Origin of the sequence: Xenorhabdus thuongxuanensis, assembly GCF_001908095.1 — a bacterium.
Taxonomy (GTDB): domain Bacteria; phylum Pseudomonadota; class Gammaproteobacteria; order Enterobacterales; family Enterobacteriaceae; genus Xenorhabdus; species Xenorhabdus thuongxuanensis.
Genome location: NZ_MKGR01000003.1, coordinates 1 through 94,578, shown reverse-complemented (window position 1 = coordinate 94,578; position 94,578 = coordinate 1). Strand labels below are relative to the sequence as shown.

Below are 94,578 nucleotides of genomic sequence, written 5' to 3'. Positions count from 1 at the left end.
CAATTCCGATAATTTGTTCCATGGGACACCTCTTCATATTTTGCTGATGTATTCAGCATGGCTCACTGGAGCCGATTTGGGGAGGTGTCCATTTCATTACCTTAAGGACATAGAGTTGATATCAATATTTAAACCAACGATATGAATTTCCAGATTTTGCCATAATGTCGAAATTTCAACGCCAGATATCAACGTTAATGGCAAATTATTTTGCTGAATATGGTTTAAGGCTGACGGAATACCGTCCGTCGTATCATGATCGGTGATTGCCAGTACATCAATACCCATGGCAATGGCTCTGTCCACGAGCTGCTCAGGTGACAACACACCATCTGAAGCGGTCGTATGACTATGCAAATCATAGCGTTTTGTCATTTCACTGGCGGCTTCAGTCATTGTTTTTTTACCTGTTTTTCGGGTGGGGAAACAAAGGCACTATCTATCAAATGATATGAAGCGCAAAGCGGCAATGATAACACAAGAGTGAAGTTTAAGGAGCGAGTTTGTTGAAACAATGATAATGAATATAGTTTACCGACATAAAAAAATCATTGACAAGTAAATCACGAATCAGTTTACTAGTACAAAGGTTAATTAAAACATTCTTTATCAAAAACCATTGAACAGATAAGGCATTCGAAATGATCGTATTTATGCAAATTAAGCAGTCAAAGAGTTGGTGGCACAACTTCCCAGTCAGGGCGGTTGGCTCGCGCACATAAGTTAAGTATAGATACGCAAGTGCCAAAACCCGCCCTAAAAGGCGGGTTTTTTTATAACTATTTTCTTATAACGCAAGTTTTTATGAAAAAAGATTAGAAACGGGGGTGTGAAGATGACTGGCAAAGAATTTAATATATTTATAAATCAGGAAGATACTCTCTATCAAACAGATCCAACACTGCTTTTTCATCAACTTTGTGGTAACCGCCCAGCAACGTTATTGCTGGATTCTGCTGAAATTCACAGTAAAAAGAATCTCAAGAGCATCTTGATCATTGATAGTGCTATGCGCATTACAGCCAACGAGCGTCAAGTTACTTTTGAAGCGCTCACTGAAAATGGCCAAAACCTGTTCCCAATACTCGCTAATTTACTTGCAGACAAAGCCCAATTAGATGTAGCGTCGACAGTTATGCGGGCACGGTTTCCTGCTATTGAGCACAATCTGGACGAAGATAGCCGACTAAAATCCGATTCAGTTTTCGACGCATTGCGTGCCCTTGCAGCATTAGCATCCTTCTCAGAATCTCCCGATGCCATTTTTGTTGGTGGATTGTTTGCTTACGATTTAGTAGCTGGATTTGAACCATTACCTACAGTAAAAAATCATCAACGCTGCCCCGATTTCTGTTTTTATCTCGCAGAGACGTTATTAGTGATCGATCATCAAGATAAACATTCACGTCTGCAAACTTCATTGTTTGGCGAATCGGATTCAGAAAAAAAACGTCTTAAAGCGCGTTTAGCCACCTTGGTTTCAACTATTTCAACCCCACTTCAACCACTCTTGCCTGTCACACTGCCTGATATAACTGTTGGCTGTAATCAAAGTGATGAGCAATACGCGAATATCGTGCACAAATTACAACAATTTATCCGTCAGGGGGATGTTTTTCAGGTAGTTCCATCACGTCGTTTCACCTTGCCATGCCCTTCTCCGCTGAGTGCTTATCATGTATTGAAAAAACAAAATCCAAGCCCTTATATGTTTTTTATGCAAGATCAAGATTTTTGCCTGTTTGGTGCTTCACCAGAAAGTGCTCTTAAATATGATGCCAGCAACCGCCAGATCGAAATTTATCCGATTGCCGGTACTCGACCACGCGGACGCGATAATAACGGGGAACTAGATGCCGATCTTGATAGCCGAATTGAGCTGGAAATGCGCACAGATGCTAAAGAAATGTCTGAGCATGTAATGTTAGTTGATTTGGCTCGCAACGATTTAGCCCGTATCTGCGAACCAGGCAGTCGATATGTTGCCGATTTAACCAAAGTCGATCGCTATTCGTTTGTTATGCATCTGGTTTCCCGTGTTGTCGGTACGCTCCGGCATGATTTAGATGCCTTCCATGCCTATCAAGCCTGCATGAATATGGGCACATTGACGGGAGCCCCTAAAGTTCGGGCTATGCAACTCATCGCAGAACATGAAGGAGAACGACGTGGCAGTTATGGCGGAGCCGTCGGTTACTTCACTGGCAAGGGGGATTTTGATACCTGCATAGTGATCCGTTCTGCTTATGTGGAAAACGACCAAGCTACCATTCAAGTTGGAGTAGGTGTAGTACTGGACTCCATTCCCCAGTCAGAAGTAGATGAAACTCACAGTAAAGCCAGAGCTGTTATTCGTGCAATTGCACAAGCGCATCATGTGGAGGTGACATTCTGATGGCTAATATTCTTTTACTCGATAATGTGGACTCCTTCACATACAACCTCGTGGATCAACTGCGTACTCATGGTCACCATGTCGTTGTTTACCGCAATACAGTGTCAGCAAACATTATTATTACCAAACTTAATGAGATGGAATCTCCTCTTTTAATGTTATCTCCTGGTCCAGGTAAACCATCAGAGGCAGGCTGTATGCCTGAATTGCTTAAGCAAGTAATAAGCCAGATCCCAATAATCGGAATTTGTCTTGGGCATCAGGCAATTATTGAAGCTTATGGAGGAAATGTCTCTGCTGCTCAGGAAATTCTGCATGGCAGGGCAACACCAGCTATCCATGATGGGAAAGATATGTTTTCCGGCCTACCAAATCCTTTGTCTGTTGCTCGTTACCATTCTCTTGCCGCTGTGCATGCTCCGACAGCACTGACTGTCTCTGCTTTATGTGGCGATATCGTGATGGCTGTACGTCATGATGAGCACAAAGTTTGTGGTTTTCAGTTCCATCCCGAATCTATTTTGACTACACGAGGTGCCAGGCTGCTTGAACAAACTCTGGCTTGGGCATTGAGCTGACGATTTAAAGGTTGTGAATTTAAGGGTATCGAATTAAAGGCACTAAACTTGAAGGGATGGGAAAATGCAGTTGATTTTTGACAAATTATTCAGTGCCCAGGCACTGACACAACAAGAAAGCCAACAGTTATTCACTGCCATTATTCATGGTGAGCTAAGCGATATACAACTGTCTGCGATATTAATTAGCCTGAAGTTACGGGGAGAACAACCACAAGAAATTGCGGGCGCAGCCCAGGCGTTCCTGACGAACGCAGCTCCCTTTCCTCGTCCTGATTACACGTTTTGTGATATCGTCGGCACAGGTGGCGACGGTTCCAATAGCATTAACATTTCAACAACCAGCGCCTTTATTGCTGCTGCTTGTGGCCTTAAGGTGGCAAAACATGGAAATCGCAGTATTTCCAGTCGGTCTGGATCATCTGATTTATTAGCTGCATTCGGCATTGCATTGGATGCCCAAGCTGAAGAATCACGCAGTGCCTTGGATGAGATTGGTGTCTGTTTCCTGTTCGCCCCTCAATATCACAGCGGATTCCGTCATGCGGTTCAAGTTCGCCAACAACTAAAAACCCGGACATTATTTAATGTGCTTGGTCCGTTGATCAATCCGGCGCGTCCTCCTGTGTCTCTCATCGGAGTCTATAGTCCCGAATTAGTTGAACCCATCGCCCATACCTTACACACTTTAGGTTATCAACGCGCCGCCGTTGTACACAGCGGAGGAATGGACGAAGTTGCCTTACATGCACCAACCTATGTTGCAGAACTTCATCACGGTGAAATTAACCAATATCAGTTAACAGCAACAGATTTTGGTTTGCCAAACCATCCAATATCTTCACTGAAAGGTGGATCACCAGAAGAAAACCGCAACATGTTGGCAATGTTATTGCGAGGTCGCGGAAGCAAAGCCCATGCTCATGCCGTAGCAGCCAATGTGGCTCTGTTAATGAAGATCCATGGGCAAGAAGATCTACGGGAAAATACTCAATTGGCACTCGATACTATTTACAGCGGCCAGGCTTATGAAAAAGTAACGGCATTGGCAGCAAGGACTAAATCATGAAAACCAGCGTATTACAGAAAATTGTTGAAGATAAAGTGGCATATCTGATTACTCGTAAGGCAGAACAACCGCTGGAGAATTTTATTGATGCTATCGTTCCAAGTCACCGTCGGTTTTATCAGGCGTTGACCCATAAGCAAACCGTTTTTATTTTAGAATGCAAAAAGGCATCCCCTTCAAAGGGATTGATTCGTGAAGATTTCGATCCCGTTCATATTGCTAAAACTTATCAACCTTATGCTGCTGCAATCTCTGTCTTGACCGATGAAAAATACTTTCAGGGCAGTTATGATTTTCTGGCAATGGTCAGTTCTACAGTACATCAACCTGTTTTGTGCAAAGATTTTATTATTGATGACTATCAGGTTTACCTCGCCCGTTATTATCAAGCTGATGCTATTTTACTTATGCTTTCTGTCCTTGATGATGATGCGTATCGTAAATTGTCTGCATTGGCACACAGTCTTGATATGGGTGTACTGACCGAAGTCAGTAATGAGGATGAGCGGCAACGTGCAATTAAATTGGGAGCAAAAGTTATTGGTATCAATAATCGGGATCTCCGTGATTTGTCCATTGATATAGAGCGTACCCGTAAACTGTCTATTGGTTTACCTGAAGACACTATCGTCATCAGCGAATCCGGTATCCACCAGCATCGCCAGGTGCGGGAATTAAGCCAATTTGCCGATGGTTTTCTTATAGGTAGTTCTTTAATGGCACAACAAAATTTAGATCTCGCTTTACGCCGCCTGATTTTGGGTGATAACAAAGTTTGTGGCCTGACTCGCCCACAAGATGCCAAAGCCGCATTGCAAATGGGTGCCGTTTACGGTGGTTTAATTTTTGCCGAAAAATCACCGCGCAAAATCAGCCTGGAAAAAGCTCAACAAATTATCAATGAAGCCTCTCTTCTATATGTTGGCGTGTTTCAAAATCAACCCATTGATTTTGTCAATAATATCGCCCGTAGGCTTTCGCTCACCGCAGTTCAACTGCACGGAGGTGAAGATGAAAACTACATTAACTCCCTACGCGCGGTACTACCTGAACATTGTGAAATTTGGAAAGCCATTAATATGTCTAATGCTGCGGAATTTTCCGCAATATCTCATGTTGATCACTTATTGTTGGATAACGGAGCAGGAGGAACAGGAAAACCATTTGACTGGCAGTTAATCAACCCACTAATTCAGCATAACAGTTTTCTGGCTGGTGGCCTGAACGCTGAAAACTGCCAACTGGCAGCAACATTTGGCTGTTATGGACTGGATTTTAACTCAGGAGTTGAAGTGTCTCCGGGTATCAAAAGCAGCCAGAAAATCAAGCAGGTGTTTCAACAATTGCGCTGTTATCACTAATTTTTCAGATAAAAATGGATGAGTAGAACAATGAGTAAATTGAATCCTTATTTTGGCGACTTTGGTGGACAATTTGTGCCACAAATTTTGATCCCTGCACTTAACCAATTAGAAGAAGCCTTTATTGACGCACAGAAAGATCTTGAATTTCAGCATACATTTCAGGATCTCTTGAAAAACTATGCAGGCAGACCCACTGCCTTAACGCTGTGTCAAAACCTGACTAAAGGGACAAAAACACGTTTGTACTTGAAACGTGAAGATTTGCTCCACGGCGGTGCTCACAAAACCAATCAGGTTTTAGGACAAGCATTGTTGGCAAAACGCATGGGAAAGCATGAAATCATTGCTGAAACAGGCGCTGGTCAACATGGCGTCGCAACCGCCTTGGCTTGTGCGTTATTAGGGCTGAAGTGCCGTATTTATATGGGAGCAAAAGATATTGAACGCCAATCGCCCAATGTTTTTCGCATGCGTTTGATGGGGGCAGAAGTGATCCCTGTTCACAGCGGCTCGGCAACCTTGAAAGATGCTTGTAACGAAGCAATGCGTGACTGGTCGGGTTGCTATGAAAAAGCGCATTATCTATTGGGCACGGCGGCTGGCCCTCACCCATATCCGACAATGGTACGAGAATTTCAACGTATGATTGGTGAAGAAGCCAAAGCTCAAATCCTGGAAAAAGAAGGCCGTTTACCTGATGCCGTCATTGCCTGCATTGGTGGTGGTTCAAATGCCATCGGTTTGTTTGCTGAATTCATTCCAGAAAATGATGTCCGCTTGATCGGTGTTGAGCCTGCGGGACATGGTATTGAAACTGGAGAGCATGGTGCCCCACTGAAACACGGAAGATTGGGAATTTACTTTGGCATGAAAGCGCCAATTATGCAGACAGAAGACGGGCAAATTGAAGAATCTTATTCCATTTCGGCGGGTTTAGATTTTCCTTCCGTTGGTCCGCAACATGCCTATTTAAACAGCATCGGTAGAGCCGATTATGTTTCAATTACGGATGATGAAGCGCTGGAAGCCTTCCAGAAACTCTCACGCAATGAAGGTATCATTCCTGCACTGGAATCCTCTCATGCTTTGGCTTATGCCTTGAAAATGATTCATGAGGCTCCAGACAAAGAACAATTATTAATTGTCAATTTATCTGGCCGTGGTGACAAAGACATCTTTACCGTTCACGATATTTTAAAATCCAGGGGGGAAATCTGATGGGACGTTACGAACAACTTTTTAAGAAGCTGCAAAACCAAAACCAAGGTGCTTTTGTTCCTTTTGTCACTCTCGGCGATCCTAATCCCGAATTGTCGTTGGAAATTATTGATACCTTAATTTCAGGTGGTGCTGATGCGCTTGAATTGGGTATTCCGTTCTCAGATCCCCTTGCTGACGGCCCAACTATCCAAAATGCCAATCTGCGTGCGTTATCATCCAAGGTCACTCCCACATTATGTTTTGACCTGCTGGCTAAAATTCGGGCTAAACACACTGATATACCCATTGGCCTATTAGTTTACGCCAATCTCGTCTTCCACAATGGCATTGATGAGTTTTATCATCGCTGCAAAAGCGCTGGTGTTGACTCCGTACTTGTCGCTGATGTGCCATTATCTGAGTCATCGCCTTTCCGTTCAGCTGCCATAAAGCATAATATTGCCCCGATCTTTATTTGCCCCCCTAATGCAGATGATAATTTGCTGCGTGAAGTGGCTTCATTTGGACGTGGATATACCTATCTGCTATCAAGAGCGGGAGTAACTGGTAGTGAAAATCGCGCTCAACAGCCACTTAATCATATTGTCAATAAGCTCAAAGAATATCACGCTGCCCCTGCTATACAAGGTTTTGGCATTTCAGAGCCAGAGCAAGTTATGACTGCTCTCAATAGCGGTGCTGCGGGTGCAATTTCAGGTTCAGCTGTTGTCAAAATTATTGAAGATAACTTGCATCAACCCAAAATGATGCTGGAAAAATTAATAAATTTCGTTCGAACAATGAAAAACGCCACACAATTATAAGCATGCTATCAAAAAATGGGGCAATGACGCCCCATTGGTTCTCTCTTATGTCAAAGTCAAACACACGTAGCTTTAATTAGAAACTATAACCAACACCGAACATAAAGACCCACGGGTCAAGGCGGGTTTTATATTTTTTATCTACATCACCGACTTTGAATTTCACATCAGTTTCAATATTCATCCACCAAAGCGAAGTATTCAGCATCCAGTTTTTGTTCAGTTGATAATCCAGGCCAACCTGCCCAGCGATACCCCAAGAATCTTTTAGATCCAGGCTATTTAAATTAGCGCCCTTTACAGTTTCATTATTAGTAAATTTTTCGCTAAAGAAAGTAGTATAGTTAACACCAATCCCAACATAAGGACGAAATTCATTTTCTGTAGCACCAAAATAATATTGTGCCATTAGAGTTGGTGGTAAATGTTTAACTTCAGCGATTTCACCCGCTCCTGGTAAACTGACTTTATGCTGAAATGGTGTTGCTGCCAATAACTCGACACCAATATTATCAGTAATCATGTAACCAAAAGTTAAACCCAACTGAGTATTATTATTGACACCAAAAGATCCCAATCCTAATACATTATCAGAACCCGCATGCGGCCTTACCGTTGCTGTACCTGTACGAAACAGGAAATCACCTGCTTCATGGGCAAAAGTTAATGACGGGGCTAACGTAGCAGCAGCTAATACAAGCGCAGAAATCTTCTTCATTATCCATCCCATTTATGTGGTTTTAAAGTAGTCCGAAATATATCCGTTTGTTTACTATTGTGATCTAAGACAGATCACATCTTTTAAATATTTTTAGCGAAGTAATGTATTTACTGTTTTATTATTTCATTTATTGAATATTTTAAATTGATCCAAATCAAAATTCTCTGCGTATTAATTTTAATGCCATCCATGATTTATATATTGAAGTCAATTTTTGAATGAATAACAATAAATAATAATATACTAAGAACCCTTATTTAATATTCCAGTCTCTCATGAATTTATTAACACAAAGTTAATGAAATGATCATTTTTATAAAATCCACAATGAAGGGGCTTGGCAAGGAAGAATTCTTACCCTCACCAGCCTCAAGATGCAGGATCAAGCACTGGAGTAAATCTTAGGTATCCAATAATTCTCCCAACAAGGCTCAGTGGGAGCGAAGCTACAATTTGACAACATCTGTTAATGCGCTTCCGTATAAGAACCCCCGAAAGTGCAGTATTGAATAGCCACAACCGCCACTCGTCTATCATTTTTAACGATTATTTCTTTCCTGGGCCTTCAAATAGGTAGGTCGACTCATAGCCCTGTCCATGTAATCCTTTATTTCTGAATTTATAGCTATACCACATAGTTTTGCCCACAACAGAGTGTGTGTCACGAAGATATCAGCTAACGTAAAGTTAGAGCCTGTTATCCATTCGTAACCTTTATTTAGCCTGATTTGGTTAACTGCTCTATTTGCTTCGCTTTTGGCGTAATCTATGAGCCCTGAGTTTCGCTGATTTTCTGGAATGAAAACTTGCTGTTTCAATAAGTTCCACACTGGAGACTCGAGGTCAGTAAGAGCATAGCTCAACCATGAGTTAATAGTGGACCTCAGTTTCGGTTCGGCAGGATAGAATGTTGTAGAAGAATATTTTTCACAAATATAGATACATATTGCCAGTGTCTCTTCAATGGACACATCTCCATCACTCAGAAAAGGGACTTTTCCTCGTGAATGGGGGGATTTTATGCAAGAAGTCGGATTAAACAGATCAACCTTGACCGATTCATAAGGCGCCCCGATCTCTTCCAGAGTCCAGAGAACTCTCAACGATCTACTTTTAGGGTAAGTATATATTTTCATAATGTTGATTCCTGATTTGCGGATTTAATCCTGAGAATTTTTTGGCGTGTGGTGTTAAATTCACGCGCCACGGCATTGATACTGCTTCCTTCTTTCTGGCATTCGAGTACGGCCTGTTGTTCCTCGTTCAACACTCAGCCAGTGCCGAGAAAATACTGAAGATCAGTTTGCCGGTGGCTGCTTTAGTGTCGATGGCGGTACATATCTAGTCAGTACTTTCAGACCAACACCACTCTTAGTTAAGTTGTGTACCGTGTTAATGTGGTTCAAAAAAGCCAAATGTCTATTTTACAGCTTCGCTTCCACTAGGCCAAAAGGTACAATTGTGTCCTATTGTTGTTTTATTTGATAGGAGCCACTTTCATGCCCATCACGGCAAATACCCTGTATCGTGACAGCATCAACTTTTTAAAGAATCAATGGTTGAATATTGTCATCCTCTCTGTCTTAGCCGCGCTGGTGACAACACTGCTGGGGCATTTACTCATGCCTAATGATGAACAGCTCAATTTATTAGCTGAATTGCAAAATATAGTCAAAGAGTCAGGCAATACAGGTATCCAACGTTTCGTGATGCAATTAACGCCAGATGAGCAGTTCATGTTAATGCGCACAATGTTCGGAGTTTTATTTACCCACATATTTGGTAGTACCCTACTAACGGCCAGTATGCTGGTACTCATCAGTGCTATCTCTAGCGGTCAGCAAACTAATGCCATTAGTGCCAGTACATTATCAATAACACAACTACCTAAGATGTTCTTGCTAATGCTTATTTGTACCCTGTTGGTCCAAATCGGCTACGCTTTAATGGTTCTGCCAGGGATACTGTTTTCTATTGCATTCTCACTGGCTCCTATTTTTTTGTTTGAAAAAGGCAAAAATGTTTTTGCAGCCATGCAAAATAGTTGGAAGTTGGCATTTGGTCATATGCGGTTGTTGATCCCAGCGATACTGCTATGGCTTATCGCCAAGCTAATTCTGGCTCTTGTACTGACAAAAATGCCCGATATGTTGCTAACAGCGCTGGATAATCTGTTATCATCCCTGTTGCTGATTTACCTATTCCGCTTGTATATGTTGGTCAAGCCACAAAATAAGACCACAAATGGTATGTAATAATCACTTAACATAATTACCTTTCACCTCACTACATTGCAGTGAGGTGAGGTGAACTGGAAAAAGATAAACTTCATTTACTTTTCCTGTTTTTCCTCAATTTGTTGCTTACTTTGGATTAAACGAATAGCAAAATAGAGATCCGGCACAACTATCAAATCTTCATCGCTGCGACTCAGTTTGTTCTGTTTAATCCAGCGATTCAGCTCTGTTCTGCGCCCTGCCAAAACCAATGTTACACCTTTCTCTTTTAATTCTGTGATTAACTCATCTAACACGGCAAAAACACTGACATCATCGTAGGTAAAACTAACCGTCGCATCGACCACTAACCACACAGGACTATTTGCAGCACTGTTCACATACTGTAAGACGCGTTTTTTGAAAAATCCGACGTTAAAATAAGTGAGAGGAGAATTAAAGCGGTACATCATAATACCATCTACAGGTTTGATATCATTATTCTGACGGATAGAACGAACCATACCTTGGTCATTTACTCCCAATAATTGATCCGAAGGCCGAAAAACTATCCGCAAAAATTGCAATAACCCCAACAAAACGGCAAAACCGATACCATCGATCACTCCCACCAGCAAAACGGCGATTAACGTAAAAATTGACAAAGTAAAAGCCTGACGATTACGTTTCCGATAAGACCAAAGATTCTTTAAACTCAATAAAGACCAAGTGGAAAAGATTAAAACAATACCCAGTGAAGACAGCGGGATATACACCAGAGCTTCTGTCATAAACAGCAATACCAGCAAGATGGCACAAGCTGCTATCACCGACACAATCTGCGTTTTACCACCAATCGCATCATTGACCGCAGTACGACTACCAGCAGCACTAACAGCAAAACCTTGTGATAATGACGAAGCAATATTAGCGATACCCAAAGCCCTAAGTTCTAGATCTGCATCGACTTGATAGCCATTTTTACTGGCAAAACTACGAGCAGTCATCATAAAACTGACGAAACTGATCAGCGCTAAGTTAATGGAAGGAACAACTAAATCACGTATGATACCGGGTTCAAATTCGGGTATAGGAACAATAGGCAAACCGCTCCCCATACTACCCACAATCTGAATACCATATTGGCTGAGTTCAAATTGCCAACTAATATAAGTCGATACAATCATTGCCACCAGTAGCGCAGGCCAACTCGGACGGAGGAAATGTACACTAAGCAGTACCAGCAGCGTCATTACTGACATCCCTACCGTCGGCCAGTGAGATTCTAACAATTTATGGGGAAGTGAAATCAATCTTTCAATTAATTCCATAGGTAACCCAAACAGCCCAAAAACTTTAGCAAGCTGATCAGCCATAATGGTAATCGCAACACCATTAATAAAGCCTTTCAAAATGGGACGAGATATAAAATCAGCGAAAGCGCCTAATCGAAAATGGCTAGCCAAAATACACCAAAATCCCGTCATTAACGTCATAACTATAGCAAGCTGCCAACGAACATGCTCATTCCCCAATGCCAATGGTGTAACAGCAGCGGCAATAACAGCACAAGTTGCAGCATCAGGTCCAACAATCAACTGTCGCGAAGTACCGAACAGTGCATATGCAAACATCGGTAAAATGCAGGCATATAAACCAATAATGGCGCTGATCCCCATTAATTCAGCATAAGCTATCGCAACGGGCAGCGCTACTGCTGCAACAGAGAGGCCAGCTCGCATATCATGGCTAAAATATTCTCTACGATAATGACAAATATTTCCCAAGCCTGGCATCCAGCGATGTAATCTTTCCCACAACATGGCCTTTATGTCCTTTGGTGAAAATGGAACCTAGTTATAATGCGTTAATGCGTTGCTAAATGGAAACTCACAGACTTCCCCTCTCCCACACTTAGCTTGTCGCTCATTGTGATAAAATTACCCAAACAGATGAAAAATGTTTTTTACCTGATAAATAAACCATTTCATTGAGATCTGGTACACTTTGGCACAAATTCAAAAACATGCCATCATTGACTTCACAATGGGTTCAATTTATGAAACAACTTTTAGACTTTTTGCCGCTAGTCGTTTTCTTCGTCGTCTACAAAATGTACGACATTTTCTATGCATCTGGCGCCTTGATTGCAGCAACAGGGTTAGCTGTTGTCATTACTTACTTCATTTATCGTAGAGTTGAGAAATCCTCCTTAATTACATTTGTTATGGTCGCTGTTTTCGGCACTCTGACACTGGCCTTCCACAGTGATCTATTTATTAAATGGAAAGTGACTGTAATTTATGCCATCTTTGCTCTGGTACTACTTATCAGCCAATGGGTGATGAAAAAGCCGTTAATTCAACGGATGTTAGGCAAAGAGTTAGAATTGCCTGATTTTGTCTGGAACAAACTGAATATGGCTTGGGCAATCTTCTTTATTGCCTGTGCATTAGCAAATATTTATGTCGCTTTCTGGCTACCCCAGGATGTTTGGGTAAACTTTAAAGTGTTCGGGTTAACGGCATTGACACTAGTCTTGACTGTATTGAGTGTGGTATATATCTACCGTCATCTGCCTCGCGAACAAAAATAATATAATGACCTTCATATGGATACCTGCCGATGCAGCGGCAGGTATTGTTGTATTCACCAAATAAAGCAAGTTTTCTAATGACACAACAACAATGCTTACCAAACGGAGAATTGGTTCTCCGTACACTCGCTATGCCTGCTGATACTAATGCCAATGGAGATATTTTCGGTGGCTGGCTGATGTCTCAAATGGATATTGGCGGTGCAATTTTGGCAAAAGAGATTGCTCTGGGGCGCGTAGTAACAGTTAGCGTAAATGGCATCAGTTTTCTGAAACCGGTTGCGGTAGGTGACGTCGTATGCTGCTACGCCCGTTGTCTCAAAACGGGAAATTCATCTATCACCATTCATATTGAGGTATGGGTGAAAAAAGTGGCTTCTGAGCCAGTCGGTCAACGTTACCGTGCAACAGAAGCCGTTTTCACGTATGTTGCTGTTGATGAAAATAACACTTCCCGTCCTTTGCCTGAAGACAAAAGGCACTTTAAATTGGAAAGCAGTGATTCAGAGTCATAATTCATTTTGCTGATGAAGTTAGGGGATGCTTTACATCCCCTATTCGGGAAAGAAACGTTTTGGTAAGTTAAGATTGTGAAATACCAGTAGTTTTAAACTCGATAGTCGTTATATGTCCGATAGCAGGAATTTTTTCATAACGCCATTTTCTCATCGCTTTTTTCACTTCACGTTCAAAGACATTTTTCGGATTGGCAGAAATAATTTCAATATTCTTAACTCGACCATTTTCATCAATATCAAATTTTACCTTTACCGTTCCCTCAGTCCCCAACTGTTGTGCTCTGGATGGGTAAACGGGATCTGGCCTATTCAATGCCTTTGGTCCGCTTTGTACGCCAGCTTTTTCACTAATGGTATGGTGATCCGATTTTTGATCATCCAAATTCTTTGCCGTCTGAGTTTCTTGATCAGAAATAGGTTTCAGCGGTTGTTCTGAAGCTTTTTCTGTCTTTTTCTCTCTAGGCTTGATTTCTTTTTTGACAATTTTTTTCTTTTCAGGTTTAGGTAGAGCAATTTCCGCAATAGGTTCAGGCTCCGGCTCAGGTTCTGGCTCAGGAAGTGATTCAGACACGGCAGGTTTAGAAACAGGTGCCTCTTCAGCCGCCAATTGAATCATGGCAACAGACATAGGTATAACTTTTGCCTGTTCTCCTGGTTTAATGGCATGGAAAAGTGCCGCAGCAATAGAAATGTGTAAACAAATGGAAAGTAGTATCGGCCAATGTATCCAACGCATAAGAGAATTCTTGCTTAGCAGCATGATAGTCAGTTTTAGATAGATATTAGTTTAAATGCAAATGACTATCATATTCAATAAAGATTCAAAAACATCTGTCCTTAACTTGTATTTTTCTAAGGTTACTGGTATTAAATCCACTCTACATTCTGAGTGAATAGAATCGATCTACGACGCTTATAAGCATCTGCCTTACGCAGTGCATATATTCGTAAATTACGACGTGACTGCCCTTCCAACCAGCGACGGCGACGACAAATACCTTGGCGGAGCCTTCTCCAACGCCCGATTTCTCTTCTGCTATGTTTCATAAGTATTCCGGATAATCTCTCATTGGATAAATAACATTATTCTTAATTGTCACTATTAGCGATGTCAACCCATTGCCAATCTACTTCCTGACTCTGGGAATAATAGTACATTGTTCGAAATCATCAGATTAATAACTATCATCAACCATTCATGATTTATTTATATCAATTTGCATATATTTCATACAGTTTGTGAAGTCAAATCGTAGTTATAAATAGCTAAATATTAATGATATTTATCATAATTAGCGCTTTTTTGCTAAAATTGCATTCTTTTCAATTAATGATATTAAGTTGATAGTTTGCCCGAATTTCTAGAAACTTGCGGCAATGACTACATTAAATATTTAAATAAATAGGATTGATTGCCACATATGACAACTTTCTACTCTGTACTGAGCTGGCTGGCGATTTTTTTCTACTGGCTGATTATTGCCGGTATCACTATTCGAGTTTTAATGAAACGTCGTCCAGTGACATCAGCAATGACGTGGTTACTTATTATCTACATTTTTCCTTTAGTTGGGATCATTGCTTATTTGTCATTCGGAGAATTACATCTTGGCAAACGCAGAGTTGAGCAAGCCAGACAAATGCGTTCATCTGTAGTCAAGTGGTTGGCCGAGTTAAGAAACTCCCCTCAAATTTTTGCCGATGGAAACAGTGAAGTTGCTACTCCGCTGTTTCAACTGTGTGAGCGTCGACAAAAGCTCAAAGGTGTCAGAGGCAACAAAATGCAATTAATGACATCTTATGATAACTCGCTAAAAGCGATTGTTCATGATATTGAAAATGCCAAATACAATATTGAAATGGTGTTCTATATATGGCAATCCGGAGGGCTGGTTGATCAGGTCACTGATGCTCTGATGCACGCTGCCAAACGCGGTGTCAAATGTCGAATCATGGTAGATTCAGCAGGAAGCTGGCAATTTTTCCGTAGCCCTTATCCTGATATTATGCGCAAAGCAGGTATTGAATTTGTCGAAGCGCTAAAAGTGAATATCTTCCGTTTATTCTTACGTCGTATGGATTTACGCCAGCATAGGAAAATTATTCTGATTGATAATCATATTTCATACACCGGTAGCATGAATATGGTTGACCCTCGTTTTTTTAAACAGGATGCAGGGGTCGGTCAATGGGTCGATATCATGGTGAGAATGGAAGGCCCTGTTACGACAACACTGGGGATCATTTACGCTTTTGACTGGGAAATGGAAACGGGACAGCGTCATCTTCCTCCTCCTCCGTCTGACGGTGTCACCATGCCCTTTGAACAAGCCAGTGTCCATATAGCTCAAGTTATTGCTTCCGGACCAGGGTTCCCTGATGAGTTGATCCAGCAATCCCTAATGACCGCTATTTTTGCTGCCCGCAAACAACTTATTCTTACTACCCCGTATTTTGTTCCCAGTGATGATTTAATGCATGCAATTTGCACTGCGGCCATGCGCGGTGTAGATGTCAGTATCATCGTACCAAGCCAAAATAACTCATTTCTTGTTCGCTGGGCCAGTCGGGCATTTTTTTCGGAATTACTGGAAGCCGGCGTGAAAATTTATCAATTTGAAGATGGTTTGTTACACACTAAGAGCGTCTTAGTCGATGGGCAACTCAGTATGGTCGGTTCTGTCAATTTAGATATGCGCAGCTTATGGCTAAATTTTGAAATTACAGTGGTAATTGATGATGAACACTTTGGCAATGATTTAACGCTGGTTCAACAAGGCTATATTATGCGTTCAACATTGCTTGCAAACAATAAATGGGAAAAACGTCCTGTGTGGCATCGTATCCTTGAACGTATCTGTTACTTTTTCAGCCCACTTTTATAATCCATGACAGAAAACAAATTGACCATTCATTTTTTCAACACGAATAAAAGTATTCATTCGATACAGAACATGTTTTAATTTTATCTTGTGATTAATCTCGGATCTTGCATCATGGAAAATCAACCGACACATTCTATGCAATTGGACTTAAATAACCGAATAACTGAAGATGAAGCGCTTGAAAAAGCTTATGATATCTTTTTGGAACAAGCGCTTTCTCATCTCGATCCGGCTGACAGCCTATTGTTTAATTTGCAATTTGAAGAACGGGGCGGTGTTGAATTAATGGAACCTTCAGGAGTCTGGCTTGAACATGTTGATTTTGATTTGGATCCAGACTTTTTTTCAGAAGTCATTATTGGCCTGGCTGAATCAGACGATGCCGAAATTGATGACATCTTTGCCCGTGTTTTAATCTGCCGGGAAAAATCCCACCCCATCTGCCATATCCTATGGAAAAAATAATCAGACAGTGTTCCTCAATATCCCCCGATTAGTAAAAATGCCCTCATTGTGAGGGCATTGAATTTAAATTCGTGACAGTGTCATGTTAACCGAATCTAACTGATTAAAGTGGATCAACCTTAAGGCAAGACACCGCATGTTTAAAACTTCCTTCAAGCAACGGCCGAGTCTTGGCACATTCAGCATCAGCCATTGGACAGCGAGTGCGGAATACACATCCAGACGGGGGATCAATCGGTGAAGGCAGTTCTCCTTCCAACAATTCAATATGCTTGTTACGCTCTTTGTCTGGATCAGGGATCGGCACCGCCGACATAAGCGCTCGGGTATATGGATGCAACGGATTATGATAAACTTCATCGTAAGTGCCTAATTCTACAGCATTCCCCAAATACATCACCAAAACGCGGTCTGATATGTGCTTTACTATCGATAGGTCATGAGCAATAAATATCAAAGAAAGTCCCATTTCCCGCTGTAATTCTTGCAATAAGTTAACGACTTGTGCCTGAATAGAAACATCCAGTGCTGAGACAGGTTCATCACAGATAACTAATTTAGGCTCCAGAATCAAGGCGCGAGCGATGCCAATACGCTGACACTGTCCTCCAGAGAATTCATGGGGGTAACGATTTATTAGATTAGGTAACAATCCTACCCGCATCATCATCTTTTGAACTTTTTCTTTTATTTCCCCATCTTTCATTTTGGGATAATACGTTTTTAATGGCTCCGCAATAATATCACCAATGGTCATACGCGGATTCAACGATGCCAGAGGATCTTGAAAAATCATCTGAATATCATTACGAATATCCCGCCATTGTTTGTCATTCATATCCAACAAGTTCTGGCCAAGCCAGGTGACTCCGCCGCCAGATGCTTTTACTAATCCAATGACTGCTCTGGCAAGTGTTGATTTCCCACAGCCAGATTCTCCCACAACTCCCAGAGTTTCACCTTCATATAGCCTTAAAGTAACGCCATCTACCGCTTTTAAGGTTTTTGTCGGCTGCCAGAACCACTGTTTTCCATCTTTAATATCAAAATAGACTTTGAGGTCATTAACCTCCAATAAGACACGTTTTTCAGCGATTGTGCTCATACTAATTCCTCCTGGCGTTTAAAGCAGGCACGCAAGCGTCCAAGGTCAAATTTCTCCAACTGAGGTTCCTCATGGACACAACGCTCAGTAGCAAATTGACAACGCGGCTGGAATGGACATCCCTTTGGCAAACGCAATAAATTGGGGGGATTACCTTGAATCGTTTCTAATGATTCCTCATCACCATCCAGACGAGGAACAGCATTCAATAACCCGATAGAGTATGGATGTGTGGGCTGATAAAATACATCACGCGCCGTGCCATATTCCATCGTTCTTCCGGCATACATAACTAATACTTTGTCACAAATACCTGCAACCACCCCCAGGTCATGGGTAATCATGATGATGGCAGTGTTAAACTCTTTTTTCAGCTCATTAAGCAACGTCATAATCTGTGCCTGAACGGTCACGTCCAATGCCGTTGTCGGTTCATCAGCAATCAACAACTTAGGCTGACATAATAACGCCATAGCAATCATGACTCGTTGGCGCATACCACCAGAGAATTCATGTGGATACATTTTCATGCGCTTACGTGCCTCTGGCATCTTAACGGCATCCAGCATACGGACAGATTCTTCAAAAGCCGCGCTTTTACTCATACGTTTGTGCAGCATCAATACTTCAATTAATTGATCACCCACCCGCATATAAGGGTTAAGAGAAGTCATGGGATCTTGAAATATCATCGAGATCTCTTCTGCCCGCATTCGGTTCAGCTCTTTTTCTTTCAGGTTGAGAATTTCTCGTCCATTGAAATTAGCGGAACCACTGACAGAGCCATTGCTGGCCAATAAACCCATTAATGCAAATGCCGTCTGCGATTTGCCAGAGCCAGATTCTCCCACGATCCCCAATGTTTCTCCGGCCTGTAAGTCAAAATTCAATTTATTTACGGCAGTCACATTACCGTCAGGAGTGCTGAAGACAACATTTAGGTCTCTTACCGATAAGAGTGATTCAACTTTTTTCGAAGTTTCTACGCTATTCATAGGCTCTCCTTAACGGTCTTTCGGGTCGAGGGCATCTCTCAGGCCGTCACCAATAAAGTTAAAACAAAACAGGGTCATTACCAGAAAGCCTGCCGGAAATAACAGTAACCACGGAGCTACCTCCATTGAGTTGGCGCCATCACTTAACAAAGCTCCCCAACTGCTGAGAGGTTCCTGAGTTCCCAAACCAAGGAAGCTTAAGAAGGATTCAAACAGGATCATGCTAGGTACAAGTAATGAGGCATAAACCACCACAACACCCAATACGTTTGGTACGATATGGCGCAAAACGATATTACGGGTAGAAACCCCACAAACCAACGCTGCTTCGATGAATTCCTTGCGTTTTAAACTCAATGTCTGACCACGGACGATACGTGCCATGTCCAACCACGACACCATGCCAATTGCAACGAAAATCAACAGGATGTTTTGACCAAAGAAAGTAACCAGAAGGATAACGAAGAACATGAATGGGAAAGAGTTGAGAATTTCCAACAAACGCATCATAACCATGTCAGTTTTGCCACCAAGATAGCCTGACATCGCACCATACAAAGTACCAAATAACACGGCAATTAAAGCTGCGGCAATCCCAACCATCAATGAAATACGTCCTCCAATGGCAACACGTACCAGCAGGTCACGCCCTGATGAATCGGTGCCAAGATAGTGTTTGGATTCAAAATCAGGCGGCATTGTCATCATATTCCAATCTGTATCATCGTAAGCAAATTGGGACAACATCGGGGCTAAGATCACAAATAATGTGATCAGAATTAGAATACATAAACTCGTAATCGCCGCCTTGTTATGCATAAAACGGCGACGTGCATCTTGCCACAAACTGCGGCCTTCAATTTCCAGTTGCTCAGAAAAGTTTTCCAGAGCTTCGCTATTTTTTTTATTCAGTAACATTGCGTGCTCCAGTTCTAATAACGAATTTTCGGATCAATGACGGCATACAGCACATCAACGATGGCATTAAACATAATGGTCAAGCTCCCCACCAGAATCGTCAAACTAAGCACCAGTGAGTAATCACGGTTTAATGCGCCATTGACAAACAATTGACCCAAGCCAGGTAAACCGAAAATAGTTTCGATAACCATCGAACCCGTAATGATGCCTACGAACGCAGGCCCCATGTAAGAGATAACGGGTAATAAGGCAGGTTTTAACGCATGACGGAAAATAATCTTTCGCAATGGCAAACCCTTGGCTCGTGCCGTACGAATAAAATTGGAATGCAAAACTTCTATCATGGAACCGCGGGTAATACGGGATATACTGGCAATGTAAGAGAGGGAAAGTGCAACCATTGGCAAAAGCATATATTTAGGTGCCCCGCCATTCCAACCTCCTCCCGGCAACCATTTTAATGTAATGGCGAATATCAACACTAATAAAGGGGCGACCACGAAACTGGGGATCACAACCCCTGTCATGGCAAACCCCATCACCGTATAATCCCATTTGGTATTCTGGTTCAATGCTGCAATAACGCCTGCACTGACCCCAAATATGATTGCCATAATAAAAGCAGCAAAGCCCAATTTAGCAGAAACAGGCAAAGCCTCTGCAACCAGATCATTGACACTATAGTCTTTATATTTGAATGAAGGGCCAAAATCCCCTTTAGAAAGCTGGATCAAGTAATTGAAATATTGTTTATAGATAGGATCATTTAGATGATATTTCGCTTCAATATTTGCCATAACCTCTGGCGGTAGCTTCCTCTCCCCTGTAAATGGGCTACCCGGAGCAAGCCGCATCATAAAAAACGAAATAGTAATAAGTATAAAAAGAGTCGGGATCGCCTCTAAGCAGCGACGTAAAATAAATTTTAACATTGCCCGTTCCTACTGTTTAGCCAAACCGTGGCTTTTAATTATTTAACAAGCAGGTGACCCTACTAGATCACCTGCTAATTCCTAATGTTTTATTATGTACAGATCTTTAGTATGCAGGTTTTCCAATGGATCTTTACCGGTATAACCACCTACATAAGGTTTCACTAAACGGGTACTCGCATAGTAAAAAAGAGGAACTATCGCAGAGTCTTTGTCCAATACAGCATTTGCCTTGGCATAGACCTCCGCACGTTCTTCATCTGTTTTGACTTGCAGCGATTGTTTCATCAAGGCATCAAATTCTTTGCTCTTATAGTGAGCGGTGTTATTGCTGCTGTTAGATAACATAGAGTTCAGGAAAGAGGACGCTTCGTTGTAATCCGCACACCACCCTGCACGGGCAATGTCGTAATTACCCTGATGGCGGGAATCAAGAAAAGTTTTCCATTCTTGGTTTTCGAGGGAAACCTCAACACCAATATTCTTTTTCCAAATGGATGCCGCGGCAATGGCTAATTTTTTATGTAGATCAGAAGTGTTATACAAAAGATTAATTTTCAGAGGATGATCTTTGGTAAAACCAGCTTCTGCCAAGAGTTTTTTCGCTTTTTCATTACGCTGCTGCTGATTCAACTTAGCATACCAGTCTGGTTTCTCATCTTTGAAGTCAGCAATAAAGGGGGGAGTATAACCATAGGCAGGTGAGTCTCCCTGATTCTTGACCTTATAAGTTATGATATCGCGATCCATACCTAATTTCAGTGCAGTGCGCACACGGGGATCATCAAATGGTGGTTTCTGGTTATTTATTTCATAATAATAAGTACATAAATATGGGTTTACACGCAACTGTTCGGGAATTTCTTTTTTTAGTTTTTGAAATAGTTCGACTGGTAAGTTGGTATAAGTCATTTCAATTTCGCCAGCGCGATAGCGATTAACATCCGTAACTTCAGACGAAATAGGCAAGAAAGTCACTTGATTAATGACTGTGTTTTTATCGTCCCAATACGTTGGACTGCGTTCGAAAACAAGGCGTTCATTGATCACCCAGCTTTTCAGTTTATAAGCGCCATTACCAACAAAATTCTGTGGTTGTGTCCATCTTTCACCATATTTTTCAATTGTTGCTCGATGGACGGGAGATGTTGTCGGGTGAACAAATAATCTGACTAGATAAGGAACTGCTTCACTAAGTGTTAATTGCAATGTATGGTCATCTAATGCCTTAACGCCCAGTGCTTCCGGTTTCTGTTTACCTTTGATGACATCGTCGACATTAAGAATATGGGCATATTGAAGAAAACTTGCATAGGGGGACGCGGTATTTGGATCTGATATACGGCGCCAGCTATAGACAAAATCCTGCGCAGTGACAGGGTCACCATTTGACCATTTTGCATCTTTACGCAGATGGAATGTCCAAACTTTGAAATCCTTATTTTCCCAACTTTCTGCAACTCCCGGTATAATTTTACCATCAGGATCATTGATCACCAGAGTTTCAAACAAATCACGGGCGATGTTAGATTCCGGTACGCCTTCGATTTTATGTGGATCCAATGATTGGGGTTCCGAGCCATTGTTGCGAACCAGCACCTGTTTTGCAGCATCTGCAAGTTGCACGCCAGCAGGCACTTGTGCTGCAAAGACCTGCCCTCCGATCATCATACCTAGTGCCACTGTAATACCAGTAGCAAGTTTTTTCTTTGTTGTGTTTATCATCTTATTCTTACTCCTATTGATATCATTTGACCCATTAAAGTTATGTCCACGCATTGGGATGGTTAAGATACGTATCCAAAATGAACTATTCAAAAGGAACTATTTTGTTTACGGTAAGACAATATTTTGTGACGATAATTAGTCATTCATCTTTTTAAGATACAAATTCTTTAGATCAACATAATCCATGGGATCTTTCCCTGTCATTCCCCCAACCGTCGGGCGAATGAGGCGCACACTGACGCGGTAATAAACCGGTATCAGCCCTGAATCTTTATCAAGCTGGGCTTCGGCTTGCTGATAAAATTCCTTACGTGTAGCGTCATCTTTGGCAGTCAGGGCATGGTTAAGATAGTTATCAAAAGTCTCACTTTGATAAAAAACGGTATTGTTACTGCTACTTGACAGCAACATATTCAGGAAAGAAGAAGGTTCGTTATAATCGCCACACCATGTTGCCCTCGCAACATCATAATTCCCTTGATGGCGGTTCTGGAGCGAGGTTTTCCACTCCTGATTTTGCAACGTGACTTTTGCACCAATATTTTTCTGCCACATAGAAGCCGCAGCGATGGCTTGTTGTTTGTTTTGCTCGGATGTGTTGTACAACAAGGTAAACTTAAGAGGATTACTGGCATCAAAACCCGCTTCTTTCAACAATTCCCTTGCCCGTTGATTACGCTGTTCCTGAGTCCAACTTGCCCATGCTGGATTAATGGACAAGCCGCCGCCAATATAAGTCGGAGTAAATCCATAAGCTGGAATTTGTCCCTGTGCCATAATTCTTTCAGTAATGATATCTCGATCAAGGCTCAGTTTTATGGCTTCACGCACCCGTTTATCTCTAAACAGAGGGTTCTGGTTATTAATTTCGTAGTAAAACGTGCACAGATAAGGTGAAACATGCAATTGTTCAGGCATATCCTGTTTCATTTTTTGGTATAAATCAGGAGGGATTGCATTGTCAGTGATATCAACTTCCCCGCTACGATAGCGATTAACATCACTAACTCCAGAGACAATGGGCAGGAAGATGCCTTTTTCAATAATAGTTTCCTTATCATTCCAATACTGAGGATTACGCATTAAAACGATTCGCTCATTGACCACCCAATCTTTCAACGTATAAGCGCCATTACCAATGTAGTTTTCTGGCAGGGTCCATTTATTCCCCCATTTTTCAATTACATCTTGTCTGACGGGTTTCATCGCTGTGTGACTCAACATATCGACCAGATAAGGAACTGGCTGGTTGAGTGTTACCTGGAAACGGTGATCATCTAACGCTTTAACACCTAATTGTTCTGGTGATTTTATTCCCTTCAGAATATCGTCAACGTTCTGAATATAGGCATATTGCAAGTAACTGGTATAAGGCGATCCTGTGCTTGGATCAGCAAGCCGACGCCAACTATAAACAAAATCCTGTGCAATCACAGGCTTACCATCACTCCATTTGGCGTCGTGACGTAAATAGAACGTCCATACCTTATAACCTTCATTCTCCCATCTTTCTGCCACGCCAGACACAATTTCACCATTTGGCCCAGTCGTTACCAATCCTTCCAGCAGATTGCGGATAATGGCAGTTTCTGGAGCACCTTCAACTTTATGAGGATCCAATGAAGTGACTTCGACACCATTGTTAATGGTTATTTCTTGTTTTTCGGCTAGTGTAACTTCTGCCGGAACAATTGCAGCAATGCTCTGTGCTGCGGGAAAAGATAATAAAACGATACTTGAAATCAACTGACCTAACTTTGATGTTTTTTTTCTCATATTTCACTCCAAGTTATAAACAGTAAATGAATCGTTTTTAATCTACTAACCTCCAATAATTTACTTATCTTATTAACAAATGGTAATTAACCTACTAAAAAACTATGTCCACACAATAATTGTTATTTGATTTTTATAAAAAATTTATTAAAACATTAATACTATTGGTTACTCTTGTATACAATACACCCATAAAACTAATGTAACATAGTGATAATATTATATTTTGTTCTATTATCTCCAAGCAATATCCATAGAATATTATCAGAAGAGAAAATAAACATTATTTTAACAAAATGCAATCATCACAGAGTAAAAGTCCATCTTCATCACAAAACAACGATACAAGGCACCGGTTAGATAAGATGATGAGACGTAAAATAGTGTATAAAATTACAGTATTATTTCAAGAAAATCACAGATTAAAAAGGAATAAAATATGAACAATGTTTCAAGAAAATTATGCAGAAATTATGTTATTGGCCGATTACACTTTAATTGATTATTTATTAGTTAATTTTTGATGAATTTACTCCCTATTTGAATATGAAATTTCACATTATTTTATTAATAGTTTAAATAAATATATAAGTTATTCTTGTTATATCACAGTAACTCAGGAAGCAAGACCAAACCCTGATGTTAGGAATATTAATAATAACCCCATAATCCGAGTAATCACATTAATACCAGCCCACCACAAAGTTAATAAATTGTATTTGTATAGTTAAATAATAAACTAATACTCATTTCCCCAGAAACAATAGCTGAATTGAGTCAGCCTAATATTTTCATGATCTAAATCACAATACAAATGCCTGTAAATGGTAAGCTGTATTCAACACAGAATTTCAAGGAAAGTAACTATTCCTATATTAATCATTTTGTTAAGTAATTTTTTAAGGCAATCAGCGGTATTTACGATTAAATCCAAACGATTAATCTCATAATATTATTTAATAAATTAATAATCTCACAGCTAATTTCCCTAAAAAATTTAACATCTGTCAGGAGTAATTTTTATGGCTGTAACTCACGTCGCAGAACTCAATGAATTAGTTGCTCACGTAAAAAAAGCCCAGCATGAATTTGCCAATTTTTCTCAGGAACAAGTTGACCGAATTTTTCGGGCTGCGGCCCTTGCTGCCGCTAATGCCCGTATTCCACTAGCAAAATTAGCCGTATCTGAATCAAGCATGGGAATAGTGGAAGATAAAGTGATCAAAAATCACTTCGCTTCAGAATATATTTATAATGCCTATAAAGATGAGAAAACTTGCGGTATCTTATCTGAAGATAATACTTTCGGTACTATTACTATCGCTGAACCTATTGGCCTAATTTGCGGCATTATTCCAACAACAAACCCAACATCTACTGCCATTTTCAAAGCGCTTATCAGCCTGAAAACCCGTAATGGTATTATTTTTTCCCCTCATCCACGTGCCAAAAAAGCAACTAACAGAGCAGCAGAAATTGTCTTAAAGGCAGCCGTTGATGCAGGTGCACCAAAGAATATCATTGGCTGGATAGATGAACCCTCCGTTGAACTCTCAAATGCCTTAATGCACCATCCTGATATTAACCTGATTTTGGCAACAGGTGGTCCCAGCATGGTAAAAGCGGCCTACAGTTCAGGAAAACCCGCTATTGGTGTCGGTGCTGGTAATACCCCTGTCGTGATTGATGAGTTAGCCGATATTAAACGTGCTGTTGCATCTATTCTGATGTCTAAGACGTTTGATAACGGCGTGATTTGTGCTTCAGAACAGTCTGTTATCGTCGTTGATTCTGTTTACGAGCAAGTCCGTGAACGTTTCTCAACTCACGGTGGCTATCTTCTCCAGGGAAAAGAGTTAAAGGCCGTTCAAGATGTTATCTTGAAAAACGGTAACTTGAATGCGGCGATTGTTGGTCAGCCAGCAACAAAAATTGCTGAAATGGCAGGTATCAATGTGCCTGAAAGTACCAAAATTCTTATTGGTGAAGTTACTCTAGTAGATGAAACAGAACCTTTTGCCCATGAAAAACTATCGCCATTGCTTGCCATGTACCGTGGTAAAGATTTTGAAGATGCGGTCGAAAAAGCTGAGAAATTAGTTGAGATGGGGGGTATTGGACATACATCATGCCTCTATACCGAACAAGATAATCAGGCAGAGCGTATTAAATACTTTGGCGACAAAATGAAAACCGCACGTATTTTGATCAACACACCTGCATCTCAAGGTGGTATCGGAGACTTGTACAACTTTAAGCTCTCTCCTTCTCTGACGCTGGGTTGTGGTTCGTGGGGAGGTAATTCTATTTCTGAAAATGTTGGGCCAAAACACCTGATCAATACAAAAACCGTCGCCAAAAGAGCCGAAAATATGTTATGGCACAAACTTCCAAAATCAATCTATTTCCGCCGCGGTTCTCTGCCCATTGCATTGGAAGAAGTCGCTACCGATGGTACTAAACGTGCTTTTATTGTGACAGACCGTTTCTTATTCAATAACGGTTATGCCGATCAGGTTATAAATGTCTTGAAATCTTATGATATTGAAACTGAAGTGTTCTTTGAAGTCGAAGCAGATCCAACGTTAAGCATCGTCCGCAAAGGCGCTGAACAAATGCACCTGTTTAAACCTGATGCCATTATTGCCCTTGGTGGTGGTTCCCCGATGGATGCAGCTAAAATTATGTGGGTAATGTACGAGCATCCAGAAACACATTTTGAGGAACTGGCTCTGCGCTTTATGGATATCCGTAAACGTATCTATAAGTTCCCGAAAATGGGTGTAAAAGCTAAATTGGTTGCCATTACCACCACTTCAGGCACAGGTTCAGAAGTCACACCTTTCGCGGTTGTTACCGACGACGTAACTGGACAGAAATATCCTTTGGCAGACTATGCGCTTACCCCCGATATGGCGATTGTCGACGCAAACCTAGTCATGGATATGCCGAAATCACTATGTGCTTTTGGTGGCCTGGATGCAGTAACCCACGCATTGGAAGCCTACGTTTCTGTTTTAGCCAATGAATATTCTGATGGGCAAGCACTACAAGCACTAAAACTACTGAAAGATTATTTGCCCATTAGTTACCACGAAGGAGCAAAAAACCCCGTTGCCCGAGAACGTGTCCATAATGCAGCGACTATAGCTGGTATTGCCTTTGCTAATGCATTTTTGGGAGTATGCCATTCTATGGCCCACAAACTTGGTTCTGAGTTTCATATCCCACATGGCTTAGCTAATGCACTGTTAATTTGTAATGTAATCCGTTACAACGCCAACGATAATCCAACCAAACAGACTGCCTTTAGCCAATATGACCGCCCACAAGCGCGACGTCGCTATGCAGAAATTGCAGATCATTTGGGATTAACCACATCAGTTGATCGTACTGCTGCCAAAATTGAAAAATTATTGGCTTGGCTGGAAGAAATGAAATTTCAGCTAGACATTCCGGCATCAATTCGCGAAATAGGTATACAAGAAGCTGACTTTTTGGCAAAAATCGACAAACTTGCAGAAGACGCATTTGATGACCAATGTACCGGCGCAAATCCTCGCTACCCATTAATTTCTGAATTGAAACAATTGTTGCTAGATTCTTTTTATGGCCGTAAATTCACCGAAGAGGGCAAACCACAGGAGATAGTAAAATCAAATAGAAAAAATAATAAGAAATAATAATAAATGATAAGCTGATGGATGTAACTTAAAAGGCGTTAGGGCAATCCCGCGCCTTTTTATTATTTTATTTTCTGGCCTATCTTAATCTATATAGTTTTAGGTTTCTCGATTAAAACTGGCAACGTATTAAACCCTTTTGGCTTTGGCTTCACGAATAACGTCAGTATAATGCCTACGACACACAGAAACGTATTTTTCATTACCACCAATATCAACCTGAGCACCATCATAAACAACGTTGCCATCGCTGCCAAAACGAAGTACACGGCTGGCTTTTTTCCCGCAATGACAAATTGTTTTCAACTCTACCAATTTATCTGACCACGCGAGGAGATATTCACTTCCACCGAATAATTCACCTTGAAAATCTGTCCTTAAACCATAACAAAGAACAGGTATATCATCATAATCTACAATTTCACAAAGTTGTTCGACATGCTCTTTCGTTAAGAATTGGCATTCATCAATCAAAACACAATAGACTTTTTCTGCCTCATTTTCTTTTCTGATAAGCTCAGCAATATTTGCTTTTGGTGAAAATAACAACGCTTCAGCCGATAAGCCAATACGGGAACTAACCTTTTCTTTACCAAATCGAGTATCGATTTCTGCCGTAAAGATCAGCGTTCTCATTCCCCTTTCGTTATAGTTATAGGAAGACTGCAATAAGGAAGTTGATTTCCCTGCATTCATGGCAGAATAATAAAAATAAAGCTGAGCCATTGACCTGTTCATCCTCTTGTCAAATTTAATCAGGCGATATAACAGCACCAGTTTACCACAAACTCTGGTTGAGATTATCCTTGTCATTGTTAAATGCGGGGTAACAGAAACAAATTAGAATAAATAAGAGAAAATTATTTTCATGATAATCATCACATTTGCGCATATAAAATCAGCACCATAAGTACTTTCTGCATGCCAAATGAACAAAATTAACATAAAAAGAAAATAGTTATTTTTACCCTCATCCTTTGAATATTAATAATCATATTGGTTTACTTTTGTTCAATTAACCCACTATGATCATAACTAATGGATTACCCATAAAAAAACTTTCATCTCACACTTACTCTTAGCTTATTTCCAGTAAAACAGTTAATGTTTCTTACGAATTGACTATAAATTAGTTTTTACCCTATGTTTTATCCCTTACTAAACTTTACAGTAATCCCCTTCTTTCTTATTGAAAAATGGTAAACCCAATAGCAGGATTAAAATGCAATATATCGATTACTTCAAAAATTGCATTTTAAAATGACATGTTTTAGCCTGAGAAAGTAAATTCACTATTGCAGAAAATAAAATAGCATTCTATTATTATCTCTACATCAGCTATCATCATTATAATTTGAGACCAGGACAATGAGCGAAAATTTAAAATCCTTAAATAACATCCGTACCTTGCGCGCACAAGCAAGAGAATGTGAACTTACTACTTTAGAAGAAATGCTGGAAAAACTTACGACTGTTGTTGAAGAACGTCGTGATGAAGAAAACCAGGTTCGTGTACAATTAGAAGAGCGTACACGCAAACTTCAAGAATACCGTGAAATGCTGGAAAAAGACGGCATTGAATTAAGCGATTTAGTAGATGCGTTAAGTGGTAAATCTACGGGTAAATCTAAACGTGCTGCCCGTCCAGCAAAATATGCATACGTTGATGACGGTGAAACTAAAACCTGGACTGGCCAGGGTCGTACACCAGCTGTAATCAAAAAAGCAATTGAAGAGGAAGGCAAAACACTGGACGATTTCCTTATCTAATCAGTTGCTTTGTAAACCGATAACAAAAATACCCTCTCAAGGGTATTTTTGTTTTATGCTTAATATAAAACTAACTAGGTTAATTATCAGCTGATGTAGAAACACAGAGAATTATATTAATGGCTAAGTCGCTTTCATATTCTCTATGTGATAAAAAACAACCTAACACTAACTTGGTTTTTTATTAACATAAATTTATAAAAAAGGAGCTAATCACTCCTTTTTCTATTTCTACTGTCATAGTTTTTGATAAAAGTCTAAATACCAATCAGTAAATCGTTTCACTCCTTCCTTTACCGGAGTGTTAGGTGAAAAACCAATCTTATTGTAAAGCGCGCTGGAATCTGCACACGTTGACAATACATCGCCATCTTGAATTTCCATAAAATTTCTCTTCGCCTCAATCCCTAATGAGGTTTCTATGGCTTCAATAAAATCACCCAGTTTTATCGGTTGCCCATTACCAATATTGTAAACTCTATACGGTGCAGAGCTAGCAGATATTTTCCCATCTTCTACTGACCAGTCTTTATTGGAAATAGGAATGACACCCTGCAACCTGATTATAGATTCAACAATGTCATCAATATATGTGAAATCCCTCACCATATTGCCATGATTATAAACATCAATTGGCTTACCTTCTAACATGGCTTTAGTGAATTTAAATAAAGCCATATCAGGGCGCCCCCAAGGTCCATATACGGTAAAGAATCTTAATCCTGTAGTGGGGAGTTGATAAAGATGTGAATAGCTGTGAGACATTAACTCATCAGCTTTTTTCGTTACTGCATATAAAGAAACAGGATGATCAACCGAGTCATCGGTAGAAAAAGGTTGCTTTTTATTTAAGCCATATACTGAACTGGAAGATGCATATAATAGATGCTCTACAGAATGATGGCGGCAACCTTCAAGTATATTGATATGACCGACGATATTGGCATCTATATATGCCATAGGGTTTTGTATTGAATAACGCACACCCGGCTGAGCCCCTAAATGGATCACTCGCTGGAATTGATGTTTTGCAAACAATTCTGGTATTGCAACTCTGTCAGCCAGATCTAATTTTTGAAATTTGAAATTTGAATAAGGGAGTAATAAATTTAATCTCGCCTGTTTCAAATTAACATCATAATAATCGTTGAGGTTATCAATACCAACAACCTCATACCCCATATTCAATAACCGCTGACTAACATGAAAACCTATAAAACCAGCAGAACCTGTAACTAAAAATTTCATAAATTAACTCAAATGACGGGTTTGATTGAAGCACCGCGGCCAATACCATAATAAGTAAAACCACGCGATTGTAGGCGTTCAGGATCATAAAGATTACGTCCATCAAAAATCACAGAAGTTTTTAATGAATCTTTAATCACATCAAAATCAGGTGCTCTAAAGTTTTGCCATTCTGTACAGATAATCAAAGCATCAGCTCCTTTTAATGCCGCTTCTTTTGTTCCCATTAAAGAGAGATCATCACGCTGTCCATAAATACGCTGAGCTTCTTGCATAGCCTCAGGATCATATGCCTGAACTTTAGCACCACATTTCCATAACGTTTCCATCAAGACACGGCTTGATGCCTCACGCATGTCATCTGTATTAGGTTTAAATGACAATCCCCAAATAGCAAATGTCTTGCCCGATAAATCATCACCAAAATGCTGTCTTACAAAAGCAGGCAATTTACTTTTCTGTTTTTCGTTAACTTGCTCCACTGCCTGAAGAATTTTTGGCGTATATCCAATTTGTTCAGAAGTCCGGATCAGTGCCTGAACATCTTTAGGGAAACATGAACCGCCATATCCACATCCAGGGTAAATAAAGTGATATCCAATGCGTGAGTCGGAACCAATTCCTTGGCGCACATTTTCAATGTCAGCTCCCAGCATTTCAGCCAAATTAGCGATTTCATTCATGAAACTGATTTTTGTCGCTAACATGCAGTTAGCTGCATATTTAGTCAATTCGGCACTACGGATATCCATGACTATCATACGATCATGATTACGATTAAACGGTTCATACAGCTCACGCATGACATCAACCACATCATCATTATCACAGCCAATAATAATGCGTTCAGGCCGCATGCAATCAGCAACAGCGGCACCTTCTTTCAAAAATTCAGGATTTGAAACAACATCAAATGGAAGTTCCAGATTACGCTCTGCCAATGTTGCTTGCATCACTGCCCTGACTTTATCAGCTGTACCTACTGGTACAGTTGATTTGTCAACAACAACTTTGTAACCATCCATATTTTCCGCAATAGTTCTGGCTACAGCAGTAACATACTTTAGATCAGCAGAGCCATCTTCATCAGGAGGTGTGCCTACTGCAATAAACTGTAATTTGCCATGAGCAATACCGGCTTTAGCATCCGTTGTAAAATTCAGCCGTCCTTCAGCATGATTTTTCTTTACCAAGGGCGTCAAGCCCTGCTCAAAAATAGGAATTTGACCATTTTTTAGGTTCTCGACTTTTTTCGCATCAACATCGACACAAAGTACATCATGCCCCACTTCAGCAAATACGGTTGCTTGCACTAAGCCTACGTAGCCAATACCAAATACAGTAACTTTCATATCACACCTTAAGGTACTAATAGATTATTTTTCAAGCTGATTTTGCAAGGTCATAATCCAATCCGTGAATGACTTGCCCAATTCTTTATGTTTCATGCCATATTCAACAAATGCCTGCATATAACCCAACTTATTGCCACAATCATGACTACGGCCTTGCAAGTGATAAGCTTCAACGGACTCTTTTTCCATCAGCATGGCAATGGCATCGGTCAGTTGTATTTCATCTCCTGCTCCTGGCGCAGTTTTAGACAATAAAGGCCAAATTTTTTCGGATAATACATAACGACCAACAATAGAAAGATTCGATGGTGCTTCTTCTGGTTTTGGCTTTTCAACAACACGGGCAATAGGTTTGCTATCCCCAGGCTGTAAATTTTCACCCAGGCAATCAACAATGCCATAATCCGAAACACTTTCTACAGGAACAGGTTCAACTAGAATTTGGCTTGCTCCACTGCTGTTGAAGCGTGATAACATTTCGCTCAAATTATATTTTGATAGGTCGGTGCTATACTCATCCAAAATAACATCAGGCAGAACAACAGCAAACGGTTCATCACCAATAAGTGGTTTAGCACATAACACGGCATGTCCCAATCCTTTTGCAATACCCTGACGGGTTTGCATAATCGTCACATGATTTGGACAGATAGACTGTATCTCGTCCAATAATTGGCGCTTAACTCTTTTCTCAAGAATCGCTTCCAACTCAAAGCTAGTATCAAAATGATTTTCTATCGAGTTTTTGGATGAATGTGTAACCAAAATGATTTCATTAATGCCTGCTCTGATACATTCATTGACCACATACTGAATAAGAGGTTTATCCACCAAGGGTAGCATTTCTTTTGGGATAGCTTTAGTGGCTGGCAACATCCGGGTTCCCAAACCAGCAACAGGTATAACAGCTTTTTTGACTTTTTTATTTATTACTGACATTAAATCGTCTCCTACTGCTACGTTTTCACTGCAAACCCCCTTTACAGCTTAAACAATAACATTAACTTTCAGGAAAAATTGTATGTATATAGAAAACCACACTCGTAAAAATAACGCGCACGAGTATACACTAGTTAATTCAACCAAATATACAGTGTGCTAGCATTTGATCACATTTCAATGATTAGATGTTGGATTGTCAAACATTGCGACCTTTATCCATATTCGAGTATCATCAATCGGTAATATTAACAGCAACTACTTTCTTTAAAATAGCTGGAGTTATTTTGGCAAAAATGTGTCCCTGCGGCAGTGGTTCATCTTTCGACCTTTGCTGTAGCCCCTATCTTGAAAACCATACCCCTTCCCCAAATGCTGAATCCCTGATGCGTTCCAGATATAGCGCTTATGTTACCCAAAATGCAGACTATCTTATCGCTACCTGGCACCCAGATTGCCAGGCTGAAAATTGGCGAATAGAAATAGAACAAAGCTTTGCGGGTGTACAATGGCTGGGATTAAACGTCCTCGAAACTAATCAGGGGAAACATAATAACGAAGCTTATGTTGAATTTTCAGCTTGCTTTATTGAACAAGGAAAGCAAGATAGGCAATTGATTCATGAGCGCTCACGTTTTTTGCTCATCGATCAACGTTGGTTTTATATAGATGGTATTCGCCCTGAAATAGGACGAAATAGCCCTTGTCCTTGTGGTTCGGGCAAAAAATATAAAAAATGCTGTGGTTAAATCGGCATCTAAATATCAAACATAACAACTCACACACAGTGAAGAATAATTTGAGGTTCTTGTAATTCATGCAAAACGCAAACATACAAAAAAAAATCTTGCGTACGATTTGTCCTGATTCTAAAGGACTGATCGCAAAAATCACAAACATTTGTTACAAACATCAATTAAACATTGTTCAAAATAATGAATTTGTTGATCATCGTACTGGACGATTTTTTATGCGTACCGAGCTGGAAGGTATTTTTAATGATGAAACTCTTTTGGCCGATTTGGATGGTGCTCTACCTACGGGTTCAAACCGTGAATTAAATACGGCAGGCAGACGTCGTATCGTTATTATGGTGACAAAAGAAGCGCATTGCATTGGCGATATCTTAGTCAAAAGTGCCTATGGTGGATTGGATGTCGAAATTGCTGCTGTTATCGGCAATCATACTACTTTGCAAAAACTGGTTGAGCAGTTTGATATCCCATTCCATTACATCAGTCATGAGGGTCTAACCCGCGAACAACATGACGAAGCGTTGATGAACCAGATTGAACAATATAAGCCGGACTATGTTGTGCTTGCCAAGTATATGCGAGTCTTAACACCAGCATTTGTCCAGCATTACCCAAATCAAATAATCAACATTCACCATTCATTCTTACCCGCATTTATCGGTGCTCGCCCCTACCATCAGGCTTATGAGCGTGGTGTAAAAATTATTGGCGCGACGGCACATTATGTAAATGACAATTTGGATGAAGGACCGATTATTACCCAAGATGTAATAAATGTGGATCATACCTATACAGCTGAGGAGATGATGCGTGCAGGGCGGGATGTTGAAAAGAATGTATTGAGCCAAGCATTACACTGGGTATTTTCCCAGCGTGTTTTCGTATATGGTAACCGTACCGTTATTCTTTAGCAAACAATGTTATTTTTTTAATAAACAATAAAGTATTGTACCCATAACTGCTTGGATGAAAAGTATGCGTACGATGCTTTATTTTAATAATCTACTTTACAGCGGCGGTTTATCTGATATTATGCCGCTCGCTGCTAACAAACGACAGCATACAATTCAAAAATCTGGTGGGGTTCCCGAGCGGCCAAAGGGAGCAGACTGTAAATCTGCCGTCACAGACTTCGAAGGTTCGAATCCTTCCCCCACCACCATCAAAGACTCATATTTTATTACAAAAAAATAAAGAAACGAGCGTATTTGTTTTTAACAAACAACAGACTATCACTTACTGAATCGTAAAATTGGAATACCACACAATGACTGTGAGTAGGAGATAGGAGATCTCGTTCAGTGGAATAGTGGGATGTGTAGTTTTACATAATCCAAAGGTGAGGAACGAAATGTCACATCATCCTTCCTCACCACTATCAAAAATCTATTCCAAGCTCTTAATGCATTATAAGATCAACAAATGGTTACTCCATTACTTACACCAATCGTCGAAATTCATCACTAATCTATTTAAAAAATCTGTTTAAAAAAACTTAGTTGAAGTAAAACAAATCAACAGAAACAGAGCATTTCAGATTAACGGACAAACCACTGTCTTTAAAATTAATGCATTTAAGGCAAGCATCCATGGCGGAGCCGGGAAATCAAATAGTTTGCTCCACTCATGCAGCCAATTACTCCATATCACTGACAGAGTCGATGAAACGATTTAACACGCTTGAATGAGATTTTGATTTGTAGACATAACACTGATTAACTGCATCAGGCCGTGATATTGGAATGAAACCTAAGCTTTCTCCCTCTTCCAAAGCACCAGAATGGGAGTCTGTGATAAAAATATAATCGGTTGACTGAATAAAGTTGAGACAGCATTCTATGCTATCCATTTGTCGAATATTAACTTTTTCTCCATTTTTTATCATTTCTTCTTCTAAATTCTTTATCAAATTGCCTTTATAGAGCACTGGATCACATAACCACGTTCTCTTTCTCAACAATTGAGTAAAGTCCCCATCCACTTCATCCAATAACTCTTTACGGCAGCAGATCCCCAAATTTGGTCCATCAATTTTCCGTACCAGACTGAATCGATCACTAAGTACTTTTTCTGAACTTAAAATTATTGTATTACCCTCATAGTCAACTATTTCATCAATGTTATCATAACTGAAGCGTAATATATTAACTTGAGCATTATTTCTGTCCGCTGCTTTATAAAGCGAAATCAGATGCTTTTTCTTACCCCAATCATGGTATATATTTACAACATTACAAATACTCCCACTAATGTGTTTCTTCGTAATTTCTTTCTCTTTCAAATAGAGTTCTTTTAGGTCATTATATAACTCCACTCCGTCTTTGGTCAGAATCATCCCAAACTTCTCCCTTTTGAATAAGCGCTTTCCTAACGTCGCCTCAAAGTCTTTAATTGATTTAGCAACTGGGGGAGTCGTACGGTTCATCACTCTTGCCGCTTTGCTTAAAGAACCCATTTCCACCACCGCCATGAATGCTTCTAATTTACGAGAAAAAAACATAATTCACCGTTCCTATGTAACTTGTGGCTAAAATAATTTCCTTGAAATGGCCTTCTCATCAGGTAACCGCTAAATCAAACTTTATATTATGAATATATAATTTTTTACAATAAAAATAAATATTTTTCAAATGGCATTTATATAAAACGCCAGTCCCTGATGCAATAATGCGGTTTAGATGAACTATATTATTCATCTATATCATGATGAATATTCCACCGTGATTGTAATCCATTAATAAATATAACCATGGTCTACAAGTTCAAATTTCTATCAGAGATTGATTAACTCTTCTACTTTTTCGTTAATTAATTTTTGTAACGCATAACATAAAATAAATTCTAAGAATAAAAACCCTTACATAAAATTATAATATCAAATGTTTAATATAACATATAACAATTGATTAGATATTATATATTCATTAATTTACTATTTATTGACTTGATGTCTTTTTATTATTTAAAAATCGATTCGACACTTTAAATTTAGGACAATAAGAGTATTATATTCAATTTAATATAATTTATAGGAGTAAAATAGCGAATTATCAAGATCGCTAGGTAAAATTTATTATTTAATAAATAGTTACATTATTATCTGCATCTGCTAATATTAAAAATAAGTATATTACACAGGTGATTATAACAATATGAAATTCATATCATTCAATATTAATGGATTAAGAGCGCGTCATCATCAACTCGCTGCCATTGTTGAACAACACCAACCCGATGTTATCGGATTACAAGAAATAAAAGTCCATGATGAAATGTTTCCTCTGGAAGAAGTCAGTAAGCTAGGTTATCACATTTTTTATCATGGCCAAAAATCACACTACGGCGTCGCCCTGCTGACTCGCCAACAACCAGTGGATATCCGTAAAGGCTTTCCGAATGATAGTGATGATGCACAGCGCCGCATTATTATGGCCGATATCGAGACACCTCTTGGTTTATTAACTGTAATCAATGGCTATTTTCCTCAAGGAGAAAGCCGTGATCATCCGATTAAATTTCCTGCAAAAGAAAAATTTTATCAGGATCTACTGTCTTATCTGGAAACTAACCATTCGCCGAAATCACACATTCTGATTATGGGAGACATGAATATCAGTCCAACAGATCTCGATATTGGCATCGGAGAAAATAACCAGAAACGCTGGTTAAGAACAGGAAAATGTTCTTTCTTACCAGAAGAACGAGAATGGATGGCCCGCTTGAAAAATTGGGGATTCATCGATACATACCGAGCAAAACACCCCGAAGTCAACGACCAATTTTCTTGGTTCGACTATCGTTCAAAAGGCTTTGATGATAATCGTGGGCTGCGTATTGATTTGCTGCTTGCCAGCCATCCGTTGGCAGAAAGGTGTATCTCTTCTGGTATTGATTACGCTATTCGTAGCATGGAAAAACCATCCGATCATGCCCCTGTTTGGACAGAGTTTAAAATATAAACGGCACTCATGAAACACAGCACCGCCCATTACGGTGCTGTGTTATCACTGTGAATTATCCCTCTGATTGGCTTAATCTTTCTTTGCTCTGCTCTTACTGGATTTTGCCTGCTTTCCTTTCCCTTTTTTGCTATTAACAGGAACAGGAGGCAAATCCCTAAAAGCCTTCAAATTACGGTGCTGTTTTGCCTGCCAAATCAGTTGCTGCAATGTTTCCTGAAGGGGTAACATAAAATCCTGATAACGGAACTGCTTTTCGCTGATTTGCGTCAGACGAGATTCCCAATGTGCGGTCATATCTGGCAATACTGCCATGTCCGGCAATACATGAATTAAAGCCCTGCCAGCCGGAGTAGCGTGAATATAGCGCCCTTTTTTGTACAGAAAATTCCGTTTGAATAGCAGTTCAATGATCCCCGCTCGGGTCGCTTCCGTACCCAAACCATCGGTTGCACGAAGCACCTTTTTCAAAGCCTTATCCTGTACAAATCGAGCAATACCTGTCATTGCAGACAATAATGTTGCATCAGTGAAAGGGCGTGGAGGTTGTGTCTGCCTTTCTACCACTTCGCTCTTCTCACACAATAACTCATCTCCTTTAGCAACAACAGGTAATGGCGTACCTTCATTCTCTTCATCCCGTTCCTTGCTACCAAGCAGAGTTCTCCAACCCGCTTCTGCCAGAAAACGCGCCTTGGCGATAAATTTTCCACCTGCGATATCAAGTTCAATCGTACATTTTCGAAATACCGCATCAGGAAAAAACTGCATCAGATATTGTCGCGCAATTAAGCTATAAATATGGCTTTCATTTTCTGTTAAATTGATCTGACTACTACGTGCAGTAGGAATAATGGCATGGTGAGCATCAACCTTCTTGTCATCCCAACAGCGGCTTTTTTGCTCTATATTTAAAGCATCTTGCGGAAGCAAATGGGCAGCATGAACCGAAATAGCATTCAGGACCGCATGACGCCCAACAAAATGTTCTTCCGGCAGGTAACGGCAGTCAGAGCGTGGATAAGTGATCAATTTATGGGTTTCATAAAGCCGCTGACAAATGTCAAGTACATTTTGAGCGCTCAAGCCAAAACGCTTGGCTGCTTCAATCTGTAAAGATGAAAGGGAAAAAGGCAATGGTGCCGTTTCTGATTCCCGCTTATCCTGATAGGCAGTGACATAAGCGGGTTGTCCAGTAATACGCTCAACAACATGCTCAGCTAACGGCCGGTGAATAATTCTCCCTTCTTCATCCTGAAAATCAATGCAAGATTCACTCGGTTGCCATAAAGCCGTAAATCGCTCTGCATTGGGTGTACCAACGTGTGCTTTAACTTCAAAGAAGTCTTTCGGCACGAAATTTTCTATCTCTTCATCACGGCGTACAACTAAACCTAAAATAGGAGTTTGGACACGCCCAACCGATAATATTCCCTGATAACCCGCATTTTTGCCTAATAAGGTATAAGCACGGGTCATATTGATACCATAAAGCCAGTCCGCTCTAGCTCTGGCGAGTGCAGAAACACACAAGGGGATAAACTCCCGATTGTTCCTTAACCGTTCAATCGCTTTTGCAACTGCCTGATGATTTAAATCATTGATTAGGCACCGCTGGACATTGTGTTTTTTATCAGTATCCAGATCTAAAAAATCCAGCACTTCATCCACTAGCAACTGACCTTCACGATCAGGATCACCTGCATGGACTATTTCGTTCGCTCTTTCCAACAGGGATTTAATTGTGTTGAGCTGTTTGGCCACGGCTGCCCGTGGCTTTAACTGCCATTTTTCAGGAATGATCGGTAAATCAGCCAAGACCCAACGCGCGTAACGGCTATCGTAGGCATCGGGTTCAGCCTGTTCCAATAGATGACCAACACACCAAGTCACAAACTGGTTATTACCGCATTCAATAAACCCATCCCCTCGTCGATGGGGCTTCGGTAAAACATCCGCGATAGCTCTCGCGAGGCTGGGTTTTTCAGCAATAAAAAGACGCATGGAATTATTCAAAAACTTCAATTAGTGCTCTGTCTGAGCTTGGCTCAGTCAGTTCACCGATAGCAAAAAAATCAATGTGGTGGCTTCGTGCAACGGCTTTCGCCTCTTCCACGGCATCCGGCAAAATCGCCAGCAATAAACCACCCGAAGTTTGTGGGTCACACAGGAGATGGCGTTGATGAGGAGCCATCTTTCCAATTAAGTGCCCATAGCTGTCAAAGTTGCGTCCTGTGCCTCCAGGTACGCAACCTTTTTCGATATAAACATCAACATCTGGCAATCTCGGAATTTGTGAAAATTTGACCTTCGCCTGAACACCAGAACCTTCACAAATTTCACTCAAATGCCCTAACAAGCCGAAGCCTGTTACATCCGTCATCGCTGTAACACCATCAATTCCTGCAAAATCTGTCCCCGCTTTATTTAACTGGCACATAGTTTCTTTCGCAATACCTTGGTGCTCAGGTTGAAGCAAACCTTTCTTTTCAGCCGTAGTCAATACGCCAACGCCCAAAGCTTTAGTCAGGAACAGGAGACTCCCCGCCTTTGCCTGATTATTACGCTTTACACGTTCAATATTGATAATACCCGTCACTGCCAAACCGAATATGGGTTCAGGTGCATCAATAGAATGCCCTCCAGCCAAAGAAATGCCCGCTTCCTTACAAACAGCCCTGCCTCCCTCAATGACATTTTGAGCGATTTCCGGGACCAGCTTATTAATTGGCCACCCCAAAATAGCAATTGCCATAATAGGTTTCCCTCCCATCGCGTAAATATCACTGATGGCATTAGTGGCCGCAATACGGCCAAAATCAAACGGATCATCAACAATCGGCATAAAAAAATCCGTAGTACTAATGATGCCTGTACCATTACCAATATCATACACAGCAGCATCATCACGGGTTTCATTGCCTACCAAAAGATTAGGATCGAAAAACTTTGCCTGTTCACTATGCAAAATAGTTTTCAGCACTTTAGGCGAAATTTTGCAGCCACATCCGGCACCATGGCTGTATTGAGTCAGACGGATTTCAGTTGACATTAGTCGCTCCAGTTAAGAGGTCACTGACAAATTATAAGTAACTGACAAAATTCGTTAAATCTGGTGTTGCAACTTTTGCAGGTGCCCTGAGTTCAGGGGTTCCTAAGTAAAGGAATCCAACAATCTTGTCATTTTCTTCACATCCCAAACCAGCCCTGACAATTGGATCTTCTGTCCATGAACCTGAACGCCATATACCACTAAAACCTTGTGCGACTGCGGCCATTTGCATCGCTTGAACAGCACATCCCGCAGCAACGACTTGTTCCCATGCCGGAACTTTTGCATGTTCAACTACCTTGGCGATAACTGTAATAATCATTGGTGCTCGGTAAGGAGCATTTTTTGCTTTCTCCTCAATTTCCTTTCCCAGTCCACCCTCAATAGCTGCTTTTTCAAGGAGATTACTGAATTTATTCATGCCTTCTCCCTGTATCACAATAAAATGCCAAGGACGCAAAGCCCCATGGTCAGGTGCCCTCATCCCTGCGGCTAAAATATTTTGTAATTCATTTCCTTCTGGGGCGGGGGTTGTTAAACGTGAAACTGAACGACGATTTAACAAAAGTTCCAAAGCATTCATTACTTTCTCCTAAATAAGATAATCTGTCACAAACCAACATTCTCTGTTTATTCGTTAATGAATGAAAGTACATAAACTGTTTTTTCAATCAATAACATGATTTCCAGCTGACATTTCCCAGCGGGCTGATTAGGATAACCCCATTTGATACCATAACCGGAGACAATATGCGCAAATTATGGCACTTCACGGCAGCATTATTTAAATGGAGTTGGAAGCTCTTAAATTTTGTTCGCCAATTTATTTCCAATCTTATTTTTATTCTGTTGATTGTTATTGTCGTTGTTGGAGTTATCGTTTACCAACAACAATCCAAACTTGACGATAACTCTCACGGGGCATTGTATGTCAACCTATCCGGTATTGTTCTTGATCGCGTAACCGATCGCAGTCCATTTGAACAATTCGCAAAAAATCTTTTGGGGCCATCCAATAGCAATTACAAAGAAACCTCCGTGTTTGACGTTGTTGACAGCATTCGCCGCGCAAAAAACGATCCCAAAATTACAGGCATGGTATTAAAGCTAAATGATTTCATCGGCGCAGACCAAACTTCTATGAGGTATATTGGCAAGGCTATCAACGAATTTAAAGCAGCAGGCAAACCTGTTTTTGCGATTGATGACTCTTACAGCCAATCACAATATCTTTTAGCCAGCTATGCCGATAAAATATATTTATCTCCCCTCGGCGCTGTTGATATCCATGGTTTCTCCACTAACCATTTATACTACAAGTCATTGTTGGATACGTTGAAAGTATCTACCCATATTTTCCGTGTGGGAACCTATAAATCAGCAGTTGAACCTATGTTACGTAACGATATGTCAAAAGAGGCTCGTGAAGCTGACAGCCTCTGGCTCAACGAATTGTGGGACAATTACTTAAATACTATCGCAGTTAACCGACATATCCCTGCCGATCAAGTCTTCCCTGGCGCAGCAAACTTTATCGAGAAATTCCGTAAAGCTGGCGGAGACACTTCACTGTATGCGCACCAAAACAAACTGGTGGACTATATTGAGCCACGCAGTGCCGTTGAAAAGAAAATGCAGGAGAAATTCGGCTGGAATAAAGAACAAAAACATTTCAATTACATCAGTATCTATGATTACATCGACCAAAAACCAATACAAAATACAGATAATAAAGGCAACATTGCTGTCATTGTTGCTGAAGGAGCAATCTTAGAAGGCAAACAATCACCCGGTATCGTTGGAAGTGACACCATTGTTGAACAACTACGTGCAGCACACCATAACTCCAACATAAAAGCGATCGTCTTACGAGTAAACAGCCCAGGTGGCAGTATCAGTGCGTCTGAGATTATTCGCAATGAATTGGTAGCTATCCGAGATGATAAAACAGGAAATGCGAAACCCATTGTAGTTTCAATGGGTGGATTGACTGCCTCCGGAGGTTACTGGATATCCACCCCAGCTAACTACATTATTGCTGATCCTAGTACATTAACAGGCTCGATTGGTGTTTTTGGTGTCATTCAAACTTTTGAAAAGAGCCTCAATTACGTTGGCGTGAATACCGACGGTATTTCAACAACCCCATTAGCCGATATTTCTGCAACCAAAGGCATCAACCAGACATACTCAGATGTAATACAATTGGCTATTGAGAGTGGCTACAATAAGTTTATCGGGCTGGTTGCAGTTGCCCGTAATAAGTCTCTGGATGAAATCGATAATATCGCTCAGGGGCGTGTTTGGAGTGGTATTGATGCTAAAAAACATGGTTTAGTCGACCAACTGGGTGATTTTGATGATGCCGTTAAAAAAGCCGCTGAGCTGGCAAAGGTCAAAAATGTATCACTGGACTGGATGCAACCTGAACTTTCATTCTCAGAAAAATTCATGTTGGGATTGACTTCGTCAGCACAAGCACTATTACCAAATACTTTGCAGTCAATGTTGCCGGCTCCACTTGCCGAAGTCGCTCAAGATGTGAAAAAACAAGCTGCATTTTATAACAATATGAAAGATCCGCAGAATATCTATACATTCTGTTTGAATTGTGTCGATATCCGTTAAAATTACTGACTAATTTTCCAACAAACTTAAAGCCTGATTTCACCATCAGGCTTTTTTTATTCTTGATACTCCCTATAATCCCGCTAAATGTTTTTATTGAGGCGTTACCATGCAGAAGAAATCGATCTACGTTGTTTACACTGGCGGTACTATTGGGATGCAACATTCTCCCAATGGATACATTCCCGTTTCCGGTCATTTACAACAACAACTCGCCAAAATGCCAGAGTTTCACCGTCCAGAAATGCCGACATTCACAATCCGTGAACACCAACCCCTGATTGATTCTTCTGATATGAGTCCTGACGATTGGAGCATTATCGCAAATGATATCTATCAGAATTATCATGACTATGATGGTTTTGTGATTTTGCACGGTACGGACACCATGGCTTTCACTGCGTCAGCACTCGCCTTCATGTTCGAAAATCTTAATAAACCCATCATTGTGACGGGGTCACAAATTCCTCTGGAAGCATTGCGTTCCGATGGACAAACTAATCTCCTTAATGCACTGTATCTCGCAGCGAATTACCCTATTAACGAAGTCAGCTTGTTTTTTAACAATAAGTTATTTCGTGGAAATAGAACAATTAAAGCTCATGCAGATGGCTTTGATGCTTTTTCATCCCCTAACTGCCCACCACTGATGGAAGCGGGGATAAATATTCGTACCTTCAAAACAAATCCCATACCTGTTAGTCACGGCGAATTTGGTGTGACCCCAATCACATCACAACCGATTGGTGTTGTGACCATCTATCCAGGATTATCCGGTCAGGTGGTAGAAAATATTCTGATGCAACCAGTCAAAGCATTAATTTTGCGCTCATACGGTGTTGGCAATGCTCCGCAACGTGCTGATTTGTTACAAACGTTAAAGAAAGCAACTGAGCGCGGGATTATTGTGGTCAATTTGACACAATGTATTTCTGGCCGAGTCAATATGGAAGGCTATGCGACTGGTCATTCTCTGGCTGCATCAGGTGTTATCAGTGGTTATGACATGACTTTCGAAGCAACTTTAACGAAATTGCATTATTTATTAAGCCAATCTTATACACCTGAAGAGATCCGCTACCTGATGCAACAAAATCTACGGGGAGAATTGAGTTATTCCGATGAATAATAAATAGGTGAGTCGAGAAATATGATAAAAACAGCATTATTACTTATCGATCTACAAAATGACTTTTGTACTGGGGGAACCCTGGCTGTCAAAGATAGTGATACAGTGATTGAGGTAGCAAATAACGTTATTGCACGATGTCAGGAAAATAATATCACTGTTATCGCCACTCAGGATTGGCACCCAGCCAACCATATGAGCTTTGCAGAAAACTCAGGACAGAAAGTAGGTGAATTAGGAAAACTCAATGGCATTCCTCAAGTATGGTGGCCGAACCATTGTATACAAGGAGAGTTTGGTGCAGAGTTTCATCCTTTGTTAAATCAATCTGCTATTCAAGAAATTTTTCGAAAAGGCGAAAATCCTCAAATAGATAGCTATAGTGCATTCTTTGATAATGATCATAAAAGTAAAACCCGCCTGGATGCATGGCTGACAGAGCAGAATATACAACGCCTGTTTGCCATGGGTATCGCCACTGATTACTGCGTAAAATTTACTGTACTTGATGCCCTGGCATTAGGTTATGAAACCTATGTCATTATTGATGGCTGCCGCGGTGTTAATATCAAAAAAGATGATAGCCAACAAGCATTTGAGGAGATGGACAGAAAAGGTGCTAAATTAGTTCCACAAAGTGAAATGATATCCATTTTATGACCCAATCCAAATCATCAATGCAATAGCTCTCGCCATTTATAAAATTAATTGATGGCTCTAATTAATGTAACTAAAAATAACCTCGTCCTTCAGAAATAGGATGAGGTTATCAATTCATGCTATTTTAATCTTCCGACTGGGGTCTTAATTTTGCGACCATTTCGGACTGAAATATAGCCTTTAACTCTTGTTTACTTTTTATAGCAATTTGGCCGTCAGTGCCAATCGTCATATGTTCAGGATCATGATTATGTTTTGCTTGCCAGAGCATCACTGCCTGTAAACTGTATTCTTTCTGTTCTGGCGTAAGTGGTACACCATCCTGCCATTTTCCCAGTTCAACAGCCTGAACTAATCGCTGATAAATTTCAGGAGTCATAGCGGAGAGTAAATCATCCAACTTCATCGAAATTTCCTTAATGACTATATGCTCTATTTCACTATATATTTTACTTGTACGGCTGTAATCCAGCATGGTTATTATCAATTAATATATTGACCTTAAGAACAGTTAGAATGCCCTGTCAAAAACAAGCTGAATCGTTTCTTTTCAACCTATAAAACCAACATTTCATTTAAAAATTCAGAGTATTCAGGCATAACATTAACCTTCTGTTTCTTCGCCTGTATCTTTATCAACAAAACGCAACGCCGCTGAATTAATACAAAAACGCTCTCCTGTTGGTTTAGGTCCATCGGGAAAGACATGCCCCAAATGTGCCTGACATTGGCTACAACGTACCTCTATTCGATGCATATTATGAGAATAATCATCAAGATATGTGATGGAACTATCATTAATCGGTTGGTAGAAACTCGGCCATCCACATCCCGAATCAAATTTCGTATCAGAAACAAATAGTGGTTGGCGGCAACATAAGCAATAATAAATCCCATTTTTTTTGTTATGCAGTAGTTTTCCTGAAAATGGTAGCTCGGTGCCTGCTTCTTGCGTAACATAGCGCTGTGTTTCACTAAGTTGTTCTATAAAAAAGGAAATATTTTGACTTTTAGTCATAATGACTACCTTTTAAGGTCAATATTTTCAGTAAAAAATCATCGGAAACAGCCAAAAATTAATAACAAAACGTTAAAGCGCATTCTAACCCATTAAACATAGCAATTTACTTTACTAATTGTGATAAGTCTCACATAACTAACCAATGGTAACTTTAAATATCTCCTTATACCCTGATAATAGTGTGCGTAGAGCTTGTCCCAGCTGTATAACAATCGTCTAGATAGTGATTATTAAATTGATATTTTTCAATTGTTGACACGATTCCGCTTGACGGCTGGCAAGATTTTGGTAACTTTAGAAACAACTTTTAATTCACTAAAAAATAGCTGGTGGAAATACTATGACTATCAAAGTAGGTATTAACGGTTTTGGTCGTATCGGCCGTATTGTTTTCCGTGCTGCTCAGGAACGCTCAGACATTGAAATCGTTGCTATCAATGATCTGTTGGATGCAGAATACATGGCATACATGCTGAAATACGATTCAACCCACGGCCGCTTCAATGGCACTGTTGAAGTTAAAGACGGCCAGTTGGTTGTTAACGGCAAAACCATCCGTGTGACATCTGAAAGAGACCCAGCTAACCTGAAATGGAACGAAGTGGGTGTTGATGTTGTTGCAGAAGCAACGGGTATTTTCCTGACCGACGAAACTGCACGTAAGCACATTGCTGCTGGCGCGAAAAAAGTTGTTCTAACTGGTCCATCCAAAGACGATACTCCAATGTTCGTTATGGGTGTCAATCACAATGCCTATGCAGGTCAGGATATCGTTTCCAATGCATCTTGTACCACCAACTGTCTGGCTCCACTGGCTAAAGTTATCAATGACAAATTCGGTATCATTGAAGGTCTGATGACTACCGTTCACGCAACAACTGCTACCCAGAAGACTGTTGATGGCCCTTCAGCCAAAGACTGGCGTGGTGGCCGTGGTGCAGCACAAAACATCATCCCATCTTCCACTGGTGCGGCAAAAGCAGTAGGCAAAGTTATCCCAGAACTGAACGGTAAACTGACTGGCATGTCTTTCCGCGTTCCTACTCCTAACGTATCTGTTGTGGACCTGACTGCACGTCTGGCTAAACCAGCAACTTATGCAGAAATCTGTGATGCAATTAAAGAAGCAGCAGAAGGCGAACTAAAAGGCATTCTGGGCTATACTGAAGATGACGTGGTTTCCACTGATTTCAACGGCGAAAAACTGACTTCTGTATTTGATGCAAAAGCAGGTATTGCGCTGAACGACAACTTTGTAAAACTGGTTTCTTGGTATGACAACGAAACTGGTTATTCCAATAAGGTTCTGGATCTGATTGCTCACATCTCCAAATAATCGAGCTTTTTTATCCATTTCCAAAAGCCATCTGTTTACAGGTGGCTTTTATATTTATATAACTAAAATATTGAGATATTCTTGTCCCTTGGTTCAGCGACTAATTTGAGTTTACATAAGGTCATGACAGATGCTTGATAAAATTTTTTCATTACCCGATTGTAGAACAGCTTTCCCCTTATATCAGCCAGCGAAACATTGATGGTTTTCCGTTAGTTGTTGTTTCCCATCCCAAAGCTCGCGGAGTGATCAGTATTCAAGGCGCACACCTGATTACCTGGCAACCCAATAACGAAAAACCAGTATTATGGGTAAGTGATAACACTCTTTTCAGTGCAGGCACTGCTATTCGTGGTGGTATTCCCATCTGTTGGCCTTGGTTTGGTTCGTTTGCAACTCCCAGCCATGGATTTGCGCGGATATTACCTTGGGAACTCAAAGCCCATGATGAAAATGAAAATGGCGTTATTTTGACATTCACATTACAGGATAACGCATATACCCATAAGTTATGGCCACATGAATTCACACTGATTGCCCGCTTTAAATTAGGGGAAACTTGCGAAATAGAGTTAGAATCCCACGGTGAATATCAAGCCACTTGCGCCCTTCACTCTTACTTCAATGTTAGTGACATCAATCAAATTCGGGTTAGTGGGCTTGGTTCTCATTTTATTGATACCCTCACCGATAGCGAGCAGTCTATTGATGAAGATTTAGTCTTCCACGGGAGAACTGACCGCATTTATACAGAGCCAGACGATTTTAGCTTGCTCAGAGACCCACTATGGAAACGAACAATTGAAATACACCATTATCACCATAGTGATGTAGTATGTTGGAACCCTGGTGCTGCACTTTCCAGTAGTATGAAAGATATGAGTAAAGAGGGTTATAAGAATATGGCTTGTATCGAAACTGCACGTATCAATAACCCATTACAGCCTAAAAATGGCACCCCTGACAGACTTTCTGTCATTATCCGCTGCCGTAAGTTCTCAGATAATAATCAACCAAGTGGAATATAGAACAGGCATTTATTCCAAAACTAAGGATAAAAATGCCTGAATTTTTAAAGATAGGAAGAATTAAACCACAGTGACAGGAACACGCTTCGCTAAAGCACACAAAAGCTCGTAACCAATGGTTCCTGCCGATTTTGCGACTTCATCTACGGGTAGATTTTTTCCCCACAACTCAGCAATACTGCCTATGTTTGCTTGAGGACACGGAGTCAAATCAACCGTCATCATGTCCATTGATATAGCGCCCAATAACTGGGTGCAAACACCATCGATCATAATAGGGGTTCCCGTTGAAGCATGCCGCGGATATCCATCCGCATAACCACAAGCAACTGTACCGACACGCATAGGTTTCTGGGTTGTATAGCGGCTACCATAGCCAATTTTCTCTCCCTTAGGAAGTTCATGTACTGCAATGATTTCACTTTGTAGCGTCATGGCTGCTTTCAATCCAATATCGGCAATGTCATGCCACTTTCCACTCGGAGACGCGCCATAAAGAATAATACCTGGCCGTACCCAATCTTTATGTGTTTTCGGATGCCATAACACAGCACCAGAATTCGCCAGGCAATGAGGAAATGAATTCATTTGTAAACGTTCAACAACCGCGAATTGTTCATCAATACCAATTTCATTATCCGAATTGGCAAAATGGGTCATCAAAGTCACTGACTTAATATTTTTAATCCTTCTTACCATTGAAACTATCTGCGGGTACTCTTTTAAGGTGAATCCCAATCGATTCATACCACTATTAAGTTTCAAATAGATATCAATGGGGGTATCTAATTTGGTTTTTTCTATCTCCTCAAGCTGCCAATAACTATGTACTACGGTTGTCAGATGGTATTTATTGATAATCTGTAAATCCGCAAACTTGAAAAAACCTTCCAATAGCAAGATTGGCCCTTGCCATCCCTGCTCTCTTAAATAAATAGCTTCATTCATGTCAAGCAGTGCAAATCCATCTGTCTGCATGAGTGATTGCCATATTCTGTCTAATCCATGCCCATACGCATCCGCTTTTACTACCGACCAAATTTTACTGTTACCCACTATTTGACGAATAACTGACAGATTATGGCGAAATGCATCGAGATGGATCGTTGCCAAAATAGGACGTGGCATGACGACCCCTTCTTATAGTTTATTAGTTTATGCCGTATGTAAATGAGGCTTTATTGGAAACACTTTTATATTAAAACCATCGATATATCTGAATACAGAGAGATCATTTGCCGCGATATCAGGCTCTTTGCCAGAAATTAAATCAGCTAGTAACTTCCCTGAACCACAGGCCATTGTCCAACCTAATGTTCCATGTCCAGTATTTAAATAAAGATTTGCATATTTGGTTGGCCCAACAATAGGGGTACCATCCGGGGTCATAGGACGCAAACCTGTCCAGAATGAGGCCTCCGCGATATTGCCACCATTGTGGTATAGATCCTGTACAACCATTTTTAATGTTTCACAACGACTCTGGGGAACATTCAAATTAAATCCAACCACTTCAGCCATACCACCAACGCGAATACGATTATCAAAACGCGTAATGGCAATCTTGTAGGTTTCATCCAGCACAGTTGAGACTGGCGCTTTTGATTCGTCCATAATTGGCATCGTCAATGAATAACCTTTCATCGGATAAACCGGAATTTTAACCAGCTCTTTTAAGATTTCAGTAGAATAAGATCCCATCGCTACCACATAGTGATCCGCCGTCATGATACCATCATCACATTGAATACCCGTGACTCTATTTCCATCCACCAAGATCCGTTTAACTTGCTTATTAAATAAAAATTGCACACCAATATCTTCTGCCATTTTAGCCAGAGCTTTAGTAAAAAGCTGACAATCACCCGTTTCATCATTCGGTAATTGCAATCCGCCTGTCAATTTATGAGCAGCATTAGCAAGCGCAGGCTCTACAGCAGCCAATTGCTCGGCAGTCAATAACTGATAAGATACTCCTTCTTGTTCTAACACTTCTATATCATTGACAGCATTATCAAATTGCTTGGTGGTTCTAAACAATTGTAGGGTTCCCCCCTGACGTCCTTCATATTGGATACCAGTATCGGCCCTTAATTGTTTAATACAATCCCGACTATATTCTGCCAAACGTACCATTCTGCTTTTATTCATTGCATAATGGCTTGCATCACAATTACGCAACATTTGCCACATCCAGCGTAACTGAAACAGTGAACCATCAGGGCGAATAGCCAAAGGTGCGTGACGTTGAAACATCCACTTTATTGCTTTTAGTGGGATACCTGGGGCTCCCCAAGGGGTTGCATACCCTGGTGAGATTTGACCGGCATTAGCAGCACTTGTTTCTTCCGCAGCACTATTTTGGCGATCAATTACGGTAACTTCATGGCCTGCTTGCGCAAGATACCATGCGCTGGTTACGCCAATAACACCGCTGCCTAAAATAAGGACCTTCATTTTACCCCCTACTGGCAAGTGATATTTTCAAGCATAATATGCTGAATATAAAAAGCCAATACAGAATAATAGACTATGGAACAATTAATTAACTTTTAGGATTTAAGTCACACTTCCATTACAAAATAGAAAAAACCACTCCTTCAATAAATATGATGCTTTAATACAAATAAAATTAAATCAATAAGTTAAAACAGATAAAAATACTGTTTACTTCTCTAATTTCTACTTATTAAAGGATTTTCATCGCAAAAAAGAAACACTACAGCCACAAAAGCAAAATATCAAAAACACCACGCAAATGTAAATTTACAGAATTTTATCTGGTTTCATTATTGGTTAAGTAGAATAATAATTTAAAAAATTGCACTACACAGTTGGGAGTGTTTCTAAATAGCACACATGTGTTAAGTGATGATTAAAGAAATGCCCCCAGAAACATAGGTAACTCTGCATCATATAATTGCCCATTATATGACCTGAGCATAATATAACTACATAACTGGGGTAAATAAATGTAACCAATAGCGAGGCAAACAAAAAACGAAGAGTTTAACCAACTTAAGACGTGCTTCTGTTAGTGCGTTGATCTTTCCGTCAATTCATTAATCATAATACTCTGCATACTATGCCAGATAACACCACTCTCTTTACCATAATTACGCACACAATCCATGATCTTGTCATAGGCTTTTTCCCGACATAGTGAACTTAATTGCTGGTAGAAATTCAACGCCAAATTACGAGCCTCAGGACTGGAGAAATAATAACGCCCAACACGGGTATATAAGCCTTTCAGCCCATTAATAATCAAACCATAAATTGGGTTTCCTGACGCAAAAGCCAGGCCACGGAAAATATCATAGTCCACAGAACTGAAGGCTTCAGCGGTATCTTCTACGCTTTCTTTTTCCGCCAGAATTTCCAATGATTTTTCAGGATTGTTCCTAAATGCAGTACGGATAAAAATGGCAGCGATATTGGTTCTCACTGCCAATAAGTTATCAATCAACTGAGGAACACGATCATGATCAAGACGTGCCAAAGTTTCCAGAATATTAAGGCCGGATGTTTCCCAAAAATTATTAACCTTGGTTGGTTTTCCATGCTGAATAGTCAACCAACCATCACGGGCAAGGCGCTGCAACACTTCACGCAAGGTCGTACGGGTGACACCGATTAATTCAGATAATTCACGTTCTGCTGGCAGTATGGAGCCGGGTGGAAAGCGATTATTCCAAATACTTTCAATGATATACTCTTCCGCGAAACTCGCAGGACTTTGAGCCTTAATTACCATAATTTTAATTATTCCAAAGCAGTTTTCTTGGCTAATAATAGCGGTTGATCATACCAGAATGTGCTTGAGCGACATAGTTACCTGGTAAATAAACAGTGAAAGAGTGAAAGAGCTCATAAAAAATGTAATCATTCAGGATTAAAATGTTCTTAAATTGCTATCACATTGTGCGTAGTGCGTACTATACCGATTCGATATGTTTCTATAGTGGTGGTTTTGATTTATAGCTACTTAGATTTTTTCCACATATCCACAAAAGAACAAAAGAACAAAAGAACAAAAGAACAAAAGAACAAAAGAACAAAAGAACAAAAGAACAAAAGAGGAATGTTAATAATAATGGAAATCAGTATCCAACGTGCAGTGGTGAAAAACTTTCTCGGCAATTCGCCGGATTGGTACAAACTAACTATCATTGTTTTTCTGATTATCAACCCACTGGTCTATTTCTTTGTCAGTCCTTTTGTTACTGGCTGGATGCTTGTTGTTGAGTTTATTTTCACACTGGCAATGGCATTAAAATGTTATCCTCTGCAACCAGGAGGATTACTCGCTATTGAAGCAGTCATCATTGGGATGACTTCGCCAAAACAAATAGGTCATGAGATTGCCAACAATCTGGAAGTCATTTTATTACTGATTTTCATGGTCGCAGGCATTTACTTCATGAAACAATTGCTGCTGTTTGTTTTCACGAAGCTGCTGTTAAATATTCGCTCCAAGAAAATGCTGGCACTGGCATTCTGTCTGGCGAGTGCTTTCTTATCCGCTTTCCTTGATGCCCTAACCGTAATTGCAGTTGTCATCAGTGTTTCAATCGGGTTCTACGCCATCTATCATCAATTCCTTTCTCATAGTGGCAACTCTGAACTAAATGATGATAAGTGCATTGACAGTGAGGATAAAAGACAAATGTTGGAACAGTTCCGGGCATTTCTGCGCAGTCTGATGATGCATTCGGGAATTGGTACTGCACTTGGCGGCGTAATGACTATGGTCGGTGAACCCCAAAACCTGATTATTGCCAAACATGTCGGCTGGGATTTTGCCACATTCTTTATTCGTATGTCGCCAGTTACCATTCCTGTGTTTATTTGTGGCTTGCTGGTCTGTTTGCTGGTTGAACATTTTAAACTGTTTGGTTACGGTGCTGAATTGCCTGAGCGTGTTCGCTCTGTTCTGGAGGATTACGATCAAAAAGCCAGTGAAAAACGTACCCGCCAAGAAAAAGCCCAGCTTGCTGTTCAAGTATTGATCGGCATCTGGCTGATTGTAGCACTGGCTTTCCATTTGGCTGAAGTGGGTTTGATTGGCCTATCAGTCATTATTTTAGCGACTTCATTCTGTGGTATTACCGAAGAACATGCGTTAGGTAAAGCATTTGAGGAAGCTTTACCGTTTACTGCCCTGTTAACCGTGTTTTTCTCTGTGGTTGCCGTCATTGTTGACCAACAACTGTTTGCGCCATTTATTCAATTTGTCTTGCAGTCTTCACCAGCTTCACAGCTTTCCTTATTCTACTTGTTCAACGGATTGCTCTCCACTGTTTCTGATAACGTTTTCGTCGGTACGGTTTACATTAATGAAGCGCTGAACGCCCTGAAAAGTGGCCTGATTTCACAACAACAATACGAATATTTGGCCGTTGCCATCAACACAGGAACTAACTTACCATCTGTGGCAACCCCTAATGGACAAGCGGCTTTTCTGTTCCTGCTGACTTCGGCCTTATCTCCGTTGATCCGTCTCTCTTATGGTCGTATGATAATGATGGCTCTGCCTTATACCATTGTGATGACACTAGTGGGTTTGTTGTGTGTTGAATTCTGGTTAGTACCTGCCACCGAATATTTCATCAACCTCGGTTTAATCACTCCACTATAATTGGAAACCTAATTTATCGTTGTATCCACCGGATGGTGTGATTTTGCACACTCTCCGGTTTTTTTGTTAATCACTTTCCTGACAAAATGACTCAGTTAATTTTATTTTTTTATGGCTGATAAAACGGCACAATAAACCAATTATTTATATTGAAAAGATGGGAAGAAAAGAAAATGTTTCAATTTTTAAAACTGATTTCCCAAGGGCGAAGCGCATGGTTATTGATGGTGTTGACCGCTCTTACCCTGGAAGCGACAGCACTCTATTTTCAACATGTGATGCAGTTACAGCCTTGCGTAATGTGTATTTATGAGCGTGTTGCGTTGTTTGGTATTCTAGGTGCTGCGCTGCTTGGTGCAATCGCACCTAAAACTCCTTTGCGCTGGTTGGCGATCCTGCTGTGGATTTACAGCGCATGGCAAGGACTACAACTGGCATGGGATCACACTATGATGCAATTATACCCTTCTCCATTTAATACTTGTGAATTTTTTGTCCAATTCCCATCTTGGTTGCCTTTGAATGATTGGCTGCCTTCGGTATTTCAGGCAATTGGAGATTGTTCGATGAAACAGTGGGAATTTTTAACTCTAGATATGCCGCAATGGCTGATTGGTATTTTTGCCTCTTATCTGTTGGTAAGTATATTGGTACTTGTGAGTCAGTTTTTTCGGACTCAGGGTAGATTTTAAGAGTAAGCAATTGCCCCAAGGGGTCCGTTAAAGACTCCTTTGATAGTTTTCTCATATTCAATTCTTTCTCACAAGAGTAAAAAATGCAGACAGAACCATGCCTAATCTCCCACTAACTAATTCAGATGCATAACTGTTACCACAAACAATAGCAATCATTGTGATTTAAATCACATAATTTAATGAGTGAAAATTAAGAATATAGATGAAACGCGATCTGTATTGCAGATGATAAATCAGAAAAAAATGAAAGGATGAATTTTACTGATTTACAGGCTGAAAAAATGGTAGAATTTTTACGTCAGAAAAATATTTTCTAAAACAATTAGATAAAATTAGTGTTCCCCGTGAGTACGGGGATAAACCGCCCATTTACACACCCAGCCGGACGATTTTATGGTGTTCCCCGTGAGTACGGGGATAAACCGTGAACAACCTGGCTATTATGCAGCAAGGGTTAGTGTTCCCCGTGAGTACGGGGATAAACCGAGGGGTTTAAATCCGCAGCAATGGAACGCGGCGTGTTCCCCGTGAGTACGGGGATAAACCAGATATTCCTGTTTAGTATATTTGTTTTAAATAATCATATTATAAACTGATACCTGGTTTGAATTTCGGGAAAGGTATCTATTGACTGACTAATAACCCATTATATATAGCCACTCACTACTTACTATCCCTCCTTATTTTTCTAAATGCCACCTTCGAAATTTCTATTGACTTTTCGCTGTAATATTTTCTTTCAGTAATATGTGATTCACGGCATATTTTGCCTGCCATGCTTTAGGGTTGATTAAGTAATGTTGCCGGAAACGTTTAGAAAAATGACTTGGGCTGGAATAACCCACTGCGGCAGCAACTTCAATGACACTCATCCCTTTCTTCAATAAATCTTCCGCTGTGGTCATACGAACGTTTTCCAGATATTGATGGAAAGTACGGAAAACAACCGCACGGAATCCCTCTTTTAATTTCCGCTCATTCAAACCCACCGCTCTTGATAACGATTTTATTGTCCAAGGGTAATGATAATCGTTATTAATTATTTTTATCGCATTGTAAACAGCACGGCGCTGCAATCCGCTAATCACATTATATTGGCAATCATAAATTTGAGCGGTCACACAAGCGAGTATCTCTAACGCCTTTGCCTTTAAGTAAACCTTTCTGACACTACCATTTAATTGACATTCTTCTATTTGATTCACTATCTGCATAAAAGGTGGATAGATAGGGCAAGCCATCATCAAGGCATCACTATAACTGGCATTTTTTTCAAAACCAGCCGTTAATTTGGTAAAAGATGGCAACTCCTGAGCTTCAATTTCGTTCAGAGAAAAACGGATATCGAGAATACGCCAGGTTCCGCAACCAAAGAAATTCATACCACGTGTCATCCTAGGCGAATAGAAAAATACCATCGTCCCCGGATTAATATCTAAAACCTCGCCATTCTCAATTGCCATTTTTCCCTTCCCACTGAGAACAAAAGCTATTGACACTGTTGGCGGCCCTTCACAATATTCGGTAAAATCTTTACTTAACTCAAGATGGATACGGTTGATGTGAATTCCATCAGATAGCTCTTCTGTTAACAATGCAGGAGTTGTATTATTTTCCTCTACTGATGAATGCATGTTATTGCAATGGCCCGCAGCGAAAATTCCCAATGTCTCGCTATAGATCGTCTTCATGAAATCCCCTGTAAAATTAGCATCAGACACCAACCATTTCAAAAAAACGCTTTCCACAATAAAAACAGCATGTTGTGCGTGTTAAAGATATTATGCTTTTATCTTATATATTTATACACCAATGTGAATATCACGCAATTTATCATTAATGATAATCATTATCAATAGTACGTATCGCGCTACTTTTGTCCCTATCCCGTTAGCTCTTCTTTTCTATTCCAGTTAATTTCACCAAAACCAAATATGTTTTCAGGTTTATCGCGCTTGTTTGGTTTACCACATTTGATCTTTTTAAAACATGATTTGAAAAGGCATAAAGAGTACTTATGAAAAAAAAATATGCTAAAGCGTCTGTCTTATGTTGTCTGATCTCACCGGTTGTGGCTTGGGCGGAGCATTCACCCGAAGCCGCAGAAGATGTTTTGATTGTGACGGCTAACAAACGGGCAGAAGCATTAAATAAAGTTAACGGCAGCATTTTGGTTAAAACTGGCGAGGAACTTGAGCAAGCGGGTATCACTCAGGTACAGGATCTTGAGCGTGCTTTCCCTGGTTTACAAATCCGCTCTCGCGGTAACCGAACCTACTCGGCAACCACAATTCGGGGTATCAGTTCACCCGATTACTATTCACCTTCCATTCGTATTTATGTTGATGGTGTTCCTCAGGATCACCAGTTTCTGACACAAGAGTTAATCAATGTAGAACGTGTAGAATTATTACGTGGTCCCCAAGGCACTTTATATGGCGGGAACGCTCAAGCGGGTGTTATCAATATTATTACTCGTTCGCCAAAAGAAGGCCCTTGGCTTAACCTTTCTGGCAATTACTCTAAGTTGAAACAAGGGGGCTCCTTCAGCGGATCAATACCTCTTATTGAAGACATGCTTTATGGCAGCATGAGCCTACGCTGGGTAAAAGAGCCAGGACAAATTGATGCACCAAATCGTGGTGAAAAAAATATTGACTCCAGCAAGACCTGGCTCGGTAAAGGAAAACTGACGTTTGCGCCAGAAAATTCCCCTTTCAGCGCTGAACTTAGCTTTGCTCATGAAGATCTCAATTCGCATGAAGAGCTGTATTTAACCGACGAACAGTTCCGCCGGAAAGAATATGATGGCCCTATCCCTGATTTAACACGACGCGTCAACAGTTATGCACTCAAAGCGGAATATGATTTTGGCAACAACGTATTAACCAGTGTCACCGCCTATCAGGATCGCGATATTTTCCGTGATTTTATCGGGGGTAAATGGAAAGAAAAACACCACGCCACAACCCAAGAGCTACGTTTAAATTCCAACTACTCAAATGGGATTACCAGTGTTCTCGGTGGCTGGTTCTCAGATGAAACTAACAGACATTACACTAGCTATAATGATGCACATAACAAAATCAAAGGAAAATCGCTAGCCCTGTTCGGTGAGGTTAAATTACCTATTGCGTCTCAATGGGATCTTACCCTTGGCGGTCGTCTATCACATGAAAAATCTCAGATCAATTATTCAGGATCTGACATCATGAAGATTGACGCTTTTGATAACCAGGTTTCCAGCAATGAGTTTATACCTAAGGCAGCTCTGGGCTGGCAACTGACACCTGATACCCGTTTCTATCTCTCTGCCACCAAAGGATACAAACCTGGCGGATTCAATAACATTGTTTCCTCCGCCAATGATAAAAAGCCTTACGATACCGAAACCTCAGACAATTATGAGTTTGGTTGGCATACCGCATTCTTTGATGACGTAATAACATTAAACAGCGCAGTTTATTACATTCGTTCCAAAGATAAACAGATCTATGTCGGACCTATGGGCGGGCAATTTATTCGTAACGCCGGAAAAGCAGAAAGTAAAGGTATCGAGCTGAGCAGCCAGATTAAACCAATACAAGGGCTTAGACTTTCTCTTGGTGGTAGCGTAGGTAAGTCAAATTTCACTGATACAACAAGTGGCGTAAATTATAAAGGCAAACGCCTGCCTTATGCACCAGATGTCATGCTTAGTGCAAGTTTCGACTATCTGATTGATCAAACATTGTTACCCGGTAACCTCTATTTAAATGCCGGTACTCGCTACTATTCAAAAAGCTACTTTGATGAAGCGAATACCCTTGAACAAGGGGGTTACACTCTCTATGACGCATCCCTCAGTTTAGAAATGGATCATGGTGTTAATGTCAAACTTTATGGTGAAAATTTAGGTAATAAACAGTACCGTGTCTCTAGTTTCCAGATGGGAAACAATACGCTTAACATGATAAGTAAAGGCTTGAATGTTGGGCTGGATGTGAGCATTGCACTATGACGCACAACACCTCACATCGCCGTCACATCTCGTTGCTACTTTTGACTTTGGCTGGTGTTTACACCATCCAAAGTACCATTGGTATGTTAACGTTACAAAGCATGCCGGCATTTCTACGCAATCACGGCGTTACCCCAGATAAGATAGGTTTACTCTATCTATTGATGTTACCTTGGGCATTAAAATTTCTCTGGGCTCCCGTTGTAGAACGCTACCGCAAATCAGGTTCGGGGGATACTAACCCCCGCCGCATCATGCTTTGCGGCAATCTGTTAATTGCACTGCTTTTTGGTTTAATGTCCTTAGCAAAACCTGCCGAACATATGCCGCTGATCATAGCGGCTCTGTTTCTGATTACGCTTTGTCTGACCGTGGTAGATACCACCACAGACGGCCATGCTATCGATCGGTTATCACCGCAGCATCGCCCCTGGAGCAATGTCATGCAAGTTGGGGGCAGTTATCTGGGAGCCATTATTGGCAGCGGCCTGTTTTTATATCTTATTTCACTCTATGGCTGGCACATTGGTGCAGGTATGCTAGTTATAGTGATCCTATTAATGTCACTGCCTATCTTATTCATCCGAAAAACTCAGGGACAGGGAGAATCGAATGCATCAAAAACATCGGACACCCCCTCTCCAAGACCCTCCCTAAAGAGTGCCTTACGTCGTACTTCGGTGAAACAGGCACTGATCTTAATACTGCTATGTATGATTGGGACACGCCTGTCACTCGGTATGCTCTCCCCATTTTTAGTCGATCGCGGCGTAGACTTAACCCAATTAGGCATCATTGCTGCCAGTGGTGGTGCATTAGCCGGATTATCCGGTGTCCTGCTTGGCGGCATCGTGGTACGTAAGTTAGGTGCCATCCAGACATTATTGGGGATAATGCTGCTTGAATGTCTGGTATTAGTGAGTATTTTCTGGCTTGCCCAACAACCGGAAACGTCCCTATCCCTGCTTTCATCGGCATACGTCTTTATTACATTAATCACCGCCACCAAATTTGTTGCCTTGTATACCCAAATGATGTCTTTGGCGGCTGGCATACAGTCTGGTGTGGATTTTGCGTTAATGCAATCCGCAGATATGAGCATTGCGATCATCTGTTCAATGCTGGGTGGATTGATTGTGACCAAAGCAAGCTATGCATCCCTTTTCGCTCTTGCATCATTCTTCACCCTCGCAGGCTTGTTCTGGACATTACATAAGCGCCACGATTTCCAAAAGGAAAACACCTATGCTCAGTAATGATCCTTCTGTTCAAAACTCTCCAGAGCAACGTGCTGCTGACGCCGGAGTCCTTAAGACATTGTGGGATATGATGCGCCCATACCGCACGCTGAGTTACGTTGCCATTGCACTTGCTATTGTTTCTGCCGGTTTGCAAATACTGCCGGCAGCGATTGCTGGTCTTATTACCCAATCTATCTATGATGGGCAATATGACACCTTGCTGAATTACGGCATCATGTTATTAGGCTTCACCTTTGCCGCTATGCTGACTTTCAGTGGTTCAACGTTTGTTGCTCATTTGATCGCTGCCGATGTTCAGGCTGATGTTCGTCGTCATATCAGCAATAAGTTGAAGTCTGTTCCCTTAGGCTTTTTTATGCAGACTGACAGCACCGAAATCAAGAAGATGATGTTAGATGATGTCGAACAGCTTGAGGATGGTATTGCCCACATTATTCCAGAGATGTCTGCAACCTTATTCGGCCCATTGATTGCATTGGGTGTGATGTTAGCCATTGACTGGCGATTAGCATTGGCGGCTTTTGCTCCAACTTTGGGTGCCTGCTTATTATTCATCTATATTCAGATGAAAGTTCAAACCACTACTCAGCGTTTTTACGCAGCCCAAAATCGTATTGCTTCAACAATGGGTGAAGTTATCAACGCCATTCCTGTAGTAAAAACCTATTCTGGCGGCAATATTGCACTACAGCGAGCGGAAGAAGCATTTACCGCCCTGACACGTATTATCGATATTTGGGTTGAGAAAGTGCAGGTCAAATCTAGCCGATTTTTTGTGCTATCCAGCGCTAATCTGCTGTTTGTCCTCCCTCTGGCGGTCTGGCTATTTAACCGACAAGAGATCACTTTATTTGAATTCACCTTCTTTATTCTGTCTGCTATGGCATTCGGCAATATTGCTTCATCCATGTTCTCTGTGATGACACGTTTGCAGCAGCAAGAGGCGTTAGTCACACGTTATCGTTGGCTAATGAATCAACCTGAATTAGCACCATGTACCCAAAGTCAAGTTCCTGCCGATCATACTGTGACTTTACATAGTGTCAGCTTTTCCTATCAAGATAAGCAGGACAATGCCTTAGATAACCTCTCGTTTTCCGTCCCTGCCGGCAGTTCACTCGCTCTGGTTGGAGCCAGCGGCTCTGGTAAATCCACGATAGCCAGCCTGATTGCTCGTCTTTGGGATCCTCAACAAGGCAAAATTACGGTTGGAGGTGTTGATATCCGCAACATGGATGAACCCACTCTGCGTAACAACATCTCGTTTGTGTTCCAGCGGGTATTTCTGTTTAACGATACGATAGCCAATAATATCCGCTTGGCCCGTCCTGATGCTTCACAAGCTGAAGTTGAAGCAGCGGCCATCGCAGCACAAGCACACCAATTTATCCAACAGTTACCCCAAGGCTACAACACCGTGATTAACAACGGTATTAGCTTATCTGTAGGAGAAAAACAGCGTATTGCCGTCGCTGCCGCTATCCTGAAAAACGCCCCCATTCTTGTATTGGATGAAGCCACTGCTTATGCCGATCCAGAATGTGAAAAAGAGATGCAACAGGCCCTCAATGCACTATGCCGCACCAAGACAGGCCGTAATAAGACAGGCCGTAATAAGACCGTGATTGTTATCGCCCATCGCCTGCCAACTATCCGTCACCTTGATCAAATACTGGTTCTGGATAAAGGACGCATCATTGAGCAAGGAACCCATGATGAACTGGTCGCACAACAGGGCGCGTATGCCAAACAATGGACAGCTTGGCGGGGAGAAAATACCGGAACAGGAGTAAATTAATCATGGGGTTATTTAATCGTCTCCAACAACATCTGTCTGCAAAACTACAGCGGGTTTGGTTTGGTGGGTTGTTATATAAGCAACTTGATACCATTGCGATTATTGCTCAACTGGCTATCGCCGCCTGGGCCATCACTCATCTGAAGGAAAACCATCTGCAAGAAAGTGGCAACGCTATACTGCCACTTATTACACTGACATTATTAGTTATTTTACTGTTGCTGCGATTCGCTTTTATGTCTCGCGCATTACGTAAACTCACCATTGCAGCTTATGGGCTGGGGATAGAAATCCGTCGCTCTTTGCTACAACGGCTTGTCAGTATGTCTATAGCGACAATTCGTGGATTAAGTGCCGGAAAAATAGCTCTGACGTTATCCGAAGATGTGCAATGGCAGGAAAATCAATCAGCCTATACCACCCCACAAATCACCTGCCAGATTATGATGCTGACGCTTATCTATCTGGCTTTATTCTGGTTCGACTGGGTTGTTGCTGGCTGTGCCCTATTAGTATTGATGGTTGGATTACTGATTCTGGGTGGTATCCGTCAAAAACTCAATGAAATACTGCATCGTCGAGCAGCGAAGATGGCTGATGTATCCGAAGCAATCGTAGAATATGCCCAAGGCATGGCTTTTATTCGTGCAGCGGCTGCTACCACAACGGTAGAACAACGTTTTGATCAGGAAATTGAACAACTACGTGCTGCATTCCGCCGCGGAATATTCAAAAGCATACCGTTGCTGAGTCTGTTTTACATCATTATTGATACCAGCGTGGTTGTTGGCATTCTGGCCGGTGCTTTACGTTTTAATGAAGCTCTCACTCTCCCTGAGATGCTGATCACTATTCTATTGTTGTTCGCCACTATTACCCCTTTACGCGGGATCATCCCCCTGCTCAACGTGACCGCATTGACACAAGTCGGTGAAACACATATTGCAGAGATAGAAGCGATTGCAACGCAAACTTCCGGGCCATTAGCTGCACCAAACAAATATGATGTTGAAGTTAACAACATCTCATTTAGCTACCCAGGTACTCACCAGCCCGCTATCCAGAACGTTTCATTTTATGCGCCACAGGGCAGTATGACCGCCATTGTAGGGCCAAGTGGTAGCGGTAAATCCACGCTGGCTTATTTATTACTCTCTTTCTATCAACTGGATAAAGGTGAAATCCGTCTGGGTGGGAACCCTATTCATCATTACCAGACTCAAGCGCTGTACGACACCGTCACAATGGTATTCCAGGAAACCGCACTATTTCAGGATACTGTCGCCAATAATCTCCGTTTAGGTGATCCGAATGCGACGCAGTCAGAGCTGGAACAGGCAGCACGCCTTGCCAACATTCACGATACGATTATGGCACTACCGCAAGGGTACGATACACCTTTAGGTGTGGATGGCGGTACGTTGTCTGGCGGAGAGCGCCAACGGCTTGCCATTGCTCGCGCGATCCTAAAACAGTCTCCGGTTCTATTCCTGGACGAAGCAACGGCGTCGCTGGATCCCGAAAATGAGCAATTAATACAAGAAGCATTTGATTCTCTCACTCAGGATAAAACCGTTTTTGTTATTGCTCATCGACTAAGTACGATAACCCGTGCTGATCAAATATTGGTAATGGATCATGGAACCCTTTGTGATAGCGGTACACATGATGAATTACTGACGCGTTGCTCGCTTTACCAATCCCTTTGGAAAAATCACCTTGGCTCAGAAGAGCATTGGCACTTACATCCCAATATTTCCTCAAGTATTCATTTAAATAAGGTGTAACCCGCCATTATCTGATTTGTTAGGTAGCTGCCATTTTATAGGATTTATTCATGCACACGGACCTTCTCTCTCCTGATTCACTGCGCCAGTTCATTGCTGGCCTGTTTAATCAAAAAAATATTTTGGTGGGCGATCATGACGATTTAATTCGCAATGGACTGGATTCAATGCAAATCATGGCATTACTAAACCAGTTTAGACGTCAGGGACATCGTGTCACTCTGCGCGAACTTTACCAAAAGCCAACGCTACATGCCTGGAGCCAGCTTCTGCAACGCCATGCCCCTGTCGCCCAAACAGCACTCCAAAATACAGCGCCACAGCCACGGATTTCTGATGCCCGCCCATTCCCATTGACGGCGGTACAACATGCTTATTTTGTTGGGCGTTCACCGGAGCAAACGTTGGGAGGAGTGGGTTGTCATCTGTACCAGGAGTTTGATGGTATTGGGCTGGATCCTGAACGACTGGAAGCGGCTATTCACATGCTGATCCAACGGCATCCGATGTTGCGGGTACGTTTTTTGCCCGATGGTCGTCAGCAAGGCATAACCAACGCTTACTGGAAAAAATTAACAGTTCACGATCTCCGTCATCAGACAATTGATGAACAGTACCAAGCGCTGGACAACATACGCAAACAATTAAGCCATCGCGTATTACGGGTTGAAGAAGGAGAAACGTTTGATATTCAACTTAGCCTGTTTGGCGATAATCAACATCGGCTACATGCCAATATCGATCTGCTTATCATGGATGCCGCCAGCTTTAGTCTGTTCTTTACCGAACTGGCGGCATTAATTGCCAAACGCTGCCTACCCGCTATTGCTTCTGACTATGATTTTTGCAGTTATCTCACACAATATCAGGCTCAATTTAAGCAAGCCCGACAAGAAGCCAAGGTATTCTGGCGTAACCGATTAGATACTTTGCCACTTGCTCCCCAACTTCCTCTAGCCAAGGATCCTTCCCTGATAAAAAATGTTCAGATCCATCGCAGATGTTTTCGCTTATCGCCGGAATATTGGGAACGTTTTAAGCAACTCGCGCAGCAAAATGGCGTTACGCCAACGATGGCATTAGCGACAGCATTTGCCGCTTTATTGTGTCGCTGGAGTAATTCAACACGCTTGTTGTTCAACCTGACGCTATTTGACAGAGCTCCGCTGCACAACGCGGTTGACAACATTCTGGCCGATTTTACCAATATTCTGCTGTTGGACATCTCTGGTGGTAATTTACCGTTCTGCCAACTGGCTCAGGATGCACAGACAACATTCACCGAAGCTTACGAACACCGTCATTGGTCTGGTGTAGAAGTTCTGCGTGAGCTCAAAAAGCGAGGCAACCACCCACATGGCGCGCCAATTGTGTTTACCAGCAATTTAGGCCGGCCTTTATACGGTGAGAATACCCGTGATGTCTTGGGAAAACCAAGTTGGGGAATATCACAAACACCTCAGGTGTGGCTGGATTTCGTTGCCTTTGAACATAAAAACGCCCTAAATATTCAGTGGGATAGCAACGACGAACTTTTCCCTGACGGTTTGATGGATACTCTATTCACTGCCTATCAGAAATTGATTGAGAACCTGACGGAAAACGCGACACAATGGCACGAAAAGTTACCGGATCTGATGCCTGAGTCGCAATACCATCTGCGACATCAAATTAATAACACGGTTGAACCACTACCTAATGCCTTGTTGCATGAGGCAGTATTTACACAAGCAAAACATACCCCAAATGCTGTCGCTTTAATTACTCATCATGAAAAAATAAGTTATGGCGACCTCAGTCTGGCAGCCCGCCGATTAGCCGCCGTACTGCAAAAAACGTCGGTTATACCGGGAGATCGCGTTGCCATCAGTATGGAAAAAGGCATCGGACAAATTGTCGCTGTATTAGCTGTACTTTATTCTGGCGGAGTTTATGTTCCGGTTCCCGTGGATCAACCACTAAACCGACGTCGGGCTATCTGTGAAAGTGCCGGAATCAATATCGTTATCATTGATCCTGAGCAGCAGAATACTTGGTCACAGGATATACATTGCATTTCCTGGCATCAGGATGAGCAATTACTCCCCTTAACTGATATGGCTAAGCGTGCGGTGACTGATCCGGCTTACATCATTTATACCTCTGGTTCAACCGGTATGCCAAAAGGTGTGGTAATTAGCCACCAAAGCGCACTGAATACCTGTCTGGATATCAATCGCCGTCATCAAGTTCAAAGCCATGACCGCTTACTGGCACTCTCTGCCTTGCATTTCGACCTGTCTGTTTATGACATTTTTGGCATTCTCAGTACAGGAGGCGCGCTGGTTCTTGTTGGCGAAGCACAACGCCGCGATCCATCAACCTGGGAAATGCTGATCGAGCGCCACCGCGTTACGTTATGGAACAGTGTGCCGGCACTGTTTGATATGTTGCTAACCTATTGTGAAGGAATGGAGGTTGATGCACCGAAAGCACTTCGCACTGTAATGTTGTCCGGGGATTGGATCGGTTTGTCACTGCCTGAGCGTTACCGTGCGTTCAATCCCGATGGTGTATTAAGTGCAATGGGGGGCGCAACGGAAGCGGCTATCTGGTCAAATGAATATATCGTTAAAGAAATTGACAAGCAGTGGCGCTCTATCCCTTATGGTTATCCTCTCGCTAACCAGCGTTACCGTGTAGTGGGTGAAGATGGCCGTGATTGCCCTGACTGGGTTGTCGGTGAACTTTGGATTGGTGGTGTCGGTGTAGCGCTAGGCTATTTTAATGATGAAGAACGCACGGCTGCCCAGTTTGTCATTGATCAAGGAGAACGCTGGTATCGTACTGGTGATCTGGGTTGTTATCACCCCGAAGGCTGGCTTGAATTTATGGGGCGCCGTGATAGCCAGGTGAAAATTGGTGGTTACCGAATTGAATTGGGAGAAGTTGATGCCGCCCTCAGTCAAGTAACCGGTATCAGTAAAGGTGTTGCCTTAACCCGTGGTGAAAAAGAGAAATCCCTGGTGGCATTTCTGGAGCTGGAAGGCGATACTTTGTGCCAACGCATAAATCGTGCGCCACAATTACCAACGCACTATCGTGATCTGTTCCCTGTAATGCAGGCAATCACCGATGACAATCATAAACAACATAACGAAGTTGCGCTATTTCTGCTCGAACACCTGTCTCGTTACGGCATGACATTTATTTCATCTCAGTCGCTCTCCGATTGTCTGAAACACTATCAACCTCTGCCGGAATACCATCACTGGTTTGCCCGAATGCTGGCGTATCTTTGCCAATGTAATTTATTGGCTGAATCTGCACATCATGTCTATCAGGCTGTATTGCCATCCACCGCATACCATAATGAAGCAAAATGCGTTCCTGCACGCTGGCATTCTACATTGCGTAATATTCTTACCGGACAACAGTCAGCCGTCACATTACTTGATGATCCGCAATTCGCACCGGAACAACAGCTCTTTGTCCAACCAGAAACCCAGCAATGGTTGGCAGGATTGAAACAGGCCATCATTGCCCTTTCCCAACGGTTACAACGCCCCGTTACTTTGATGGAGTTCGATGCGCGCAGTGGTCTCTGTGCTCAATGGCTGGCCGAACATATTACTGACCAACATCTGTCTTATATCGGCTTTGAACGTTCTCAGGCCCTGATTAATCAGATGCAAACAAGGTTAAGTGGCTATACTCATACATCAGTTCATTATTGGTGTGAAAAAAATAGGCCTGAATCGCTACAGCATCAGGCCGATGTCATCCTGCTAAACAATGTATTACACCGCGAGGAAGACCCAAAAAATTGCATCAAAACGTTGCTTCCACTGGCTCAACCGGGTGCGTTGGTATTGGCAATGGAGTTGCAACAAGCATCTTCTATCTCCCTGATTACGGCTGAGTTGCTCTCACCTCAAGGTATTCAGTTACGCTCTGCGTCAGAGTGGTTATCTCTTCTTCCATTGCAAGCGGAAACACCGGTTACCATCGGCAATCTGAGTGTGTTGTTGATGCAAACAAGTGACAATGTCACCATACCTGATCGGGGAAAAATTAAATCCGCTCTGGCGCAACATTTGCCTGGGTATATGATCCCACAACGCTTGCATGTTATCCCTCATCTGCCCCTGACACCTAACGGCAAAATCGACCGTAAAGCGCTATCACAATCTCTTCAGTTCGCCACAACATCCGCCACAACATCCGCCACAAAAACAGACACAGCGACGTCTCAGCCTGAAATGACCTTGTCAAATACGGTGGAACAAACCGTTGCCGATATTTGGCAACGCCTGCTGAATACCGAACAATTGGGCCGTGACAGCGACTTTTTCCAACTTGGTGGTGACAGTCTTTTAGCTACCCGTTTGATTGGTGAACTGGCACAACAAGGCTTCAAAGGTGAACTTGGTCACCTTTTCCGTAACCCGCAATTAGCGGCATTTGCCTCAACACTGAGTTCTTTATCTGAAACGTCATCAGAAGCCTGTGCAATTTCAGAAGAGCAGGATGAATATCAGCCTTTCCCATTAACCGAAGTTCAGCAAGCTTATCTGGTCGGGCGCTATCCTGGTTTTGCTCTAAGCGGCATTGGTGCTCATTTCTTTGTCGAATACCGGATAGAGCAGTTAGATGTTCAGCGCCTGAATCGAGTGTTAAATCGTCTGATCCAACGTCATCCTATGCTGAGGACGGTTGTGATTAATGGGCAACAACAGATATTGCAAGATGTTCCCGTTTTCTCCGTTAAACAGCACCGATTTGCTGATATTACTGAGGCAGATACCTTACGCGAACGTCTGTCACATCAAGTATTAGATGTCAGTCGCTGGCCGGTGTTCGATTTCCAACTTGCACAAGACACCAGCCTTGTCTCCCGACTATTTGTTAGCCTGGATAACCTGCTATTAGACGGGTTAAGTATGCAGATATTGCTGGCTGAATTAGAACAGCTATATCTCAACGAACAGCACGCATTACCACCACTGAACGTGACATTCCGGGATTGTGTGTTACGTCAACAACAAATGCCGGTACACCAGAATTCATTGCAATACTGGCAAGAGCAAGTGAAAACACTACCACTGGCTCCGCAATTACCATTGCGTATTGCACCAGAAAGTGTTCAATCTCCGCATTTTGTGCGCTATAGCGATCGGTTATCTGCACATGAATGGGAGCAGTTAAAACAACAGGCAGCCTCCCAGCAAATAACGCCTTCTGCACTCTTGATTGCCGCTTATGCAGCCGTTCTGTCCGCATTCAGCACCAGACCGGAGTTAACCCTTAACCTTACCCTGTTCGATCGCCCACACTGGCATAAGGACATTAAACATATTCTGGGTGATTTCACTTCACTGTCACTATTGGCCTGGCATCCGGAGAAAAACTGGTTATCAAGTGCACGTCGGCTGCAACAGCAACTATGGCAAGATCTGGATCACCGTCATATTTCAGCGATCAGAGTGATGCGTGAACTAGCGCAACGCCGTGGCCCTGATGCTGCCGTTATGCCCGTCGTTTTCACCAGTGCGCTGGGAACCCATGAAGGGCAGTTCCTTTCTCATTCATCATGGATGAAACCGGTTTGGGGTATCTCACAAACCCCACAAATCTGGCTGGATCATCAGGTTTACGAATCTGATGATGAACTTTGCCTGAACTGGGATGCAGTTGAAGAATTATTTGCTCCACACCAGTTAAAAAACATGTTCAACAACTATATGGCGCTATTGCGTACCCTCGCTGCACAACCAGAAAGCTGGCATTCAGCGTTGGATCAACTAGTGCCACGCCAGCAAAGCGTGAAAGGTGCAAATAATCCTGCTGTGACTATTGCATCATCACCGCACTTAGAAGGATCAGAGCCACAAGTATGCAGTGACACATGCGATGAAATTCAACGCCTGTTTTTATCTGTCACCCATCATCCGATACATGCACACCAAAACTTTTTTGAGGCAGGAGCCAGCTCACTACAGCTAATCCAACTGCATAAAAAATTACAACATGTGGGTTTCCAGCATCTTGCTGTTACTGATTTATTCGCTTATCCAACACCAGAGACGCTCAGTTTGCGTTGCCGAAAAGAGGCCCAAAACGGAAATAGCCAGTCAATTGCCCTTCGTCAACGTCAACAACAAAAGCGTCTGCAACAACGGGAAAAACGCCATAAAGGAGCTGTACAATGACTAACTTAACGCCTCACTACGATAATTGTGATCCCATCGCAGTGATTGGTCTTGCCTGCCGCTTTCCGCAGGCACCCGATAGCGATACTTTTTGGCATAACCTGCAACATGGGGTTGAGTGTACAACGACACTGTCCCGTCAAACATTATTGGATGCTGGTATTCCTCCTGAAGTCATTGATAGTGAAAACTTTGTCAATCAGGCTGCGATACTGGAGAACGCGGAACAATTTGACGCCACGCTGTTTGGCTATTCGCGTCAGGAAGCAGAAATGCTCGATCCTCAACAGCGTCTATTCCTGCAAACAGCCTGGCATGCGCTTGAACATGCCGGTTATGCACCGCGTCATGTTCCCCTGAAAACCGGTGTCTTTGGTAGCAGCCGGATCAGTACCTGGCCTTCATGGTCACAGTTTGCCATGACCGATGTTGGCAAAGTGAAAGGGTTACAGGCGTTAATGAGTAATGATAAAGATTATCTTGCGACTCGTACTGCCTATAAATTAAATCTGAAAGGTCCTGCACTCACCGTCCAAACAGCCTGTTCAAGTTCACTGGTTGCCGTACATATGGCTTGCGAAAACCTGCGTTCCGGTGAGTGTGACATGGCCTTAGCCGGTGGTGTGGCGGTTTCTTTCCCACAAGAAAGCGGTTATTTGTATCAACCAGGGATGATCTTTTCACCTGATGGGCATTGTCGTCCCTTTGATAGTCAGGCAAATGGCACCTATGGCGGCAATGGTGTTGGTGTTGTCGCACTGAAACGTCTGAGTGATGCCTTACGCGATGGCGATCCCATCATGGCCGTGCTACGGGGTAGTGCAATTAATAATGATGGCAACGAAAAAGTTGGCTTTACTGCACCTTCAGTGAATGGTCAACGCCGTGTTATTAACGAAGCATTACAACTGGCAGATGTCAGCATTGATGATATCGGCATGATTGAAGCTCATGGCACAGGGACACCACTTGGTGATCCCATAGAAGTTGACGCGTTACGCACTGTATTTTCTGAGCGTAGTGTGTCAGTACCGCCTTGTTACCTTGGTTCAGTGAAAAGCAACATCGGCCATCTCGATACTGCCGCAGGCATTGCCAGTTTGATCAAAGCGGTTCTGTCCGTTTGGCATGGTTACATTCCTCCAACGATCAATGTACAGCAACCCAATCCGGCATTACGACTGCAAGAAAGCCCATTCAGGCTGGCAACACAAGGACAACATTGGACGCAAGAATTGCGTACCGCCGGTGTTTCTTCATTCGGTATTGGCGGCACCAACTGTCATATTGTGGTGCAATCATTGCCAACAGAATTACATCGTCGCCATGTTAATCATTCACCAACAGCGCCACTGCTGCTCTCTGCTGCTTCTGAACCCTCATTGCGTCAATTGGCACAACGCTACGCGACTGCGCTCAATAATGCCCCAGAACATTATGCCGATCTGGCCTGGACTACATTGCAGGGACGTGATCTTTCCCTGCCCTGGCGCTTGGCGCTGACAATATCACCACAAGATATTGAGAAAAATACTGCCAGCCTATCCGCTTTTGCGGACAATATGCCAGCACCAAACATGTTTAGCGGACAAGCCAAGAGCGAAAACAAGCAACTATGGCAATGCAGTGGTCAGGGTTGTCAATGGTCTGGCATGGGAAAAGCCATGTATGCGAGTTCTCCGGTTTTCTCCGCCATGTTAGATCGTTGCTGTGCGGCCTGTGCTTCCGAATTAACACTGCCACTAAAAGCAGTCATGTTCGGAGAACATGATGCCGCATTAGCGACCACCGAATATGCTCAACCGGCCATTGTGGCACATCAAATTGCGTTGGCAGCGCATTGGCGTGCACTTGGGCTAAAACCCGATTATGTGCTGGGGCACTCCGTCGGTGAATTCGCGGCTGCTGTTATTGCCGGCATCTTCACACCTGAACAGGTAATGCCACTGGTCGCGGTACGAGGCAAACTAATGCAAAGCTGTTCCCAAGGGGGAGCAATGCTGGCGGTCTTTGCCAACGAAGACGATATTCTTCCTTTTACCCATTCACTGGCATTGGATCTGGCGGTTTGCAATGGTCCGCAACACTGGGTTTGGGCCGGTACAGAAACAGAAATTGATATCCTGGCACAACGTCTGGAACAGCAGCAGATTCGTTGCCAGCGCCTGAATGTTGCCTGTGCAGCACATTCAGTCATGCTTGAGCCTGTTCTGGAAGCCTTTTCCCTGTATTGCCGTCGGTTACAACCTGCATCAGGAGAAATTCCACTAATTTCCACCTTAACAGCCAATCTTGCAGATTATGAGCAATTAGGTTCACCAGATTACTGGCGTCACCATATGCGCCACACAGTGCGTTATTATCAAGCCATTGAATTTGCCCGCCAGCAAGGTGTTACATTGTTCATGGAATTTGGTGCTGATGCACAGCTAACAGGGATCGGACAACGTGTCAGTCTGCCGCAGGAAACCTGGGTTGCGAGTGCATACCGTCAAGGTTCCCCAGAGGCAGCTCAGCAAACGGCCCTCATGCAACTTTATTGTGCTGGTGCACATCTTGATTGGCAGCCTCTTTTCCCGTTCACCGGAGTAAAATGCCATGCGCCACTCTATCCATTTGATGAGCAGCATTACAGCTTCTCTGCAACCGGATTACCTATAAATAAAACCGAGCAACCTTTAGCCAATATCCATGCTGAACTTGATGTTAATTCCCTGTTCGATCCTGCCATTGAACAAAATCCCGATGCGCTAATATTGCGGGCATTGTATACCGACGCATTGATATATCAGTGTCATGGACGTGATGCTGAACAAGGTTTCAGTGCCATCGACACGATTCGGGCTGGTCGGCTACAACCCTGCTGGCGTCCTTTGCTGGAACAGTTATTAACTCACTGTGTTGAGCAAGGTTATTACCATGAAGTTTCCGGTCCAACGGTAAGTAAAATATATCGTCCTTACCGTACCTTGCCTTATGCTAAACGCCGGTTATTGGAGGCGAGTTTATTCGCGACTTTTCCGGCACTGATCTATGCTGGCGAGCGCTTATTCGCTCTGTTGAGTGATCGCGCTGATCTGCCTCGTCAATCGGTGGCATCCCAATCTATGACAAAAGCATGGCTTCCTGCACCACAACCATGCCCTGATACTCATTATGTCTTGCATTGGCGCACAATAAACACCGCAGATACACAGAAATCTTCAACAACCTATACTCTTCGCACCTCAACAAAAAATGGTGAGATGATTAATCATTGGCGTCAGGCTGGAATTCATTTACAGCCTGAAAGCGGAAATACGTTATTACTGCTTGAAAGCAATGATATTACTGAATTATGTGATCAAGTTATTAGTGAACTAAGACGCGATGAAACAACATCTTTAACCGTCGTAACCTGCTGCGCCCAACCAGAATCCACCTTATTAAAAGAGGATATCAATCCCGCTCAATACGCTATCTGGGCATTGCTGCGTGTCGCGGTTGAAGAGTACTCCCATCGTCGCATTCAGGCGATTGATATCGCTGATATCAACGATACTGACGCTGTATCATTAGCGCTTGGTTATCTGGATGCACAAGATCATGAACGCCATTCTGGATATAATCGCTGGCTGAGAGTACGCGGAAATCAAATCTCTGTACCTGTTTTACAGCACCAATCATTACCCTTATCACAACAGCCGATACCCATTCCTCATCAGGGTTGGCACATTATTACAGGCGGTATGGGCGGTATCGGTCGCATTTCCATTCGTTGGTTGCTAGCCCAAGGTGCACGTAAGATCGCCGTGTTTGCCCGCCGCAAAAAGGCGGATTGGGATACTTTTGTGCAAACATTGTCACTGAATAGCGAATGTGAAATACGTTGGATTAACCTTGATGTCACTGATACGCCAGCCTTGTTAAATGCAGTGCAAGCTCTGGCACAAGAGGATTGTATCGCTGGCGCGATCCATGCCGCAGGTATTGCTGATCATACCCCACTGGCAAAACTTGAGCGTCAACACCTGTCACAGGTATTATCAGTCAAAGCACACAGCGCATCGGCGTTGCAAGCTATGCTCCAACAGCATAATGCTCAATATCTGCTGCTTCACGCTTCTGCCGCATCAATGTTAGGTGCCCAAGGGCAAGGTGCTTATGCAATCGCCAACGCTTGTTTGGAATCTTTAGCGCTGACAGCACCAAATCAATTGATGGTTAAAACATTAGTTTGGGGCGTTTGGGGTGGCATTGGTATGGCCAGCGACCGACGATTAGTGGAAAAACTGGCGCAAGATGGCATGTTACCCTTCAGCACAAATGAAGGTATCTGGCATCTCAATCAATCTCTGTACACCACATCACCTTGCCATCTGGCAATGCGGTTAGATGAACATCATCCTGATATTTTACGACGTCTACAGGCTGATGTTTCCAATATAGTCGTTCCCAATATAGTCGTTGCAAAATCGACATCTTCACTTTCTGCCGATAACACTCTGTTTCAGGACAGTGAACAACGGCTTAACTGGTTGCGTCAGCGTGTCGCAACATTATTGCGTCTGGAACAGCCTGAACGTTTAGAGCCACAACAAGATTTATTGCAATTTGGTTTGGATTCCCTGCTATTCCTGGAGTTGAACGCGGCAATCCACCAACAATTTGGCTTTAGATTAACCGCTGGATTGGCTTATCAAAATATGACGTTAGAGGGGCTTAATACACTCATTGGGAATGCCCTGCCTGAACAACCTGCCGTCTCTTCCCAACCAGAGGTGATTGTTGACAGTTCCCGGCGCCACGCCCCCTTTCCTCTGACACCCATTCAGCACGCTTACTGGATTGGTCGTACACAGGCCATTGATTTTGGTGGTGTCGCTTGTCACGTCTTATTTGAATGGGATCTGGCTCTGGATAGCTTTGATATCTCGCGTTTTGAGCAGGCATGGAATGCGTTGATTCAACGTCATGGCATGTTGCGCATGATAGTAGATGAAGATGGGCAACAAAGGATTTTGCCGGAAACGCCGTGGTATGTTCTATCTCAGGATGATTTGCGGACACTGAATAATACGGCCTGCGAACAAGCTTTGGCTCAGCGTCGTCATACCCTCTCCTACCAAGTACCACCAGCAGAACAGTGGCCGCTGTTTGAAGTCTCTGTATCACTGCTACCGAATGAACGCTGTCGCTTACATATGAACCTGGATCTGTTGCAGTTTGATGTGCAGAGTTTCCGGATCATGATGGATGATCTACAACTTGCTTATCATCAACAACCTCTGGCCCCACAAATATTTACTTTCCGCGATTATGTGATGGCAGAACAAGCGCAACGTGAAAGTAAAGAATGGCGGGCATCATGGGCATACTGGCAGGAACAACTCCTTTCATTACCTCCGGCGCCCAGATTACCGTTGAATCCACAACTGCCACAACGTAACCAGCCACAATTCACAACTTATGAAGGTCGATTGGCACAATCTGACTGGCAACGTCTTAAACAAGGCTGGAAAAAATGGGGAGTAACACCTTCCGCTGGCCTGTTAACGCTGTTTGCCCATACCCTTGAATGGTACAGCCGTCATCCACTGTTTACTCTCAACCTGACATTCTTTAATCGGCAACCTTTCCATCCAGAGGTACAAGAACTGATTGGTGATTTTACCTCGGTGATGTTGATGGATTTTGATTTACGCAAGACAACGTCCCTGCGTGCCAGTATGGAAAAAACTCAGGCTTTGCTCTGGCAACGTTTGAGCCATAGTCATGTTAATGGTGTCGAGGTATTAAGGGAACTTGGCCGCCAACAACATGGCGAAACCCAAAACAGGCAGCCGCTGACGCCGGTCGTTTTCACCAGCATGTTAGGAATGGCACAAGAAGGTGTCGCTATCAAACAATCCATCACTCAATTACTGGGCGATCCGGTCTTTGTTCTGAGCCAGACGCCGCAAGTCTGGTTAGATCATCAGGTTATGGAAGTCGATGGTGATCTGCTGTTCAACTGGTATTGCATGAATGATGTGCTGGAGGCTGGTGTCATTGAGTCACTGTTTGCCGCTTATAACGCGTTGTTAATGCAAATTTGTCACCAGCCTGAACGCATGGAGGATTATGACCTTCATACGCCACCATCTGGTCATACGCGTTATGACTTCTGGCCGCAACACCCTGAATTGCGTCAAGCCGAACAATATCTGCGTTCTAAGCCTGAAATACGACTGGCAGAAATTCAGCCACGTCAGGACGATATTCAAGGTTACAACCTATGGTTGGTTGCCGAAGATCATTTGTCATTATCATTGCCAGAACCACAGGTTATCAACACGGATACCTTACCGCTCCCGACCTTGACAGAACAACAAGTGTTTGAGCGCTCCTGGCAACATATTGAGCAACAGGCATTATTTGGCCTGAGCCAGACTTTACTGCGCCATAACTTATTCACTACTGTACAACAATATCACTCTCGTGAAGAGATTGAACAACGCTTACAACTGGCACCACAGTATCAACGCCTGCTGACCCAATGGCTGACTTTGTTCAATAACCAAGGATTTATTGAACAAACCGCTGACGGATACCATTGTCTGCAACCGCTTAGTCATGTTCCGGTCCCTACAGCCAAACTGGATGATGCCGTGTGGTGTCAAACCATCAGTCGCTATGTCACAACCTGTATCGAACAACATAACACCCTGCTTGCCGGACGTGGCAATGCATTGGAACTGCTGTTCGCCGATAAACAAATCACAGCCAGCCTCTACAGTGAAAACCCCGCATTACGTTGCCTGAATCAGGCTGCTGCTGAAATTGTTCGGCAATTGAGCCAGACATCCGAACATTTCACTGTACTGGAAGTCGGCTCCGGAACTGGGGCAACCTCAGAGAAGGTACTGGCACACAATGCACAAACCATTCAAAGCTACCACTTTACTGATGTTTCACCGCTATTCCTCGATGATGCACGCCAGTTACTCAACCAGCACGGCGAAACCGTCAAATTTGCCCTGTTCGATATTAACCAGCAGATTGATTTTAGCCAGCATCCAGAATCCGGTTATGATCTGATTATGGCGGTTAACGTATTACATGATGCCACCCATCTGAGAAACACCCTGCGACGCTTGTCTCGGTTACTGAAAACCGGTGGATGGTTGCTGATTATTGAATCAACCAAACGCGAAAGTGCCATGCAACTCGCCAGCGTCGGATTTATTGAAGGTATTAACGCCTGGGTTGATGATCGCGGTGGCAGTAATAGTGCCTTGATGGAACTTGCAGACTGGCGGAAGTGCCTGACGCAATCCGGTTATCGGGTTTCATTGGAATGGCCGGGACAAAACGGGCCAGAACTGCATCAACAACTGATCCTGGCACGGGCTGAGCAACAAGCGCGGCTTAATATCAGTGAAATAGCAGTACAATTTTCTACCTTGCCTTACTCATTGCATATTCAACAGCAAGAGCAATTACCGTTGGTTGCGACAGCGAAAGAGAGCATAGCACAACCGTTAATCACGGAACCTGGGCAACCTGAAACAGAAAATGACCAACTTCATGATATTGAACAACAAGTCATTGCTCTCTGGCGTTCACTGCTGCCTCAGTCAATACAGCGTCACAGTGACTTTTTCCAAAGTGGCGGTGACAGCCTGATTGCCACCCGAATGGTGGTGCAACTACGTCGCCAAGGTTACGAACAAGCAAATCTGCAACAGCTCTTCGAACACCCTAAGCTGAGTGAATTTTGCCGTACTCTGCGGGTCGCTGAGACCCGTTCAACGACACTTACGATAGCGCATCAAACTGAACCGGCATCCGAGCAAATTTTGCCACTGACTGCACTGCAATACGCTTATTGGTTGGGAGAAAGCCAACTGTTCCAATTTGGTAACGGTATCGCTCATTTCTATGCTGAACTGGCTATTAATGGGCTTGATCTGCCTCGTTTTACCGCCGCCTGGAACCGTGTAATAAACCATCATATGCAATTACGCGGTTATGTGAAAGATGGGCAATATCGTATTTTGCCGGAGGTTCCCTGCTATACACCAACAATCATTGATTGCCGTAACATAATGCCAAATGAACGCGAGGCGCAACTGAATCATGCCCGCGACACGTTACGTACTCAAGGCGTTCCCAGCGATAACTGGCCGCTGTTTGATTTAACCCTGTACCATACCGATGATCGGACGCATTTATTGCATTTAACCATCGACTTGCTGGTCGCAGATGGTAAAAGTCTGACGTTAATCTTGCGCGATTTACACCATTGGTATCAGGAACCTGACTGGCAACCAGAGCCACCAGCAGCAACCATTGGCGACTATATTCAGGCTCTGGAGAATGAGAAAAACGGAGAAACCTGGCAACAAAGCCGGCAATACTGGCTTGATCGCTTACCTTCATTGCCTGATGCTCCAGTATTACCACTGCAAGATCACCAGTCACTGCAACTCGACCAACAGTGCCTGACCGGATATATCAGTCCACAACAATGGCAGCGTTTACAACAATGTGCAGCAGAATACCGAGTATCGCCTTCACAAGTGATGCTGACACTATTCGCCCATGTTTTGTCAGTGTGGAGCAATAACGAGCATTTTACCATCAATGTCCTGCATGGTAACCGCCTGTTAATGCCACAGTATTGCGATATGTTAGTCGGCAATCTGTCTACCACATCATTGCTGGAAGTGGATCTACGCAATATCACCGGTTTCAGTGATGCTGTCAGCCGGATACAGCGGCAATGGCTGGCCGATCTTCAACATGCGCTGTTTGATGGGCAATTAGTTCTCAGGGAGAAAAACCAACACCGTCACAACCTAAACGCCGGTATGCCGATTGTATTCAACGATACAACCGGTACAGCGGGAAAAGGTCCGTCAGGGTTAGGCACATTGAATCTCTTTGGTGCGCAAACTCCCCATGTTTATCTCGACTGTATGTTAATTTCCGCCGCAGAAGGAGGTGTCACCATACAATGGGCGATCTTGCCACAACTGTTCCAACCCCAGGTTGCAGAAAACATGTTTGCCCATTATCAGGCTTGTGTCATTGCCTTGCTTGAACCGGATTACCAATGGAACTCCCCGCTCCCTGACTGGCTGCCAACAAATGATCTCGCTTTATGTCAGAACAGTAATGCGACAAAAAACGTTTTCCCATCACACACGCTTTGCTCGCTGATTGAACAAGCAGTAAATCGTTATCCCCAACGTACTGCTGTGGTCGATACCTCTCGTCAGATTGACTATCGCACTTTGTGGTCACAAAGCCTGACACTGGCGGCCCATCTGCAAGCGCAGGAAAATCAGGCTTCATCCCTGATTGGTGTGGTAATGGAAAAAGGCTGGGAACAGGTTGTCGCAGTGATGGCGATTTTATTAGCAGGACGGGCTTATCTGCCTATTGATGCCAGTTATCCGCAACAGCGGATCCATCAGCTATTGGCATCAGGGGAAGTGAATACCGTACTGACACAACCTAAGTTTGCTCAACAGATGAGTTGGCCTGAACATGTACACCTCATCTCTCTGGATGAGACATTGCTCAATAACTTAACCGCAACCGAAGAGCCACATTTATCTGTACATCCAGAAGATTTAGCCTATGTTATCTTCACCTCCGGCTCCACCGGAAAACCAAAAGGCGTAATGATAGATCATCAGGGCGTAGTCAACACTATTCTGGATATTAACCAACGCATTGCACTCAATGAGCATGATAGCGTGCTGGCAATATCAGAGTTAACATTCGATCTTTCCGTTTATGACCTCTTCGGCACGTTGAGCTGTGGGGCAAAACTGGTTATTCCTGCCCCTGGTGACACTCGGCAGCCTGACAAACTACTGACATGGTTACAGCAAGAATCGGTTACTGTTTGGAACTCCGTACCAGCATTTGTGCAACTGCTTGAGGAGTATGCTCGCAGTTATCCTCATTCCCTGAATAACCTGCGCTGGGTATTGATGAGTGGTGATTGGATACCAACCCATTTGCCAGCAAAATTGTCTGCCCTTCACCCTGCGCTTAACCTGCTCAGTTTGGGTGGCGCAACTGAAGCATCAATATGGTCTATTGCTTATCCTATCGCCCACGTCGATCCTAGTTGGCGCAGCATTCCCTATGGCAAGCCTTTGGCTAATCAGGCTTTCTATGTGCTTAATTCAGCACTGTCACCTTGTCCGGTCTGGGTAACTGGCGAGCTTTATATTGGCGGACAAGGACTCGCATTGGGTTATTGGGCTGATGCAGAAAAAACGGAACAAGCATTTATCATCCATCCCCAAACAGGTGAGCGGCTTTACCGCACCGGTGATTTAGGTCGCTGGCGCCCAGACGGTAATATCGAATTTTTGGGGCGCAATGATCACCAGATTAAAATTCGTGGCTACCGGATTGAACTGGGCGAAATCGAGCATCGCTTATGTGAACACCCTGATATACAACAAGCGATAGTATTTGCACATACAACGTCAAACGGTGCATTGCAACTCGTCGCAGGCTTACGTTTGACCGATACTGCGCCAGTATCTACCGAACTGTTACCGATATTACCTCACTGGTTGCAGCAAACCTTGCCAGTTTGGATGTGCCCACAGCGATTTATCATTCTCGATACAATACCCGTATCTGACAACGGTAAAATCGACAGAAATACATTGATTACTCTGGTTGAAAAAGCGCAAGAAGGTGATTCAATACCACCGGTGACTCTCAGCGCAACAGGACAGACAGTATTAAATCTTTGGGAATCAGTACTAGAGCAACAAAATATTAACGTGCATGAGAGTTTCTTTACCCTTGGTGGGGATTCTCTGGCAGCGGTGCGATTAATGGTGCAAATCAATCAGACATTTAATCGCCAATACCCACTCAGCCTGTTGCAAACTTACGATACCGTACATTCATTGGCAGAATTTATTGAGCATCAACCAGAAAATGCTTGCCAAGGCGTGATACTGAACAAAGGAAACATTAAACAATCTACCTTGTTTATCGTCCATCCAATTGGTGGGCATCTGTTGGGATATCGTCATTTAGCAGCCAATTTGGGTGTCCAACGCATGATTGGCTTGGCATTTGCGCCAAAGAGCATGAACACCGACAAACCTTCTGTCGGTGCGCTGGCCGCTAATTACATCAGCCAGATCCGTCACTTCCAACCTAAAGGACCTTACGCGCTGGCAGGCTGGTCTTTTGGTGGATTAGTAGCCTATGAAATGGCCCATCAATTACGCGCTGCCGGTGAAAGTGTTTCCCATTGCATCCTGATTGATAGTTTCGCTCCGAATGTGCGCACAGATCTGACGCTGGATAATGCATTCTGTCATCGTCATTTCCTGCTCGATTTACAGGGACAATTCCCTGAGCTGGAACTGGATAACAGTGTTATCGCCGCAAACACGGAAACCTTCCTGCAAGCACTGCACAAAGCCTTACCGCAATCTGCACAGATTGATAGCTCACTGACTGAGCTTTATGCCGTATGGCGGCATAATCTGCGGGCATTGCTTGACTATTGTCCACCACAGACTTCACAACCTTTCTGCCTTATCCGGGCAAAGCAGGCATTGCCTGATTTTATGGATTACCTTGATCCAACAACAATCACCTCAACTGATCTTGGCTGGCAGACCTTCGGGCCTGTCAATGTGACACAACTTGATGGTGATCATTACAGTCTATTCCAACACAAACATGTCGGCTCTCTGGTTGCGTGTCTGAAAAACATCCTGAGTTCAGCCCCAACTGTTAAGCCTGTTAAGGAGAACATATGATAAAGCCACGGCGGGTTCTGATTGTCGGTTCGAAATTTGGCGAACTGTATCTTAATGCGTTTCTACAGCCTCAGTCAGATCTGGAACTGGTCGGGATCTTAGCGCAAGGAAGCCCTCGTTCGCAGCAACTTGCCCGCGATTTCAATGTACCCCTATTCCGCTCACTGGATGAATTGCCGGATGATATCGATATTGCCTGTGTGGTCATACGTGCAGAAGTGATTGGTGGCAAAGGCGATCAATTAACCCAAGCATTATTGGCGCGTGGTATTTCTGTCATTCAGGAACACCCTCTTGATGCAGAAGCGATCAAAAGACACCAATCAATAGCTAACAAGAATAATGTTATGTTTTGGGTAAACAGCTTTTACAGCCAATGCCATGCTGGCAGAAGTTGGTTACATGCAGCTCATCAAATCCATAAATTATCACAGCAACGTCCGGTAAGTGGCTATCTGACAACCAGCCGCCAATTGCTCTTTTCCGCACTTGATCTGTTGTTACAGGCCTGTCATTGCCCGGAACAGATTGAGATAACCTATGTGGGCCAGCGGAGTAGCATATTTCATTGCTTTGAACTCAGCTTTGCGGGAACAACAATAACGTTAGACGTTCAATCCTATCTGGACCCCAGAGATCCCGATATGCATAACCTGGTTATGCATAAAATGACACTGATCTGGCCGACCGGTTATCTTACGCAGGAAGCCAGCTATGGACCGGTTATCTGGACACCGGTTCTTCATGCGCCAGACCATCTAAATAATGAACAAAGCCTTTACCTGAATGCTGGCGCTTATCTGCACCAGCCAACATCACAAGTTCTTTGTCCGGCAACCCAAAACTGGATGACAGCATTTGAATGTGATGGTGCCGAAGGTGTGGCAATGCTACTAAATACCTTAAGTTCGGTATTGAATGGTGCACTTTGCCCCCCAGCTTTTAGCTACGACTACCAATTGCGGCTGGCAGGCTTGTGGCAACAAATTTTACGCATGATGGGAGAGCCCATTACTCAGGATTTACAATCACCGATCTGGATTGATCCAGCTCAACTGATGCTAACCAAGGAAGTATGCTGATGACGTGGGAACTTCCTGTACATCCGATGATTCGTCCATGCTTGACGACTCACAGCAAACCTAAATATACGCTGCTAATCTGCCCCTTTGCCGGGGGCAGTACCAGTGCATTTCGGAATTGGTCCATATTGGAAGATTCAGGTATTGCCGTTTCACTGGTGATTTACCCCGGACGTGACAGCCGTATGAATGAACATGCAGTTACCAGCATTACGCCATTGGCTCAGTCGCTTACTGATGTGATCAGATCATTGACTTCCGAACAGAGAGAAAACCTGATACTGGCCGGCCACAGTATGGGAGCTCAGGTCGCTTTTGAAACCTGCCGACGCCTTGAACAATATAACTGTGCCCCCAAAGCATTGGTACTTTCGGGATGTCATGCCCCCCATCTTCAATCCCGCCGCCAACTGAGTGGATTGCCTGATCATCAATTCATTGAACAACTGATTGATATCGGCGGTTGCAGCCCGATTTTACGAGAAGATCCTGAGCTACTTGCACTGTTTTTACCCATGTTACGGTCTGATTTTTTTGCTACAGAGCACTATTACCACGCTATTCAGCCTGATTCAGTAAAACTACAAACACCCACATTGTTGTTTTATGGCAACGCAGACAAAGAGGCTTCCGCTCTGGAGGTTCAGCAATGGCATCATTGGCTTGCAAGTGACAAGCAAAATCTTGCGTATTGCTGCCAAGAGATTGCCGGCGATCATTTTTACGTTACACAAAAACCACAGAATTTTATTCGTCACGTTACCCAATTTATGCAATATGTTTATTCAAAGGAGTTCGCATAATGGCACCTTTTTCTATCCCAGAGAAAACACTGACTACGACGCCAAACTATCTTTGGAATGGCAAAACTCTGGATCAGCAGCTTGCCGGATGGTCCAGTATCTGGGGAGATAAAACCGCGTTGATTTATCAAGAACAGCGACTAACTTACCATGAACTCCATCAATCTGCAGAAAGGCTAGCAAGCGGATTGTATCATCGTGGAATACGCCGTGGTGATAACATTATGGTACAGCTACCTAACCGTATCTCCTTTGTTGTCACCTGTTTTGCCTTGTTTAGGCTAGGGGCTCATCCAGTATTATTAATGCCTACCCAACGGGCACATGATGTTCATGCGCTTTGCCAGATTGCACGTCCGGTGGCTTATATTATTCCTGATTGTATCCACGGTTTTGATTATCGAGAAATGGCGCGGGAAGTTGCAGCATCTTGTCCCGAACTTAAACATATTATCGTGGACGGAGAGGCAGAAGAATTTACCTCATTCGCTTCCATTGAGGAGGAACCGCTCAATATTCCTGATCCAAGTTATGGCGATATTGCCGTACTTTTGCTTTCCGGAGGAACGACAGGTACACCAAAATTAATTCCGCGTACTCACGATGCCTATACCTATGATTTTGTGCTTTCCGCCCGTCTGTGCTCGGTAAATACTGAAAGCGTTTATTTAGCGGTATTGCCTGTTGCCCATAACTTTACTTTAGGCAGTCCTGGGATTCTGGGCACGCTTTCTCAGGGAGGATGTGTACTCCTCAGTGATACAGCTAGTTGTGACGAAGCCATGCCATTGATCGAACAGCATAAAGTGACACATTTAGCATTAGTTCCAGCTCTTGCACGGCTCTGGGAACAAGCTCGTGACTGGGAACAAAGCGATCTTTCATCCCTGCGCTGCTTACAAGTCGGTGGTGGCAGGCTCACACCGGAACTGGCAGAACAGGTCATAGCACGCCTTGGTCCTTTGCAGCAAGTATTTGGTACAGCGGAAGGATTACTTTGCTATACCCGACTAGACGACCCTTATGACGTTATCATTAATACCCAAGGACGCCCATTGTCAGAAGAAGATGAAATCAAAATTGTTGATATCAATCTGCAACCTGTCGCATCTGGTGAAGTAGGTGAACTGATTACACGAGGCCCTTACACCATTACAGGATATTACCGTGCTGAACAGCACAATACCGTCGCTTTCACCACGGATGGATTCTACCGCACAGGCGATTTGGTCCGCATCAGACCAGATGGCAACCTGATCGTTGAGGGACGGATTAAAGAGCAGATTAACCGCAGCGGTGAAAAAATTTCAACGCTAGAAATTGAAACATTATTACTGCAACATCCAGATATTGATGACGCCGTTGTGATCGCTGTTCCGGATGAACTATTGGGTGAACGCATTTGTGCCTGCCTGCCAAAAAGTGTCAACCACCCCGATCCCGCACAGATGCAAGCATTCTTGCATCAAAAAGGCGTTCAGCGTCATAAAATCCCTGACCAATGGTTATTTGTGGCGTATTGGCCATTAACCGCGGTAGGAAAAATCGACAAACGTCAGTTAGTACAGATGGCACAAACAGAAAATAACCGACCAATGCAGCAATATCATGAACAGATGATTGCGATTACCAGTACTCCGTTAGATCTAGTTACCCACTTGCTTGCCGATAATGATGCACAACCTTGTATGCTCTATGAAATAAAAGGTGAATGGTCATTGGGAATAGGTTGCGCCGCAACCATAAGTGCAGATGCATCGGGACAATTGATTGATTCACAAGGTCATCATCATCCATACGATATCAATACACTAAGCCAAAAACTTGAGCAAGTACTCAACGCTGTTCCGATTAAAGACTGGCGTGCTTATGGCAAAACATTATTCGAGTTTTCCCATATGACGTATGGGATATCATTAGAACAACAAAATGAAGCGTTAATAAAAATTACTATTCCACAGCATGAATTACGCATAACTCAAGGACAGGTTCTGATACGGACACTGGAAGAAGCGCAAATCTCCATATTGAGCGAGAAAGTCAAGCGCGCTGATCAATTAGGCACACCGGCTTTCCCACATACAAAAGCGATGGAAATTATCAACACAGCAGACGCGGCAAAAAATTATCAAGACAACGTTGCAAATGCAGTTAAAGATATTGCCGCAGATCACTACCAAAAAGTGATCCTGTCACGCCGGGTTGATCTTGGTTCAAATATTGATATTACACACAGTTACTGGCTGGGCCGTCAGGCTAACACACCTGCCCGCTCTTTCTTCTTACGTGATGGAGATTTCTCTGCTTATGGTTTCAGTCCAGAAACCGTCGTTGAGGCCGAGGGTTCGGGTTGGGTTAATACCCAACCGTTGGCTGGCACCAGAGCATTAACACATGACAAGGAGCAAGATCAGAAACTGCGAGCCGATTTACTTTCTGATCCGAAAGAAATTTCCGAACACGCTGTTTCAGTGAAACTTGCATTAGAAGAATTAGCACCAATTTGTCAGCCGGAGACGCTTTGTATATCAGAATTTATGGCTATTCGTGAACGTGGTTCGGTACAACATCTGGCATCACGAGTAAAAGGGTTACTACAAACAGACAAAAATCGCTGGGATGCATTCATTGCCTTATTCCCGGCAGTCACCGCTTCAGGGATACCGAAAAAACCTGCTTTACAAGCCATTGCTCATTATGAAGGTGAACCACGCCAGCTTTATAGTGGTTGTGTCATGCTCTTGGATAGTGCAGGTAAACTGGATGCCGCGTTGGTATTACGTTCTCTCTACCAGCATAAAGAACGCTGTTGGCTTCAGGCTGGTGCTGGTTTGGTCAGAGATTCAAGACCAGAAAGAGAATGGCAGGAAACCTGTGAAAAACTTGAGTGCATTATGAAATATGTTCGCCCTTATTCCGACAAAAAAGACTAAAAGCTTATTGGGATAGGTCGCCATAATACTTCCGGGGAAAACCAGAGTGATGTCTGGTTTTCCCTAATTAAAAGGATGTACACCCACCATCCAACAAAGCCTGTTCATTACAACGACGACCATTCGCCAATTGGCAAACAGGAATTTGATGACCATTCAATTGCTTGGTTAATGCCGGAATTCCCCCTGCATCAGAGCAACTTTCACTGGCATCTTTACTCAGATAAATACCCAAATCAGAATATTGATAATGTTTGTATCGGCTTGATGAAGTATCTGCTTGATGCCCGCTGCAACCTGCTAATATAGCACCTACCAGCAACAACTTGACAAGGATAACTCCCCGTTTTAACCGCATATTTTCTCCAGTTTAACTATCGAATTAGGGTATAGATCAATGCCCTGCACTTTTAGAAAGCAAATTGATGACTAAAACACCTGCAATAATAAGAAGAATACCGATAATTGCCGGTAAATCCAATTTTTGCTGGTATAAAAATATACCTGCAATAGAGACTAAAACTATACCAAGGCAAGACCAAACAGCATAAGCAATCCCCAAAGGCATCACTTTTACAACTTGTGATAACGCCCAAAATGATAAGCAATATCCCGTCACCACAATAATAGACGGCACTAAGCGAGTGAAGCCATCGGCAGATTTTAACATTGTTGTCGCTATCACTTCAGACAAAATCGCGATAAACAAATAACCCCATACATTCATATTACTCACCAAGCCAAAGTTATAAGACAGAGCAAATTTCAAAAAAACTGCTTAATCTACCATAAGTTAAAATACAATACCTTAACGAAATGAAGTGTTTTTTCTTTATGAAGAAGAATAATAATGAGGGGAAAAATCAAATATAAATTTGGCAGAGAATCATTCAATAAAATAAAAATAATTACCCCATTAATCCATCCACATATGTCAATATTATTTCCACCCATAAAAATCACCTTAAATAATTTATCATAAAAATGACTTAAAGAAATTATTTACTTCAATATAGAAAATAACAGGGAATTATTTTTGCGATAAAAAACACAATAATAGCAATTCAAATACCAACAGGTAACCATAAAGAAACTAAACCAGATCGCATTATATCCATAAAAAATTAAAAAACATAACCATAACAAATAAAAAATATTATAGACTTCAATGCAAATGACTATCACTATTGAAACTTGAAGAACTACGACCATAAAATCATGATCATGGAATAATGGGTAAAAATAATGACTATTCTCGAAAACAAAAACAAACTGCACAAAACAGGATAAGTGACGAAGATATACACTTAAATAGACAAAAAAAATAAAACTTTAAACCGTGGACAAACAACATTAACTATTTTAAATGAGGGGGAATGCTGAAAGATTGCGAGGTTACAAATAACTTGTAAACGGAATGCATTCGTATAATTTACTATGAGAACACTTGAAGGTTCGTTGAATTCGAACTTATATAACCTTCATCCCGCTCAAGAGGATGTGTTTTATGAGCAAACCTTTCATGAAAACAACCCATTATACAACCTGGGTTGGTATACCTTGATGGAAGGTAAAGTTGATATAATCATCTTGCAACAAGTTTGGCGATTACTATACCAACATGTTGATATGTTGCGGTTACGCATATCCGTTAATTCGGATAATGAAGCAACCCAATATATTCAGGAACAGAGTGATACTGCATTAGTCATATTCCATGATTTTACAACGCAGCCTGATCCTGAAAAAAAAGCAAAACTTTGGATGCAGCAGCAGATAGATACTCCTATTAACTTTCCAAATGAGTCCTTATACCAGGCCGCATTGCTTCGTATTACCAACGAGAAATATTACTTCTTCACTAAATTTCATCATATTATGATTGATGGGGTTGGTTTATTTCGGTTACATGAATATACCCATAAGTTATATGCATGTCTGAAAAATGGAACCTCAACAGCCTGGTTAGCAGAAATTCCACAATATTTAGATACCATAGAAAAAGCAAAAGAATATCTGACTTCTTCTTATTGTGAAAAAGATAAAAACCACTGGTATGACTTTTTAACAAAAAATGATATCCATCAATTAATTCCTTATTATCAGAATAAGGGTTCCCGTAGCGACATGTTGGTATTACCGTTTTCAATTAAAGCAGATTTACTTGCTTTTTGTGAAAAAAATAAAACGAATTTCCTTGCTGTATTTTCGAGTTTAGTCATCATTATGATGTCAGAATTAACAGGACAACAGGAATTAACATTTAATACTATTACTCATGGCAGAAGGACAAAATCAGAGAAATATGTCGTAGGGATGCAGACAAATATCTATCCGGTACATTGCCAGGTTTCTCATACAATCAGTGTCACTGAACAGATTAAAGTAATGGAATTAGCGCTAAAAGAGAGTTATCACCACAGCCAGTTCCCTCGTTCTCACTTGATTCGCATGGCCAGTAACCATGGCGTTGCTTTACCTAATATATTTATATTCTATGAAAGACTTTCAGAATCAGCATCTGAAATCAATCAGGCGCAGCATTATATTGTAGATGGGGGATTTAACACTGATCCTATCGTTTTTCGCTTGCAAGACTTTGGATATGATCAGGAGCTAACAATAGCGATAGATTATTTACGGGAATATTTTAGTGAGCAAGATGTAAAACAAATACTTGTGCGATTACAGAACTTATTGACTGCTTTGCTTAACACGTCTTCTTTATTCGTCAATGAATTACCTATCTTATTAGAACAGGAGCGTCATACCCTATTGCACAGTTGGAACCAGACTGATGCATCCTACCCACAGGATAAAATCTTACAGCAACTGTTCGAGGCACAGGCAGAGAGAACACCGAATAACGTGGCGCTGGTGTTTGAAGAGAAAACCCTGACCTATCGTCAACTCAATGAACAGGCAAACCAGCTCGCCGTTATAATACGTGAACACTGCCAACGGCAACGCAATGCACCGATGCAAGCAGATACACCAATCGCTCTCTACCTCGACCGCAGTCTGGAGATGGTAGTCAGTATCCTGGCGGTACTGAAAGCCGGTGGCGCCTATGTGCCGATCTCCCCTGAATATCCTCAGGAGCGAGTTCAGTTTATTCTGGAAGACACCGGAAGCCCATGTGTACTCACCCAACAGTGGCACCTGACAACACTGGATAAACATACCTACACGTTGCCAATTCAGCCAGCGCTGATAGCCACAGATGACTGCACAGTCACCCAAGACCAATCAGTGGAAAATTTAGTGCCAGTGAACAAAAGTACTGATTTGGCCTACATTATCTACACCTCCGGGACGACCGGACAGCCGAAAGGCGTTGAGTTGACCCACCGAAACGTCATCAATCACCTGTGTTGGATGCAATCCCAATATCCATTAAGTGCATCGGATAAGATCCTGCAACAAATCCCTTATACCTTTGATGCTTCAGTCTGGGAGTTGATTGCAGCTAACTGTTTTGGTGCCAGTATCGTGCTGCCCTCACCTGATATCCATAAACAGCCTGAGGTTTTATATCAACTGATACAGAAAACTGGCGTAACGGTGGTGCAATTTGTCCCGTCCATGTTAGGCGCTTTCTGCCAAACGGTACGGGACTTAGGGCAGCAGTTACCCGATACTATCCGTTATGTTCTGTGTGGCGGAGAAGCGTTGACGATGTCCCATGTCAACGCGTTTAGATCTATAAATAGTCATTCGAGTACTTTAATTAACCTCTATGGTCCCACAGAAACCACAAATGATATTACTCACTTTGATGTAACCAACGAAATGAGTGGCAATATTCCGATTGGCAAGGCACATCACAACACCCGCCTGTATGTCCTTAATCATTACGGCCAACTGTCTCCCATTGGCGCCCCTGGTGAGTTGTATATCGGCGGTGCAGGGCTGGCAAGGGGGTATCGGAATCGTCCAGATCTGACTGTCGAGCGTTTTGTGGAAAATCCGTTTGCCACAGACGAAGATAAAGCCCGTGGTTATACTCGCCTGTACAAAACCGGTGATCGGGTACGCTGGCTGCCGGACGGTAACCTGGAATATATGGGGCGCAATGATTTTCAGGTCAAAATTCGTGGTTACCGCATTGAACTGTGTGAAATCGAAACAGCCTTATCCTCTCACCCACAAGTGAAGCAGGCAGTGGTGATCGACCGAGAGCATGTGAGCCATAAAGCACTGGTGGCTTATCTGGTTACCGACGAAGCCTTGACCAATGACACTCTGATAGAGCATCTGTCAACCCGCCTGCCAGAGTATATGATACCCGCCAGTTTTACCCGCATTGATGCCGTCCCCTTGACTATTAACGGTAAGCTCGACCGCCATACTTTGCCAGCGCCTGTGTGGGAAGATCGGGATCTTTATATAACGCCGCGCACTGAGTTGGAAACCCGATTGTGCGCACTCTGGCAAGACGTTTTAGGATTAGAACGGATCGGTATTGAGGATAATTTCTTCCGTATCGGTGGCGACTCGATTGTCAGTATCCAATTGGTCTCCAAACTACGGCAGCTCGGTTTTTCCCTGCAAGTCAAATCGATTTTTGAAGCACCAACGGTAGCACGGTTAGCACAACTACTGACACAAACGTTATCCACTGTAACGGTGGTTGCAGAACAGGGGTTATTAAACGGGGAATTTGATCTGTTGCCTATCCAGCAGGATTTCTTCAACCAGAATCTACCATGTCCTCACCATTGGAATCAGGCATTTATGATCCGACTGCCAGGCAATATCAGTCACGCTGCTATTGAACAGGCGCTGATCGCACTGGCTGAGCGACATGATATGTTACGCGTCCATTTTGTTGAGACCGAACAAGGTTATCGCCAGTGCTACCCCGCAGAAATGCCACCCTGGTTACCCACATTGCTGCATTGTGATTTCAATGAATTAAATCACCAGCAACTGACACAATGGCAGAGTGGCTTTAATTATTGTACGGGACCTTTATGGCAAGCCGCTCATCTGACCGGATATTCTGATGGCAGCGCCCGCTTATTCTTCGCATTTCACCACCTGATTATTGACGTGGTGTCCTGGCGGATTATTGCGGAAAATATACGCCTGCTGCTACAGGGAACAGTGCTGCCACCGAAAACCAGTAGTTACCGGCAATGGGTTACTGCTGTCCATCGATATGCCATACAACATCAAGATGAAGTGCCCTACTGGCAAGGCGTCATGGCGGGGGGGGAAACTTATCCGGTGATGGGAGAACTCAACACGCATCAACTGAGTTTATCAACTGAACTAACAAACACTCTGCTGCATGAGGCTAATCTAGGTTATCACACTGAAATTAATGACTTACTGCTTAGTGCTCTCACACTGGCATTGCAGACAACATTCTCACGGGCGGTGAACCTCATCACTCTTGAGGGGCATGGACGGGAAGCCATCGACAGTGCTCTGGATGTCTCCGAAACTGTGGGCTGGTTTACAACCACTTATCCTGTTCGTCTGACAATGCAAGCCGATGTCGCGGAAACCATTATTCACACCAAAGAAATGCTGCGAGCCGTACCGAACAAAGGCATCGGTTATGGGGCGTTACATCAGGCCGGATACTTATCAGAGAATTTGCCAGCTATCAGCTTTAACTACCTTGGTCAATTAGGGGGTGATGCCGGACAAATTAACCATCAGGATTGGGCGCTGACCAACGAAGACTGTGGTTCAATGATCGCCAGCGAGAACATTAGCCATTTACTGCTAGATATCAATGGCGCAGTTCAGGCAGGAAAACTGCAATTCAGTGTACTGTCTCGTTTACCATCAACCTCAGCACACATGTTTATCACGGCTTTTGAGCAAGCACTCAATAGTGTTATCGCTGCCAGCCAAAAACAGGCTCAATTGGGTAGTGTGAGAACACCCAGTGATTATAAATTTAAAGCGGTTTCGATTGAACGCTTAAATCGTTTACAACAAAACTATCAGGTGGAAACCCTGTATCCCGCCACCAGTTTGCAGCAAGGATTTATTTATCATCATCTGACTCAACCACAGGATGATGCTTATCGCGTGCAATTGCTGTTGGATTATCACACCCAACTCAATCTTGCCGCTTACCAGCAAGCCTGGTCGCTGGCTTCACTGCGCTTTCCCATCCTCAGAACGGCATTTGATTGGGAAGGGGAAATATTGCAGATTGTAACCACGGGTACCAGTATTAATCCGGCGAACTTCGAGATTAAAGATATCAGCCAATTACCAGAAGAAGAACGAAACAAAGAGATTGAAGCGATCCAACAACATGACCGTACCCTGCCTTTTAATTTACAGCAACCCGGATTAATCCGCTTTACCTTAATTAAACAGAGTGAACAACTGGTAACGGTTCTGATCACCCAACACCACACTATTACTGATGGCTGGAGTGGCCCGATTTTATTACAGACCGTACACGAGTATTACGACATGCTGGTACAAGGACAGAAGCCTCAGATCGTAGTGGAGCAGGCTTATCTGGCAACCCAGCAATATTATCTGGGGTATCTGGCTGAATCTGAAAAGTATTGGGCGGAACGCAAAACACATTTTCAAGGAACCAATGATCTATCAACCCTGTTACATCATCATGTGAACCTGGCGCAGATAAAAACCGTCGAAAAACCGGCTGAACAGGCGCTCACTGTACAGGGAAGCGATTATGCGCAACTTAGGGATATGTGCCGGACGCAAGGTATTACCCTGAATGTGGTACTGCAATTTGCCTGGCATAAATTACTGCACAGTTATACCGGAGATGAACAGACTATTGTTGGCACTACCGTCTCCGGGCGCGATATACCGGTGGACGGTATTGAATCCAGTGTCGGCCTGTATATTAATACCTTGCCATTGAGGGTACAGTGGCATAAAACCCACAGGGTTATGAGCGTCTTACACGCTATACAGCAAGATATCGCCGCCCTCAACAGTCACAGCGCCGTCTCACTTGCCAGTTTGCAATCCGACGGGGAGCGGTTATTCCATAGCCTGTTTGTCTTTGAAAATTACCCCGTCCCCGTGGCGAGCGAAAATCAGGCAGGGATTGAAAACACCCTGATATTCCGCCGATCCATCGAAAAAACCGATTATCCATTATCACTGATGGCCTATGAGCAAGATAACTGTCTTACGGTCAAATTGGGTTATGGGGAAGACTGGCTGACAGACAAACAAGCACAGCGCTTGCTTCATCAACTTGAGCTTATTTTGTATGCCGTAGCCCGTGATCCACACCAGCCACATACCTCTATCCGGTTCCTCAGTGAAGAAGAACGTAAAACCCTGCTGCACACCTGGAACCAGACCGATGCCCCTTACCCGCAAGATAACACCTTGCCGCCATTGTTTGAAGCCCAGGCAGAAAAGACGCCAGATAACGTGGCGCTGGTCTTTGAAGGGGAAACCCTGACCTACCGGCAGTTAAACCAACGGGCAAATCAATTGGCCGGTGTTATTCGGGAACGTTGTGCCCCTCTGCGAGCAGATACCCCTATCGCCCTCTATCTTGACCGCAGTCTGGCAATGGTTATCAGTATCCTGGCGGTACTGAAAGCCGGTGGCGCTTATGTGCCCATTTCCCCGGAATATCCTCCGGAGCGGGTGCAGTTTATTCTGCAAGATACCGGAAGCCCGTGTGTACTCACCCAGCAACGGTATCTGACAACACTGACGGAATACAGCCAGGCACTGGCAGAATCACCAATATTGATAGCGGCAGATGACCAGACAATCACC

The 94,578-nt window shown here is 42.7% G+C and carries 60 protein-coding genes, 1 tRNA gene, 2 pseudogenes and 1 other annotated feature; of the genes and pseudogenes, 34 read left to right on the top strand and 29 right to left on the bottom strand.

Annotated elements, in window-relative coordinates; translation table 11 throughout:
- Positions 1-117: 117 nt before the first annotated feature.
- Positions 118-396, bottom strand: a pseudogene (locus tag Xentx_RS03170) (PHP domain-containing protein); the annotation flags it as partial.
- A gap of 275 nt (positions 397-671) precedes the next feature.
- Positions 672-777 (top strand) — a sequence feature (Trp leader region).
- A gap of 58 nt (positions 778-835) precedes the next feature.
- Between Xentx_RS03170 and Xentx_RS03165 the strand changes: the two are divergent.
- The 6 genes from Xentx_RS03165 (at position 836) to trpA (ending at position 7,430) form a co-directional block, all read left to right on the top strand.
- Complete coding sequence (locus Xentx_RS03165) at positions 836-2,395, top strand: anthranilate synthase component 1 (RefSeq protein ID WP_074018832.1); 1,560 nt, start codon at positions 836-838, stop codon at positions 2,393-2,395.
- Positions 2,395-2,973 carry a glutamine amidotransferase-related protein gene (locus Xentx_RS03160; protein ID WP_074018831.1) on the top strand — a complete coding sequence of 193 codons (579 nt, stop codon included), beginning with the start codon at positions 2,395-2,397 and terminating at the stop codon, positions 2,971-2,973. Before Xentx_RS03165 ends, Xentx_RS03160 begins: the two co-directional genes overlap by 1 nt.
- Before the next feature lie 64 nt (positions 2,974-3,037).
- Positions 3,038-4,042, top strand: coding sequence for an anthranilate phosphoribosyltransferase (gene trpD, locus Xentx_RS03155; RefSeq protein WP_074018830.1), 1,005 nt, complete (start codon positions 3,038-3,040; stop codon positions 4,040-4,042).
- Positions 4,039-5,403, top strand: coding sequence for a bifunctional indole-3-glycerol-phosphate synthase TrpC/phosphoribosylanthranilate isomerase TrpF (trpCF, locus tag Xentx_RS03150; protein ID WP_074018829.1), 1,365 nt, complete (start codon positions 4,039-4,041; stop codon positions 5,401-5,403). Before trpD ends, trpCF begins: the two co-directional genes overlap by 4 nt.
- Positions 5,404-5,433: 30 nt before the next feature.
- Positions 5,434-6,624 (top strand): tryptophan synthase subunit beta, encoded by a 1,191-nt coding sequence (trpB, locus tag Xentx_RS03145; RefSeq protein ID WP_074018828.1) that lies wholly within the window; start codon positions 5,434-5,436, stop codon positions 6,622-6,624.
- A complete protein-coding gene (gene trpA / locus Xentx_RS03140; RefSeq protein ID WP_074018827.1) occupies positions 6,624-7,430 on the top strand; it encodes a tryptophan synthase subunit alpha in 807 nt (268 codons plus the stop codon). Before trpB ends, trpA begins: the two co-directional genes overlap by 1 nt.
- 76 nt (positions 7,431-7,506) lie before the next feature.
- Here trpA and ompW read toward each other — a convergent pair whose 3' ends face one another.
- The 3 genes and pseudogenes from ompW to Xentx_RS03125 all read right to left on the bottom strand — a co-directional run.
- Positions 7,507-8,148, bottom strand: a complete 642-nt coding sequence (gene ompW / locus Xentx_RS03135; RefSeq protein WP_074018826.1) for an outer membrane protein OmpW — start codon at positions 8,146-8,148, stop codon at positions 7,507-7,509.
- Positions 8,149-8,690: 542 nt separating this feature from the next.
- On the bottom strand, positions 8,691-9,287 hold the full coding sequence (locus Xentx_RS03130; protein WP_074018825.1) for a glutathione S-transferase family protein: 597 nt from the start codon (positions 9,285-9,287) through the stop codon (positions 8,691-8,693).
- A pseudogene (locus Xentx_RS03125) lies at positions 9,284-9,418 on the bottom strand (helix-turn-helix domain-containing protein); the annotation flags it as partial. The pseudogene Xentx_RS03125 and the gene Xentx_RS03130, both read right to left, overlap by 4 nt.
- Positions 9,419-9,650: 232 nt before the next feature.
- Here Xentx_RS03125 and Xentx_RS03120 point away from each other — a divergent pair.
- Complete coding sequence (locus Xentx_RS03120; RefSeq protein WP_074018824.1) at positions 9,651-10,406, top strand: YciC family protein; 756 nt, start codon at positions 9,651-9,653, stop codon at positions 10,404-10,406.
- A gap of 77 nt (positions 10,407-10,483) precedes the next feature.
- On the opposite strand, the gene Xentx_RS03115 is transcribed toward Xentx_RS03120, so the two are convergent.
- Positions 10,484-12,190, bottom strand: a complete 1,707-nt coding sequence (locus Xentx_RS03115; protein WP_074018823.1) for a SulP family inorganic anion transporter — start codon at positions 12,188-12,190, stop codon at positions 10,484-10,486.
- A 236-nt stretch (positions 12,191-12,426) separates the two neighbouring features.
- Here Xentx_RS03115 and Xentx_RS03110 point away from each other — a divergent pair, with 236 nt between their 5' ends.
- A complete protein-coding gene (locus Xentx_RS03110) occupies positions 12,427-12,963 on the top strand; it encodes a septation protein A (protein ID WP_074018822.1) in 537 nt (178 codons plus the stop codon).
- Between the two features lie 77 nt (positions 12,964-13,040).
- Positions 13,041-13,478 carry an acyl-CoA thioester hydrolase YciA gene (gene yciA, locus Xentx_RS03105; RefSeq protein WP_074018944.1) on the top strand — a complete coding sequence of 146 codons (438 nt, stop codon included), beginning with the start codon at positions 13,041-13,043 and terminating at the stop codon, positions 13,476-13,478.
- A 67-nt stretch (positions 13,479-13,545) separates the two neighbouring features.
- Here the strand turns inward: yciA and tonB are convergent, their stop codons facing one another.
- Both tonB and Xentx_RS03095 read right to left on the bottom strand, forming a co-directional pair.
- Positions 13,546-14,241 carry a TonB system transport protein TonB gene (gene tonB / locus Xentx_RS03100; RefSeq protein WP_074018821.1) on the bottom strand — a complete coding sequence of 232 codons (696 nt, stop codon included), beginning with the start codon at positions 14,239-14,241 and terminating at the stop codon, positions 13,546-13,548.
- Between the two features lie 107 nt (positions 14,242-14,348).
- Complete coding sequence (locus Xentx_RS03095; RefSeq protein WP_074018820.1) at positions 14,349-14,528, bottom strand: YciY family protein; 180 nt, start codon at positions 14,526-14,528, stop codon at positions 14,349-14,351.
- 374 nt (positions 14,529-14,902) lie between these two features.
- Between Xentx_RS03095 and cls the strand changes: the two genes are divergently transcribed.
- Together cls and Xentx_RS03085 are read left to right on the top strand one after the other, a co-directional pair.
- Positions 14,903-16,366 (top strand): cardiolipin synthase, encoded by a 1,464-nt coding sequence (gene cls / locus Xentx_RS03090; protein ID WP_074018819.1) that lies wholly within the window; start codon positions 14,903-14,905, stop codon positions 16,364-16,366.
- Positions 16,367-16,501: 135 nt separating this feature from the next.
- The gene (locus Xentx_RS03085) at positions 16,502-16,831 is read left to right on the top strand and encodes an HI1450 family dsDNA-mimic protein (protein ID WP_074018943.1); all 330 of its coding nucleotides are present in this window, start codon (positions 16,502-16,504) and stop codon (positions 16,829-16,831) included.
- Positions 16,832-16,934: 103 nt separating this feature from the next.
- Here Xentx_RS03085 and oppF read toward each other — a convergent pair whose 3' ends face one another.
- The 6 genes from oppF to Xentx_RS03055 form a co-directional block, all read right to left on the bottom strand.
- Entirely contained in the window at positions 16,935-17,936 is a 1,002-nt protein-coding gene (oppF, locus tag Xentx_RS03080; protein WP_074018818.1) for a murein tripeptide/oligopeptide ABC transporter ATP binding protein OppF, read from the bottom strand.
- Entirely contained in the window at positions 17,933-18,931 is a 999-nt protein-coding gene (oppD, locus tag Xentx_RS03075) for an ABC transporter ATP-binding protein (protein ID WP_074018817.1), read from the bottom strand. The genes oppF and oppD overlap by 4 nt, the downstream gene beginning before the upstream one ends.
- Before the next feature lie 9 nt (positions 18,932-18,940).
- Positions 18,941-19,849 carry an oligopeptide ABC transporter permease OppC gene (gene oppC, locus Xentx_RS03070; protein ID WP_074018816.1) on the bottom strand — a complete coding sequence of 303 codons (909 nt, stop codon included), beginning with the start codon at positions 19,847-19,849 and terminating at the stop codon, positions 18,941-18,943.
- A 14-nt stretch (positions 19,850-19,863) separates the two neighbouring features.
- Positions 19,864-20,784 (bottom strand): oligopeptide ABC transporter permease OppB, encoded by a 921-nt coding sequence (gene oppB / locus Xentx_RS03065; RefSeq protein ID WP_074018815.1) that lies wholly within the window; start codon positions 20,782-20,784, stop codon positions 19,864-19,866.
- Positions 20,785-20,865: 81 nt separating this feature from the next.
- Positions 20,866-22,509, bottom strand: a complete 1,644-nt coding sequence (gene oppA / locus Xentx_RS03060; protein WP_074018814.1) for an oligopeptide ABC transporter substrate-binding protein OppA — start codon at positions 22,507-22,509, stop codon at positions 20,866-20,868.
- A 138-nt stretch (positions 22,510-22,647) separates the two neighbouring features.
- Positions 22,648-24,288 (bottom strand): ABC transporter substrate-binding protein, encoded by a 1,641-nt coding sequence (locus tag Xentx_RS03055; RefSeq protein ID WP_074018813.1) that lies wholly within the window; start codon positions 24,286-24,288, stop codon positions 22,648-22,650.
- A 1,022-nt stretch (positions 24,289-25,310) separates the two neighbouring features.
- On the opposite strand from Xentx_RS03055, the gene adhE reads away from it, so the two are divergent.
- The gene (gene adhE / locus Xentx_RS03050) at positions 25,311-27,971 is read left to right on the top strand and encodes a bifunctional acetaldehyde-CoA/alcohol dehydrogenase (protein WP_074018812.1); all 2,661 of its coding nucleotides are present in this window, start codon (positions 25,311-25,313) and stop codon (positions 27,969-27,971) included.
- Between the two features lie 129 nt (positions 27,972-28,100).
- On the opposite strand, the gene Xentx_RS03045 is transcribed toward adhE, so the two are convergent.
- Positions 28,101-28,697 carry a thymidine kinase gene (locus Xentx_RS03045; RefSeq protein ID WP_074018811.1) on the bottom strand — a complete coding sequence of 199 codons (597 nt, stop codon included), beginning with the start codon at positions 28,695-28,697 and terminating at the stop codon, positions 28,101-28,103.
- A 642-nt stretch (positions 28,698-29,339) separates the two neighbouring features.
- Here Xentx_RS03045 and Xentx_RS03040 point away from each other — a divergent pair.
- On the top strand, positions 29,340-29,741 hold the full coding sequence (locus tag Xentx_RS03040; protein ID WP_074018810.1) for an H-NS family histone-like protein: 402 nt from the start codon (positions 29,340-29,342) through the stop codon (positions 29,739-29,741).
- A gap of 237 nt (positions 29,742-29,978) precedes the next feature.
- Here the strand turns inward: Xentx_RS03040 and Xentx_RS03035 are convergent, their stop codons facing one another.
- From Xentx_RS03035 to galU, 3 genes are read right to left on the bottom strand one after another with little or no spacing between them, the layout of a single operon-like run.
- A complete protein-coding gene (locus Xentx_RS03035) occupies positions 29,979-30,989 on the bottom strand; it encodes an NAD-dependent epimerase (RefSeq protein ID WP_074018809.1) in 1,011 nt (336 codons plus the stop codon).
- An 8-nt stretch (positions 30,990-30,997) separates the two neighbouring features.
- The gene (locus Xentx_RS03030; RefSeq protein ID WP_074018808.1) at positions 30,998-32,341 is read right to left on the bottom strand and encodes a UDP-glucose dehydrogenase family protein; all 1,344 of its coding nucleotides are present in this window, start codon (positions 32,339-32,341) and stop codon (positions 30,998-31,000) included.
- A gap of 24 nt (positions 32,342-32,365) precedes the next feature.
- A complete protein-coding gene (gene galU, locus Xentx_RS03025) occupies positions 32,366-33,283 on the bottom strand; it encodes a UTP--glucose-1-phosphate uridylyltransferase GalU (protein ID WP_074018807.1) in 918 nt (305 codons plus the stop codon).
- 287 nt (positions 33,284-33,570) lie between these two features.
- Here galU and Xentx_RS03020 point away from each other — a divergent pair, with 287 nt between their 5' ends.
- The 3 genes from Xentx_RS03020 (at position 33,571) to Xentx_RS03010 (ending at position 35,200) form a co-directional block, all read left to right on the top strand.
- Positions 33,571-34,032, top strand: a complete 462-nt coding sequence (locus Xentx_RS03020; protein WP_208607531.1) for a YchJ family protein — start codon at positions 33,571-33,573, stop codon at positions 34,030-34,032.
- 68 nt (positions 34,033-34,100) lie between these two features.
- Positions 34,101-34,949 carry a formyltetrahydrofolate deformylase gene (gene purU / locus Xentx_RS03015; protein WP_074018805.1) on the top strand — a complete coding sequence of 283 codons (849 nt, stop codon included), beginning with the start codon at positions 34,101-34,103 and terminating at the stop codon, positions 34,947-34,949.
- A gap of 166 nt (positions 34,950-35,115) precedes the next feature.
- Positions 35,116-35,200: transfer RNA gene (locus Xentx_RS03010), tRNA-Tyr, on the top strand.
- Positions 35,201-35,674: 474 nt separating this feature from the next.
- Here the strand turns inward: Xentx_RS03010 and Xentx_RS03005 are convergent.
- Complete coding sequence (locus Xentx_RS03005; RefSeq protein ID WP_074018804.1) at positions 35,675-36,538, bottom strand: helix-turn-helix domain-containing protein; 864 nt, start codon at positions 36,536-36,538, stop codon at positions 35,675-35,677.
- Between the two features lie 652 nt (positions 36,539-37,190).
- Here Xentx_RS03005 and xthA point away from each other — a divergent pair.
- Complete coding sequence (xthA, locus tag Xentx_RS03000; protein WP_074018803.1) at positions 37,191-37,997, top strand: exodeoxyribonuclease III; 807 nt, start codon at positions 37,191-37,193, stop codon at positions 37,995-37,997.
- 72 nt (positions 37,998-38,069) lie between these two features.
- Here xthA and Xentx_RS02995 read toward each other — a convergent pair whose 3' ends face one another.
- From Xentx_RS02995 to Xentx_RS02985, 3 genes are read right to left on the bottom strand one after another with little or no spacing between them, the layout of a single operon-like run.
- Positions 38,070-40,001: a DNA topoisomerase III gene (locus Xentx_RS02995; protein WP_074018802.1), complete on the bottom strand. Its 1,932-nt coding sequence runs from the start codon at positions 39,999-40,001 to the stop codon at positions 38,070-38,072.
- Between the two features lie 4 nt (positions 40,002-40,005).
- Entirely contained in the window at positions 40,006-41,049 is a 1,044-nt protein-coding gene (selD, locus tag Xentx_RS02990) for a selenide, water dikinase SelD (RefSeq protein ID WP_074018801.1), read from the bottom strand.
- 31 nt (positions 41,050-41,080) lie between these two features.
- Positions 41,081-41,632: an NAD(P)H nitroreductase gene (locus Xentx_RS02985; protein WP_074018800.1), complete on the bottom strand. Its 552-nt coding sequence runs from the start codon at positions 41,630-41,632 to the stop codon at positions 41,081-41,083.
- Positions 41,633-41,799: 167 nt separating this feature from the next.
- On the opposite strand from Xentx_RS02985, the gene sppA reads away from it, so the two are divergent.
- The 3 genes from sppA to pncA all read left to right on the top strand — a co-directional run bounded on the left by sppA (position 41,800) and on the right by pncA (position 45,466).
- Entirely contained in the window at positions 41,800-43,677 is a 1,878-nt protein-coding gene (gene sppA / locus Xentx_RS02980; protein ID WP_074018799.1) for a signal peptide peptidase SppA, read from the top strand.
- Positions 43,678-43,786: 109 nt separating this feature from the next.
- A complete protein-coding gene (gene ansA, locus Xentx_RS02975; RefSeq protein ID WP_074018798.1) occupies positions 43,787-44,806 on the top strand; it encodes an asparaginase in 1,020 nt (339 codons plus the stop codon).
- 24 nt (positions 44,807-44,830) lie between these two features.
- On the top strand, positions 44,831-45,466 hold the full coding sequence (gene pncA, locus Xentx_RS02970; RefSeq protein ID WP_208607535.1) for a bifunctional nicotinamidase/pyrazinamidase: 636 nt from the start codon (positions 44,831-44,833) through the stop codon (positions 45,464-45,466).
- A gap of 124 nt (positions 45,467-45,590) precedes the next feature.
- Here pncA and Xentx_RS02965 read toward each other — a convergent pair whose 3' ends face one another.
- Together Xentx_RS02965 and msrB are read right to left on the bottom strand one after the other, a co-directional pair.
- Entirely contained in the window at positions 45,591-45,872 is a 282-nt protein-coding gene (locus Xentx_RS02965) for a YeaC family protein (RefSeq protein ID WP_074018796.1), read from the bottom strand.
- Between the two features lie 198 nt (positions 45,873-46,070).
- On the bottom strand, positions 46,071-46,484 hold the full coding sequence (gene msrB, locus Xentx_RS02960; RefSeq protein ID WP_074018795.1) for a peptide-methionine (R)-S-oxide reductase MsrB: 414 nt from the start codon (positions 46,482-46,484) through the stop codon (positions 46,071-46,073).
- A 343-nt stretch (positions 46,485-46,827) separates the two neighbouring features.
- Here msrB and gapA point away from each other — a divergent pair, with 343 nt between their 5' ends.
- Both gapA and Xentx_RS02950 read left to right on the top strand, forming a co-directional pair.
- A complete protein-coding gene (gene gapA, locus Xentx_RS02955; protein WP_074018794.1) occupies positions 46,828-47,823 on the top strand; it encodes a glyceraldehyde-3-phosphate dehydrogenase in 996 nt (331 codons plus the stop codon).
- Positions 47,824-47,957: 134 nt separating this feature from the next.
- Positions 47,958-48,851 carry a D-hexose-6-phosphate mutarotase gene (locus Xentx_RS02950; RefSeq protein ID WP_074018793.1) on the top strand — a complete coding sequence of 298 codons (894 nt, stop codon included), beginning with the start codon at positions 47,958-47,960 and terminating at the stop codon, positions 48,849-48,851.
- A 60-nt stretch (positions 48,852-48,911) separates the two neighbouring features.
- Here Xentx_RS02950 and alr read toward each other — a convergent pair whose 3' ends face one another.
- The 3 genes from alr to fadR all read right to left on the bottom strand — a co-directional run bounded on the left by alr (position 48,912) and on the right by fadR (position 52,608).
- Positions 48,912-49,979 carry an alanine racemase gene (gene alr / locus Xentx_RS02945; protein ID WP_074018792.1) on the bottom strand — a complete coding sequence of 356 codons (1,068 nt, stop codon included), beginning with the start codon at positions 49,977-49,979 and terminating at the stop codon, positions 48,912-48,914.
- A 27-nt stretch (positions 49,980-50,006) separates the two neighbouring features.
- Complete coding sequence (locus Xentx_RS02940; RefSeq protein WP_074018791.1) at positions 50,007-51,308, bottom strand: D-amino acid dehydrogenase; 1,302 nt, start codon at positions 51,306-51,308, stop codon at positions 50,007-50,009.
- 577 nt (positions 51,309-51,885) lie between these two features.
- Positions 51,886-52,608, bottom strand: coding sequence for a fatty acid metabolism transcriptional regulator FadR (fadR, locus tag Xentx_RS02935; RefSeq protein WP_074018790.1), 723 nt, complete (start codon positions 52,606-52,608; stop codon positions 51,886-51,888).
- 339 nt (positions 52,609-52,947) lie between these two features.
- Here fadR and nhaB point away from each other — a divergent pair, with 339 nt between their 5' ends.
- Both nhaB and dsbB read left to right on the top strand, forming a co-directional pair.
- Positions 52,948-54,492 carry a sodium/proton antiporter NhaB gene (gene nhaB, locus Xentx_RS02930; protein WP_074018789.1) on the top strand — a complete coding sequence of 515 codons (1,545 nt, stop codon included), beginning with the start codon at positions 52,948-52,950 and terminating at the stop codon, positions 54,490-54,492.
- A gap of 173 nt (positions 54,493-54,665) precedes the next feature.
- Positions 54,666-55,184 carry a disulfide bond formation protein DsbB gene (gene dsbB / locus Xentx_RS02925; RefSeq protein ID WP_074018788.1) on the top strand — a complete coding sequence of 173 codons (519 nt, stop codon included), beginning with the start codon at positions 54,666-54,668 and terminating at the stop codon, positions 55,182-55,184.
- Positions 55,185-55,897: 713 nt separating this feature from the next.
- On the opposite strand, the gene Xentx_RS02920 is transcribed toward dsbB, so the two are convergent.
- Positions 55,898-56,878: a helix-turn-helix domain-containing protein gene (locus tag Xentx_RS02920; RefSeq protein WP_074018787.1), complete on the bottom strand. Its 981-nt coding sequence runs from the start codon at positions 56,876-56,878 to the stop codon at positions 55,898-55,900.
- Between the two features lie 326 nt (positions 56,879-57,204).
- On the opposite strand from Xentx_RS02920, the gene Xentx_RS02915 reads away from it, so the two are divergent.
- The 9 genes from Xentx_RS02915 to Xentx_RS19775 are packed head-to-tail and all read left to right on the top strand — an operon-like array spanning position 57,205 to position 86,823.
- Positions 57,205-59,187, top strand: a complete 1,983-nt coding sequence (locus Xentx_RS02915) for a TonB-dependent receptor (protein WP_083600856.1) — start codon at positions 57,205-57,207, stop codon at positions 59,185-59,187.
- Positions 59,184-60,443: an MFS transporter gene (locus tag Xentx_RS02910; RefSeq protein WP_074018786.1), complete on the top strand. Its 1,260-nt coding sequence runs from the start codon at positions 59,184-59,186 to the stop codon at positions 60,441-60,443. The genes Xentx_RS02915 and Xentx_RS02910 overlap by 4 nt, the downstream gene beginning before the upstream one ends.
- The gene (locus Xentx_RS02905; protein ID WP_074018785.1) at positions 60,433-62,247 is read left to right on the top strand and encodes an ABC transporter ATP-binding protein; all 1,815 of its coding nucleotides are present in this window, start codon (positions 60,433-60,435) and stop codon (positions 62,245-62,247) included. Before Xentx_RS02910 ends, Xentx_RS02905 begins: the two co-directional genes overlap by 11 nt.
- Positions 62,248-62,249: 2 nt before the next feature.
- Positions 62,250-64,034, top strand: a complete 1,785-nt coding sequence (locus Xentx_RS02900; protein ID WP_074018784.1) for an ABC transporter ATP-binding protein — start codon at positions 62,250-62,252, stop codon at positions 64,032-64,034.
- A 50-nt stretch (positions 64,035-64,084) separates the two neighbouring features.
- Positions 64,085-70,225, top strand: coding sequence for a non-ribosomal peptide synthetase (locus Xentx_RS02895; RefSeq protein WP_074018783.1), 6,141 nt, complete (start codon positions 64,085-64,087; stop codon positions 70,223-70,225).
- The gene (locus Xentx_RS02890; protein WP_074018782.1) at positions 70,222-82,005 is read left to right on the top strand and encodes a hybrid non-ribosomal peptide synthetase/type I polyketide synthase; all 11,784 of its coding nucleotides are present in this window, start codon (positions 70,222-70,224) and stop codon (positions 82,003-82,005) included. Before Xentx_RS02895 ends, Xentx_RS02890 begins: the two co-directional genes overlap by 4 nt.
- Complete coding sequence (locus Xentx_RS02885; protein WP_074018781.1) at positions 82,002-83,087, top strand: Gfo/Idh/MocA family oxidoreductase; 1,086 nt, start codon at positions 82,002-82,004, stop codon at positions 83,085-83,087. Before Xentx_RS02890 ends, Xentx_RS02885 begins: the two co-directional genes overlap by 4 nt.
- Positions 83,087-83,890, top strand: coding sequence for a thioesterase II family protein (locus Xentx_RS02880; RefSeq protein WP_244149811.1), 804 nt, complete (start codon positions 83,087-83,089; stop codon positions 83,888-83,890). The genes Xentx_RS02885 and Xentx_RS02880 overlap by 1 nt, the downstream gene beginning before the upstream one ends.
- Positions 83,890-86,823 (top strand): salicylate synthase, encoded by a 2,934-nt coding sequence (locus tag Xentx_RS19775; protein ID WP_074018780.1) that lies wholly within the window; start codon positions 83,890-83,892, stop codon positions 86,821-86,823. Before Xentx_RS02880 ends, Xentx_RS19775 begins: the two co-directional genes overlap by 1 nt.
- Positions 86,824-86,890: 67 nt before the next feature.
- On the opposite strand, the gene Xentx_RS02870 is transcribed toward Xentx_RS19775, so the two are convergent.
- The gene (locus tag Xentx_RS02870) at positions 86,891-87,181 is read right to left on the bottom strand and encodes a putative hemolysin (RefSeq protein WP_074018779.1); all 291 of its coding nucleotides are present in this window, start codon (positions 87,179-87,181) and stop codon (positions 86,891-86,893) included.
- A gap of 36 nt (positions 87,182-87,217) precedes the next feature.
- Complete coding sequence (locus Xentx_RS02865) at positions 87,218-87,550, bottom strand: DMT family transporter (protein ID WP_074018778.1); 333 nt, start codon at positions 87,548-87,550, stop codon at positions 87,218-87,220.
- A gap of 731 nt (positions 87,551-88,281) precedes the next feature.
- Between Xentx_RS02865 and Xentx_RS02860 the strand changes: the two genes are divergently transcribed.
- Positions 88,282-94,578: non-ribosomal peptide synthetase (locus Xentx_RS02860; RefSeq protein ID WP_167366741.1), on the top strand; the 6,297-nt coding region annotated here is incomplete at its 3' end.

What these genes read in the sequence shown, in the direction of transcription:
- Xentx_RS03165 (WP_074018832.1), top strand. Translation starts at nt 836, where the DNA reads ATGACTGGCAAAGAATTTAATATATTTATAAATCAGGAAGATACTCTC.
- Xentx_RS03160 (WP_074018831.1), top strand. Translation starts at nt 2,395, where the DNA reads ATGGCTAATATTCTTTTACTCGATAATGTGGACTCCTTCACATACAAC.
- trpD (WP_074018830.1), top strand. Translation starts at nt 3,038, where the DNA reads ATGCAGTTGATTTTTGACAAATTATTCAGTGCCCAGGCACTGACACAA.
- trpCF (WP_074018829.1), top strand. Translation starts at nt 4,039, where the DNA reads ATGAAAACCAGCGTATTACAGAAAATTGTTGAAGATAAAGTGGCATAT.
- trpB (WP_074018828.1), top strand. Translation starts at nt 5,434, where the DNA reads ATGAGTAAATTGAATCCTTATTTTGGCGACTTTGGTGGACAATTTGTG.
- trpA (WP_074018827.1), top strand. Translation starts at nt 6,624, where the DNA reads ATGGGACGTTACGAACAACTTTTTAAGAAGCTGCAAAACCAAAACCAA.
- ompW (WP_074018826.1), bottom strand. Translation starts at nt 8,148, where the DNA reads ATGAAGAAGATTTCTGCGCTTGTATTAGCTGCTGCTACGTTAGCCCCG.
- Xentx_RS03130 (WP_074018825.1), bottom strand. Translation starts at nt 9,287, where the DNA reads ATGAAAATATATACTTACCCTAAAAGTAGATCGTTGAGAGTTCTCTGG.
- Xentx_RS03120 (WP_074018824.1), top strand. Translation starts at nt 9,651, where the DNA reads ATGCCCATCACGGCAAATACCCTGTATCGTGACAGCATCAACTTTTTA.
- Xentx_RS03115 (WP_074018823.1), bottom strand. Translation starts at nt 12,190, where the DNA reads ATGTTGTGGGAAAGATTACATCGCTGGATGCCAGGCTTGGGAAATATT.
- Xentx_RS03110 (WP_074018822.1), top strand. Translation starts at nt 12,427, where the DNA reads ATGAAACAACTTTTAGACTTTTTGCCGCTAGTCGTTTTCTTCGTCGTC.
- yciA (WP_074018944.1), top strand. Translation starts at nt 13,041, where the DNA reads ATGACACAACAACAATGCTTACCAAACGGAGAATTGGTTCTCCGTACA.
- tonB (WP_074018821.1), bottom strand. Translation starts at nt 14,241, where the DNA reads ATGCTGCTAAGCAAGAATTCTCTTATGCGTTGGATACATTGGCCGATA.
- Xentx_RS03095 (WP_074018820.1), bottom strand. Translation starts at nt 14,528, where the DNA reads ATGAAACATAGCAGAAGAGAAATCGGGCGTTGGAGAAGGCTCCGCCAA.
- cls (WP_074018819.1), top strand. Translation starts at nt 14,903, where the DNA reads ATGACAACTTTCTACTCTGTACTGAGCTGGCTGGCGATTTTTTTCTAC.
- Xentx_RS03085 (WP_074018943.1), top strand. Translation starts at nt 16,502, where the DNA reads ATGCAATTGGACTTAAATAACCGAATAACTGAAGATGAAGCGCTTGAA.
- oppF (WP_074018818.1), bottom strand. Translation starts at nt 17,936, where the DNA reads ATGAGCACAATCGCTGAAAAACGTGTCTTATTGGAGGTTAATGACCTC.
- oppD (WP_074018817.1), bottom strand. Translation starts at nt 18,931, where the DNA reads ATGAATAGCGTAGAAACTTCGAAAAAAGTTGAATCACTCTTATCGGTA.
- oppC (WP_074018816.1), bottom strand. Translation starts at nt 19,849, where the DNA reads ATGTTACTGAATAAAAAAAATAGCGAAGCTCTGGAAAACTTTTCTGAG.
- oppB (WP_074018815.1), bottom strand. Translation starts at nt 20,784, where the DNA reads ATGTTAAAATTTATTTTACGTCGCTGCTTAGAGGCGATCCCGACTCTT.
- oppA (WP_074018814.1), bottom strand. Translation starts at nt 22,509, where the DNA reads ATGATAAACACAACAAAGAAAAAACTTGCTACTGGTATTACAGTGGCA.
- Xentx_RS03055 (WP_074018813.1), bottom strand. Translation starts at nt 24,288, where the DNA reads ATGAGAAAAAAAACATCAAAGTTAGGTCAGTTGATTTCAAGTATCGTT.
- adhE (WP_074018812.1), top strand. Translation starts at nt 25,311, where the DNA reads ATGGCTGTAACTCACGTCGCAGAACTCAATGAATTAGTTGCTCACGTA.
- Xentx_RS03045 (WP_074018811.1), bottom strand. Translation starts at nt 28,697, where the DNA reads ATGGCTCAGCTTTATTTTTATTATTCTGCCATGAATGCAGGGAAATCA.
- Xentx_RS03040 (WP_074018810.1), top strand. Translation starts at nt 29,340, where the DNA reads ATGAGCGAAAATTTAAAATCCTTAAATAACATCCGTACCTTGCGCGCA.
- Xentx_RS03035 (WP_074018809.1), bottom strand. Translation starts at nt 30,989, where the DNA reads ATGAAATTTTTAGTTACAGGTTCTGCTGGTTTTATAGGTTTTCATGTT.
- Xentx_RS03030 (WP_074018808.1), bottom strand. Translation starts at nt 32,341, where the DNA reads ATGAAAGTTACTGTATTTGGTATTGGCTACGTAGGCTTAGTGCAAGCA.
- galU (WP_074018807.1), bottom strand. Translation starts at nt 33,283, where the DNA reads ATGTCAGTAATAAATAAAAAAGTCAAAAAAGCTGTTATACCTGTTGCT.
- purU (WP_074018805.1), top strand. Translation starts at nt 34,101, where the DNA reads ATGCAAAACGCAAACATACAAAAAAAAATCTTGCGTACGATTTGTCCT.
- Xentx_RS03005 (WP_074018804.1), bottom strand. Translation starts at nt 36,538, where the DNA reads ATGTTTTTTTCTCGTAAATTAGAAGCATTCATGGCGGTGGTGGAAATG.
- xthA (WP_074018803.1), top strand. Translation starts at nt 37,191, where the DNA reads ATGAAATTCATATCATTCAATATTAATGGATTAAGAGCGCGTCATCAT.
- Xentx_RS02995 (WP_074018802.1), bottom strand. Translation starts at nt 40,001, where the DNA reads ATGCGTCTTTTTATTGCTGAAAAACCCAGCCTCGCGAGAGCTATCGCG.
- selD (WP_074018801.1), bottom strand. Translation starts at nt 41,049, where the DNA reads ATGTCAACTGAAATCCGTCTGACTCAATACAGCCATGGTGCCGGATGT.
- Xentx_RS02985 (WP_074018800.1), bottom strand. Translation starts at nt 41,632, where the DNA reads ATGAATGCTTTGGAACTTTTGTTAAATCGTCGTTCAGTTTCACGTTTA.
- sppA (WP_074018799.1), top strand. Translation starts at nt 41,800, where the DNA reads ATGCGCAAATTATGGCACTTCACGGCAGCATTATTTAAATGGAGTTGG.
- ansA (WP_074018798.1), top strand. Translation starts at nt 43,787, where the DNA reads ATGCAGAAGAAATCGATCTACGTTGTTTACACTGGCGGTACTATTGGG.
- Xentx_RS02965 (WP_074018796.1), bottom strand. Translation starts at nt 45,872, where the DNA reads ATGAAGTTGGATGATTTACTCTCCGCTATGACTCCTGAAATTTATCAG.
- msrB (WP_074018795.1), bottom strand. Translation starts at nt 46,484, where the DNA reads ATGACTAAAAGTCAAAATATTTCCTTTTTTATAGAACAACTTAGTGAA.
- gapA (WP_074018794.1), top strand. Translation starts at nt 46,828, where the DNA reads ATGACTATCAAAGTAGGTATTAACGGTTTTGGTCGTATCGGCCGTATT.
- alr (WP_074018792.1), bottom strand. Translation starts at nt 49,979, where the DNA reads ATGCCACGTCCTATTTTGGCAACGATCCATCTCGATGCATTTCGCCAT.
- Xentx_RS02940 (WP_074018791.1), bottom strand. Translation starts at nt 51,308, where the DNA reads ATGAAGGTCCTTATTTTAGGCAGCGGTGTTATTGGCGTAACCAGCGCA.
- fadR (WP_074018790.1), bottom strand. Translation starts at nt 52,608, where the DNA reads ATGGTAATTAAGGCTCAAAGTCCTGCGAGTTTCGCGGAAGAGTATATC.
- nhaB (WP_074018789.1), top strand. Translation starts at nt 52,948, where the DNA reads ATGGAAATCAGTATCCAACGTGCAGTGGTGAAAAACTTTCTCGGCAAT.
- dsbB (WP_074018788.1), top strand. Translation starts at nt 54,666, where the DNA reads ATGTTTCAATTTTTAAAACTGATTTCCCAAGGGCGAAGCGCATGGTTA.
- Xentx_RS02920 (WP_074018787.1), bottom strand. Translation starts at nt 56,878, where the DNA reads ATGAAGACGATCTATAGCGAGACATTGGGAATTTTCGCTGCGGGCCAT.
- Xentx_RS02915 (WP_083600856.1), top strand. Translation starts at nt 57,205, where the DNA reads ATGAAAAAAAAATATGCTAAAGCGTCTGTCTTATGTTGTCTGATCTCA.
- Xentx_RS02910 (WP_074018786.1), top strand. Translation starts at nt 59,184, where the DNA reads ATGACGCACAACACCTCACATCGCCGTCACATCTCGTTGCTACTTTTG.
- Xentx_RS02905 (WP_074018785.1), top strand. Translation starts at nt 60,433, where the DNA reads ATGCTCAGTAATGATCCTTCTGTTCAAAACTCTCCAGAGCAACGTGCT.
- Xentx_RS02900 (WP_074018784.1), top strand. Translation starts at nt 62,250, where the DNA reads ATGGGGTTATTTAATCGTCTCCAACAACATCTGTCTGCAAAACTACAG.
- Xentx_RS02895 (WP_074018783.1), top strand. Translation starts at nt 64,085, where the DNA reads ATGCACACGGACCTTCTCTCTCCTGATTCACTGCGCCAGTTCATTGCT.
- Xentx_RS02890 (WP_074018782.1), top strand. Translation starts at nt 70,222, where the DNA reads ATGACTAACTTAACGCCTCACTACGATAATTGTGATCCCATCGCAGTG.
- Xentx_RS02885 (WP_074018781.1), top strand. Translation starts at nt 82,002, where the DNA reads ATGATAAAGCCACGGCGGGTTCTGATTGTCGGTTCGAAATTTGGCGAA.
- Xentx_RS02880 (WP_244149811.1), top strand. Translation starts at nt 83,087, where the DNA reads ATGACGTGGGAACTTCCTGTACATCCGATGATTCGTCCATGCTTGACG.
- Xentx_RS19775 (WP_074018780.1), top strand. Translation starts at nt 83,890, where the DNA reads ATGGCACCTTTTTCTATCCCAGAGAAAACACTGACTACGACGCCAAAC.
- Xentx_RS02870 (WP_074018779.1), bottom strand. Translation starts at nt 87,181, where the DNA reads ATGCGGTTAAAACGGGGAGTTATCCTTGTCAAGTTGTTGCTGGTAGGT.
- Xentx_RS02865 (WP_074018778.1), bottom strand. Translation starts at nt 87,550, where the DNA reads ATGAATGTATGGGGTTATTTGTTTATCGCGATTTTGTCTGAAGTGATA.